At 69.5% G+C, this 84,854-nt stretch carries 88 protein-coding genes (1 of these 88 running past the window's edge); 49 read left to right on the top strand and 39 right to left on the bottom strand.

Annotated features, from left to right (window positions below; translation table 11 throughout):
• On the bottom strand, positions 1 to 1,099 hold a 1,099-nt coding region (locus L324_RS23660; RefSeq protein ID WP_051174061.1), incomplete at its 3' end, for a DUF222 domain-containing protein.
• A gap of 569 nt (positions 1,100 to 1,668) precedes the next feature.
• Here L324_RS23660 and L324_RS23655 point away from each other — a divergent pair.
• The 4 genes from L324_RS23655 to L324_RS23640 are packed head-to-tail and all read left to right on the top strand — an operon-like array spanning position 1,669 to position 3,820.
• The gene (locus L324_RS23655) at positions 1,669 to 2,811 is read left to right on the top strand and encodes a M24 family metallopeptidase (RefSeq protein ID WP_037312465.1); all 1,143 of its coding nucleotides are present in this window, start codon (positions 1,669 to 1,671) and stop codon (positions 2,809 to 2,811) included.
• Positions 2,808 to 3,260, top strand: a complete 453-nt coding sequence (locus L324_RS23650; RefSeq protein ID WP_037312463.1) for an Lrp/AsnC family transcriptional regulator — start codon at positions 2,808 to 2,810, stop codon at positions 3,258 to 3,260. The genes L324_RS23655 and L324_RS23650 overlap by 4 nt, the downstream gene beginning before the upstream one ends.
• A 46-nt stretch (positions 3,261 to 3,306) precedes the next feature.
• Entirely contained in the window at positions 3,307 to 3,534 is a 228-nt protein-coding gene (locus L324_RS23645) for a hypothetical protein (protein ID WP_037312460.1), read from the top strand.
• Complete coding sequence (locus L324_RS23640; protein WP_005150941.1) at positions 3,521 to 3,820, top strand: hypothetical protein; 300 nt, start codon at positions 3,521 to 3,523, stop codon at positions 3,818 to 3,820. Before L324_RS23645 ends, L324_RS23640 begins: the two co-directional genes overlap by 14 nt.
• A gap of 169 nt (positions 3,821 to 3,989) precedes the next feature.
• Here L324_RS23640 and L324_RS23635 read toward each other — a convergent pair whose 3' ends face one another.
• Complete coding sequence (locus L324_RS23635; RefSeq protein ID WP_081736448.1) at positions 3,990 to 5,063, bottom strand: GDSL-type esterase/lipase family protein; 1,074 nt, start codon at positions 5,061 to 5,063, stop codon at positions 3,990 to 3,992.
• 70 nt (positions 5,064 to 5,133) lie between these two features.
• The gene (locus L324_RS23630; protein ID WP_037312652.1) at positions 5,134 to 6,036 is read right to left on the bottom strand and encodes a LysR family transcriptional regulator; all 903 of its coding nucleotides are present in this window, start codon (positions 6,034 to 6,036) and stop codon (positions 5,134 to 5,136) included.
• 100 nt (positions 6,037 to 6,136) lie between these two features.
• Between L324_RS23630 and L324_RS23625 the strand changes: the two genes are divergently transcribed.
• Positions 6,137 to 6,976: an oxidoreductase gene (locus tag L324_RS23625; protein ID WP_037312456.1), complete on the top strand. Its 840-nt coding sequence runs from the start codon at positions 6,137 to 6,139 to the stop codon at positions 6,974 to 6,976.
• Positions 6,977 to 6,981: 5 nt separating this feature from the next.
• Here the strand turns inward: L324_RS23625 and L324_RS23620 are convergent, their stop codons facing one another.
• Positions 6,982 to 8,553, bottom strand: a complete 1,572-nt coding sequence (locus tag L324_RS23620; RefSeq protein WP_037312453.1) for an FAD-dependent oxidoreductase — start codon at positions 8,551 to 8,553, stop codon at positions 6,982 to 6,984.
• 66 nt (positions 8,554 to 8,619) lie between these two features.
• On the opposite strand from L324_RS23620, the gene L324_RS23615 reads away from it, so the two are divergent.
• On the top strand, positions 8,620 to 9,228 hold the full coding sequence (locus tag L324_RS23615) for a TetR/AcrR family transcriptional regulator (protein ID WP_037312449.1): 609 nt from the start codon (positions 8,620 to 8,622) through the stop codon (positions 9,226 to 9,228).
• A 4-nt stretch (positions 9,229 to 9,232) separates the two neighbouring features.
• On the opposite strand, the gene L324_RS23610 is transcribed toward L324_RS23615, so the two are convergent.
• The 5 genes from L324_RS23610 to L324_RS23595 form a co-directional block, all read right to left on the bottom strand.
• The gene (locus tag L324_RS23610) at positions 9,233 to 9,859 is read right to left on the bottom strand and encodes a maleylpyruvate isomerase family mycothiol-dependent enzyme (RefSeq protein WP_037312446.1); all 627 of its coding nucleotides are present in this window, start codon (positions 9,857 to 9,859) and stop codon (positions 9,233 to 9,235) included.
• A 16-nt stretch (positions 9,860 to 9,875) separates the two neighbouring features.
• Positions 9,876 to 10,010, bottom strand: coding sequence for a hypothetical protein (locus tag L324_RS43910; protein ID WP_268871948.1), 135 nt, complete (start codon positions 10,008 to 10,010; stop codon positions 9,876 to 9,878).
• Positions 10,011 to 10,205: 195 nt separating this feature from the next.
• Positions 10,206 to 11,507 (bottom strand): M20/M25/M40 family metallo-hydrolase, encoded by a 1,302-nt coding sequence (locus tag L324_RS23605; RefSeq protein WP_037312444.1) that lies wholly within the window; start codon positions 11,505 to 11,507, stop codon positions 10,206 to 10,208.
• Entirely contained in the window at positions 11,500 to 12,327 is an 828-nt protein-coding gene (locus L324_RS23600) for a M55 family metallopeptidase (protein WP_037312441.1), read from the bottom strand. The genes L324_RS23605 and L324_RS23600 overlap by 8 nt, the downstream gene beginning before the upstream one ends.
• 42 nt (positions 12,328 to 12,369) lie before the next feature.
• Positions 12,370 to 12,966, bottom strand: coding sequence for an Rv1733c family protein (locus L324_RS23595; RefSeq protein ID WP_235783624.1), 597 nt, complete (start codon positions 12,964 to 12,966; stop codon positions 12,370 to 12,372).
• A gap of 327 nt (positions 12,967 to 13,293) precedes the next feature.
• On the opposite strand from L324_RS23595, the gene abc-f reads away from it, so the two are divergent.
• From abc-f to L324_RS23580, 3 genes are all read left to right on the top strand, one after another.
• Positions 13,294 to 14,922 (top strand): ribosomal protection-like ABC-F family protein, encoded by a 1,629-nt coding sequence (abc-f, locus tag L324_RS23590; RefSeq protein WP_037312433.1) that lies wholly within the window; start codon positions 13,294 to 13,296, stop codon positions 14,920 to 14,922.
• A 124-nt stretch (positions 14,923 to 15,046) separates the two neighbouring features.
• The gene (locus L324_RS23585; RefSeq protein WP_037312429.1) at positions 15,047 to 15,892 is read left to right on the top strand and encodes an LLM class flavin-dependent oxidoreductase; all 846 of its coding nucleotides are present in this window, start codon (positions 15,047 to 15,049) and stop codon (positions 15,890 to 15,892) included.
• A 155-nt stretch (positions 15,893 to 16,047) separates the two neighbouring features.
• Positions 16,048 to 16,629 (top strand): CGNR zinc finger domain-containing protein, encoded by a 582-nt coding sequence (locus L324_RS23580; RefSeq protein ID WP_037312426.1) that lies wholly within the window; start codon positions 16,048 to 16,050, stop codon positions 16,627 to 16,629.
• Here the strand turns inward: L324_RS23580 and L324_RS23575 are convergent.
• Positions 16,618 to 17,370, bottom strand: a complete 753-nt coding sequence (locus tag L324_RS23575; protein ID WP_037312421.1) for a PIG-L deacetylase family protein — start codon at positions 17,368 to 17,370, stop codon at positions 16,618 to 16,620. The genes L324_RS23580 and L324_RS23575 overlap by 12 nt on opposite strands.
• A gap of 179 nt (positions 17,371 to 17,549) precedes the next feature.
• Between L324_RS23575 and L324_RS23570 the strand changes: the two genes are divergently transcribed.
• Complete coding sequence (locus L324_RS23570) at positions 17,550 to 18,629, top strand: glycoside hydrolase family 5 protein (RefSeq protein ID WP_037312418.1); 1,080 nt, start codon at positions 17,550 to 17,552, stop codon at positions 18,627 to 18,629.
• Between the two features lie 93 nt (positions 18,630 to 18,722).
• On the opposite strand, the gene L324_RS23565 is transcribed toward L324_RS23570, so the two are convergent.
• From L324_RS23565 to L324_RS23555, 3 genes are all read right to left on the bottom strand, one after another.
• Complete coding sequence (locus tag L324_RS23565; RefSeq protein WP_037312415.1) at positions 18,723 to 19,610, bottom strand: sigma-70 family RNA polymerase sigma factor; 888 nt, start codon at positions 19,608 to 19,610, stop codon at positions 18,723 to 18,725.
• A 66-nt stretch (positions 19,611 to 19,676) separates the two neighbouring features.
• Complete coding sequence (locus tag L324_RS23560; protein WP_037312413.1) at positions 19,677 to 20,714, bottom strand: (4Fe-4S)-binding protein; 1,038 nt, start codon at positions 20,712 to 20,714, stop codon at positions 19,677 to 19,679.
• Positions 20,711 to 21,892 carry a thiolase family protein gene (locus L324_RS23555; protein WP_037312410.1) on the bottom strand — a complete coding sequence of 394 codons (1,182 nt, stop codon included), beginning with the start codon at positions 21,890 to 21,892 and terminating at the stop codon, positions 20,711 to 20,713. The genes L324_RS23560 and L324_RS23555 overlap by 4 nt, the downstream gene beginning before the upstream one ends.
• 88 nt (positions 21,893 to 21,980) lie before the next feature.
• Here L324_RS23555 and L324_RS23550 point away from each other — a divergent pair, with 88 nt between their 5' ends.
• The gene (locus tag L324_RS23550; RefSeq protein WP_037312407.1) at positions 21,981 to 22,427 is read left to right on the top strand and encodes a winged helix-turn-helix transcriptional regulator; all 447 of its coding nucleotides are present in this window, start codon (positions 21,981 to 21,983) and stop codon (positions 22,425 to 22,427) included.
• A gap of 42 nt (positions 22,428 to 22,469) precedes the next feature.
• Here L324_RS23550 and L324_RS23545 read toward each other — a convergent pair whose 3' ends face one another.
• Together L324_RS23545 and L324_RS23540 are read right to left on the bottom strand one after the other, a co-directional pair.
• On the bottom strand, positions 22,470 to 23,048 hold the full coding sequence (locus L324_RS23545) for a DUF2867 domain-containing protein (protein ID WP_037312405.1): 579 nt from the start codon (positions 23,046 to 23,048) through the stop codon (positions 22,470 to 22,472).
• Positions 23,045 to 23,329 (bottom strand): antibiotic biosynthesis monooxygenase, encoded by a 285-nt coding sequence (locus L324_RS23540; RefSeq protein WP_037312402.1) that lies wholly within the window; start codon positions 23,327 to 23,329, stop codon positions 23,045 to 23,047. The genes L324_RS23545 and L324_RS23540 overlap by 4 nt, the downstream gene beginning before the upstream one ends.
• 92 nt (positions 23,330 to 23,421) lie before the next feature.
• Here L324_RS23540 and L324_RS23535 point away from each other — a divergent pair, with 92 nt between their 5' ends.
• Together L324_RS23535 and L324_RS23530 are read left to right on the top strand one after the other, a co-directional pair.
• On the top strand, positions 23,422 to 23,970 hold the full coding sequence (locus tag L324_RS23535; protein WP_037312398.1) for a TetR/AcrR family transcriptional regulator: 549 nt from the start codon (positions 23,422 to 23,424) through the stop codon (positions 23,968 to 23,970).
• Positions 23,971 to 24,274: 304 nt separating this feature from the next.
• A complete protein-coding gene (locus tag L324_RS23530) occupies positions 24,275 to 24,709 on the top strand; it encodes a VOC family protein (protein WP_037312396.1) in 435 nt (144 codons plus the stop codon).
• Positions 24,710 to 24,714: 5 nt separating this feature from the next.
• Here L324_RS23530 and L324_RS43115 read toward each other — a convergent pair whose 3' ends face one another.
• The 3 genes from L324_RS43115 to L324_RS23520 are packed head-to-tail and all read right to left on the bottom strand — an operon-like array spanning position 24,715 to position 26,455.
• Positions 24,715 to 24,861 carry a hypothetical protein gene (locus tag L324_RS43115; RefSeq protein ID WP_162835874.1) on the bottom strand — a complete coding sequence of 49 codons (147 nt, stop codon included), beginning with the start codon at positions 24,859 to 24,861 and terminating at the stop codon, positions 24,715 to 24,717.
• Complete coding sequence (locus L324_RS23525; RefSeq protein ID WP_037312394.1) at positions 24,858 to 26,081, bottom strand: hypothetical protein; 1,224 nt, start codon at positions 26,079 to 26,081, stop codon at positions 24,858 to 24,860. Before L324_RS23525 ends, L324_RS43115 begins: the two co-directional genes overlap by 4 nt.
• Complete coding sequence (locus tag L324_RS23520; RefSeq protein ID WP_037312390.1) at positions 26,078 to 26,455, bottom strand: cupredoxin domain-containing protein; 378 nt, start codon at positions 26,453 to 26,455, stop codon at positions 26,078 to 26,080. Before L324_RS23520 ends, L324_RS23525 begins: the two co-directional genes overlap by 4 nt.
• A gap of 111 nt (positions 26,456 to 26,566) precedes the next feature.
• On the opposite strand from L324_RS23520, the gene L324_RS23515 reads away from it, so the two are divergent.
• From L324_RS23515 to mptB, 6 genes are all read left to right on the top strand, one after another.
• On the top strand, positions 26,567 to 28,357 hold the full coding sequence (locus L324_RS23515) for a hypothetical protein (RefSeq protein ID WP_235783623.1): 1,791 nt from the start codon (positions 26,567 to 26,569) through the stop codon (positions 28,355 to 28,357).
• A gap of 397 nt (positions 28,358 to 28,754) precedes the next feature.
• Positions 28,755 to 30,542, top strand: coding sequence for an ABC transporter substrate-binding protein (locus L324_RS23510; RefSeq protein WP_037312387.1), 1,788 nt, complete (start codon positions 28,755 to 28,757; stop codon positions 30,540 to 30,542).
• Between the two features lie 9 nt (positions 30,543 to 30,551).
• A complete protein-coding gene (locus L324_RS23505; RefSeq protein WP_037312385.1) occupies positions 30,552 to 31,583 on the top strand; it encodes an ABC transporter permease in 1,032 nt (343 codons plus the stop codon).
• Positions 31,580 to 32,485 (top strand): ABC transporter permease, encoded by a 906-nt coding sequence (locus tag L324_RS23500; protein ID WP_037312383.1) that lies wholly within the window; start codon positions 31,580 to 31,582, stop codon positions 32,483 to 32,485. Before L324_RS23505 ends, L324_RS23500 begins: the two co-directional genes overlap by 4 nt.
• The gene (gene nikE, locus L324_RS23495; protein WP_037312381.1) at positions 32,482 to 34,131 is read left to right on the top strand and encodes a nickel ABC transporter ATP-binding protein NikE; all 1,650 of its coding nucleotides are present in this window, start codon (positions 32,482 to 32,484) and stop codon (positions 34,129 to 34,131) included. The genes L324_RS23500 and nikE overlap by 4 nt, the downstream gene beginning before the upstream one ends.
• A gap of 83 nt (positions 34,132 to 34,214) precedes the next feature.
• Positions 34,215 to 35,774, top strand: a complete 1,560-nt coding sequence (gene mptB, locus L324_RS23490) for a polyprenol phosphomannose-dependent alpha 1,6 mannosyltransferase MptB (protein WP_037312379.1) — start codon at positions 34,215 to 34,217, stop codon at positions 35,772 to 35,774.
• A gap of 133 nt (positions 35,775 to 35,907) precedes the next feature.
• Here mptB and L324_RS23485 read toward each other — a convergent pair whose 3' ends face one another.
• Genes L324_RS23485 through L324_RS23470 form a run of 4 tightly spaced genes read right to left on the bottom strand, consistent with a single transcriptional unit; the run spans position 35,908 to position 39,827 of the window.
• On the bottom strand, positions 35,908 to 36,324 hold the full coding sequence (locus L324_RS23485; RefSeq protein ID WP_037312376.1) for a TIGR03668 family PPOX class F420-dependent oxidoreductase: 417 nt from the start codon (positions 36,322 to 36,324) through the stop codon (positions 35,908 to 35,910).
• A 2-nt stretch (positions 36,325 to 36,326) separates the two neighbouring features.
• The gene (locus L324_RS23480) at positions 36,327 to 36,953 is read right to left on the bottom strand and encodes a class I SAM-dependent methyltransferase (protein ID WP_037312375.1); all 627 of its coding nucleotides are present in this window, start codon (positions 36,951 to 36,953) and stop codon (positions 36,327 to 36,329) included.
• A gap of 49 nt (positions 36,954 to 37,002) precedes the next feature.
• The gene (locus L324_RS23475; protein ID WP_037312372.1) at positions 37,003 to 37,890 is read right to left on the bottom strand and encodes a S66 peptidase family protein; all 888 of its coding nucleotides are present in this window, start codon (positions 37,888 to 37,890) and stop codon (positions 37,003 to 37,005) included.
• Entirely contained in the window at positions 37,887 to 39,827 is a 1,941-nt protein-coding gene (locus L324_RS23470; RefSeq protein ID WP_037312369.1) for a S9 family peptidase, read from the bottom strand. The genes L324_RS23475 and L324_RS23470 overlap by 4 nt, the downstream gene beginning before the upstream one ends.
• Positions 39,828 to 39,959: 132 nt before the next feature.
• On the opposite strand from L324_RS23470, the gene L324_RS23465 reads away from it, so the two are divergent.
• The 7 genes from L324_RS23465 (at position 39,960) to L324_RS23435 (ending at position 45,593) form a co-directional block, all read left to right on the top strand.
• Positions 39,960 to 40,535: a DUF3090 domain-containing protein gene (locus L324_RS23465; protein ID WP_037312366.1), complete on the top strand. Its 576-nt coding sequence runs from the start codon at positions 39,960 to 39,962 to the stop codon at positions 40,533 to 40,535.
• 4 nt (positions 40,536 to 40,539) lie between these two features.
• The gene (locus L324_RS23460) at positions 40,540 to 41,322 is read left to right on the top strand and encodes an SCO1664 family protein (RefSeq protein WP_037312363.1); all 783 of its coding nucleotides are present in this window, start codon (positions 40,540 to 40,542) and stop codon (positions 41,320 to 41,322) included.
• Entirely contained in the window at positions 41,307 to 42,200 is an 894-nt protein-coding gene (locus L324_RS23455; protein WP_037312361.1) for an aminoglycoside phosphotransferase family protein, read from the top strand. The genes L324_RS23460 and L324_RS23455 overlap by 16 nt, the downstream gene beginning before the upstream one ends.
• Positions 42,201 to 42,250: 50 nt before the next feature.
• On the top strand, positions 42,251 to 43,066 hold the full coding sequence (locus tag L324_RS23450) for a DUF3097 domain-containing protein (protein WP_037312358.1): 816 nt from the start codon (positions 42,251 to 42,253) through the stop codon (positions 43,064 to 43,066).
• Positions 43,067 to 43,161: 95 nt separating this feature from the next.
• Positions 43,162 to 43,593 carry an NfeD family protein gene (locus L324_RS23445; protein ID WP_037312355.1) on the top strand — a complete coding sequence of 144 codons (432 nt, stop codon included), beginning with the start codon at positions 43,162 to 43,164 and terminating at the stop codon, positions 43,591 to 43,593.
• 58 nt (positions 43,594 to 43,651) lie between these two features.
• Positions 43,652 to 45,004, top strand: coding sequence for an SPFH domain-containing protein (locus L324_RS23440; protein ID WP_081736441.1), 1,353 nt, complete (start codon positions 43,652 to 43,654; stop codon positions 45,002 to 45,004).
• Positions 45,005 to 45,107: 103 nt separating this feature from the next.
• Entirely contained in the window at positions 45,108 to 45,593 is a 486-nt protein-coding gene (locus L324_RS23435; protein WP_037312348.1) for a pyridoxamine 5'-phosphate oxidase family protein, read from the top strand.
• A gap of 176 nt (positions 45,594 to 45,769) precedes the next feature.
• Here the strand turns inward: L324_RS23435 and L324_RS23430 are convergent, their stop codons facing one another.
• The gene (locus L324_RS23430) at positions 45,770 to 46,315 is read right to left on the bottom strand and encodes a hypothetical protein (protein WP_051174060.1); all 546 of its coding nucleotides are present in this window, start codon (positions 46,313 to 46,315) and stop codon (positions 45,770 to 45,772) included.
• A gap of 110 nt (positions 46,316 to 46,425) precedes the next feature.
• Here L324_RS23430 and L324_RS23425 point away from each other — a divergent pair, with 110 nt between their 5' ends.
• From L324_RS23425 to L324_RS23405, 5 genes are all read left to right on the top strand, one after another.
• Positions 46,426 to 50,781, top strand: a complete 4,356-nt coding sequence (locus L324_RS23425; RefSeq protein WP_037312345.1) for a cation-translocating P-type ATPase — start codon at positions 46,426 to 46,428, stop codon at positions 50,779 to 50,781.
• Positions 50,782 to 50,806: 25 nt separating this feature from the next.
• Positions 50,807 to 51,193 (top strand): VOC family protein, encoded by a 387-nt coding sequence (locus L324_RS23420; protein ID WP_037312342.1) that lies wholly within the window; start codon positions 50,807 to 50,809, stop codon positions 51,191 to 51,193.
• Positions 51,193 to 51,510: a metalloregulator ArsR/SmtB family transcription factor gene (locus L324_RS23415; protein ID WP_037312339.1), complete on the top strand. Its 318-nt coding sequence runs from the start codon at positions 51,193 to 51,195 to the stop codon at positions 51,508 to 51,510. Before L324_RS23420 ends, L324_RS23415 begins: the two co-directional genes overlap by 1 nt.
• A complete protein-coding gene (locus L324_RS23410; RefSeq protein ID WP_268871949.1) occupies positions 51,456 to 51,947 on the top strand; it encodes an SRPBCC family protein in 492 nt (163 codons plus the stop codon). The genes L324_RS23415 and L324_RS23410 overlap by 55 nt, the downstream gene beginning before the upstream one ends.
• A gap of 100 nt (positions 51,948 to 52,047) precedes the next feature.
• Positions 52,048 to 52,620: a TetR/AcrR family transcriptional regulator gene (locus L324_RS23405; protein WP_037312334.1), complete on the top strand. Its 573-nt coding sequence runs from the start codon at positions 52,048 to 52,050 to the stop codon at positions 52,618 to 52,620.
• On the opposite strand, the gene L324_RS23400 is transcribed toward L324_RS23405, so the two are convergent.
• Complete coding sequence (locus L324_RS23400; protein WP_037312331.1) at positions 52,611 to 53,381, bottom strand: SGNH/GDSL hydrolase family protein; 771 nt, start codon at positions 53,379 to 53,381, stop codon at positions 52,611 to 52,613. The genes L324_RS23405 and L324_RS23400 overlap by 10 nt on opposite strands.
• 309 nt (positions 53,382 to 53,690) lie before the next feature.
• Here L324_RS23400 and L324_RS23395 point away from each other — a divergent pair, with 309 nt between their 5' ends.
• From L324_RS23395 to L324_RS23380, 4 genes are read left to right on the top strand one after another with little or no spacing between them, the layout of a single operon-like run.
• Positions 53,691 to 55,196, top strand: coding sequence for an amino acid adenylation domain-containing protein (locus L324_RS23395; protein ID WP_051174059.1), 1,506 nt, complete (start codon positions 53,691 to 53,693; stop codon positions 55,194 to 55,196).
• A complete protein-coding gene (locus L324_RS23390) occupies positions 55,193 to 56,389 on the top strand; it encodes an FNR domain-containing protein (RefSeq protein ID WP_037312326.1) in 1,197 nt (398 codons plus the stop codon). Before L324_RS23395 ends, L324_RS23390 begins: the two co-directional genes overlap by 4 nt.
• Before the next feature lie 10 nt (positions 56,390 to 56,399).
• Positions 56,400 to 57,170, top strand: a complete 771-nt coding sequence (locus L324_RS23385; protein WP_037312322.1) for an enoyl-CoA hydratase/isomerase family protein — start codon at positions 56,400 to 56,402, stop codon at positions 57,168 to 57,170.
• A 10-nt stretch (positions 57,171 to 57,180) separates the two neighbouring features.
• Positions 57,181 to 57,690 (top strand): sigma-70 family RNA polymerase sigma factor, encoded by a 510-nt coding sequence (locus tag L324_RS23380; RefSeq protein ID WP_037312647.1) that lies wholly within the window; start codon positions 57,181 to 57,183, stop codon positions 57,688 to 57,690.
• Positions 57,691 to 58,139: 449 nt separating this feature from the next.
• Here the strand turns inward: L324_RS23380 and L324_RS23375 are convergent, their stop codons facing one another.
• On the bottom strand, positions 58,140 to 59,147 hold the full coding sequence (locus L324_RS23375; RefSeq protein ID WP_037312319.1) for an Lrp/AsnC family transcriptional regulator: 1,008 nt from the start codon (positions 59,145 to 59,147) through the stop codon (positions 58,140 to 58,142).
• Between the two features lie 159 nt (positions 59,148 to 59,306).
• Between L324_RS23375 and L324_RS23370 the strand changes: the two genes are divergently transcribed.
• Both L324_RS23370 and L324_RS23365 read left to right on the top strand, forming a co-directional pair.
• Positions 59,307 to 60,815: an AbgT family transporter gene (locus tag L324_RS23370; protein WP_037312315.1), complete on the top strand. Its 1,509-nt coding sequence runs from the start codon at positions 59,307 to 59,309 to the stop codon at positions 60,813 to 60,815.
• 50 nt (positions 60,816 to 60,865) lie between these two features.
• The gene (locus tag L324_RS23365) at positions 60,866 to 61,960 is read left to right on the top strand and encodes a M20 family metallopeptidase (protein ID WP_051174072.1); all 1,095 of its coding nucleotides are present in this window, start codon (positions 60,866 to 60,868) and stop codon (positions 61,958 to 61,960) included.
• A 273-nt stretch (positions 61,961 to 62,233) separates the two neighbouring features.
• Here L324_RS23365 and L324_RS23360 read toward each other — a convergent pair whose 3' ends face one another.
• A complete protein-coding gene (locus L324_RS23360) occupies positions 62,234 to 63,319 on the bottom strand; it encodes an epoxide hydrolase family protein (RefSeq protein WP_037312309.1) in 1,086 nt (361 codons plus the stop codon).
• Positions 63,320 to 63,432: 113 nt separating this feature from the next.
• Between L324_RS23360 and L324_RS23355 the strand changes: the two genes are divergently transcribed.
• Complete coding sequence (locus L324_RS23355; protein ID WP_037312306.1) at positions 63,433 to 63,912, top strand: MarR family winged helix-turn-helix transcriptional regulator; 480 nt, start codon at positions 63,433 to 63,435, stop codon at positions 63,910 to 63,912.
• On the opposite strand, the gene L324_RS23350 is transcribed toward L324_RS23355, so the two are convergent.
• Both L324_RS23350 and L324_RS23345 read right to left on the bottom strand, forming a co-directional pair.
• A complete protein-coding gene (locus L324_RS23350) occupies positions 63,909 to 64,784 on the bottom strand; it encodes a LysR family transcriptional regulator (RefSeq protein ID WP_037312302.1) in 876 nt (291 codons plus the stop codon). The genes L324_RS23355 and L324_RS23350 overlap by 4 nt on opposite strands.
• A 62-nt stretch (positions 64,785 to 64,846) precedes the next feature.
• Positions 64,847 to 65,602, bottom strand: a complete 756-nt coding sequence (locus tag L324_RS23345; protein ID WP_037312299.1) for an SDR family oxidoreductase — start codon at positions 65,600 to 65,602, stop codon at positions 64,847 to 64,849.
• A 239-nt stretch (positions 65,603 to 65,841) separates the two neighbouring features.
• On the opposite strand from L324_RS23345, the gene L324_RS43905 reads away from it, so the two are divergent.
• Positions 65,842 to 66,975 (top strand): glycosyltransferase 87 family protein, encoded by a 1,134-nt coding sequence (locus tag L324_RS43905; RefSeq protein WP_268871947.1) that lies wholly within the window; start codon positions 65,842 to 65,844, stop codon positions 66,973 to 66,975.
• A gap of 73 nt (positions 66,976 to 67,048) precedes the next feature.
• On the opposite strand, the gene L324_RS23335 is transcribed toward L324_RS43905, so the two are convergent.
• Complete coding sequence (locus tag L324_RS23335) at positions 67,049 to 68,008, bottom strand: quinone oxidoreductase family protein (protein WP_037312296.1); 960 nt, start codon at positions 68,006 to 68,008, stop codon at positions 67,049 to 67,051.
• A 141-nt stretch (positions 68,009 to 68,149) separates the two neighbouring features.
• Here L324_RS23335 and L324_RS23330 point away from each other — a divergent pair, with 141 nt between their 5' ends.
• Entirely contained in the window at positions 68,150 to 68,770 is a 621-nt protein-coding gene (locus L324_RS23330; protein ID WP_037312641.1) for a TetR/AcrR family transcriptional regulator, read from the top strand.
• A gap of 36 nt (positions 68,771 to 68,806) precedes the next feature.
• On the opposite strand, the gene L324_RS23325 is transcribed toward L324_RS23330, so the two are convergent.
• A complete protein-coding gene (locus L324_RS23325; RefSeq protein WP_037312293.1) occupies positions 68,807 to 69,319 on the bottom strand; it encodes a CGNR zinc finger domain-containing protein in 513 nt (170 codons plus the stop codon).
• A gap of 204 nt (positions 69,320 to 69,523) precedes the next feature.
• The gene (locus L324_RS23315) at positions 69,524 to 70,651 is read right to left on the bottom strand and encodes a tyrosine-type recombinase/integrase (RefSeq protein WP_161780880.1); all 1,128 of its coding nucleotides are present in this window, start codon (positions 70,649 to 70,651) and stop codon (positions 69,524 to 69,526) included.
• A gap of 308 nt (positions 70,652 to 70,959) precedes the next feature.
• Here L324_RS23315 and L324_RS41030 point away from each other — a divergent pair, with 308 nt between their 5' ends.
• Positions 70,960 to 72,114, top strand: a complete 1,155-nt coding sequence (locus L324_RS41030; protein WP_051174057.1) for a cytochrome P450 — start codon at positions 70,960 to 70,962, stop codon at positions 72,112 to 72,114.
• Here L324_RS41030 and L324_RS23305 read toward each other — a convergent pair.
• Both L324_RS23305 and L324_RS23300 read right to left on the bottom strand, forming a co-directional pair.
• Positions 72,105 to 72,530 (bottom strand): nucleoside deaminase, encoded by a 426-nt coding sequence (locus L324_RS23305; protein WP_037312284.1) that lies wholly within the window; start codon positions 72,528 to 72,530, stop codon positions 72,105 to 72,107. The genes L324_RS41030 and L324_RS23305 overlap by 10 nt on opposite strands.
• A complete protein-coding gene (locus L324_RS23300) occupies positions 72,527 to 73,396 on the bottom strand; it encodes an LLM class flavin-dependent oxidoreductase (RefSeq protein WP_037312282.1) in 870 nt (289 codons plus the stop codon). Before L324_RS23300 ends, L324_RS23305 begins: the two co-directional genes overlap by 4 nt.
• A 93-nt stretch (positions 73,397 to 73,489) precedes the next feature.
• Here L324_RS23300 and L324_RS23295 point away from each other — a divergent pair, with 93 nt between their 5' ends.
• Positions 73,490 to 73,936, top strand: a complete 447-nt coding sequence (locus tag L324_RS23295) for an Lrp/AsnC family transcriptional regulator (RefSeq protein ID WP_037312279.1) — start codon at positions 73,490 to 73,492, stop codon at positions 73,934 to 73,936.
• 27 nt (positions 73,937 to 73,963) lie between these two features.
• Here the strand turns inward: L324_RS23295 and L324_RS23290 are convergent, their stop codons facing one another.
• A complete protein-coding gene (locus L324_RS23290) occupies positions 73,964 to 74,353 on the bottom strand; it encodes a VOC family protein (protein WP_037312635.1) in 390 nt (129 codons plus the stop codon).
• A 67-nt stretch (positions 74,354 to 74,420) separates the two neighbouring features.
• Entirely contained in the window at positions 74,421 to 75,845 is a 1,425-nt protein-coding gene (gene rox / locus L324_RS23285; protein ID WP_037312277.1) for a rifampin monooxygenase, read from the bottom strand.
• A 248-nt stretch (positions 75,846 to 76,093) separates the two neighbouring features.
• On the opposite strand from rox, the gene L324_RS23280 reads away from it, so the two are divergent.
• Genes L324_RS23280 through L324_RS23270 form a run of 3 tightly spaced genes read left to right on the top strand, consistent with a single transcriptional unit; the run spans position 76,094 to position 78,781 of the window.
• Positions 76,094 to 76,768: a TetR/AcrR family transcriptional regulator gene (locus L324_RS23280; RefSeq protein WP_037312274.1), complete on the top strand. Its 675-nt coding sequence runs from the start codon at positions 76,094 to 76,096 to the stop codon at positions 76,766 to 76,768.
• Positions 76,765 to 77,898 carry an FAD-dependent oxidoreductase gene (locus L324_RS23275; RefSeq protein ID WP_037312271.1) on the top strand — a complete coding sequence of 378 codons (1,134 nt, stop codon included), beginning with the start codon at positions 76,765 to 76,767 and terminating at the stop codon, positions 77,896 to 77,898. The genes L324_RS23280 and L324_RS23275 overlap by 4 nt, the downstream gene beginning before the upstream one ends.
• A gap of 55 nt (positions 77,899 to 77,953) precedes the next feature.
• Entirely contained in the window at positions 77,954 to 78,781 is an 828-nt protein-coding gene (locus L324_RS23270) for a hypothetical protein (protein ID WP_037312268.1), read from the top strand.
• A 7-nt stretch (positions 78,782 to 78,788) separates the two neighbouring features.
• On the opposite strand, the gene L324_RS23265 is transcribed toward L324_RS23270, so the two are convergent.
• Positions 78,789 to 79,418: a CGNR zinc finger domain-containing protein gene (locus L324_RS23265; protein WP_037312266.1), complete on the bottom strand. Its 630-nt coding sequence runs from the start codon at positions 79,416 to 79,418 to the stop codon at positions 78,789 to 78,791.
• Positions 79,419 to 79,508: 90 nt separating this feature from the next.
• Here L324_RS23265 and L324_RS23260 point away from each other — a divergent pair, with 90 nt between their 5' ends.
• Both L324_RS23260 and L324_RS23255 read left to right on the top strand, forming a co-directional pair.
• A complete protein-coding gene (locus L324_RS23260) occupies positions 79,509 to 80,288 on the top strand; it encodes an MBL fold metallo-hydrolase (protein ID WP_037312264.1) in 780 nt (259 codons plus the stop codon).
• A 71-nt stretch (positions 80,289 to 80,359) separates the two neighbouring features.
• Positions 80,360 to 81,589 (top strand): MFS transporter, encoded by a 1,230-nt coding sequence (locus tag L324_RS23255; RefSeq protein ID WP_235783622.1) that lies wholly within the window; start codon positions 80,360 to 80,362, stop codon positions 81,587 to 81,589.
• Positions 81,590 to 81,642: 53 nt separating this feature from the next.
• Here the strand turns inward: L324_RS23255 and L324_RS23250 are convergent, their stop codons facing one another.
• Positions 81,643 to 82,374, bottom strand: a complete 732-nt coding sequence (locus L324_RS23250; RefSeq protein WP_037312262.1) for a dienelactone hydrolase family protein — start codon at positions 82,372 to 82,374, stop codon at positions 81,643 to 81,645.
• 193 nt (positions 82,375 to 82,567) lie between these two features.
• On the opposite strand from L324_RS23250, the gene L324_RS23245 reads away from it, so the two are divergent.
• On the top strand, positions 82,568 to 83,272 hold the full coding sequence (locus L324_RS23245) for a class I SAM-dependent methyltransferase (protein WP_037312260.1): 705 nt from the start codon (positions 82,568 to 82,570) through the stop codon (positions 83,270 to 83,272).
• 5 nt (positions 83,273 to 83,277) lie between these two features.
• Here L324_RS23245 and L324_RS23240 read toward each other — a convergent pair whose 3' ends face one another.
• Positions 83,278 to 83,721: a hypothetical protein gene (locus L324_RS23240; protein WP_037312258.1), complete on the bottom strand. Its 444-nt coding sequence runs from the start codon at positions 83,719 to 83,721 to the stop codon at positions 83,278 to 83,280.
• A 22-nt stretch (positions 83,722 to 83,743) separates the two neighbouring features.
• Positions 83,744 to 84,334, bottom strand: a complete 591-nt coding sequence (locus tag L324_RS23235) for a TetR/AcrR family transcriptional regulator (RefSeq protein ID WP_161780879.1) — start codon at positions 84,332 to 84,334, stop codon at positions 83,744 to 83,746.
• A 372-nt stretch (positions 84,335 to 84,706) separates the two neighbouring features.
• On the opposite strand from L324_RS23235, the gene L324_RS42850 reads away from it, so the two are divergent.
• Positions 84,707 to 84,854, top strand: partial view of a hypothetical protein gene (locus tag L324_RS42850; RefSeq protein WP_161780878.1) — the 5' portion only. The gene runs 2 nt beyond the window's last position; only the first 148 of its 150 coding nucleotides appear in the window; it begins with the start codon at positions 84,707 to 84,709; only part of the stop codon is in view: it crosses the right edge, with 1 base visible at position 84,854.

Raw genomic sequence — 84,854 nt, 5'->3', positions numbered from 1 at the left:
TGAAACAGCTCACGCCCAACTGTCTGCCTAACCCGGGCAAGCTCACGTGACAGTTCTTCGGCCTGCGGTGACAGCCCGGGAAGGCGCAGCCCCCGTCACGGATGTTCAACGCCCGTCGTTGGCCGGGCGTGACGAACCGTCGCATCCGCCCCACGTCCAGCGGTTCACCGGCCGCGTTGAGAACGACCGGAAGCATGAGGCAGTCGCAGGCCGCCATCCGGGCATCCCGGGCGGTCATCGTCCCGACAAAATCCACACACGCCGTGCCGAGACCCGACTTCAGCTCCTCCAGGCCGATGGTGACATGGACGAGGGTCCGGTAGCCGGAGGTGCCGGGCTGATCCGGGCAGGCGATCGCGAGATCGAGCAGGTCGACCCAGGCGTCGCCGAGGCGTTCGGGTCTGGTCCGCAGGTCGGCTTGGCCGAATTCGTCGACCGGGCGTGGTGCGGCATACGCCTCCAACGCGGCGGCCGTCCGCGCACCGGCCTCGTCGTCGAGGAGCCCGTTCAGTTTCCAGAAGCCGTCCTTGCGGCGTTCCAGAGTGAGTTCCCGGCGGGGCTGTTTGGGTTCGGGTTCTTTCGGCTCGGCGCCGTCGGGGTCGAGCCAGCCGAGTAGGTTCTGTTCGGCTCTGGCCAGTTGCTGGGGACCGGCGTGCCGGGCCAGCTCGGCCAGGATCTTCTCCGCGCTCTCCCGGTCCTCTGCCGACGTATCGAGCGGCAGGCTCGCCAGGAAGTCCAGGATCTGCTGGATTCGTTCGTCCCCGACCGCCCCTTCGGCGGCCGCGGCCGCCGTCGCGGGCGCCAACGCCGGAAGCTCCGTCCCATCCAAAGCCCGGGTCGGATTCAACGCGATCGCACGATTCACCACCGGACGCGCCTCACCAAACGACAGCCCGGCCACATCGGCGAACCACCTGATCGTCGAGCCATACCCATACAAGTCTTTCGCGCCCCGCGACTCGATCTCCGCCAGATACCGGCCCAGCCCGGCAGTGGCGACCCGGATCACCTGCAGGAACTGCTGCACGCCATGGGCAAGCTCCAGCTTGCCGGCACGCCACAACTCCTGCGGCAACGCGGGAAGGATCGTCTCGGACACACCCCAAGAATACCCGACCAAATCGAACAAATGTTCGCCACAATGGTGAAATGGAGTATTTACTACTAAAGGGTGATACATGACTGGATCGTGTCTTTCACCGCCCGCTTTCGTGCTTCCGTCACCAGGTAGCTGTAGTGACCATGGACGTTGTTGACGGTTGAGCGGCGGTTGGGTTGATCATGACGAACACCTCCCTGTGTGGTGCTGGTGTCTAACGTCATCGCCGATCGCAACTGAGGTCTTCCTGTTCCACCGTAATGCCCGTTTGACCGTGCACAAGGCTGCTGGGCGACCGCCCGACGGGACAGCCTCGAATGCCGCCGCGCCCGCCACGAAAACCGTGCCGCGCGGCCTTCCTCCACCACTACAACCACCACTGCGCCCACGCCGCCCTCAACGGCCACCCACCCATCACCCACGTCAACAACCTCACAGGGCACTACAGGTAGCCGCCTTCCAGTGACGAGACGCGCCCGCCGAGTACACCCGGTACGAGGCGCGAAGGAACCGCCCAGATCACCAAGCCCGTCGAACGGATTCACCGGACACGCTCTAGGCTCGGCTTCATGTCGCGCCGTTCCCTTCACAACCCAGCCCCCGACGTCACCGCTCTCCGCGCCCGCCTCGACCGGGCCCGCGCCGCCGCGGCCGCCGCCGGCACCGACGCCCTGCTGATCGCGCCCGGCTCGGACCTGCGCTACCTCATCGGGCAGGCGGGCGGCTCCTTCGAGCGGCTGACCACGCTGGTGATCCCGGCCGACGGTGTCCCGGCGCTGGTGCTGCCGAAGCTGGAAGCGCCCGGCTACGCCGACGTCCCGGCCGACGAACTCGGCATCGAGGTCGTCACCTGGGTCGACGGGGACAACGCCTACGAACTCGTCGCCGACAGGCTGGGCAAGCCGGGCCGGGTCGCGGTCAGCGACTTCACCCCGGCCCTGCACGTGCTCGCGTTCCGCGGCGCGCTCGGGGACGCCGAGCAGACGCTGGCCGGGCCGATCGTGCGCGAACTGCGCATGCGCAAGGACGCGGCCGAGATCCAGGCGCTGCGCGACGCGGGTGCGGCCATCGACCGCGTCCACGCCCGGGTCCACGAGTGGCTGCGGCCGGGGCGTACCGAGGCCGAGGTCGGCGCGGACATCACCGCCGCGATCGTCGAGGAGGGCCACACGCACGCCGACTTCGTGATCGTCGGCTCCGGCCCCAACGGCGCGAGCCCGCACCACGACGTCTCCGGGCGTGTCATCGAGCGTGGCGACGTCGTCGTGGTGGACATCGGCGGCCCGATCGCCGAGGGCTACAACTCCGACTCCACCCGCACCTACGCGGTCGGCGAGCCGCGTGACGCCGACGTCGCCGAGACCTACGCCGTCCTGCAGCGGGCCCAGAAGGCGGCTGTCGAGGCCGTCCGCCCGGGTGTCACCGCCGAGTCGATCGACGCCGCCGCGCGCGACATCATCGCCGAGGCGGGCTTCGGCGAGTACTTCATCCACCGTACTGGCCACGGTATCGGCCTCGACGTGCACGAGGAGCCCTACATCATCAAGGGCAACACGCTGCCGCTCGAACCGGGCATGGCCTTCAGCGTCGAGCCCGGGATCTACCAGCCTGGCCGCTGGGGCGCCCGCATCGAGGACATCGTCGTGGTCACCGAGGACGGCGTCGAGCCGGTCAACCAGCGTCCGCACGAGTTGATCGTGCTCGACGCATGACCGGTTCCCTGGAGCCGCTCGACCAGGCCATCGTCGGAGAACTGGCCGCGGACGGACGGTGCAGTTTCACCGATCTGGCCGAGCGGGTCGGCCTGTCGGTGTCGGCTGTGCACCAGCGGGTGCGCCGCCTGGAGCAGCGCGGGGTCATCCTCGGCTACACCGCGCGGCTCGACGGCGAGCAGATCGGGCTCCCGCTCACCGCGCTGATCTCGCTGACGCCGAACGATCCGGCCGCGCCGGACGACTACCCGCAGCGCCTCGAGCACATCAAGGAGATCGAGTCCTGCTACTCGGTCGCCGGGGACGAGTCGTACATCCTCCTGGTCCGGGTGGCCTCGCCGCTCGGCCTGGAGGACCTGCTCCGCCGCATCCGCGAGGCCGCCAAGGTCTCGACCCGGACCACGGTGGTGCTTTCGACGCCGTTCGAGGGGCGCTCGCCGACCCTGTGAAAGCGGAAAAGGGGTGGGCTTGCGCGGCGCTGGTACGATAAAAGGTATGGCAACACGTAAGGTCACTCTCTCACTCGACAGTGGTGCGCTCGAGTTCGCCGAACGGGCGGCCAAGGCACACGGGATCTCGGTCTCGTCGTGGTTGTCCAAGGCCGCCCGCAGGGAAGCCGTCCGCACCGGATACACCCCGCAGCGCGCTCCGGTCGAACCGTCCGCCCAATCGGACGAGGCCGAGCTGACAGCCGCGGAGAAGGATCTGCGTGCACAGGGGTGAAGTCTGGACGTACCACCCCCCGACCGAACCGGCACGGCAGCGCACCGTCGTCCTGCTGTCCTCGGACGGGGTGAACGAATCCGAGCGGCCGTGGCTGCTCGGCACCGAACTGCTGGACCGGGATCCCCAGGACATCCTCGGTGTCGCCGTCGACGCGCGGTACTGGGTGTCCACGTTGAACCTCACGCGCCTGTACCGGCCGTGGTTCGACGAGAAGATCGCGGAGATCGACCAAGAGGTCCAGGAGCGCATCGACATCGCGTTGCGCGCTGCCCTCGATCTCTAGGGTGGCTAGGCCGTGTCCTGCAAGTCTTGTTCGCGGTCTTCGCGCCCAGGTGGTCCCTGACGGCACGGGCGGGCTCGGCCGGGTACGACCCGGTACGAGGCCGATCCGCCCGCACCGCCAGGAACCACCTGGATCACGAAGCCCATCGAACAGACTTACAGGACACGGCCTAGCGGGCGATGACCTCGGGCGCGGCGTGCAGTTTGCCATCGGGCCCGGAGAGGCACGACGCGTTACCGCCGCGCGCGGCGAGGAACTCGTTGAGACAGTTCGCGACCTGCGCGTGCCCGTTCGCGTTGGGATGGAACGACTCCTGCAGTGCGTGGCTCGCCCGGTCCACCTGGCCGAGGTCGCGCAGCTGCAACGTCAGCCTGCTGAACCACTCGTTCGCCGGATCGCTGCTGCACGCCTCGCGGCCCGCGCCCGCCCGCGAGAGGTCGAGGAACCGCGCGCTGGTCGCCCTCGATGCCTGCTTGAGCCCGTCCGAAAGGACGGAGACGCCGTCGCGGCGCATCCACTCCAGATCCTCGGTGCGGAACGGGCAGCCGTTGAGGCTGCGGAGCGCCTCCGGGATCTGCGGGCCGACAGGCGAGGCGTACGACATCAGCACGAGCTGGTAGTCCGCCGGGATGTACCCCGCCTGTGCCAGCACCTTCTTGACGTCGGCGACGGCGTTGGTCACCTTCGGCACCATGGCGTCCACTTTGGACTTCCAGGTGGTGCGAAGTGCTTCGCTGCACGGCGGATTCTGCGGGGAGAACCATGCCTTGAAGCATTCGTTGACCTGAGCGGAGAACTTCGGCTCGTCGTTCGCGCCGATCGCGATCACCACCGCGGCGACCCGGTGGTCCTTGACCAGGTTCGCGAGTTGCTGGGCCTGCGAGGGCTCGGTCCACTGCTTCGCCTCGCCCAGCGCGATCTGCTCCGAAGGCGCCCCTGAGCACGCGAGGTTGACGCGCGCGGTGACGTCGGGGATCTTGATCTGCTCGACGAAGGCGTTGGGGGAGCGGTGACACCAGTTGCCGCCCTGACCGTTGGTCGTCGGCGTGTAGTCGCCCGCGCCCTCCCCGGAAACGGTGCTGTCACCGATGGAGACGACCGTCAGCGGCCCCGTACCCGGCGGGCCTTGGCGCGGGGACGGCTGCCCTGGGCGGCTTTCCGACCCGGAGAAGGCAAAGAACCCGACGAGAACCACCACGAACGAGAGCGCGAGAGCACCCCACCACCACCGGAAACGTCGCATCGTCACCGGATTCTACGGACACCTGGCCCGACCGGGTGATCATGGCGGTGTGACGGTGGTGACCGCGCCTTCAGCCGGCCGCTGTCAGATCCGTTCCGGCCGCCAGTTCCGACACGATGTCGAGTACCCCGCGCAACGCGGGCTTGTCGTTCCCGGGGGACCAGGCCGCCACCGTGCGGGCGGTTTCTCCCGCCAGCGGCACGAACACCACCCCGCTCCGGCGGAGGCTGTGGGACGACCGGGCGAGCCTGGTGACGCCGACGCCCGCGGCGACCAGGCCGAGCAGCCCCTGCACGGTCGCGGCCCGCTGCACGACCCGCGGAGCGAACCCGGCGGCCTCGAAGTCGCTGTCGTAGCGGCGATGCCACGGCTCCCACGACCCGCGCGGCGTGAGGACCCACGGCTCGTCCGCCAGATCCGCGAGCTTCACCTCGCGGGCGCTTGCCAGCCGATGGCCCTCGGGCAGGACAGCGCAGACCTCTTCGGTGATCAACGTGCGGGTCTCGAATCCGTCGACCAGCGGTGGCCGGGTGAAGATCAGGTCATAGCGGCCTCGGGCCAGCCCGTCGACCAGCGGCGCGATCTGGGTGTCGTCCGTGGTGAGGACCAGGTCGGGAAGCCGGTCGCGGACCGCGCGCACCACCGGCGGGAGCAGATAGTTCGCCGTGGTGGTCAGGAAACCGAGACGCAGCGTGCCGATCTCGCCGCGCACCGCCCGGTCCAGTACCGCCAGCGCGTCGTCATTGCGCGCCAGCACGGCGCGGGCCTCGGGGAGAAACAGCGAGCCGACTTCGGTGAGCCGGCTGCCACGGCTGTCGCGATGCAGGAGCTTCGCGCCGAGGATCCGCTCCAGCACGGTGATCTGCTGCGAAAGCGACTGCTGGGCGATGCGCAGACGACGGGCAGCGCCGGTGAAGCTCGCTTCCTCGGCGACGGCGACGAAGTACCGCAACTGCCGCAACTCAGGGGTCACAGGCCACGACTGTAGCCGCACCAGGAAGCCGGTGTTGGCGAGGCGGCCGCGATCTTCGCACGATGGGAGGCAGGAAGACCGGAGATGGAGGAATCCCGAAATGACGAAGGAAACCGAGGGCCGGGTCTGGCTGATCACCGGTTGCTCGGCCGGGTTCGGCAGGCAGCTCGTGCTGGCCGCGCTCGACGCGGGTGACCGAGTGATGGCCACCGCGCGACGTCCGGAGACGCTGTCCGAACTGGAAGAACTCGGCGGGGGCCGGGTGCGCACGGCCGCCCTCGACGTCACCGATCCCGCGCAGATCGAAGCGGCGGTGAGCGCCACCCTAGCCGCGTTCGGCCGGATCGACGTCGTGGTCAACAACGCCGGGCACGGATCCGTCGGCGCGGTCGAGGAACTCACGATGGCGGATCTGCGCTCGCTGATGGACGTGATGTTCTTCGGCGCCGTCGAGGTCACGAAGGCGGTGCTGCCCCACCTGCGCGAGCAGGGCAGCGGCGCCATCGTGCAGATGAGTTCGATGGGCGGGCAGCAGAGCCCGCCCGGATTCGGTGCCTACTGTTCGGCGAAGTTCGCCCTGGAGGCGATGTCGGAATCCCTGGCCGCCGAGGTCGCCCCCTTCGGCATCAAGGTGCTGATCGTGGAACCCGGCGCTTTCCGCACCGAATTCGGCGGTGACCGGATGCGGCGCTCGCGGGTGATCGAGGCCTACCGTGCCTCGACCGGCGCGATCCGGGATTTCGTCGAGGGGATGGACGGTTCGCAGCCCGGTGACCCGGCCAAGGCCGCCGCCGCGATCCTGAAGGTGCTCGACAGCGACAACCCGCCGCTTCGGCTCGCGCTCGGCGACGACGCTGTCGACGGGCTGCGGGCCACGCACGAGGCGAAGGCGGCGGAGCTGGCGGCGTGGGAGGAAGTGAGCCGGTCCACGGCGTTCTGAGCGGGTCAGCCCACCCAGCGCTGGATCGCGGCGTCGAGCAGCTTCCGCGTGTTGTGGTCGTCGGCGTCATCGTCGCAGGCCCAGGCGATGACGCCGTCCGGGCGCACGAAGAGACTCGGCAGAGGGGCAGGGTCGGCCACCGAGGCGACCCTGTCTTCCACACCGCGGATCGCGTCGGCGTACCGGCCGTCGGGCGAGCGGTCGACGAGGACGAAACGGCCATCGTGCGCGTGATCGGCGAGCCGGGTCCCGGAGGTGAGTTCGACGTCCCCGGCGATCGAGCCGACCGGGTCGGCGGTGTCCTCGGCGACGTCGTATCGCTGCAGGATCCCGGAGGAGAGCGCGAGCATGCGATCGGTCGCGCCGGGAACGGCGAACAACTCCCCGCCGACGACCTTCCGCAGCTGAGCAGTGCGCTCGTCGCCGCGCAGGAGTGCCACCTGCGCCCGCGTCCAGTCGAGGACCCACGCTCCGATGGGATGCCGTTCGGTCTCGTAGGTGTCGAGCAGTCCGGCCGGCGCCTGGCCGTTGACGGTCGCGGCGAGTTTCCAGCCGAGGTTCACCGCGTCGCCGAGGCCGAGGTTCAGGCCCTGTGCGCTGAACGGTGAGTGCACGTGAGCCGCGTCGCCGGCGAGGAAGACCCTGCCGCGACGGTAGTTCCGTGCTTGGCGGGCGTTGTCCGACCATCGGGTCGCCCGCCCGTGCAGACCGGTGATCGTCACCGGGACGCCGGTGACGTCCCGTACCGCGTCCTGCAGTTCTTCGACGGTCACGGGTGCGTCCTTGTCCTCGGGCTGGGGCGCGAACCGGGCGACGAGAACACGTCCGGGGACCGGCCCGTAGGTGTAGATGCCCCGGGGTGTCCAGGTCCATCCCCGCCGCAGTTCGCTCGGGTCGTCGAAGTCCGCGATGGCCTGGTAGCCCACCATCTCCGGATCGGTGCCCGCGAAGTCGACGCCGAGCCGTTTGCGGATGACGCTCCGTCCGCCGTCGGCCGCGACGACCCATCCGGCGGGGAAGTCGCCCGCGCCGGTCTCGACGATCACGTCGGCGTCGTCGTCGAGGCTCGCTCCGGTGCTCCGCAGTCCCCGCACCTCGACGCCGCGGCGGATCTCGACCCCCAGCCGGGCGCAGTGTTCGCCGAGCAGCAGTTCGAGTTCGTGCTGTGGCACCACGATCCCGTTGGCGACCGCGGTATGCGCGGCCAGCACCGGATCGTCCTGGTCGACCAGATCGGGCCGGAACATGATGCCCGCGAAATGCCCGATGACCGGGAACCGGCGGGACGTCCGCATCGCCCCTTCCGTCAGTTCGCGCACCATGCGGTTCGAGCGGCCGGCGGCGAAGGAGCCGGCGGCCGCCATGCGAAGGCGCTGCACCTCCTCGGCCGCGGGCAGCAGGCCGCGGCGGTCCAGGATCTCGGCGCTCGCGACGTTGATCGAGCCGGACTTGATCGTCGGATCCGGTTTCTCGAGACGTTCCAGGACGCACACCCGCACTCCGCGCAAGGCGAGTTCGCTCGCCACGAACAGGCCGGTGGGTCCAGCCCCGACCACGATCACATCGATCCGCCGCACAGTTCCTCCAAGGTTTACTCAGTAAGTTTACTTGGTAAGCTTAATGCGTAAAGGTAAGGTTGTCACATGGCGAAGCGGGGAGACCGAGGCGGCGCGAAGACGCGGGCGCATATCGCCTCGGTCGCGACCGGGATGTTCGTGGAGCGGGGTTTCGACGACGTCACCGTCGCCGAGATCGCGGCCGCCGCCGGGGTTTCGAAGGTGACGGTGTTCTCGCACTTCGACCGCAAAGAAGATCTGGCGCTGGACCGTCTCCCGGACGCGGTGAGCATCGTGCGGGCGGCGGTCCGCGATCGCGCGGACGACGTCAGCGCCCTTGAAGCGCTCCGCGGAATGGCCCTCGCGCTCGCGGACGAGCAGCATCCGCTGTCCGGGTTGAGCGAGGGTGCCGAGCCGCTCGCCCGAACCGTGGCGGGGTCGCGCGCGCTCATTTCCCGGCTGCGCGAGTTCGAGCACGAGATCGACGCCGAGCTGGCGGACGAACTGGAGAACGACGCCCGCTTCTCAGGCGACAGTGAGCTGACCGCCGCGCTGGTCGTCGCCGCGTACCGCACGGTCGTGCTGGCGACGGTCCGGCGCCGCCTCGCCGGTGAGGACCTCGCGGATCTCCTCGCCGCCCATCGTCAGCGGCTGGACTCCGCTTTCGCCGCGCTTTCCGCCGCACTCCCGGGCTGACGGGTCAGTCGTCCATCCTGGCGGCGAGGATCGCCGCGCCGGGGCCGGAAAGCTCGCCGAGCGCCGGGCTCCGTCCCGCGATGGCCAGCAGAAGCGGCTCGCCGTGGCCACGCACCTCCGGTCCGGATCCGGCCGACCAGCCGAGATCCGTCGCGACGAGCCGGAGCCCGCGCGCCCGCCGGTAGGCCTTGATCGGCGGGGCGAAGCGGGCGAAGGCCAAGGCGTGGCGCAGCCGTTCCGGCGGTATCTCGCGCGGAAGACCCAGCGGTCGCCGGATGTCCTGCTGATGGACGAGTCCGTCGAGCAGCGCCACCCGGCCACCGAAAGCGGCGGTCAGACCGCGCGGCTGGAGGCGTTCCTCGATCCGTGCGATCAGCTCGTCCGGTGTCCGATCGGGCTCGCGGGCGACTCCGAGCGCGTTCATCCGGTCCAGCCGTAGCCCGGCGCGGACGGCCTGGCCGAGCAGATCGCGGAGGCCCAGGTGGTCGTAGTCGACGACGTGGGCGACCACCTCCCGGACCGTCCACTCCGAACACAACGTGGGCGCGTTCCACTGCGCGGGCGTCAGTGTCCGGAGGAACGTGGCGAAATCCGCGCGTTCCTCCCGCGCGAGTCGTGCGACCGCGTTCACCTGACACCTCCAGGGGTCACTTGTAGTCGAGCCACCCGCAAACGTAGTAGTTCGTGTCCTCGTTCCGCTCGACATACCAGGAATAGACGACATCGCCCGCGAGCCTGCCGGTCCGCGCGTTCCGCTGGGTGATCTTGGCCTGCACGGTCACGGTTTCGGTCCGACGCTAAGCGGGGCTGATGAAATTCGGGTGAAGCGGATCCACCTCCGGCCCGGTGGTACTGGAGTCCGGGGGCTGAAGGGAACTTTCCCCGCATCTCATGCGGCGAAGGGCGCTTTCCTCGCATCGCATGCGGGGAAAGGGCCCTTCAGCCCGGCGACCACCCGCGTGAGTGCCGGTCGAAGGTCAGCAGTTCTCCAGGAAGTGCCGGAGTACCCGCGTGCCGAAGCGCAGACCGTCCACCGGGACACGCTCGTCGACACCGTGGGCCATCGCGCGGTAGGGGAACCCTTCGGGCAGCCACAGGGGAGCGAAGCCGTAGCAGTCGATCCCCAGCGGGCTGAACGCCTTCGCGTCCGTTCCGCCGCCCATGCAGTAGGGGACCACGACGGCCTCGGGATCCTCCGACCGCAGCGCGTCCGCCATCGCGTCGAACCACGGCGAGTCCACCGGCGCCTGTACCGGTGGCTGGTGCGCGACGAACTCGCGGGTGACGCCTTCGCCGAGCATCGCGTCGATCTCGGCGAGCAGCTCCGGTTCGGCGCCGGGCAGCACGCGGACGTCCACCTGGGCCTGTGCCGAAGTCGGGATCACGTTCACCTTGTAGCCGGCGTCGAGCATGGTCGGGGTCGTGCTGTTGCGGACGGTCGGCACCACCAGCGCACCCGCCGGTCCGAGCCGCGCGATCGTTCCGTCCACATCGGACAGATCGACCGGGACGCCGAGGGCGTCCCCGGTGCGTTCCAGGAACGCCCGCACTGTCGGGGTCAGCTGGACCGGCCAGCGGTGCGCGGCGATCCGGCCGAGCGCGGTGACCAGCCGGGTGACCGCGTTCTCGTCGTTGGGCCGCGATCCGTGCCCCGCGCGTCCCTTCGCGGTCAGCCGCAGATGCGCGGTGCCGCGTTCGGCCGTCGCCACCGGGTAGAGCCGCACGGTCCGGCCGTCGGCGGCGGGGACGTGGTAGGTGTAGGCGCCCGACTCGCTGATCGCGGCCGCACACCCGTCGAACAGGTCGCGGTGCGCCGCGGCGAGCCAGTGCGCGCCGTACTCGCCCTTGTCCTCCTCGTCGGCCACGAAGGCCAGGACGAGGTCCCGGCGCGGCCGCGCGCCGGTGGCGAGGGCGGCGAGCACCATCGCGCAGAAGTCCTTCATGTCCACCGCGCCGCGGCCCCAAAGGAAGCCGTCGCGGACCTCGCCCGAGAACGGGTCCACCGACCAGTCGGCGGCGTCGGCCGGGACGACGTCGAGATGACCCTGGACGAGCAGCGCCGGCAGGCTCGGGTCGGTTCCGGGGACCCGGGCGATCACGTTCGCGCGCCGGGGCGCGGACTCGATGATCTTCGAGTCGATCCCGATCCCGGAGAGCAGCGACGCGACGTACTCGGCCGCCTCCCGCTCGCCCTCGGAGTCCCCGTCGCCGCGGTTCGTCGTGTCGAACCGGATCAGCCGCGAACAGATCTCGACGACGTCCATGTCCGGCTCAGCCATAGATACCCTGCACCGCCCCTGCCGCGATCGCCGTGACGATCTTGAAGGCCTTCATCGCTTCCGTCATGTCCGGCGCGTCGAAGCCGACCCGCCGGATCCCGATCTGTTCCACCGTCGGGATCACCGCCGCGGCCTGCGCGAGGTGACTGGCGTCGAATTCGACCTCGATCCGGTGCGGGGTGGTGAACCGCTCGACCCGGCCCGCGCGGTTCATCGAGTCCGCCGCGGCGGAGGCCAGCAGTTCCGCGGTCCTGGCGGGCGGGAGGCAGATCGCGGCGTAGCGGCTCACGCACTCCTTCACCGTGACCAGTTCCGCCTCCGGCGCGTAGTCCTGGGCGTCGTCGCAGGCCTTGTCGTCACCGGAGACGACCAGCACCGGGACGCCGTACTCCGCGGCCATCGCGGCATTGAGCCTGCCTTCGCTGGCGGGGACGTCGTCGAGCCACACGCCGGTGATCTGGTTCTCCAGATAGGTGTGGGAGAGGACGCCGTCGAACCCGGCGCCGGCGTGGTAGCCGAGGAAGACGACCCCTTCCACCCCGGTGTCGATCCCCTGCATCATCGAAAGCGGCTTGTGCCTGCCGGTGAGCATGCGCGCCCTGCCGTCGAGGTCTTCGAGCAGGAGGTTCCGCTGGGACGAATGCGCTTCGTTGACCAGTACGTCGGTGGCGCCGGCGTCGAACAGCCCGGCGATGGTCGCGTTGACGTCACCGGTGAACAGGCGCCGGAATCGCTGCCACTGCTCGGTGCCGGGGATGACGTCCTCGGTCCAGGTGACGCCGGTGGCGCCCTCCATGTCCGCCGAGATCATGATGCGCATGCCGGGCACCCTAGCCGAGGCGCTTTGCCCTCGCCGCCGGGATCAGGGCCAGGAACCGGAACGCGGATAGGCGGCCCAAGCGCGCTCCCAGTCCGCGGCCCGGCGCCGGTCCAGGACCAGCCGGACGCCCCGGTGGAGCACGACGAGTCCCGCGACCACGGCGAACCAGAGCCAGAGACCGACGAGCACGGAATCGAACACGGCCGTGGACGCGGTCTTCGGGGCCGGGGTGAGGTCGCCGCGCGCGTCGATCCAGATCGGGACGGCCGATCCGGCGGGGCTGCCCGGGGTCGCGAGGACGCCGCCGGTGTGCCGGGCGCCGCGGCTGTCGGTCCAGGTCGCTTCGGTGGTGGAGTCGCCGGTCCCGACGCTTTCGCTGTCGACGATGCGGACGGGCGCGGCCTTCAGCAGGTACGCGGTGGCGGGCAGGCGACCGACGGCGTCCGCGGCGGCCTCGGCCACCTGCCTGTCGTGGTTGGCCGAGCCGACGGCGACCGCGACGGGGATGGCGAGGAGCGCGGCGAGGATGACGAGCTTCAGGAGGAGGGCCTCGAACCGGTCCGAGCCGCGCGCCAGCGAGTTGTGACCGGGAAAGAGCCGTCGCCGGAACCGGGCGATCGGACCACTGGACCCGTGCACGAGGAACCCCATTCCCTTCAGACCGCGAAAACCTCCGTCTCGGATTCTCGGTCACCGGGGCGCCGCTGTCGCGGTAGCGGGACACAGACCACTCTGTGAATCCGTACACAGCCGTTAATTCGTTTTGCCCTTCCGCGGCCACCGGCTACCGTTTCGGTCCATGGGGACTTTGTTCTACCTGTGATTCTCGCCTTCGACGCGGCCCTGGCGTAGAGCCTTCGCTCCGCCGGGCCGCGTCCTTCCGCGTGCGCTCTTCTTCTTTCGCCGTACGCGGAATCTTCCTGCCCGATCGCGATCGGCCGTGCCGAGAATCAGGAGGACGCCCTTATGCGTACCCCGTATCGAAATCCCGGAACACAACTCGTGCTCTCCGGTGTCACCAAACGTTTCGACGACCACGTCGTGCTGGATCAGGTCGGCTTCACCGTCAAACCGGGGGAGAAGGCGGGCGTCATCGGCGACAACGGCTCCGGTAAGTCCACGCTGCTGCGGCTGATCGCCGGCCGCGACGAGGCGGACAACGGCACGGTGACCGTCACCGCGCCCGGCGGCACCGGGTATCTCCCGCAGACGCTGGAGCTGCCCGACACCGCCACGGTCGGGGACGCGATCGATCTCGCGCTGGCGGACATCCGGGAGCTGGAATCCCGGCTGCGGGCGGCCGAGGCGTCGCTGGAGACCGCCGAAGACCTGGCGGCCTACGCCGATCTCACGACCGCCTACGAAGCCCGTGGCGGTTATGAAGCCGACGCCAGGGTGGAGGTCGCGTTGCACGGACTCGGGCAGCCGGGCCTCGATCGCGGCCGTCCGCTGGGCAGCCTCTCCGGCGGGCAGCGGTCGCGGCTGGCGCTCGCCGCCACCCTGGCGGCGTCGCCCGAACTGCTGTTGCTGGACGAACCCACGAACGATCTCGACGACGAAGCCGTCGCCTGGCTGGAGAACCACCTTCGCGGGCATCGCGGCAGGCTCATCGCGATCACCCACGACAGGATGTTCCTCAGCCGCGTCACCACCACGATCCTCGAGGTCGACGCCGACCGCCGCACCGTGCACCGGCACGGAGACGGTTACGCGGGCTACCTCGCGGCGAAGGAGGCCGCGCGCGCCCGATGGGTCCGGGAGTACGAGGAGTGGCGGCTGGAGAAGGCCCGGTACGAAGCACTGGCGGACGCCAACATCGACCGGTTCTCGGCGATCCCGCGCAAGGCGCCGGCGGCCTTCAGCGGGGCCGGCGCCTTCCGGGCCCGTTCCCGGGCGCACGGGGCGATGAGCCGGATCCGGTCGGCCCGCGAGCGGATCCAGCGGCTCGAAGCCGACCCGGTCCCTCGTCCGCCGGAGCCGCTCCGGTTCACGGCGAGGATCGCGGCGGGGGAGGCGACCGCCGACCGGCACGTGGTCAAGGTGGACGGCGTGTCGGTGGCAGGCAGGCTGCCGCGGACGTCGCTCCACGTGCAGCCCGGTGAGCGGGTGCTCGTGACCGGCCCCAACGGGGCGGGCAAGACCACCCTCATGCGGGTGCTCGCCGGTGAACTGACGCCCTCGACCGGGTCGGCGGAGCGGACGGGCCGGATCGGGTTCCTGCGGCAGAACGGCGGTCTGGCGGGCGACGAGCGGACCGTGCTCCAGGTGTTCGCGGCGGGCGGCGACGAGGAGGAGGCCGCCGGAAGGTTGCTGTCCCTCGGTCTGTTCCGGGCGTCGGACCTGCGCAAACCGACCCGGGAGCTGTCCGTCGGGCAGCGCCGCAGACTGGACCTGGCGCGGCTGGTGACGGCCAGGACCGATCTGCTGCTGCTCGACGAGCCGACCAACCACCTCGCCCCGGACCTGGTGGAGGAGATGGAGCGGGCGCTCGGGGAGTACGGCGGCGCCCTCGTCGTCGTCACCCACGACCGGCGGATGCGGCGGACGTTCGAGGGCAGGCGGCTCGAGCTGGCCACCGAACCGATCGCCGTCTGAGGTCCCGGCCGTGTCGCGCATAGTGAGACGGCGAACACCGAACCGAGCGCTCGGCGTAACCTTCCCGGATGCTCCGGTCACTTCGTCGTGGCCGTCCGGGGGCTTCGACGAAGACGTTGGGGAGATGATCGACTTGACCGGCAGCACGGTCCGCCACGCCGTCTACCTGCCGCCTTTCGGCCCGTTCGGTGAGCCCGCGGTGCTCGTCGACCTCGCCGTGCGGGCGGAGGCGGCGGGCTGGGACGGTTTCTTCCTGTGGGACCACGTTGTCGCGGACACGATGCCCATCGCCGATCCGTGGACGACGCTCGGCGCCATCGCGCACGCCACCAGCGGCCTGCGGTTCGGGCCGATGATCACCCCGCCCGCCCGGCGCCGCCCGTGGGTGGTCGCACGGCACGCGTCAACGGTCAGCAGGCTGTCGGGCGGACGGCTGATCCTCGGCACGGGCCTCGGCTCGGACGAATCCGGTGACTTCAGCCGGTTCGGCGAGCAGACCGACCTGCTGACGAGGTCCGCGATGTTCGACGAAGGTCTCGACGTCATCCGCGCGATCTGGTCCGGCAGGCGGTTCGACCACGACGGGGCGCACTACCAGGTCGCGCTGGCCGAGGCGCCGCCCGAGCCTTATCCGATCCCGATCTGGGTGGCGAGTTCCACCGACAACCCGCGGGTCGTCCGGCGGGCGGCGCTGTGCGACGGGATCTTCCCCAACCCCGAGGATCACACACCGACCGCCGAAGAGATCGCCGAGACCCACCGCGCGCTCGGCATGGCCGGGCTGGAGCCGGGCAAGCCGTTCGACGTCGCCGTCGCCGGGAACGCGAGTCCCGCGTGGGAGGAACCGATCAAGGTGGACCTGCCCGCGCTGGCGGGGGCGGGGATGACCTGGTGGATGGAATCGCTGATGCACCACGATCCGCTGGAGCTTTCGCAGAAGATCGTGGACGCGGGCCCGCCACGCTGGTGAGCGGGCGGTCCGCCCTCTGTCCATAAAGGACCATCGCGTCGTCCTTCCGTTGCATCCTCCGCAGGATCCCGTTGCTCCGAACGACTTCATCGCCCTTGCGGCGGCGTCCGCCTTTGATAGCGTCCTGCGAGCCAGCGACGCCGGGGGAGGGGCCGATGCCTGACGGGGCCGAACTCGACGGCCATCACGCGATGCGGCTGGAAACCGGGGTCGCGCTGATCAACGCCCTGACCGGGAAGTACGCCCACGGCCGGGCGAAACCTCTGCTCGGCGGGCGCGAGCTGGTCCGCGCCGCCGCGGACGCGATCGAGGGCGACGGCCGGGTCGATCTCCTCGCCGCGGAACGGTTGCGGGATCTCGCGTCGCGGCTGCGGGAGGTCGTCGAGGCGTTGTCCCGGAACGAGGACGATCAAGCGGCCGGGCTGCTCAACCGGATGCTCGCCGACAGCCGGGCGCGGCCGGTCCTGCACCGGCACGACGAGCGGCCGTGGCACCTGCACTTCCACAGCCCCGACGCCGATCTCGTCCAGCAGTGGGTGGCCGGGCTGGTGGTGTCCGTGGCCGCCGCTTTCGGCGAGCACATCCCGCACCGGGTCGGGCTGTGCGCGGCACCCCGGTGCGATCAGGTGTACGTCGACGCGAGCCAGGCGCAGATCAAGCGTTACTGCGGACTGGCCTGTCAGAACCGCGTCAAGGCCGCCGCGTACCGAGCGCGCGTACGCCGGTCAGACCCGTGAACCGGACGGCGTCGCGTCGATGTACCACTCACGGTTGAAGACGAGCCCGAAGAGCGGCGCGGGAAGCCGGGTCAGGACGCGCATCAGCGGCGCGAGCCTGCCGTTCCCCCGCACCTGGGAGGAGTGGGCGGCGATCGCGGCCTGCTTCTGACCCGCGAAGCGCCGGACGTCGAAAACGTGCGTGATCTCGGACCGGGCGCTGTAGGCGCGGAGCAGCGCGTCGATGTCGTAGCGGAACGGGATCCGCGCCAGCCGCACGATCCGCACCAGGCGCGCGACGGCGTCGCGGGGGATCGTCGCTTCGAGCAGCCGGACGTCACCGGCGAGTTCCGCCGCCCGCTTGCCGACCTCGTGCACCTTGACGTGGTCGGGGTGGCCGTAGCCGCCGTTCCGGTCGTAGCTGAGGAGCACGGACGCCTTCTCCTCGCGCAGGATCCCCACGAGCCGGGAGGCCGCTTCGTCGGTGCTCGCGCGGACGAAGCGGACCCAGCCCGGCGGGTCCGGATACAGGATCGGGCCGTGACCGCTGCCGGCGTAGCCGAGGTGCACGACGCGCGCGACGCCCAGCACCTCGGCGCTCGCCTGGAGTTCGGCCAGTCGCGGCGCGTCCTCGCCTTTCATGCCGATGGTGGCGGTCACCAGCACGACGCGGTGTCCGTCCGCGGCGGCGCGGGCGAGGGTGCCGCCGGTCAGCAGGGCTTCGTCATCGGGATGCGCGTGGAAGGCCACGATGGTCGTCACACGCCGAGCATGCCCGAGTCAGCGGAAACCGTCGGTGGTCGGCTCTTGACCGTCCGTCGCGCCCGTGGGTAATCTCTCCTTTACTTTCCAATAGTAAGGAAAGTTTCCTATTTAATACCCGCCGCCCTTACCCGTCGGCACACCGAAGCCGGTGCCGCCGACGCGAGAGGAGAAGCCCCATGCGCTGGGACAAGATCCGTCTCCGGGTGACGGCCGCGCTGGCCGCCGGACTGCTGGCACCGGTCGCCGTCGCGAGCACGTCGATGGCGACCGAGACCGCGGGAGAACCGGCGGCACGGGTGGCCGCGGCGCTACCGCCGGGCAGCCCCGCGGCGGTCAACGGACAGCTGAAGGTCTGTGGCCTCCAGCTCTGCAACTCCGCGGGCAAGCCGATCCAGCTCCGCGGTATGAGCACCCACGGAATCCAGTGGTACAGCCAATGCGTGAAGACCGCTTCGCTCGACGCGCTGGCCGGTGACTGGAAGGCCGACGTCCTCCGGATCTCGATGTACATCCAGGAAGGCGGGTACGAGACCAACCCGCGCAAGTTCACCGACATGGTGCACTCCTACATCGAGGAAGCCACCAAACGCGGGATGTACGCCCTGGTCGACTGGCATCAGCTCACCCCCGGCGACCCGAACGCGAACCTCAGCCGCGCCAAGACGTTCTTCACCGAGATCGCCCAGCGGCACAAGGACAAGACGAACATCATCTACGACATCGCCAACGAGCCCAACAACGTCAGCTGGGACCGGGTCCGCAGCTACGCGGAGCAGATGATCCCGGTCATCCGCGCCCAGGACTCCGACGGCGTCGTGCTGGTGGGCACCCACGGCTGGGGCTCGCTCGGCATCTCCGACGGCCGCGACGAGACCGACATCATCAACAACCCGGTGCGCGCCACCAACTTCATGTACACGTTCCACTTCTACGCGGCGTCGCACAAAACCGAGTACTTCAACGCGCTGAGCCGGGCCGCGAACAAGATCCCGCTGTTCGTGACCGAGTTCGGCACCCAGACCGCCAGCGGTGACGGCGGGAACGACTTCACCAACTCGCAGAAGTACCTGGACTTCCTGGCGTCGAAGAAGATCAGTTGGACCAACTGGAACTTCTCCGACGACGAGCGTTCGGGCGCGGTGTTCAAACCGGGCACCTGCTCGGGCTCCTCCTTCACCGGCACGGCTCCGCTGAAGCCTGCCGGTGTCTGGATCCGGGACCGCATCCGTACCGCGGACAACTTCCCGACCTCCTGATCCCGGCGGTGGGCGCGCGCGTGTCATGAGGGGTCCCCATAGGACGAAAAGTGTCCTATGGGGACCCCTCATGACACCCCCGGCCTCGGCGCTTCAGCCGAGCGGCTCGAAGTCGAGCGTCGCGAGACGATCCGGATCGGCGATGAGGTCGATCGCCGCGATCTTCCCGGCCACGACGGTGAAGGCGAACAGCGTCTGCGGAACGCCGTCCCTGGTGACGACCATCCCCGCCACCCCGTTGACCAGCACGGGCCGCAGTACCCCGCCGGTACCGGCCTGCCGGAACATGAGCGCCTGGCTCGCGACCGTGGCCGCCCCGCGCACCGAGCGCGTCGTCCCCGCCGGAACCACGCCGCCCTCGGCGCGGAGCACGACGTCCGGGTCGAGCACGGAGACCAAGGAGTCGAAGTCACCACCCCGCGCGGCGGCGAAGAACGCGTCCACGACTTCCCGCTGACGGGCCAGGTCCGCGTCGGGGACCGTCGGCGAACCCTGCAGACGGCGCCGGGCGCGGCTGGCGAGCTGTCTGGTCGCACCGGGGGAGCGGCCCACGATCGGCGCGATCTCGTCGAACGGCAGGGCGAACATGTCATGCAGTACGAACGCGAGCCGTTCGGCGGGGTCCAGCGTGTCGAGCACGACCAAGAGCGCCAGCCCGACCGAATCCGCCAGCAGGGCCTCGTGTTCCGGGTCGATCCCGCCCTCGCGGCCGATGATCGGGTCGGGAAGCTGCGCGCCGACCGGGTCCTCCTGCCGCGACTTGCGCGAGCGCAGCATGTCGAGGCAGATCCGGCCGACGACGGTGGTCAGCCAGCCGCCCAGGTTGTCGACGTCCTCGGTGCCTGTCCGGCTGAGCCGCAGCCAGGCCTCCTGCACGGCGTCGTCCGCCTCGCTCAGCGAGCCGAGCATCCGGTACGCCACCGCCCTCAGGTGCGTCCGGTGCCCTTCGAAACGCCGGGCCAGCCAGTCGTGTTCGTCCACGGTCCCCATCCTTCTTCACAGTCCGTCGTAACCCTGACGGATGGGGCACCGGAGATGTGACAGCGGCTAGGGACGTCTGGGATATCCGCCGTCGACCTCCTTCACCGGCTTGTGCGGGAACCGGCGTTCGGCGTAGGACTTCGCCGACGAACCCGGCTGCACGTAGAGCGTCTCGACCTTGTCCTGCAGTGGTTTGACCACGGTGCCGAGGAACCCGCGGCGGTCGTCGAGGTAGGGCCCGAGCACGTCCTCGCCCGCCGGGCAGACGGCCATGCAGTACGCGGCCTTGTAGTTCGGTTTGAACGCGAGGCTCTGCCACATCGACACGTTCTCCGAGTCGGTCACCCTGGACCGGAAGTCGGCGGCGTCCTCGCTGTCGGCCACGGTCTGCGCCCAGTCGGTGAAGCCGCTCATGAACTCGCGGTAGTTGTGGGTCGAGCAGGCCAGGAAGTCGAACTCGCCGGTCTTCGAGATCGCGCCGATCGGACAGGCCGCGACGCACAGCTTGCACTCGAGGCAGGGGTTGTAGTCGAGGGCTTCGCCGTGGGTGGACACCTCGGCGTCGAGCAGCAACGTCGCCAGGAGCACGAAGTTCCCGAACTTCGGGTGGATGACGTTGCGGTGCAGTCCCATCGCGCCGAGCCCGGCGGCGACGGCGACCGTCTTGTGCGCGACCACCCAGATCCGGCCCGGATAGTTCTCCATCTCCATCGGGAAGGTCGCGGACGGGTTGATCGCGCGGTACCCGGCGTCCTGCAACCTCCGGACGATCGTGTGCCCGGCCTCGTTGACGATCTCGCCGGTGCGGTGGAACTCCTGGTTGGCCACGCTGCGGGCGGGGGAGCGGACGTCGTCGCGGTTCATCCGCACCACCAGCGAGACCAGGGTCTTGGTACCCGGCAGCGCGCGCAGGACGTGCTCGCGTTCGCCCGCCAGATCCGGATGGTCCAGGGAGACCGCGGCCGCGTCGTCGGCGCCCGCGGCGAGACAGATCTCCTTGAGCCAGGCGGCGTCGATCACCGGCGACGGTTTGTCGCGCGGTTTGGCGAGGACGGCCCGCACCGACGGATGCCCCGCCAGTTTCCTGGGCAGCCGGTCGGTCACAGCGCCTCCAGGATGGTCGCGTTGGCCTGGCCGCCGCCCTCGCACATCGCCTGCAACCCGTAGCGGGCGCCGTGGTGGTGCAGGGCGTTGACCAGCGTGCCCATCAGCCGGGTGCCGCTCGCGCCGAGCGGATGGCCCAGCGCGATCGCGCCGCCGTGGACGTTGACCTTGGCCGGATCGGCCCCGGTCTCCTGCTGCCACGCCAGCACGACACTGGCGAACGCCTCGTTGATCTCGAACAGGTCGATGTCCGCCAGGCGCAGGCCCGCGCGCCGCAGCACCTTCTCCGTCGCCGGGATGACGCCGGTGAGCATGAGCAGCGGGTCCGAGCCGGTGACGGCGAAACTGTGCAGGCGCGCGCGAGGCCGGAGGCCGAGTCTGGCGGCGGTCTCGCTGGAGGTGATGAGCACCGCGGAGGCGCCGTCGTTGATCGGGCTGCTGTTGCCCGCGGTCACCGACCAGTCGATCTGCGGGAACCGCGCGGCCACGGCCGGATCCTGGAACGCCGGGCGCAACTGGGCGAGCGTTTCGAGATCGGTGCGGGGCCGGACGGACTCGTCGGTGGAGACCAGTCCCGAGGGCGTCTCGATCGGCACGATCTGGCTCGCGAACCGGCCGAGCCGGTGCGCGCGGGCTGCCTTCCGATGCGACTCCACCGCGAACTCGTCCATCGCCTCACGGCTCAGCGACCATTTCGCGGCGATCAGTTCGGCGCTGATCCCTTGCGGTACCAGGCCTTCCGGATAGCGCTCGGCGACGCCGGGGCCGACGGGGTCGGTACCGGGCAGCACGTTGGACCACATCGGGACGCGGCTCATGGACTCGACCCCGCAGGCGATCACGACGTCGTAAGCGCCGGCCATCACGCCTTGCGCGGCGAAGTGGACGGCCTGCTGGCTGCTCCCGCACTGCCGGTCGACGGTGGTCGCGGGCACGCTTTCCGGCAGCCCGGCGGCGAGCGCCGCCCACCGCGTGACGTTCTGGGCCTGTTCGCCGACCTGGTCGACCGCGCCGCCGATGACGTCGTCGATCAGCGCCGGGTCGACCCCGGTGCGTTCGACGAGCGCCCGCAGGGTGTGGGCCAGCAACTGGACCGGATGGACCTCGTGCAGGGATCCGCCGGGTTTGCCCTTGCCGATCGGGGTACGGACGGCATCCACGATGACCGCGTCGTGCACGGCTGCCTCCAGGGAGAGTTGGGATTTCCAACTCACTGTGGCACCGAGTGGGTTGGAAATCAAGACTCACTGGGTTTACGCTGGTCGCATGACCGAAGGACCGAGGGACTGCTCGATCGCCAACGCGATGGAGGTGATCGGGGAGCGCTGGAGCCTGCTCGCGCTGCGCGAGGTGTTCTTCGGGGCGCGGCGGTTCGACCAGATCGTCCGCAACACCGGGGCGAGCCGGGACATCCTGACCGCGCGGCTGCGCAAGCTCGTCGAGACGGGAATCCTCGAAAAACGGCTCTACGAAGAGCATCCGCCGCGGTACGAGTACGTGCTCACCGAGACGGGGCACGCGCTCAACCACGTGCTGCTGAACCTCATGGCGTGGGGCGACAAGTACGTCACGGAAGGGCCTCCGCCGACGGTGTGGCGGCATTCGTGCGGGGAGGAGCTCGCGCCGGAGACGGTCTGCGCGCACTGCCACGAACCGGTGCGGGAGAAGGACATGACCCTGGTCCGGAGCACCCGTCGCGTCCGGGCGTCGTGAGTGGTAATGACGGTTCTAACTGTCATTACCACTCACGAGGCTTCAGGGGCGAGCCTGCCATTCCCGGGCGATCATCCGCATCAGCGCGGGGTAGACGAACAGGTACCGGAACGGCTTGATGAACCCCATGTACGCCCGGCCGAACCGGCCGTTGGGTTTGACCAGCACCGCCAGCTGACCCCGGTAGCGCCCCGGCGCGTCCTCGATCCACGCGAGGTGCAGGACGCCGTGCATGGTCCGGTTCGCCATCTCCGCGGCGAATTCGCCGTCCAGCCGGTAGACCGGGGTGAACGGCAGCCAGTCCTCGTCCGGGCCGGTCGGCGTGTCGCGGAGGTCTTCCGGCAGGCGGTCGCGGAGCGATCCCACTCGCGTGTCCAGACCGGAATCCCTTTTGTCCAAACGGAAGAGCGCGCCCAGTTTCCATCGCAGTGACCACAGTGCCCGGACGATCACGGGCGCGCCGTCCGGGAAACGGCCGGACGCGAACTGCTTCACCAGTTCGGGGAAATCATCGGGGCCGCCGGGGGTGTCCAGAGCCCAGACGTCTTCGAGTTCGAAATCCCCGGCCACCTCGTGGATCCGCCAGGAACGGCCGGTGTGGGCCGTGTTCGCGAGTTTCATGCCGACACCAGTTGGACGATCTCGCGGGGGCGGACTTCGCGTTCGTCGAAGGCCACGTCCACGTCGGCCGAGCCGAGGGCCTGCATCGAAGCCGCTTGTGCCGCTTCGGATTCCCAGCGCGCGATCGACACCACGGCGTCGCCGGCGGCGGTGACCCAGCATTCGGCCGAGAGGCAGCCCGGAGTGGAGCGCAGCGCCTCGGCGACCCGGTGGACCCGCGAGACGAAGGCGTCGTGATGGTCGGGGTGCGGGTAGTGCGTTGCCACGAATCCGACGGTCATGTCGTTGTTTCCTCCCAGTGCGTTCCGCCATCTATACGGTAGCGTATATATCGCTGTCGTGGTGACGGCGTGACGGGGGATACGGTGATCACATGGCCGCTGAGACCCGGACACCGCCGCAAGCGTGGATCGACGCGGGGCTGCGCGCGCTGGCCGCCGGAGGCCCTGGCGCCGTCCGCGTCGAGGCGCTCGCGAAGACGCTGGGAGTCACCAAAGGCGGCTTCTACGGGTATTTCGCCGATCGCGGCGCGCTGATCGAGGAAATGCTGTCCACCTGGGAACGGACTAGCACCGGGGAGTTGATCGCGAGCGTCGAGCGCGAAGGCGGCGACGCCAAGGCGAAGATCCGGCGGGCGGGCATGCTCACCACCGAGCGTGTCCTGGCGGTCGACCTCGCCATCCGCGACTGGTCGCGCCGCGATCCCGACGTCGCCGAACGACTCAGGCGGGTCGACAACCAGCGGATGGAGTACCTGCGTTCCCTGATGCGCGAGATCTTCAGCGACGAGGACGAGGTCGAAGCCCGGTGCCTGCTGGCTTTCTCGCTGCTCGTCGGCAAGCACTTCATGGCAGCCGACCACGGCGGGCGCAGCCGCGACGAGGTCACCGAACTCGCCGGGACCCTGCTGCTCGGCAGTTAGGGGACGGTCATGGGCGTGCCCCGGCGTCGGTGGGGAGTTAACTCGAGTGTGGAGGATTTGGGACGTTGAACGTCCCAAATCCTCCACACTCGGACCCCGCAGCCACAGCGAGTGACCACATGAGGCGAAAGCGCGGCCCCGCGACGAAACCGTGCGTACTACTCAGATCGGCGGCTTCGGTCTCGGCTCACCTGCCCGACGACTCCCTGCGACTTTGCGGGACCCTGACTCTGAAGGTAGGGAAGGAGGCCTTCACGGACGGTGCCTGGGATCTTGGTGCGGCACGCGCCGCTAAAGTGATCGCATGGCGTCGGTCAAACAGTTCCAGGTCACCTTCGACTGCGCGGAACCCGAGCGGGTCGCCCGCTTCTGGTGCGAGGTCCTGGGTTACGTCGTTCCCTCGCCGCCGGACGGCTTCGCCACTTGGGACGAGTACGAGCGCACCCTGCCGCCCGAAGAGCAGGGTGCGTCGTTCGTCTGCAGCGATCCCACCGGGGTCGGCCCGCGGATGTACTTCCAGCGCGTACCCGAAGGCAAGGTCGTCAAGAACCGGGTGCATCTCTGCGTGCGGGCGGGTACCGGGCTCGTGGGCGACGAACGCCTCGCCACCCTTCAGGCCGAGGCTGAACGGCTGATCGCGCTCGGCGCGGTCCGCCAGCGCGTCATGCCGGCCGACGGCGTCAACGAATCCTGCATCGTGATGCAGGACATCGAGGGCAACGAGTTCTGCCTCGACTGAGCCGCTTACTCGTCGTCCTCTTCGGGGGTGGTCGGGACCTGTTTGCGCGCGACGTAGATGAGCAGCCCGATGATCACCACGGGGCCGACGAAGATGAGGATCTCGTCCCAGCCGCCCTGGTGCATCATCATCACCCGCGCCGCGATGGTCATGAGCCGGAGACCAGCGCGATCCCGAGCGCGGTGTAGCCGATCATCAGCGCCAGCATGGGGTATTGGCCCACCTTGACGTAGTTCGCGCGCAGCACGCCGACGGAACGATCATGTGCCGAGGTTACGGCCAGCACGTGCCCGGCGACGATTCCGGCGATCTGGACCAGCGCGATCATCCCGGTCGAGACGACCGTGTAGTCGATCGCGCGGCCGAAGCCCTGCTGTCCGGAGAACACCGCGAACGAGAAGTAGTGCGCGATCGTGTACCCGACCATGATCGGGATCAGCGACGGCGCGAACGCGGGATACGGATCGAAGCCGCGGCGCAGGTAGGGCCTGGTCAGGCCGATGGCGCCCGCGTAGGCGCCGTAGGTGAGCGCGATACAGGCCGCGAGCCCGGCGGTCCCGCCGAGGACGCCGGCGTCCAGCGACGTCCAGAACGGGAGCCGGGTCAGACCGTCGAACGCCGTCGAGCCGAGCACCACGAGGACCAGCGCGGTCAGCCAGGGCGCGGGGGAGAGGGTGAGCAACCCGTCCAGCGGGTTCCGGAGCACGAGCCGCCCATCGGCGCGCCTTCCGAAAGGGGAGAGGCCCGCGATCAGGCGCGCGTAGACCTCGAAGGCGTCGCCGCGATCGAACCAGCGCGGACCGAACACCACACCGAGCACAATGTGTATAACGGCATACACGGTGCAGAAAAGAGCGATCGCGCGGGGCGAGTCGGAGTGGGGAAAGACCAGTTCCAGCCAAAGAAACGCCAGGAGACCGGCGATCGCCGGCAGATAGCCCCATCTCTCCGGCGGTTCGCGGTGCCGGGCGGGGATCAGGGACGCGACCGTCCTCAGTGGATTCAGCCGCCGCCAGACCTGGCCGAGCGCCAGCGAGAGCGGCACCAGCCCGACCCAGAACCAGACGTAGAACCACGCCGGAGCCGGGTTGTCCGCAGAAGTGGCGGGGCCCGCCCAGGCCATGGCCAGGAACCCGGCGAACAGGGCCACGCCGAGCACACGCGACGCGACCAGGGTGAACGTGCTGTCGGCGATCCGTTGCAGGGACAGGGGAAGCGGGCGACCGGCGTCGGCGCCGCGGAGCCGGGGTTCCTTCCAGAGCGCGGTGAGCGCGAAGAAGGAGATCACGACAGCCGCCGCTCCCGCGTAGAGCGCGAGCCACAGCGGGACCGGCAGATCGGACCGGCCACCGAGACCGTGCGCCAGGATCATCCGCTCACCCGGAGCTTGGTCACCGCCGCGCCGCTCTTGTGCAGTTCCACCTCGAAGATCCCGTCGATGTTCGCGGTGAAGGCGACGGTCCCCGGAACCCCGGGAGCGAGCTGGGCCGCCTTGTCATAGCCGTGGACGTGCAATTCGTCCGCCTGATCGGAGGTGACCTCCAGTGCGACGTTCTCGCCGGTGCGCACCGCGACCTCTTCCGGGCCCGCCGTGCGCTTGCCTTCGGTGATCGAGAACTTCACCGTCCGGGTTCCGCCGCTCTGAGCCGGATTCTGGGCCGGTTCGGTGCCCGTCGAGCCGGAACAGCCCGTCACGGCCAGCAGTGCGGCCACGGTGATCCCGCAGATCCCGCCGATCCTCCGCATCGAGGTCCCTCCAAGTCGTACGCCCCGGCTTGCCTGTCCGGGACCTTGCCCCTATCGTGTTACCCCAAGGTAACAGTTACTTAGGTTAGCAGGAAGGCGAGCACGGTGTTCATGGCTCAGGAGAGCCCGCCTGCCGGCGGCGCGCAATTCGGGCAGATCGTCATCGCGGGCCTGATGTTCACCGCGGTCTTCCTGCCCCTGGCTGTTTTCGTCCTCCGCGAGCGTGCGGGGAAGCGGACGCTCTTCGGTCGCGTCGCCGACTGGATGGGTGACTTCAGCGGCCTGCCGCGCTGGGCGGCGCTGCCGATGTTCGTCGCCTTCCTGTCCGGGATGTCGGCCCTGATCGGGGTCTACTGGGACGTCCCGATCCACATGGAACTCGGCCGCGACGAAGGTCCGCTCGCGAATCCGTCGCACTACCCGATCTACTTCGGACTGATGGGCATCTTCGCCAGCGGCGTGCTCAGCGCGACCTTGGCGACCAAAGATCTGCCGAAGCGCACCTTCCGTATCGGCCCGCACTGGCGCGCCCCGATGGGCTCGATCCAGATGATGGCCACCGGTCTGGTCGGTATCGCGGGGTTCCCGCTCGACGACGTGTGGCACCGGCTGTTCGGCCAGGACGTCACCGAATGGGGTCCCACCCATGTGCTGATGATCGGTGGCGGCGTCTGCGTCGTCCTCGGTCTCCAGCTGCTGCTCGGAGAGGCCCGCCAGGTCGGTGCGACCGGACCGATCGTGCGCCTGCTCGGGCCGGTGCTCGCCGGTGCCTGGATGATGGGCGCGTCGGCGTTCCTGATGGAGTTCGACCTCGGCGTGCCGCAGTTCCCGATGTTGTCCCAGGTCGTGCTCGTCGGCCTGATCGGTGCCTGGACGCTGACCTACGGACGGCTGTCCTGGGGACCTGGCGGCGCGCTGATCGTCGTCGCCGTCTTCCTCGCCTCGCGCGCGTCCTTCACCGTCATCCCGCTGTTCGCCGACCTGCACGTGGCCTCGCTTCTGCCGTACATCGCCGAAGCGGTGATCATCGAGGTCGTCGCCCTGGTGATGCGCAACCGGCAGGGGTACTCGTTCGCCGCCGTCGCCGGCCTGCTCGTGGGGACGGCCGGGATGCTCGCCGAGGCGGCGTTCACCCAATGGCTGATGCCGAATCCGTGGTCGGCCGCCCATCTGCCGTTGTTCGTCCTGTTCGGGACCGGCGCGGCGATCGGGGGCGCGTTCGTCGGCGTCTGGCAGTACCAGCGGGTGGAGGAGACCGCGACCCTGGTGCCCGCGGTGGGTCCGCGGCACTCGGTCGGGCTCGTCGGCGCGCTGGGCGTGGTCGCCCTGATGTCGGCCGTCGCCGTCCCGCAGGATCCGGAAGCCGGCTTCACCGCCGATGTCCGGCTCACCGAGGCCGCGACCGGACTGCCGATCTCGAATCCGCACGGCGGCGGTGTGCCCCGGTGGGTCGACGCGACCGTCACGATCTCCCGGCCGGAGCTGGCCGACGACGCCGTGTGGCTGAACGGTTTCGCTTGGCAGGGTGGCGATTTCTTCACCGCGCCGCTGGAGAAGATCGGCGACGGCGTCTACCGCACCGCGCAGCCGCTGCCCGTGTTCGGCCAGTGGAAAACCGGGATCCGGGTGCACGTGCCGAACCGGATGATGGGGCTCGCGCCGATCTACGCGCCCGCCGACCCGGCGGCGAACGCTCCGGCGATCGACGCGGCGTCCGGGCCGAGGGCGTTCATGTCCGAGATCGAGTTCCTGCAGCGGGAACGGAAGTCGGAGACCCCGGCTGTGCTGTGGACGGTCGCCTACGCCACCGTCGGGCTGATCTTCGCCGCGATGTGGGCGCTGTTCGCGTGGCTCTACGCGTCCGCCGCCACGGCGCGGCGACGCAAGGTCTCCGTCGGCTGACCTGCCACCCGTCGCGTTTCGTCCTCTGGATGCGGTAGTTGCTTGCGCAAGTACCGCATCCAGAGGACGAAACGCTTTGCTCCCACTTCGTTCGCGCGTATCGATTGAGCATCATCGCGCGCAAGCGTTCTGCAAGCACGCTTCCCTTGAATACCCAGGACACTGCACGTGTTCCCACTTCACGCGTCGAATCGGTGACTCAACGCTACCTGGCTGAAACGCAAAGTAGCTGTCGGCCACGCGATGACGTCCGCCGTGCACGATCGGTATTGGCGAGTCATTGCGCGGTTACCGCGATATGTGGTTACTTTTCCGCCTCGGGGGTTGGGACACAGCGAATTTCGATGGGGTGGTCTTCGTGCGCACAGAGCGTTTTCCCAGACGACGCGGTCTTCGCGTGGTCGCGGTTCTTGCCGCTTCGGCGGTCGCGACGGTGCCTTTCGTGCCGGTCGCGGCGGCCCAGCAGCAGGGCAAGGTGCTGCGGGTGGCGCTCACGACGGGGATCGACCACCTGAACCCCTTCACCGCCCAGCTGTCGGCGGCGACGCAGGTCGGCCGGTTCAACTACGAGTTCCTGACCCTGCCGTCCGCCGAGGACACCCAGCCCACGGGCGGTGTCGCGGAGTCGTGGAAGACCTCCGACGACAAGCTCACCTGGACCTTCACCATCCGCCAGGGGATGAAGTGGTCCGACGGCAAACCGGTCACGGCGGCCGATCCCGCCTACACCTTCCAGCGGATGCTCGACGACGAGAACGCCCGCACCGCGAACGGCAGCTACGTCAGCAACTTCGCGTCGGTGTCGGCGCCGGACGACAAGACGCTCGTCATCAAGACCAAGGCCCCGCAGTCGAGCATGACCTCGCTCGACGTGCCGATCGTGCCCAAGCACATCTGGGAGCCGATCAAGGACCTCAACGCCCCCTCGACCGACGAGATGGCGGTCGTCGGTGTGGGCAGCGGGCCGTACCTGCTGACCGAGTACAAGAAGAACGAGTTCGTGAAGTTCAAGGCGAACAAGGACTACTGGCGCGGCGCGCCCAAGGTCGACGAACTGCAGCTGCTGCAGTTCAAGGACGCCGAGGCCGCGGTGAACGCGCTCAAACAGGGCGAGGTCGACGTCATCAACCGGCTCACGCCGACGCAGTTCGACGCGCTCAAGAGCGAGAAGAACATCACCACGAACAAGGCGCCGGGCCGCCGGTACAACGAGCTCATCATCAACTTCGGCGTCAAGAACGTGCTCGACCAGCCGATCGGTGACGGGAACCCGATCCTCAAGGACCTCCGCGTCCGCAAGGCGATCGCGCAGGCCATCGACACCAAGACCATCGTCGAGAAGGTGATGAACGGGTACGGCCAGCCCGGGACCGGTGTCGTGCCGGCGATCTACAAGGCCTACACCTGGAGCCCGTCGGACGCGGAGAAGACCAAGTTCGACCTCGCGGCCGCGAACGCCACGCTCGATCAGGCGGGCTACGCCAAGGGACCGGACGGCATCCGCGTCGCTCCCGGCGGCGCGAAGCTGGAGTTCCGGCTCGCCGGCCACGCGAACCGGCCGTTCGACCAGCGCACCGCCCAGTTCGTCGGCGGCTGGCTCAAGGACATCGGCATCGGCGTCAAGCAGGAGCTCGTCTCCGACGACGAGCTGGACGATCGCACCACCGCGGGCAACTACGACCTCGCGATCTCCGGTTACGGCACCTCGCCCGACCCGGACTACGCGCTGAGCCTGAACACCTGCGCCGGCCGCCCGAACGCCCAGGGCAACGGCGGCAGCTCGGCGACGTTCTTCTGCGACCCGCGCTACGAGGACCTGTACAAGAAGCAGCTGACCGAGTTCGACCCGGCCAAGCGCGCCGAGATCGTCAAGCAGGCCCAGGCCGTCCTGGCGGGCGAGTACGTCGACGTCGTCCTGGACTACGACAACGTGCTCGAGGCCTACCGCTCGGACAAGTTCGCCTCGTTCACCAAGCAGCCGCAGCCCGACGGCGCGATCCTCGAGCAGTCCGGCTACTGGGGCGTCTACGGCGCCACTCCGGCCGAAGCGGCCGCGGCGGCGAACACCGAGGAAAGCAGCAACACCGGACTGTGGATCGGTATCGGCGCGGTCGTGCTCGTGGTGCTCGTCGGCGGCGGCGTGCTGCTCGGGCGGCGCGGCAAGTCGGCCGACGACCGGGAGTAAAGGACCGCGTTGACCGAAGCACTCAGTTCCCTCGATCAGTCCTCGGCGCTCGTCGATCCCGACGAGCGCCGGGGCGGGACCGGGACCGCCCGGTTCGTCCTCACGAAGATCGGCGAGGCGGTGGCCAGCCTCGTCCTGGTCGTCGTGCTCGGCTTCTTCCTGTTCCGGATGCTGCCCGGCGATCCGGTCCGGACCATGGTCCGCGACCGGCCGACCGACGCGAAGATGATGGCGGAACTACGCGAGCAGCTGGGCGTGGACAAGCCCCTGCTGGTGCAGTTCTGGGACTACGTCACCGGTCTGCTGACCGGCGACATGGGCCAGTCCTACATCCTCCGGCAGCCGGTCGCCGCCCTGATCGGTGAACGCCTGTGGCCGACCATCCTGCTCGTCGGCAGCGCGACGGTACTCGCGATCCTGCTCGGCCTGTGGCTCGGCATCCGGGCGGGGTGGCGGCGCGACAGCACCTTCGACCGCGTCCAGACCGGGGTCGCGCTCACGCTGTGGTCGGTCCCTCAGTTCTGGCTGGGGCTCATCCTGCTGGTCGCCACGAACGGGCTCTTCCCCAGCCGGGGCATGCACTCCCCGGACGTCGAACCCGGGTTCTTCTCAGAGGGCCTCGACGTCCTGCACCACCTGGTGCTGCCTTGCCTGACGTTGCTCGTGGTCTTCTACGCCCAGTACATGCTCGTGATGCGGTCGTCCCTCATCGGGGAGATGAACTCCGACTACCTCACCACCGCGCGGGCGAAGGGGTTGCGAGACGACCTGGTGCGGCGCAAGCACGCCGTGCCCAACGCGCTCCTGCCGACGGTCACGCTCATCTTCATCCAGTTCGGCATGGTGGTGTCCGGTGCGGTCTCGGTGGAGGCCGTGTTCAGCTGGCCTGGCCTCGGCCAGCTGCTCTACACGTCCCTCCAGGGGCCGGATCTTCCTCTCCTGCAAGGAGTTTTCGTGGTCCTGGCCGGTGCGGTCGTGGTGATGAACCTGTTCGCGGAACTGCTCTACCGCGTACTCGACCCGAGGGTGCGGACGGCATGACCACCACGGACAAACCGGGCACGATCGCCTGGCGCCGCCGCCGGGCGGCGGTGGCGAAACACTGGCGCGAGTTCGCGGCCAACAAGGCCGGGCTGACCGGACTGGTCTTCCTCGGCGTCATCACCGTGCTGGCGATCCTGGCGCCGGTCCTGACCGACGAGTCGGGGCTCGACGTCACCAAGGTCACCGGCCGTCCGCTGGAGCCCCCGAGCGCGCAGTTCTGGCTGGGCACCGACATCGACGGCCGATCCGTTCTCCTGATGACGTACTGGGGCGCGAGGATCTCCCTGCTCGTGGGGTTCTCCGCCGCGTTCCTGTCGGTGCTGATCGGGACGATCATCGGGATCGCGGCCGCGCATTTCGGTGGCTGGATCTCCAGTCTGCTGCTGCGGTTCACGGACTTCTTCCTGGTGCTGCCGTCGCTCGTGCTGGCCGTCGTACTGGCCGCGGTCCTCGACCGGAACACGGCGACCGTGATCATCGCCATCGGCGTCACCGCCTGGCCGAGTACCGCGCGGCTGGTCCGGGCGCAGACGCTGACCATCGAGAGCAGGCCGTACATCGAGCGCTCGAAGGCGTTGGGCGGCGGGCATCTGCACATCGTCGGCAAACACGTGCTGCCCGGCGTCATGCCGCTCGTGCTCGCCAACACCACCCTGGTCGTCGGCAACGCGGTCATCGCCGACGCCACCCTCGCCTTCCTGGGGGTCGGCGACCCGAACGCCATCTCGTGGGGCGCGATGCTGCAGGCCGCGCTCAACAACGGGGCCATCACCCGGGGTGCCTGGTGGAACCTGCTGCCACCGGGTATCGCGATCGTCGTGATCGTCCTCGCCTTCACCCTCGTCGGACGCGCGCTGGAGACCGTGCTGAACCCGCGCCTGAAGGGACAGCACTCATGAGCCCCTTGCTGGAACTGAAGAACCTCGGCGTCACCTACGCCACCGGAAGCGGCGAGGTCGCCGCCGTCCGTGGCGTCGACTTGGTGCTCGAACCCGGCGACACGCTCGGAGTGGCGGGGGAGTCGGGGTCGGGGAAGTCGACCGTCGCGATGAGCGTCCTGCGGCTGCTCCCTCGGTCGGCGAAGATCAGCGGCGAGATCCTGCTGGACGGCGAAGACGTCACGGCCATGAAGTGGGGCAGGCTGCGCGCGGTGCGCTGGGCCGGGGCCTCGATCGTGTTCCAGGGCGCGATGCACGCGCTCAACCCGGTCCGCAGGATCGGCGAGCAGATCGCCGAGCCGATCCGCTTGCACCCGCCCGGTGGCAAGGCACTCTCGGACGCCGCCGTCCAGGCCAAGGTCTCCGAACTGCTCGAACAGGTCGACCTGCCGCCCGGCCGGGCCGGGGCGTACCCGCACGAGCTGTCCGGCGGTCAGAAACAGCGCGTCATGATCGCGATGGCGCTCGCCTGCTCGCCGAGGCTGATCATCGCCGACGAGCCGACCACCGCACTCGACGTCATCGTCCAGGCCCAGGTGCTCGACCTGATGGGCAGGCTGGTCGCCGAGCAGGGGATCGGGCTGATCATGATCAGTCACGACCTGTCGGTTCTGGCCGCGACCTGCCGCCGGATCGCGGTCATGTACGACGGCGAGATCGTCGAGGAGCGGCCGAGCGCGGAGCTGATGAGCGCGCCGCGGCATGAGCACAGCAGGGCGCTGGCGGCCGCCTTCCCGACCGTCGGCGACCCGGTTTCGCGGTTCGCCCCGGCCACCAGCACGCCACTGCCGCCGGAACCGGACCGCGTCGGCGACCAGCCCGCGCTGCTGGAGGCCGAGGATCTGCGCGTCAGCTTCCGCGACCGCACCGGCAAACGGATCCACGCCGTCGCCGGGGTGAGCCTCCAGGTGCGGAAGGACGAGATCGTCGCGCTGGTCGGCCAGTCGGGATCGGGTAAGACGACGCTGGCCCGCACGCTGCTCGGGCTGCAGAAGCCCGACTCCGGCGCGGTGCGGTACGACGGTAAGCCGGTCCCGCTCGGCGGCGCCGGGCTGAAGGCGTACCGGCGGCAGGTCCAGCTGGTCCTGCAGGACCCGACCAGTGCGCTGAACCCGAACCACACGGTGTACGAGGCCGTCGCTGAGGGCCCGCGCATCCACGGCATGGGCGCGAACGAGCACGAGATCGTCGTCAAGGCCCTCGAAGCGGCCGAACTACGGCCCGCGGAGAAGTTCCTCGACCGGCTCCCGCACGAGCTGTCCGGCGGGCAGCGGCAGCGGGTGGTCATCGCGGGCGCGCTCGCGCTGAACCCCGGTGTGGTCGTGGCCGACGAACCGGTGGCGTCACTCGACGCGTCGGTACGGGGGGAGATCCTCGCGCTGCTGCTGCGCCTGCGGCGTGATCTGGGTCTCGCCGGCCTGGTGATCACCCACGACCTCGGGCTGGCCTGGAACATCGCCGACCGGGTCGCGGTCATGTACCGCGGGGAGCTGGTGGAGGTCGGTACCGTGGAAGAGGTCCTGCTGGACCCGAAACACGAGTACACGAAGTCGCTGCTCGCCGCGTTGCCGGGCGGTACCGCTCAGCGGGCGGCGGTGGACCGCTGACCGACGGGATTCCCGTGTCCGACGCGGGAAACACCCATTGCCGCGCACTCGCACAGGCGCGGTGTGTAACCTCCAATCTCGAAATGGCGACCACGACAGACCCCCAGCAGACGCCCTCGGCCGGTTCGCTCGGCGAGCGGCTCCGGGTGCCTTCCCGCTTCCCGTACCGCACGATCGCGATGGGAACCGTGGGCAGCACGCTGCTGATGCTGGCCGCGCTCGGCGCGGGCGGCATCCTCGTCCGTGACCCGATCCTGGGGCACGGACCGTTGTCGTGGATCCGCTACGGCCACGGTCGCATCCTGGCCAACACGATGCTCTACACCGGCTTCGCGCTGATCATCTGGGCGTGGGTGCGGCTGGGCCGCTACGCGCTCGCCGGCCGCATCGGCAGCCGTCCGATCGTGATCGCCGCGGCCTGCTGGATGGCGCCGCTGCTGGTCTCGCCGCCGCTGTTCACCCGCGACGTCTTCTCCTACCTCGCGCAGGGTGCCCAGCTGCTGCACGGGCTCGACCCGTACGCCAACGGCCCCGCCGAGCTGACCGTGCTGCCGGACGTCGTGCAGAACGTCCACCCGCTGTGGCAGACCACCCCCGCGCCGTACGGCCCGCTGTTCCTGCTGGTCGCGAAGGGGATCGTCTCGGTCACCGGCAACGACATGATCGCCGGGGTGATCGCGACCCGGCTGGTGCTGATGATCGGGCTGGCCGGGATGCTGTGGTCGCTGCCGCGGCTGGTCAAGCACCTGGGCGGCAAGCTGCCGATCACGCTGTGGCTCGCCATCGCCAGCCCGATGACGGTGATCCACCTGGTCGGCGGCCCGCACAACGATCTGCTGATGCTGGGCTTCCTCACCATCGGCGTGCTGGCCGCGCTGGAGCGCAAGCACGTCGTCGCGATCGTCCTGGTCACCATCGGCATGCTGATCAAGCCGACGGCGGCCTGGGCGCTGCCGTTCCTGGTCTGGGTGTGGGCCAACCACCTGCCCGGCGACCGCAAGGTGGTCAACTTCTTCCGCGCGGGCGCCGCGTCGGTCGGGATCTTCCTGCCGGTGTTCGTCGCGGGGACCTGGATCTCGCTCGGCTCGGTCAACCTCGGCTGGCTCACCGGGCTCAAGGCGCCGACGCTGATCGCGAACTGGATGAACTTCCCGACCGGGATCGGGGAGATCGTCTACTCGCTGGTGAACCTGGTGATCGACGTCGAGGTCTCGCCGTTCGTCACCGTGTTCCGGGCGATCGCGATGGTCGGCCTGTTCGTCTTCGCCGGCCGTCAATGGTGGCTCGCCCGCGACGGCGGCAACCCGGCGATCCACCGGATGGCGATCGTCCTGCTGGCCGGCGCGATCGTTCCGCCGCCCTCCCTGCCGTGGTACCTGACCTGGGGTTTCGTGGTCCTGTCCGCCTTCGAATGGCGTCGCCGGAACCTCGCGGTCGTCGTCGCGGTGTCGGTGTTCGTGACGCTGGTGTACTACCCGACGGGGGAGCAGGCGCTCTACGACTGGTGGTTCATGGCGGGCGTCGTCGCGGCCAGCGTCTACGCGGCCGCCTCGCTGCTGCGGCCGGATCCGCTGGGGATCATCGCGGCTTGGCGGGGGAAGCCGGTCGAGCAGTTCCTGCCTGCCGAGGCTCCGCGCTCCTGACCCTGGTCACGTCTCGTGAGTGGTAATGACGGTTCTAACCGTCATTACCACTCACGAGACCAAATTGTATAACGACCTATACGGCATGGCGACGGCGTTGTTGCCGTAGAACGGCAACAACGCCAAAAGAAGCTCAGGAAGCGCGCCAGCCTCGCCAAGCGTGGACCAAGGTGGTCACCACGGCATGCGGGGGTGGCTGCTCTTCGTACTGCGGATACTTCTCCCGCAGCAACCGCACGGGCAGCGCCTGCTCGTCGGGATCGGTCAGCACCCGGGCGATCCCGTCGGCCCGCGCCCACCACAACCCGGCCCAGTCCTCGTCGTACCGGTCGGTCAGGAAACTGACCACCGGGTTCTCGGCGATGTTCTTCAGCCGTCGCAACGCGGTCGTGCTCTTGGGTTTGTGATCGATCGCGAACGCCACCGAATCCCCTTCGACGACGAAGGTCACCGGGACCAGGTGGGGCACGCCGTCCGCCCCCGCCGTCGCCAGCCTCGCGATCCGCTCGCCCTCGAACCGCGCGCGGGCTTCCTCCGGGGACAACCGCATGCTTAGACGTTACGCCGCACGCGGAGCACGTTGTCCGAACGTGTGCCCGCCTGCCCCTCCGGTCCCGGGAAGTCGCGTGCGACCACGTCCTGCACTTCCACCGCCCATTCGCTTTCGTCCAGGGTCAATGCTTCGAGGACTTCGGCGGGTGTCGGGAAGTGGATGTGTTCGTGCGGCGGCTCCTCCATCCAGGTCGGCCAGCCCGCGTGGCCGGCGACCACGAGCGTCCCGCCGGGGGCGACCGCTTCGGCGGCGCGGCGGAGCGCCTTGTCCCGTTCGCCGTCCTCCTCGACGGGGGAGTGGAAGAACTGCGCCGAAACGAGGTCGAAGCTCCCCTCGGGGAACGACACCGCGAGGTCGTGGCGTTCCCACACGATGCCCTCGACACCGGCCTCGGCCGCATGTCCGGCGGCACGCTTCAGTGCGGTTTCGGAGATGTCGACGGCGGTGACCCGCCATCCCTGCCGTGCGAGCCAGATCGCGTCGCCACCCTCGCCGCAGCCGAGGTCGAGTGCGGTGCCCGGAGTCAGCGCGGCGACCTCGCGCTCCAGCAGCGGGTTCACCTTCCCGCTCCAGACCTGGTCCTTGTCCCGATAGAAGTCTTCCCAGAACTGCCGTGTGGAATCCATGTCCGGAACGATGCACGCGCGCCGGCCGGAACCGCCAGTTCCGTTGCCGTTATGGCAAAATCCGCAGTATGCCCCGGTCGGCGTCGAGGGTCGCCCGCGCGCCGAGGGGGATGGTCGGTGACGCCGGGACGTGCCCGAAGCCGAAGTCCCACACCGTCGGCACGCCGAGCGGGCCCAGCCGGTCGAGCATCAGGTGGCGGATCGGCCCGGGGGCGCCGCATCCCTCCCATGAGCCCAGCACGATGCCCCGGACGCCGTCGAACCAGCCGGATCGCAGCAGCTGGGTCAGCATCCGGTCGATCCGGTACGGATACTCGGTGACGTCCTCCAGCAGCACGATCGCGTCATGCGCCGAACCCGCTTCCGGAGTGCCGAGGCCTGAGGCCAGCAGCGCGAGGTTGCCGCCGACGAGCGTGCCGGTCGCGGTGCCCGGAACCAGTGGTGACGCCGTCGGCGACGCGATCGTCCGTACCCCGTCCGGTTCGAACAACGACAGCCGCAGGTGTTCGGCGGCCGCCGCGTCGAACAGGGTGGTCGCGGGCATGGGGGAGAACAGGGTCTCCAGTCCCAAGTGGACGTTCACCGCCCGGTGCAGCGCGGTCACGTCGCTGCTCCCGGCGAACATCTTCGGCCCGGCCGTGCGCAACGCCGCCCAGTCGACGAGGTCGAGCATCCGCTGGGAGCCGTAGCCGCCGCGGGCGGCGAGGACACAGGTGACGCGGGGGTCGAGCCAGGCCCGCGTGAACTCGGCGGCCCGCGCCTCGTCGGGGGCGGAGAGGTAGCCGTCGAGGGCGGCGCGGACACACTCGCCGACGCCGACCTCGACACCCCAGCCGCGCAGTACCGGCAGCGCCTTCTCGACGAGGTCCGCCGGGACCGGGCCCGCGGGGGCGACCAGGGCGATCGTGTCGCCCGGTCGCGTCTTCGGCGGCCTCACCGGCTGAGCCGGAGCTTCGGCACGCCGGGTGTCTCGAAGCCGAAGACCTGGCCGTAGAAGGACAACTCCGCTTCGAGAGCGGCGACGATGGTCTCCGCCTTCCGGAAGCCGTGCTGTTCGCCCTCGAACTTCAGGTAGGCGTGGTCGATTCCCCGGCCGGCCAGTCCGGCGACGAACCGGTCCGCCTGTTCGGGCGGGCAGATCTCGTCCTCGACGCCCTGCAGGAACAGCAACGGCCCGGCGACGGTGCCGGCGTTGTGGATGGGGGAGCGGTCCCGGTAACGCTGTTCGGTCTCCGGCAGCGGTCCGATCAGTCCATCGAGGTACCGGGATTCGAAGTCGTGTGTCTCGCCGCCGTCGCCGGTCCACTGGTAGAGGTCGAGGATCGGGTACATGACGGTGCCCGCGCGGTAGGTGGTCGTGGTGGTCAGCGAGGCGGCGGAGGTGTACCCGCCCGCGCTGCCGCCGCGGATGGCCAGCCGGTCGCCGTCGACGGTGCCTTCGGCGGCGAGGGCTTCGGCGACGGTGACGCAGTCCGCGACGTCGACGACACCCCAGCGTTCGCGAAGGCGTTCGCGGTAAGCGCGCCCGTAGCCGGTCGAGCCGCCGTAGTTCACCGTGACGACGGCGAGGCCGCGGCTGGTGAAGTAGGCGATCTCGAAGTCGAGCACCGCGCTGTCGCGGCCGGTCGGCCCGCCGTGCGGGTAGACCAGCAGCGGCGGTCGTTCGCCGTTCGGCGCGGCGAACCCGGCGTTGGCGGGCAGGTAGACGAAGGCGGGGATCTGGTCGCCGTCGTCGGTCTTGAAGATCCGTTCCACTGGCTTCGACAGGTAGCCCGGCGACGGCGGTTCGGGTGCCGACGCGAGTTCGGTCATCGTCCCGCCGCCGAGGTCGACCTTCACGACGGCGCCTTCCCGTTCCGGTCCGGCGGCGACTCCGACGACACTGCCCTCGTGGACGGCGAAACCGTTGGTGGACCACGCGGTCAGGCCGTCGGCGGCCGCGACCGGCGTCACTTCCCGCGTCGCTTCGTCGAGGACGGCGAGCCTGCCCGACGCGATGACGGCGAACCGGCCCTCGCCGAGCGGCGCGAACCAGCGGGCGCCGAGTTTCCACATCGCGCCGCCGATCTCCTGCTCCACGGGTGCCAGGTTCGTGAGCCCGCCGTCGAGCCCGACTCGGTGCAGGTTCCACCAGCCGTCCGGATCCAGCAGTGCCAGCAGCGTCTCGGCGGACTCCCATTCGACCTGGCAGACGGCGACGTCGGCCGCGCCCGCGAGGACACGGTGGGGCCCGAACGTTCCGTCTTCGCGGACCTCGGCGACGCACAGTTCCGTGCCGTCCCAAGGCATCGCGGGATGGTTCCAGCCGAGCCACGCCGCCCGCGCGCCGTCGGGCGACAGGTGGGGCGCGGTGAGGAAGTGGTGGCTCGCGGACAGGACCCGTTCCGGGCCGCCGTCGAGGGGGAGGGCGATGAGGTCCCGGGCGATGTCGACGCGGCGGGGGCCGGTGCTGCGTTCGCGGACCAGCCACACTTCACCGGGACGGCCGGGCCGGAGATCGCTGTAGCGGATCCCGTGCCGGGTCGCGGGTTCCGGTGTGAGGGGGATCGTCTCGCCGGTGGTCAGGTCGCGGCGGTAGACCCGCTGATCCGCCCAGTGGGTGAAGACGAGGACGTCGCCGGACACCAGCCAGGGGCGGCCGCCGTACTCGTGCACGCGGTTACGGACGTTCCACGGAGCGGGAAGGACGTCTTCGACCGTGCCGTCCGCGCGTGACCGCACGAGGGTGACGCGGCCGCCTTCCCCGGTTCTGAGTTCGGCCCACCAGACCTCGTTGCCGGCCGTGCCGAGCCATTGCGCGCTGACTCCCGACGCCGCGACATCGGCGGCCGACAGGGGAGATGTCCAGGTGCCATAAGGGGCGATCTCAACCACGGCTGAAGACTAGGTTCGCCCCTTTGCCCGCCGTGGCCCGGGGCACACCGTGCCTCACCGGTTTCGCCCTTGGCGGAACCGGTGGGGCGGCGGATGCCGATCATGGGGCCGTGGCCTAGGGTCAAAGGTGCCATGTCTCGCGTAATCCACGTCTTCCGCCAGCCCGACCGGTTCGTCGCCGGGACCGTCGGTGAGCCCGGCGACCGCACGTTCTACCTCCAGGCGTCCGAGGACGTCCGCACGATCAGTGTGACGATCGAAAAACAGCAGGTCGTGGTCTTGGCCGAAAGGCTCAGCTCGCTGCTGGAAGAGGTCGCCAGCCGGTTCGGCGCGGATGTACCGGACGACGCGCCCGACGAGCTTCTCGACGTCGACCCCTTGACCGTCCCGGTCGAGGAGGAGTTCCGCGTCGGCACGATGGGGCTCGGCTGGGACGCCGACAGCAGTGCCGTCGTCATCGAACTGCTCGCGATGACCGAAGGCGAGGTGGACGAGACGGTCGTTCTGGACGACACCGAGGAGGGGCCGGACGCGGTCCGCGTCTTCCTGTCGCCCGGCGCGGCGCGTGCGTTCGCCGAACGTGCCGACAGGGTGGTCAACGCCGGCCGCAAGCCGTGCCCGCTGTGTGCCGAGCCGCTCGACCCAGCGGGGCATATCTGCCCGCGGCAGAACGGGTACCGGCGCGACGTCGACGTCCTCGAGGACTGACCCGGTGACGGAGACTTCGCGGGAGCTGGTGACGCGCGGCAAGATCGACGTCGAAGGCAGGCTCGTCGACGCCTCCAACGTCACGCTCTTCGGCAAGATCGAACTCGACGGCGTGACAGGCAATGTGGTGTACAAGCCGGTGTCGGGTGAGCGGCCGCTGTGGGACTTCCCGGACGGGACGCTGGCCGGTCGTGAGGTCGCGACGGCCATGGTGGCCGAGGCCGCCGGACTCGGCGCGATCCCGCCGACGGTGCTGCGTGACGGGCCGTTCGGTCCGGGCATGGTGCAGCTGTGGATCGAGACCACCGATGAGGAACTGGTCGACGTCCGCTCCCCGGAGAGTCTTCCGGACGACTGGCGCGTCGTGTTGCACGCGCACGACCGCGACGGTGAGCCCGCGGTGCTCGCGCACGCGGACCGGCCGGGCATGCGGGAACTGGCCGTCCTCGACATCGTGGTCAACAACACCGACCGCAAGGGCGGGCATGTGCTCGCCGGGGTGGACGGCCGGATCTACGGCGTCGACCACGGGATCTGCCTGCACACCGATCCGAAACTGCGGACGGTGCTGTGGGGGTGGATCGGCGAGCGGCTCACCGAGGCCGAGGTCGGCAAGTTGCGTGGCCTGCGTGAGCGGCTCGACGGCGAACTGGGCGAGGCGCTGAGCGAGCATCTCACCGGTTTCGAGATCCGCGCGCTGGCCGAACGGACCGATCTGCTGCTGGCCGAGGGTGTGTTCCCGGAGCCGGGTGACGACTGGCGCGCCATCCCGTGGCCGCTGTTCTGATCGACGATCAGGCCCGTGCGCGCCTGATCACGCGATTCGGCGGAGACGCCGCGGACTGGTGCGACGCGCTGCCCGCACTTGTGGCGCGGCTGGCGGAGCAGTGGGGTCTCACCGTCCTGGACGCGAAACCGGGTAACACCGGTCGTACGCTGATCTGCGCCGGGGACGACGGCGCCAAGAAGGTTCTCAAGCTGACCCCCGATCGCACCATCGCCGAGTCCGAGGCCGCCGCGTTGCGGGCGTGGGACGGCTGCTCTCGCGTCGTTCAGGTCCTCGCCACCGAACTCGCCAACGGGGCGATCCTGATGGAAGGCATCGATCCCGGTACGGAGCTGCGGGAGTCGGGGGTACACGTCCCCTGGCCCGAGGTCGGCGACCTGCTGACCCAGATCCACTCGGTGACCCCGCCCGCCGGTTTCTCGACGCTCGAAGACCGTGTCACCTTCATGTACGGGCTCGCGGAGCGCGGGCTGCGCGGCTCGGTGGCCGAAGCCACCCTTTCTATGGAGACGCTCGATCGCGCCCGGCTGCGGGCGCTCGCCCTCGCGACCGACGGCGGAGGGCACTCGATCGTGCATGGCGACCTGCATCCGGGCAACGTCCTCGACGGCGGGCCGGGCCGTGGCGCTGTCGCCATCGACCCCCGTCCGAGCGTCGGCGACCCGGCGTTCGACCTCGCCGACTGGGTCACCCTGCCGATGCTCGACGGCGGCACGCTGGAGGACGGCTTCGACGCGATCGCGCCGCATCTGCCCGGGTTCGACGCCGGCCGGGTCCGCGCGTGGTGTGTCACGCTCTCGCCGTTGTTCGTGATGCGCCCGCTGGAACGCGGTGAGCGGACCCCGTTCGTCGAAGCGATGTTGCGGATGGCCGCCTGACCGGCGTGGCGGGGAGACGCGGGACCCGGGCGCCGCTAGCGTCGTCCGCCGTGCGCTCTCATTCGTATGACGACGTGCTGTCCGGGCCGCGCAAGCGGAAGGTCCCCGAGGTGCCGGCCGAACCGGGGCTCGTGGTCGAAGACCCGGCCAGCGGGTACTGCGGCGCCGTGGTGAAGATCGAGTACGGCAATGTCGTGCTGGAGGACAGGCACGGCAGGCACCGCGTGTTCCCGCTGAATCCCGCCGGGTTCCTGCTGGAGGGCAAACCGGTGACACTGGTGCCGGCCAAGGCCGCCCTGAAGGCGCCTGCCAGGCAGATCTCCGCGTCGGGTTCGGTCCGCGTCCAAGGCCACAAGGCGCGGGTCGCGCGGGATTCGCGGATCTGGGTCGAGGGCAAGCACGACGCGGAACTGGTCGAACGGGTCTGGGGGCACGACCTGCGGGTCGAAGGCGTCGTGGTGGAACCACTCGATGGGGTGGACGTGCTGTCCGATCGGATCGGCGAGTTCGGCACCGGTCCCGGCCGCCGTCTCGGTGTGCTGGTCGACCACCTGGTCGCGGGGAGCAAGGAGTCCCGGATCGTCGACGGGATCCGCGACGAGAACGTGCTGATCACCGGGCATCCGTACATCGACATCTGGGAGGCCGTGAAGCCGTCGGTGGTCGGGATCCGTGCCTGGCCGAAGATCCCGCGTGGCACGGAGTGGAAACAGGGTGTCTGCGACGCGCTCGGCTGGGGTGAGCCGTATGAGGGCTGGCAGCGGGTCCTGGCGGCGGTCGGGAGCTACCGGGATCTGGAAACACCGCTGATCGGAGCGGTGGAGAGGCTCATCGACTTCGTCAGCGCTCCGGGCGATGAGTCCTGAATGACCGGTTTGCGTGAGGTCACTCAAGGTCACGCGTCGGTCACGTCGGTTTCGCTTCTTCGGTATGGATCGACGCGATCTGGGAGCATGAACGCATGACAGGCGCGCTCATCTGGCTGATCGCCGGCATCCTCTTGATCATCGCCGAGCTGCTCTCGGGCGACCTGTTCCTGCTCATGGTCGGCGCCGGAGCCCTGTTCGGGGCCGGCTCCGCCGCGCTGACCGGGAACCCGTTCATCGACGTCGCGGTGTTCGCCGTCGCGTCGGTCGGGATGCTCGCCCTCGTCCGCCCCACCCTCAAGCGCCGGTTCCTCGCGGGACCGGACATCAAGACCAACACCGACGCGCTGATCGGCGCGCGAGCGGTAGTAGTGTCCACTGTGGACATCGAAGCCGGTCAGGTGAAGCTGGCCGGTGACGTCTGGTCGGCACGGAGTATCAGCGAAGGGGAACCGATCGCCCCCGGTACGTCGGTGACGGTCGTCGAGATCTCGGGCGCCACGGCGGTCGTCTCGGCCGAGTTGTGAGCCGGGCGGCCGTGCAGCAACAGGTTTCTACGTAAGGGGAAGGTAGTTGTCAGAGTCAGTGGTGTTCATCGTCGTCGGACTGCTCGCGTTGTTCGTGGTCGTCGTCGTGGTCAAGGCGATCATGGTGGTGCCGCAGGCGCAGTCCGCTGTGATCGAACGGCTGGGCCGGTTCCGGACGGTGGCTTCTCCCGGCCTGACGTTTCTGGTGCCCTTCCTGGACAAGGTGCGGGCGCGGATCGACCTCCGCGAGCAGGTCGTCTCCTTCCCGCCCCAGCCGGTGATCACCGAGGACAACCTGACCGTGTCGATCGACACGGTCGTGTACTTCCAGGTGACGGACTCGCGGGCCGCGGTCTACGAGATCTCGAACTACATCGTCGGTGTCGAGCAGCTGACCACCACGACGCTGCGAAACGTCGTCGGTGGCATGAGCCTCGAGCAGACGCTGACCTCGCGTGACTCGATCAACAGCCAGCTGCGCGGCGTGCTCGACGAGGCCACCGGCCGCTGGGGCATCCGCGTCGCGCGAGTCGAGCTGAAGGCGATCGACCCGCCGCCCTCCATCCAGGATTCGATGGAGAAGCAGATGCGTGCCGACCGTGAGAAGCGCGCCATGATCCTGACCGCCGAAGGTCAGCGTGAGTCGGCGATCAAGACCGCGGAAGGTCAGAAGCAGAGCCAGATCCTCGCGGCCGAAGGTGCCAAGCAGGCGGCGATCCTGAGCGCGGAGGCCGAGCGGCAGTCGCGGATCCTGCGGGCGCAGGGTGAACGCGCCGCCCGGTACCTGCAGGCGCAGGGTCAGGCGAAGGCCATCGAGAAGGTCTTCGCGGCGATCAAGGCCGGACGTCCGACTCCCGAGGTCCTGGCGTATCAGTACCTGCAGACCCTGCCGCAGATGGCGCAGGGCGACGCGAACAAGGTCTGGATGATCCCGAGCGACTACGGCAAGGCGCTGGAAGGCTTCGCCCGCGCGCTCGGTGCCCCGGGCGACGACGGCGTGTTCCGTTACGAGCCGCCGAAGGAAGACGTCGTCGAGAAGCCGGACCTGGAGGACGAAGAGGTCCAGGGCTGGTTCGACACCTCCAGCGACCCGAAGGTCGCCGAGGCCGTCGCGGCCGCGGAAGCCGTGGCGCGCAAAGAGGTCCCGGCCCTGGGTGTCGCGACGCCGCGGCAGGAGCCGCCCGCTCCGCGCCAGGTTCCCAAGGCCGCGCCCGCCCCGGAGCCGGAGGCCGCCCCGGAACCGCCGCAGCAGCAGGCCCCGCCCTCTCAGTTGCCGCAGCCGCAGCCGCCGACCGCTCCGCCGGGAGGCCCGTACCAGGGTCCTCCGGGACGGGCGCCGGGTGGCAGCGGCCCGTTCCCGCAGCAGGGTCCGTTCGGCGGACCGCAGGGTGGGCCGCCGCCGCAGCGCTGAGCCAGGATCCGACCAAGGGCCGTGCCGGACTTTCGTCCGGTGCGGCCCTTTTCGTTGCCAGGGACTGGACCTCCAGCCTGATCGAGGTCGCATAGTGCGGGACATGAAGCGACCGACCTTCGATGTACGGGGATTCCTCGGCGAACGCGAGCGACCCGCCAGCGTCGCCACCACGACGAGTCGTGGCAACCCGGCCTTGGCGATGATGTGGTTCGTGGCCGAGGAGAACCGGTTGTGGTTCCACACTCCGGAGGCCGGCGATCGCCCGGCACCCTTCCTCGACGCGGCTCGTCTCGGCCGGGACGTCGCGGTCATGGTCGCGACCTTCGCTCCGCCGGACGACGTCCGCCAGATCCGGATGACCGGTCCGGCACGACTCGAACGCAAGGACGTGCGGCGGATCCGCCGGATCTACGAGCGCTACATCCCGGCCTGGACCGGAACCTGGGCGGCGCACGCGGCCTCGCCGGAGGCGGTGCTGTGGTCGATGACGCCGGACCGCGGGATGGCCGTGGAGTATCCAGGACTGGAGAACACGCCGGTTTTCCGCTGGTCAAGCGCTGTCGAGTACGCCCGCATCGGTGGCTGAGCAGGACCCGGCGAGTTCATGCTCGGCTGTGCTTGCGGGGTTCGAGTGTGGAGGTTTTGGGACGTTCAACGTCCCAAAACCTCCACACTCGAGAAGCCTCCACACTCGAGGTGCGCGGGGTTCCGGTCATGCCGCCGGAGAAGTCACCGTCACGCCCGCATCGGAGCCTGAGCGGATCAGCGTGCCCGTCCTTCGCCACCGGCGGACGGCTTCACCGGCTCTGTCGCGCCACCGAAGGCTTCCGCCACGGCACGGACACGGAGTTCTTCGAGTTCGTCGATCTGCCGCCGGGCCCGGTCGATCAGATCGTCCAGCCGTCCGGCGTCGAGCCGGGGATCGGTGCCGGCGCGCGCCCGCAGGGTCCGCCAGCCGGCCGCCTTGCCCTCGACGCCCAGACGCAGCATTTCGAGTTCCTCGACGCGGCTCAGCGGGGATCGCGACACCAGCCGTCCGTTCGGCTTGAGGCGGGCCAGCTTTTCCCCGGCCCACGCCGCGATCGTCTTGTACTGCCGGACCGGGACCTCGAGCGCGGCCATGCAGGTGAGCAGCGCGTTGCGGTCGTCGGCGATCTCGTCGGCGAGCCTGCTCAGTACCGCTTCCCCGCGGTGGCCGCGTTCCGCCCCGGCGAGCCGTTTGGCGAGTTCGGTGCCGGCGGTGGCGCCGGCCAGATGGTCGTTGAGGTAGATCCCGAGCAAGGCGGGATCGGCGGATGTAGGGGCCATGGCCGGGGCATACCCCTTCCGGGTCGGCCGAAACCACCGGCGATTGGAGGCCGCGGCACGCGGGTACCCGGGGAGATCAACAACGACCCCTGGCGCGAGGAGGATGCCGCATGCGGCCGACCGACCCGGAGACCGTGGACGTACTGGGCGTCCCGTTCCCCAAGCCGATGCGGACGGCTGCGCGGGTCGCGCGCGGGCTCGCCGGACTGGCGCTCGTACCGTTCGAAGGAATCCCCGGGCGCGGCCCGCGCCGCGCGGTCTGGTCGTGTCCCGGCAAGCTCTACATCGAGACGCACGGCGTCAAGGGACCGGACGGCGCCCGCGTTGCCCGGCGCGTCGAACGGGCACTGACCGAAATCCCCGGGGTGCGGTGGGCGCAGGTGAACGCGCCGACGTCGCGGGTGGTGGTCGCGGTCGGGGAGCCCGCGCCGCGACGGCTGGACCTGGTCCGCGCGGTCGAACGAGCCGAGTCGGAGCCGTCCTGTGAGGCCGAGCGGATCGAGGAGGACGAACTCCACCATCCGGCCGACGGCGCGAAGGCGACGCGGCTCCCGTCCACACTCGCCGCCGACGTGGCGGGCCTGGTGCTGTCGGCGGCTTCGAAGATCATGCCGTGGGCACCGTTGCCGACCGAGGTGGCCGCGCTGGCGTCGGTCGTCGATCTGCATCCGAAGCTGCGTGCCCTGGCGGACCGGAAACTCCGCGGACACGAGCGGGCGGACTCGGCCACGTCGATCGGGGCGGCGCTGGCACACGGGTTGGCAGCCCGCAGCGAGGGCACGGTGCTGGACATCATGGTCCGCGGCACCCAGTGGCGGGAGGCCAAGGCGCACAAGCGTGCCTGGTGCGAGGCCGAGTCGCGGCTGGTGCGGCAACGCGAGCACGCCGGCGCGGAGTCGGTGGTGGGCGACCGGCCGCGGCCGCTCCCGGAAAGCGCGGCGGACCTTCACTCGCGCCGGTCCATGGCGGCAGGGGCGGCCGCCGCCGCGGTGACTCTGCCCTTCGCCGGGCCGAGGCGGGCCGCCGCCGTCGGGTTCTCGGCCCTGCCGAAGGCGCCGTCGAACGGCATGGCGGCCTTTTCCGCTCAACTGGGCCAAGTTCTGGCCCGGCGCGGCACGCTGGTGATGGACCGGTCCGTGCTGCGGAGGCTGGACCTTCTCGACACGCTGGTCATCGACACGGCGGCACTCGGTGCCGGGAGGAACGTGCTCAGCGATCTGGTGCCCTTGCCGGGCAGCGAGCCGGGGGAGTTGACCGCCGTCGCCTTCGGCTTGTTCGATCAGGAGAAACCCGAGGTGGTCCGGCGTGACGGCGACTGGGTCCTCGGGCCGGTCGACGAGCTGGACCTCACGGGGCGCAAGGGAGCCCGCGAACGACAGCGGATGGTGGACCAGGGCGCGTCCGTCGTGCTGGGCCTGGCCCGCGACGGGCATCTGCAGGGGCTGCTGGCCGTCGCCGAAGAACTCTCGCCGGACGTCGACGCCCTGTCCTCGGCGGCCGACGCGGCCGGTCTGCGGGTGGTCCAGACCGAGGGCGGCGACGGGTTGCTCGACGACGTCCGGCGACTCCAAGCCGACGGACGTGTGGTCATGCTCGTCTCCGGCGACCGGCGGGCCCTGGGGGCCGCCGACTGCGGGATCGGCGTACACGACGACGGCACCCCGCCACCGTGGGGCGCGCATCTGCTGGTCAAGCGCGACATCGGCACCGCCGTCCTGCTCGTCGAAGCGGTCACCGCGGCCCGGACCGTCGTGCGCGACTCGACCCGTTTCGCGACCATCGCGAGCGGCATCGGCGCGGTGACCGCCCTCAGCGCCCGGCGCAAGCCCGCCGCCGGCAGCCTCCGCGCGGTGAACGCCGGAGCCCTCATGGCGTTCAGCGACGGGATCTGGCGGGCACGGAACCTCACCGGCGCACGGAAAACGGCTCAGGCGGCCCGCGTCGCACCGCCGTGGCATCTGATGCCCGCCGAACTCGTCCTCGACCGGCTCGGCTCGGACCCGCGTGGTCTCGCGGCGGACGAGGCGCGGCGGCGTGCCCCGGCGGGACGCGCGGGGGGAGGAGGCGGCGCGACCACGAGCGTCGCCAAGGCTTTCCTCGCCGAGCTGTCCAATCCCCTGACCCCGGTACTGGCGGGCGGGGCGGCGGTTTCGGCCGCGGTCGGTTCCCCGGTCGACGCCGCGCTGGTCGCCGGGATCGTCGGGGTGTCCGCGTTGATCGGCAGCGCGCAGCAGGTCCACACCGAACGCGCGCTGGCCGGGCTGTTCGAGCGGTCCGCCACCGTGACCACCGTCGTGCGGGACGGCTCGGAACAGCGCGTCATCGCCGACGACCTGGTGCGCGGCGACGTCGTCTCGCTGCGTTCCGGTGACGTCGTGCCCGCGGATTGCCGGGTCCTGGAGGCGACCGGCGCGGAGCTGGACGAATCGTCACTGACCGGCGAATCGCTGCCGGTGGCCAAGGATCCGTCCCCGGTGGTGGCCGCGGAGCTCGCCGAGCGGACGTCGATGCTCTACGAGGGCACCACGGTCGCCGCCGGGAAGGTGACCGCCGTGGTCGTCGCGACCGGCGACCAGACCGAAGTCGGGCGGGGACTGGCCGCCGCGCGGGGCGCCGCACCCGAGACCGGCGTCGAAACCCGGCTCGCGTCGCTCACCAAACAGGCCCTGCCGGTCGCGGCCGGCTCGGCGGCCGCCGTCGCGGGCGCGGGCCTGATCCGGGGCGTCCCGTTGCGCGAAAGCCTCGGCGCCGCGGTGAATCTCGCGGTCGCGTCGGTGCCGGAAGGCCTGCCGTTCCTGGTCAACGCCGCGCAGCTGGCCGCCGCCCGCAGGCTTGCCGACCACGGCGCGCTCGTCCGCAATCCCCGCACCATCGAAGCGCTGGGGCGGGTCGACGTCCTGTGCTTCGACAAGACCGGCACGCTCACCGAAGGCAGGCTCAGCGTCACCCGGATCGACGACGGGCGCGGCAGCGCGGAGATCTCACGGCTGCGCGAGAGCCATCGCGCGATCCTGACCGCCGCCGTCCGCGCGACACCCCGGGCGAAGAACCCGGAGGAGCTGCCGCATCATACGGATCAGGCGGTCCTCGAAGGCGGTCTGTCCGCGGGGGTGGACGCCGGCGACTGGGAGAAGATCGCCGCGGTCCCGTTCGAGCCGTCCCGCGGATTCCACGCCACCAACGGGACGCTCGGCGGACGGAACCTGTTGTGCGTCAAGGGCGCGCCGGAGGTAGTCGTACCGCGCTGCGCCCGTCACGGCGGCAAGCCGATCGGTCCCGGAACCCGCAAACGGCTGGAAAAACGGATGGAACGGCTGGCCTCCTCCGGGCATCGTGTCCTCGCCGTCGCCGAGCGGACGGTGTCCACAAAGGACATCTCCGAGGACGACGTCGCCGATCTCGAGCTGCTGGGGTTCGTCGCCCTGGCGGATCCGGTGCGCGACAGCGCCGCACCCGCCGCGGAAAGGCTGCGCGAGGCCGGGGTCCGCACGGTGATGATCACCGGCGACCATCCGGCCACCGGTGAGGCCGTCTCCGAGGAGATCACCGGCCGCAACGGCGACACCAAGGTGCTCACCGGCGCCCGGATCGACGAACTCGCCGACGCCGACCTCGACGGCGAACTCGCCGACGCCGACGTGATCGCCCGGTGCAGCCCCGCGCAGAAGGTGCGGATCATCCAGGCGTACCAGCGCATCGGCCGGGTCGTCGCGATGACCGGCGACGGCGCGAACGACGCGCCCGCGATCCGGCTCGCCGACGTCGGGATCGCGCTCGGGCAACGCGGTACGCCCGCAGCGAGGGCGGCCGCAGACCTCGTCGTCACCGACGACCGGCTGGAGACGATCGTCGCCGCGATGATCGAAGGCCGGGCGATGTGGGCGTCGGTGCGGGAAGCGCTCGGCATCCTGCTCGGCGGGAACCTGGGGGAGATCGCGTTCACCGTGCTCGGTTCCGCCGTCACCGGGCGGTCCCCGCTCACCGCGCGTCAGCTGCTGCTGATGAACCTGCTCACCGATCTGGCGCCCGCCTTGGCCATCGCGCTGAGCAGGCCGGATGGCGAGGCGGTGCCGGATCTGCTGCGGGAGGGCCCGAGTGCCTCGCTCGGCAAGGCGCTGCGGCGGGACATCACCACGCGGGCAGTGACGACGACGCTGGGGGCGTCGACCGCGTGGACCCTGGCGCGGCTGACCGGCAGGCGGCGGCGCGCGAGCACCGTCGCGCTCGCCTCGCTGATCGGTACGCAGCTCGGGCAGACGCTGCTGATCGGCGGACGCGACCGTACCGTGCTGGCCGCGGGACTGGGTTCCGCGGCGCTGCTGGCCGTGCTGATCCAGACGCCCGGTGTCAGCCAGTTCTTCGGCTGCACGCCGCTCGGTCCGATCGGATGGGGCATCGCGCTGGGAAGCGCCGGCGCGGCGAGTGCCGGCGGGCTGCTGCTCGGACGCCGCCGAGTTGACACGTAGGAAATCTCCTACATATTGTCGCGGCATGAACATCAACCGGATCCAGTTCCTCACCGTGCCGGTCACCGATCTGGCGCGGGCGCAGGACTTCTACGTCGGCAAGCTCGGGTTCGACCTGCTCGTCGACGTCAGCGGCCCGCACGGACGGTTCGTCATGGTCGGCCCGAAGGGGGCGGAAACCGGGATCGTCCTGGTCGACCGCCCCGTCGGCGGACTCGATCACGACGCGCGCGTGCACTTCCAGCTGAGCACCGCCGACGTCGACGCCGATATCGAGGAGCTTCGCGCCCAGGGCCTCGACGTCGGTGACGCCGAGGAGATGCCGTGGGGACGTGTGACCTCGCTGAAGGACCCCGACGGCAACGCGATGGGGCTGCTCGAACCGTCGGGTTACGGCGACTGGCCACGCTGATGCCGGTCAACGACGACGTCTTCGCCGCCCTCGCCAACCCGGCCCGGCGGGAGGTTCTCGGCATCCTCCTCGAAGGCCCGCGGGCGGCGGGGGATATCGCCGAACGCTTCGACATGCGGCGGCCGAGCCTGTCGGAACACCTCCGGGTGCTGCGGGAAGCCGGGCTCGTCCGCGAAGAACGGCAGGGCCGCAACCGGGTCTACTCGCTGGAAGCGGGGCCGCTGCGAGAGGTATCCGACTGGCTCTCGCCGTACGAGCGGTACTGGCGCGGCAAACTCGGCGGTCTGAGTCGGCTGCTGGACGAGGAGGAGTTCTGAACGGCGAAGATCCGACGGCCATCCACGTCGACCAGTTTCTCGGGCATCCGCCGCGCAAGGTGTGGCGCGCACTGACCGAACCGGCTCTGCTGGAACGCTGGCTGCGGATGCCGAACGACATCAAACCCGTGGTGGGCCACCGGTTCGAACTGCTCGCGGATCCGGTCCCCGCGGCCGGGTTCGCGGGCGGGCCGGTCGCCTGCGAGGTGCTGGCCGTCGAGCCGGAGCGGTTGCTCAGCATCGCCTGGGGTCCTGAATGGACGGTCACCTGGCGGCTGGAACCCGAAGGCCGGGGCACGCGGCTCTTCCTCAGTCACGAGGGCTTCGACCCCGACGACGAGTTCCAGCGGATGTCACGCCGGATCATGGGCGGCGGCTGGCGCACCGGCGTCCCGAAGGCGCTGGCACGGGTGCTGGCCGAAATGCCCGACGAGTAGGCGACCGCGTCTCGTGAGTGGTAATGACGGTTAGAACCGTCATTACCACTCACGAGACCGTGGCACACCGGCTCTGGACATCGGGTCTAGGATCCCCGCTGTGACGGACGAGAAACCGCTCCGAGCCGATGCCCGCCGTAACCGGACCCGGGTGTTGGAGGCCGCGGAGCGCGTCTTCACCGCCAAGGGCACCAGTGCGCCCACCGAGGAGGTCGCCCGCGAGGCAGGCGTCGGGGTCGGCACGGTGTTCCGGCACTTCCCGACGAAGGAAGCCCTGCTGGAGGCCGTTCTCTTCGCGCGGCTTCACCGCTTCGCCGACGAAGCGGAGGCCACGGTGGCCGAGGACTCGCCCGACCCAGGGGCCGCGTTCTTCGGCTTCCTGACCGGCTGGATCGAGATGGCCGACGCCAAGAACGCCTACTTCGAGGCCTTGGCGGCCGCAGGGGTCACCGTTCCGTCCGCCGGTTCGGTCATCGGCGTCCGGCTGAAGGACGCGCTCGGAGTGCTGCTCAGCCGTGCGCAGGACACCGGCGACGTCCGCAAGGACCTCATCGTCGACGAGCTGATCCCGGTGATCATCGGGACGGCGAAGGCTGCGGAATACGCCGGTCCCGAGCTGCGGACCCGGACGATCTGCATCCTCTTCGACGGTCTCCGGCCGCGTCAGGCGTAAGGATCCATCGACGGCCGCTTCGGCGCGAGCGCGTCGCCCGAGGACTCACCGCGCAGCCGTCGCCTGATCCACGGCACAGCGTGTTCCCTGCCCCACTGGAGGTTCTCCGCGCGCCGCGCCTGCGGGCTCAGTACCGGCCGCGGTCCGAGTTCCGCGGGCGTGAGCTTGTGCGGTTCGCCGAGCGCGTCGAGCACCGCGATGGCGATCTCGTTGTGCCCCAGGGAGTTCAGGTGCAGACGGTCGGGCGCCCAGAGACGCCTGTCCCGCAGCTGGCGCATCGCCCACATATCCACGAGCAGTGCCCCGTGGCGGGCCGCGACACCGCGGACGTGCTCGTTGTAGATCGCGACGCGACCCCGGATCCTGCGGAACAGCGCGTCTTCCACACCGTCGACACCGGTGAAGAGGACGACACGCGCCCCGGAGGCGACGACCTCACCGACCGCGTGGTCGTAGTCGTCCATGAGGGCGTCGATGTCGACCTTCGGCCGCATCAGGTCGTTACCACCGGCGTAGAACGTCACGAGGTCAGGGTTCAACGCGAGCGCGGGCGAGAGCTGCTCCGCGAGAACCTGCCCGAGGAGCTTGCCGCGGATCGCGAGGTTGGCGTAGCGGAAACCGCTGTGGTTACCCGCGAGCTGACCGGCGACGCGGTCGGCCCAGCCTCGGACGCCGTTGGGCGACGACGGGTCCTCGTCCCCGACCCCCTCGGTGAACGAGTCACCGAGAGCTACTAAGCGCTTAGTCACCGGACGGCCCATGATGGCTGTCCCTCGAATCGCGATGGCATACCCCGATGCTACCCAGCGCCCAGGCGACCCTCGGAATGGGACCGGTGAGGTCATCGTCACGCCGTACGGAAAGCGCTTTCCGAAGATGCGCCGCTGACCAGTGCCGACGCGTTGTTGTGCCGCCCGGAGTAGTGATCCGCCGCACATGGCGGTTTTCGGACGGACACTCGGGTCATTTCCGCCGTCACCCGAACAAACCAGCGGATTCATTGAACAGATGGCCATCCTTTCTCGTTCGGAACGGTTGACTCGACAGACCGCCCGAAAGGCGCATCCACAGTGACAGCATCGTTTCGGCTCTCCGCGTTGCAAGGACTGGACACCGCCGACCAAATCCTGTTTCAGCGTTTCGGTTCCGGTGCCACGGTCGCGCCTTCATTCCGCCGAATCCACCACGCCATCGAAGAACAGGCGCTCCGGTGTCCCACCGCGATCGCCGCGGAACACCTCGGCGGTCAGCTGACCTATCGGGAACTCGACGAGCGGGCCGATCGCCTCGCCGGGCTGCTGATCGACCTCGGTGTCCGGCCCGGTGACCGGGTCGGCCTGTTCCTCACCCGTTCCCTGTCCATGGTCGTCGGCATCCTGGCCGTGCTCAAAGCCGGTGCCGCGTATGTGCCACAGGATGTCCGGATCACCCCGCCGAAAGTGCTGAGACAGATCGTCGGCACCGCGGGAATCCGCGTCGTACTGACCACGACCGCGCACGAACTGCCGGGCGGACTGGGCACCGTCGTCCCCCTTGACTCCATACCGGACAGCACCGCTCCACGAAAAGCCCGGTCATGCGGGGAAACGGCGATGGTGATCTTCACCTCCGGCACCACCGGACAGCCGAACGGCGTCCAGGTCACCCACGCGAACCTGTGCAATGTCCTGCTCACCGAACCGGGCTCGCTGGGAATCCGGCCGGGGGACCGGGTCGGGCAGCTGCTGAACATCGCCTTCGACATGGCGGCCTGGGAAATCCTGGGGACGCTGTCCCACGGCGGAACGCTGGTCATCCGCGGTGAGGAGATCACCCGGACCGCCGCGACCTTGAACGTCGTGATCGCGACGCCGAGCGTTCTGTCCACTTTGACCCCGTCGCGGTGCGCGAACGTCCACACGGTGGCCGTCGCCGGCGAACGTTGCCCGCCTTCGCTGGCCGCGACGTGGTCGCGCACCGCGGTCTTCCACAACTCGTGCGGCCCCACGGAAGTGACGATCGTCAACACCGTCCAGCGCTACTCCGGCACCCTGACGATAGGCCGCCCGATCCCCAACACCACGGTGTACATCCTGGACGACGGACTTCGGCCCTGTCCGATCGGCGAGATCGGCGAAATGTGGGCCGGAGGTGCCTGCGTCACCGCCGGCTACCTCGGAAACCCCACGCTGACCGGGGAAAGATATCGGCCTGATCCGTTTCTCGGCGGAGCGAACAGAATGTTCCGGACCCGCGATCTGGGGCGATGGACGGCGAACGGCGAACTGGAGCACCACGGCCGGACCGACGACCAGGTGAAGCTACGCGGGTTCCGCGTCGAACTGGACGCCATCACCTCGGCGATGGAGCAGACCATCGGCTGCGCTCGCGCCTCCACCGTCCTGCACGAAGACCGGTTGATCGGCTTCGTCACCCCGGCGACCGTCGCACCCGAACTCGTGCGGCGGGCGATCGAAGAGCGCCTGCCTTACTACTGCCTGCCCACGCTGATCGTCCCGGTGGACCGGTTGCCGATGACCGATCGCGGCAAGGTCGACCGGCGCGCCCTGCTGTCCCGGCTGGAAACCGTCGCATGACGACCATCCGGTCCGTGCTGCCCGCGCCCGGCCGATCACTGCGCGCCAGACTCAAACGCCGCCCGTTCACCCACCACAACCGGCTCGCCGCCGTGATCGTCCTGCTCAACATCGTGGCCATCCCGTTCGCCGAGCCGACGTCGATGGTGCTGGCCGATTTCGCCCTCGCGGTGCTGATCCGCCAGCAGTACGTCATCAACCTGCTGTTCCGGCTGGCCACGAGCGTGCCGACGCACTGGCCACTGCGAATCCGCTGGACCATGGGCAAGGTGTACCACTTCGGCGGCGCACATGTCGGCGCCGCCCTCTGCGCCACCGCCTGGTTCCCCTTCAGCGCTCCATCGAGGGTGCTGACCTGGATCATCGCGGCGATCCTGGTCGCGATGATCGTCCTCGCCCTGCCATCGCTGCGGGCCCGGCGCCACGACCGGTTCGAACGGTCGCATCGCTTCTGCGGCTGGACCGTCCTCGTCCTGTTCGCGGTGCACTCGGTGCCGTCAGGCGGCCCGCTGACCGTGCTGGTCCTGCTGATCGTCGTGGCCAGTGTCGCGTTGCCCTGGCTACGGCTGCGGCGCGTCCCGGTCCGGATCGACCGGCCATCCCGGCACGTCGCCCTCGTGTGGTTCGACTACGGCGTCACGCCCTTCGCCGGTTCGTCCACATCGGTGAGCCGGAACCCGCTGCTGGAGTGGCATTCCTTCGCCAATGTGCCCGCTCCGGGCCGGGCGGGGTTCCGGCTGACCATCTCCCGGGCGGGAGACTGGACCGGATCGCTCATCGACGACCTGCCGTCCCATGTCTGGGTCAAGGGAATCCCGACCGCCGGTGTCGGCAACATCGACAAGCTGTTCCGCAAGGTGGTCTGGGTCGCCACCGGCAGCGGAATCGGGCCGTGCCTGCCCCACCTGCTTTCCGGCGACACGCCCGCCGTGCTGGTCTGGTCGGCCCGCCGCCCGCGGGACACCTACGGCGACGCACTGGTCGACGAGATCCTCGCGGTGCAGCCCGACGCGATCGTCTGGGACACCGACCGCGCCGGCAAACCGGATCTGGTGACGCTGGCCTATCAGGCCTGTCTGTCTTCCGGCGCCGAAGCCGTCATCTGCATCTCCAACAAGAAGACCACTTGGCACGTCGTCGAAGAACTCGAGACCCGTGGCATTCCCGCCTTCGGTGCGATCTGGGATTCGTGAGGAGTTCACTGTGGACTACGAGACGCTCGACATCCGGGAGACCGAGAACGTCGTCACCCTGACCATCACCCGTCCCGCCGCCCGAAACGCCCTGTCCCGGCGGGCACTCGGCGAACTGCGGGACTTTCTCGCCCGCGTGACCAAACCGATGATCCTGACCGCCGCGCCCGGACCGGCGTTCGTCGCCGGTGCGGACATCCGAGAAATGGCGGCCATGACACCGGACGAGGGAGAGGAATTCGGCAGGCTCGGCCAGGCCGTGATGAATCTGCTGGAACACCTTCCCGTCCCCGTCGTGGCCTGCGTGGACGGATACGCCCTAGGCGGCGGATGCGAGCTGGCACTGGCGGCCGACTTCATCTACGCGACCCGTAAAGCGGTATTCGGCCAGCCGGAAGTGCTGCTCGGCCTGATCCCCGGGTTCGGCGGCTGTGTCCGGTTGCAACGGCTCATCGGCCCGGCGCGGGCCCGTGAGCTGATCTATTCCGGCCGCCACGTGGATGCGGTGGAGGCGAACCGGATCGGGCTGGTCAACGAGATCTTCGACAGCAGGGAGGAGATGCTCGACGCGGCCCACCGGACCCTCGTCCGGATCGCGGCGAACTCACCCGCCGCGGTCACGCTGTGCAAGACGGTGATCAACGCCGCCCGCGGTCGAGATGTCCTTCAAGGACTGGACATCGAGTTGGCCGCGTTCCGGGAGGCGTTCACGACACCGGATATGCGCGAAGGTACGGCGGCGTTCCTCGCCAAGCGTGAACCGACGTTCCACCGGGCGTAGGAGGTGCGTCATCAACCAGAGTCACACGGCGCTGTTGTGCGCCCTGCACGACGCGAACGCGGTACCCCTCCTCCGCTACGTACGCCATCTCACCGGCGACGAGCAGCTGGCGCAGGACGTTGTGCAGGAGACCTTGTTGCGGGCGTGGAAGAACCCGCGGATCCTGGAGGAAGAGGTCGCGGCGGCGCGGGCATGGCTCTACACGGTGGCCCGCAATATCGTCATCGACGACCGCCGCAGCGCCCGTGCCCGCCGGGAGGTCGGCTCGGAACGGGTGCCGGAAGGCAGGCGAGCCGACCCCACCGAGTCCGCCTTGACCTCGTGGCTGGTCGCCGACGCGCTCACCCAGCTGACACCGGACCACCGGAACGTACTGGTCCGCGCCTATTACATGGGGCAATCGGTCACCGAACTGGCCATCATGATGGACGTGCCACCCGGAACCGTCCGGTCCCGGCTTCACTACGGCCTTCGGGCGCTGCGGCTCGCGCTGCGGGAGAGGGGAGTGACTGGGCTTTGAACCGCGTCACGGCCCCGTACCGCGAACGGGACTTCGCCTGCTTGCCCGCTGGCGCCCAAGCGGTTCTGTTGAGAGGTAAGGCAAAGGTGTCGTGCTCAGGCGAGGGGCCAGACTGGCTTACGGAAACCGGGCCGCGGCTCCGAGTGTCCATAAGAGACACTTTTCTGAAGATAAGTGTCCGACTTGGGCCTTTTGCGTGTTTTCGCGAGGTGGTCGTGAGTGGCAAGGAGCGTTAGAACGCTCTTTGCCACTCACGACCCCGTTCGGGAACGTGCCTTAGGCCTCAACCGGACGCCGAGTCGCCGAAAACTGTCCTTTGCGGACAGGCCCCGGTCTCGTGAGGGAGTCCCGCGTAGGTCGCCAGGTAGTGAAGGCCTCCTTCGCTACCTTGAGGGTAGGTAAGGGGACCTTCACGGCAGAGAGCCGATCACGCCATATCTGATCTAACTCTAATTTCCACTCTCGGTCCTTGGGGCAGCCGCGAATCTGCCGTCCTCGCGGTAGAGCCAGTACCGGCGCAGCATGCGCAGCACGACGGAGACCTGCAGGGCGGTGATGCCGGGCAGGGGAGCGAGGTCGCGGGTGAGGAAGTCGGCCATCTCGTCCTCGTTCCGGAACACGCCCTGGTGGATGACCGAAGCGGTGCCCGCGACGATCGACACGTACCGGGCCGACGGATGCCGGGCCAGCTCCTCGGCCACCGTCTGGATGGCGCCCGGGGCGATGGTCAGCGCGATGACCGCCTCCAGTTCGTAGCCGAGTTGCGCCGGTTCGACCTCCACGCGCGGCCGGACGACGCCACGCCGCAGCGTCGACTGGATCAGCCGGTAGGCCGTGGACTGACTGAGGTTCAGCATCCGGCCGGCCTCGGCGGCGGTGATCCTTCCGTTCCCGGCCATCAGGCCGATGAGCCGCCGCTCGTCGGGGCCGGCCTTGTCGGCGTCGAAACTCCCGGACGGGTCGGGCGTGACCAGCTCACGGGAGAGGATTTCGTGCTGGTCCTCGCTCAGCCGGTGCAGGCGCCAGGAATGGGCCCTGGTCAGTGCGCGCAGCACGAGTTCCGAATGCGTGCCCGCCACGCCGGGGACACCGGGAATCCGCTCGGCGAGTAGTTCGCGCGTTTGGGCGCGGTCCGGGACGTGCACGGCGAGATAGACGTCGGAGCGGCCCGCCGTCTCCGCCGCGAGCTGGACTTCGGGAAACCGGGCGAGCGCCTTCGCCGCTGAGCCCGACGCGCCCGGTTCGGTCGTGACCCACACATGCCGCGGGTTGCCCCGCGCCCTGGCCGTCCAGTCGACCTGGCCGATCACCCGCAGGATCCGCTGCTCCTCGAGCCGGAGCAGCCGCCGTCCCACCGTGCTGGCGGATACGCCCAGGGCCTCGGCGAGTACGGCGACCGAGGCGCGTGGGGCGACCTGAAGCGCCGCGATCAGGTCGAGGTCGGGTTCGGTCAACACCGGATGAATGTATCAGTCATAACTTGCAGCCATGTGACTGATCTGTGCGTCTATCAGTAAACGGTTGCACTATTCGTTCGCGTGAGTTTGTAATGAGCCCGCCCACGGAAAGGAGCCACACCGTTGAGTGCCGGCCAGACCAGAGCGTCCTCACGTCCGATGAACCTCCTGCTGCGCGGCCTCGACGTCGTCGAGCGCGTCGGCAACAAGCTGCCGCATCCGTTCTGGCTGTTCGTTCTCCTGAGCGGGGTGCTGGCGCTGGCCAGCTGGGGCTTGAGCGAGGCCGGCGTGTCGGCGCTGAACCCGGCGACCGGCAAGGCCGTCGAGGCGAAGAATCTGCTGTCCGGCGAGGGCGTGCGGATGATGGTCACCGACGCGGTCAAGAATTACACCTCGTTCCCGCCGCTGGGCACGATCCTGGTGGTCATGCTCGGGGTGGCGGTCGCCGAGCGGTCCGGCCTGCTCGCCGCGGTCCTCCGCTCCGGCGTCTCGAAGGTGTCTCCGCGCTGGGTCACCTTCGCGCTGGCGTTCACCGGGATGGTCTCCCACGTCGCCTCCGACGCCGCGTACGTGGTGCTGATCCCGTTGGGGGCGCTGGCCTTCCGCGCGGTGGGCCGGAGCCCGATCCTCGGCATCGTGGTCGCGTTCGTGTCCATCTCCGCCGGGTACGACGCGAGTCCGCTGATCACGCCGACCGACGCCATCCTCTCCGGGCTCACCACGGCGGCGGCGCACACGATCGACCCGGCCTACGTGGTCACCCCGCTGTCCAACTACTTCTTCTCGCTGGCCTCGTCGGTCGTACTCGCCGCGGTGATCACCCTCGTGACCGAGAAGGTGCTCGCGCGGCGCGCGGAAGCGATGCCCGTCGACGACGACGCCGACGAGGACGACCTCGGCTCGCTCGAACTCGGCCGCCAGGAACGGCGGGGCCTGCTCGCCGCGCTCATCGCGCTGGTCGTCTTCGTGCTCGCACTGGTGCTGGCGGTGCTGCCCTCGTCGTCCCCGTTGCGGGGCAAGGGCGGAAGCCTCGTCGAATCACCGCTGCTGACCTCCATCTCGATCTTCCTGGCGCTCGGCTTCCTGGCCGCGGGCTGGGCGTACGGCAAGGTCGCCGGAACGGTGACCAGCAGCCGCGACATCCCCGGGTTCATGGCGCACGGATTCCGCGAGATGGCGCCGATCCTGGTGCTGTTCTTCGCCATCTCCCAGTTCCTGGCCTACTTCAAGTGGACCGGGATCGGCGAGATCACCGCCATCAACGGCGCGGAACTGCTCAAATCCGCCGGCGTCTCCGGTCCGGTCATCATGCTGGGCATCCTGGTGGTGGTGACCCTGGTGAACCTGATCGTCACCAGCGGATCGGCGCAGTGGGCCCTGATCGGTCCGGTGTTCGTGCCGATGCTGATGCTGCTCGACATCCCGCCCGAGACCACCCAGGCCCTCTACCGCATCGCGGACTCGTGCACCAACGCGATCACGCCGATGAGCCCGTACTTCGTGATGGCGCTGGGCTTCCTCCAGCGCTACCGGCGTTCGGCCGGTATCGGCACGCTCTTCTCGATGACGGTGCCGCTTTCGTTCGCGCTGCTCGTGGTGTGGACGTTGCTGTTCTTCGTGTTCTGGGTGTTCGGCATCCCGCTCGGCCCCGGCGCCCCTGTCCGCTAGAAAGGATTCCCTTGTCACCCACCGAATGGTCCCGCGCGGCCCTGCCCGCGATGCTCGACGACCTCAGGACGATCGTCGAACTGGAGACGCACAGCTACGACAAACCGATGCTCGACAAAGGACTCGACGCGCTCCGCGCCTGGGTCTTCGAGCGGCTCGGCACCCCAGGCGTCGAAGCCAGGCACACCGACCCGGTCCGCGGCGACGTCCTCGAACTGACCTATCCGGGAACGACGCCGGGAACGGTGCTGCTGCTGAGCCACTACGACACGGTCTGGCCCACCGGAACCCTGGCCGGGTGGCCGTACACCGCCGAGGACGGCCGGATCACCGGACCCGGCGCGTTCGACATGAAGCTCGGCCTGGTGCAGTCGGTCTGGGCGCTGCGGGGCCTTCGCGAACTCGGGCTTCCGCATCCGACGGTCAAGTTCCTCTTCAACGGCGACGAGGAGATCGGCAGCCCGTTCTCCCGGCCGCATATCGAAGCCGCGAGCGAGGGAGCACTCGCCACGCTCGTCTTCGAGGCGTCGCTGGACGGCAAGCTCAAGACCGCGCGGAAAGGAGTCGGCCTGTTCGACGTGGCTGTCGCCGGCGTCGAGGCGCATGCGGGACTGGATCCGTACGCGGGTGCGAGCGCGATCCACGCGCTCGCCGAGATCGTCGGGCGGCTCGCCGTCGCGGGCTCCCGTGAACACGGCACCACGGTCAACGTCGGCACCATCTCCGGTGGCACCGGGCGAAACGTGACAGCGGGTCACGCGACCTGCGGCGTCGACGTCCGCGTCGCCGAATCGTCCGAAATGGACCGCATCGACACGGTGTTCGCGGAACTGGCCGCCAGCGAGCCGCGGGTGACGGTTTCGGTCGACGGGGAGTGGAACCGTCCGCCGATGACCCCCAACGACCCGTCGCGGGAGCTTTTCGCGAAGGCGCGGACGGTCGCTGCCGGACACGGCTGGGACTTGGAGGAGACCGCCGTGGGCGGCGCGAGCGACGGCAACTTCGTGTCCGCCTTGGGCCGTCCGGTGCTCGACGGGCTCGGCGCGGTCGGCGGCGGTGCCCACGCCCGCGACGAACACGTGCTCGTCGCGCACATTCCGGAGAGGACGTCGCTGACGATCGGGCTGATCGCAGCGCTCGGCTGAACGACAAGCACCTTCGCTAAACCCGGCCGGGGGAGGGGAGAGACTGACCGTCTGTGAGGCCCTGGCGGTGGCGGAGGCCGACGAGGCAGCACCCCGATGCCTCGGCACATCGAGAACGCCAAGCAGTGGATCTTGGAGGACCGGAAGTCGGTCGAGACGGCCGAACTTCCGGTAATTCAGTGATCCTCTTGAAGTGTATAACGACCTATACCGCCGCGGAACGGTTGAAACCACTCAATCATCCAAAGAAGACCAGCCACGAGGCCGGCCAGACTACTTTTTCAGCAGGCCGAGGAAGAACTTCCGGATGTCCTCGGCGAGCAGGCCAGGGACCTCCATCGCGGCGAAGTGCCCACCGCGCTCGAACTCGGACCAGTGCCTAATGTCGTACAGCCGCTCGGCCAGTGGTCGCACCGATTGCGTGATGTCGTGCGGGAACACCGCCACGCCGAGTGGTACCGGGCACTCCACTGTGCCGCGCGGGGCGTCGTGGTGCAGTCGTGCCGATGAAGCCGCGGTGGCGGTCAGCCAGTACAGCGAGATGTCGGTGAGCATCCGGTCGTCGCTGATCGGCGAACGGGGATCCGTCCACTGTGCGAAGCGCTCGGCGATCCAGGCCAGCTGGCCGACCGGCGAGTCGGTCAGCGCGTAGCCGATGGTCTGCGGAGTGGCGGCCTGTAGTGCCTGGTACGGCGGGCGATTGGCCATCAGCCGCCGGACCTTGTCGAGGCGGGCTTCGTCCTCTTCGGACAGTTCGACCCCGGCGTCCGGATCCGGCCGGGTCGGCAGATAGTTGACGTGCACCCCGATGACCCGGTCGGGAGCCACCGCGCCGAGCGCCGTCGAGATGCCCGAGCCGAAGTCGCCGCCCTGAGCGCCGTAGCGGTCGTATCCGAGGCGGCGCATCAGTTCGGCCCAGGCCCGGGCGATCCGCGTGATGTCCCAGCCGCGTTCGTGGGTCGGGCCGGAGAAGCCGTATCCCGGGATGGACGGGATCACCAGGTGGAAGTCGCGTGAGAGCGGCCCGATCACGTCGAGGAACTCCAGGAACGATCCGGGCCAGCCGTGGGTGAGGATCAGCGCGAGCGCGTCCGGGTTCGCGGACCGGACGTGTACGAAGTGGATGTTCTGGCCTTCTATCTCGGTGGTGAAGTGGGGAAGTTCGTTGAGCCGGGCTTCATGGGCGCGCCAGTCGTAGCCGGTTCTCCAGTGCTCGGCAAGTTCCTTGAGCCGGCTTAGCGGGAAGCCGTAGTCCCAGCCGGCGTCGGCGACCTCGTTCGGCCAGCGGGTGCGGGCGAGCCGGTCGTTGAGGTCATCGAGGTCGGCCTGGGGGATGTCGACGCGGTAGGGCTTGATCATGGTCTCGGGCTCCCGGTGGTTTATTCGGCACATAAACGTTCATGCGCCCAACGTTTGGTGCCCCAACGATACCGGAATCGTTCGGCCGCCCAACGATTCGTTAGACTGGTCACATGGAGGCCCCTTCGGAAGAGACGCATCCCCGGTGGCAGGAGCTGCCCAGCTGGCTGCTCACGCAGTCCGCGAACCACGCGCATCGCCTGGTGACCGAGGGATTCTCCGCCGTCCACGCGCGGGGGTACCACTACCGCGTGCTGGCGACGCTGGAGGAGTTCGGGCCGGCCAGTCAGGCCGAGCTGGGCCGCCGTAGCGGCATCCACGTCAGCGAGATGGTCGCGACGATCAACGAGCTCGCCGAGCGCGAACTGGTCGAGCGCGCCCCGGATCCCGCGGACCGGCGGCGGAACGTCATCTCGCTGACCACCGCGGGCAAACGGCAGTTGCGGCGGCTGGAGAAGCAGCTCGCGGAGCGTCAGGAAGAGCTGCTGGCGCCGCTGTCACCCGAGGAACGGGAGCGGTTCACCGAGCTGCTGGCGAAGCTGCTGGATCACCACGACCGGCGTGCCGGCGCCGCTGAGGCTCGGCCGGGCTAGAAGCCTTGGACGGATGCGAGGAAGGCTTGGCGGGCGTCGGAAGTGCTGTGCTGGGGCCAGAGCGCCTGAAGGGGTACGTGGACCGGCGGCTGTAGCTCCTTGACCTGGACCGCGCCGCCTGCCGCCGGTCCGGGTGGGGCGGTCACGAAGGCGACGCCGTGGGTGTCGAGTACGGCGGTGACCGGCGGCGTGCCCTGGATGGGGTTGCGGTGGACGCGGGGCTCGAATCCGGCGTCGCGGCAGAGGTTGACGAGCAGATCGGTGTAGCCGGACCGGCCGGGGTGTCCCCAGACGGTGATCTCCTCGCCTTCGATGTCCTTCAGCCGGACTTCGGCGCGTTCGGCGAGCGGGTGTGCCGCGGCGACGGCGATGTTGAGCCGTTGCCGGATCAGGGTGGTGCCGATCAGGCCGTGTGCGGGGGTGAGTGCCCGGCCGAGGCCGAGGTCGAGCTGTCCGCCGAGTAGTTGCGCGGTGAGTTCGTCGGGGTAGCGCTGGTTGACGTCGATGATCAGGTCGGGGTCGGTCTGGTGTTCGCGCAGGAGGGCGGTGACCTCGTCGCCGGTGACGGCGGGGGTGTGGCCGATGCGGAGGCGTTCGGCTTCGCCCCGGCCGATGCGGCGGGCGCGCCGGACGGCGGAGTCGGCGATGCCGTGAAGGAGGCGGGCGTCGGCGATCAGAGCCTGTCCGGCAGGGAGGACGGTGACCCCGGTGGCGCTCCGCTCGAGCAGGGGGACGCCGACTTCCCGCTCGAGCGTGCGCACCGAGGTCGACAGCGCCTGCTGGCTCAGGTGCAGCCGGGTCGCCGCGCGGGTGAAGCTGCCTTCTTCGGCGACGGCGATGAGGTGGTTCAGCTTGTACAGGTCCAGGCCCACGCCGGGGTTTCCCTTCGTGTCCGTTCTATGGCGTCATGTCCAGCGTATGGGCGTGGCGGTGGTCAGCGCGTGGTGTAGCCACCGTTCGGGAACAGTGTCTGGCCGGTGAACCAGGTGCCTTCGGTGGCCAGGAATCGGATGATGGGCACGATGTCCTCGATCTCGGTGAGGCGTCCGCCCATGGCCTGGGACTTGTGGAATTCGACCCGCTCGGGGGTTTCCTGCGGGTAGAAGAACGGGGTGTCCATCGGGCCGGGGGCGACGACGTTGACGGAGATGCCGCGGTCGGCGAATTCCTTGGCGGCGGCCCGGGTGAAGTGTTCGAGTGGGGCTTTGCCGCCGGCGTAGGTGGCGTAGCCGTCGGTGAAGGCGGCGAGCAGTGAGGTGCCGAGGCTGATGATCTTGCCGTGGTCGGAGAGTCGTCGTCCGGCTTCCTGGATGAAGAAGTAGGCCGCTTTCGCGTTGATCGCGAACATGCGGTCGTAGTCCTCTTCGGTGGTTTCGAGGATGGGTTTGCGCAGGACCATGCCGGTGGTGTTGACCGCGATGTCGGCGCGGCCGAAGGTGTCGATGGCGGTGTCGAAGAGGCGGCGGACGTCGGCGACGCGGGTGAGGTCGCCTTGGACGGCGATGGCTTCGGAGCCTGTGCCGTGGATGGTTTCGATGGTCTTTTCGGCGTCGGCCGCGGCGGCGTCGCCGTGGTAGTGGACGACGATCTTCGCGCCTGCCGCGGCGAGGGTGGTGGCGAGGAGTCCGCCGAGGTTCTTCGCGCCGCCGGCGATGACCGCCACTGATCCGTCGAGGTTCTGTTCGCTCATGGTTTCGAACGTAGGAGCCGGGGGCGGGTGCTGGGAAACACAAGATCCGGGTGGGGTCACAAGCGGGGGTTGTGGGCTTTCCCACGTGTTCCGACGTGCCAATATCCGTGATCGAACGGCGGGATCACTCCGGATTGTGGACACTCGGTGCCGTGCTCCGAGAAGTCGATGATCTTGATCAGCCCGCCGATCCTCCTGTGGTGCCCGAGTCCGGGCGTACGGCGCGTGTGTTCGAGAGAGTGCTCGATCGGCTGGCCGGGGCGCCGTATCCGAAGGCGATCCTGCTCTACCTGGTGATCCGTACGGCCAGTGTCCAGTTGCTCGATCTGCTGGCCTCGCGCCGGGGCATGACGTTGACCGATCGGCTGACGGCGTGGGACGGGCAGTGGTATCTGCGGCTGGCGGTGCATGGTTACGCGGATCTGCCGGGGACGCTGGACGCGGCGCGGCAGCCGTATTCGGATGCGCCGATGGCGTTCTTCCCGCTGTATCCGAAGCTCGTCGGGATGGTGATGTGGCTCGGGCTGGACGTCGTCGTGGCGGCGTTGACGGTGTCGATGCTGGCGGGTGCGGTGCTGGCGTGCGGGTTGATCCGGATCGGCCGGGCGGTGTCGTCGGCGCGGGGTGATCGGACCGGGTTGCTGCTGGTGGCGTTGTGGGCCGGGGCGCCGATGGCGATCGCGTTCTCGATGGCTTACACGGAGGCGTTGTTCTGCGCGTTCGCGGTGTGGGCGCTGGTGGGGGTGCTGGAGCGGCGGTGGTGGCTGGCGGGGCTGTGCGCTTTCGGGGCCGGGCTGTCGAGGTCGACGGCGGTGGTGCTGGTCGCGGTGGTCGTCGTCGCGGCGTTGATCGCGGTTTTCCGGCGGGCCGATGAGCGGTGGCCCGCGTTGGCGGCTGTGGTGGTGGCGCCGCTGGGGGTGGTGGGGTATCTGGGGTTCGTCGCGTACCGGACGGGTAGCTGGACGGGGTGGCAGGACATCGAGTTGCGGGGGTGGAACACCGAGTTCGATTTCGGGGTGGAGACCTGGGAGTCGATGCTTGCCCGGTTGACCGCGGACGAGTCGGTGTTCAGCACGCTGACGGTGTTGTTGCTGCTGGGGGCGGTGGCGCTGGCGGTGGTGGCGGTGGTGTCACGGGTGCCGTGGCCGTTGACGCTCTACGGGGTCGGTGTGCTGGCGCTGGCGATCGGTACGCGGGGGTTGCCGGACGCGAAGATGCGGTTCATCCTGCCGGCGTTCCCGGTGCTGATCCCGATCGCGATCGGGTTGGCGAAGCGTCGGACGGGGACGGCGGTGGCGGTGGCTGTCGCGTGGGTGGTGCTGGGGGCGTGGTTCTCGGCGCATGCGCTGACGGCGTGGCGGTACGCGATCTAGACTTGCAGGACATGGCCTAGCCGCCCGGTGAAGGGGCACGCTGTCAGCGCTCGGGCAGCGGGCCGGGCAGGTGTCAAACGAGGATGACGGTGCGCTCGCCGGGGGTGTCCTGGTAGGCCCAGGCCGCCTCGACCTGGTGGAGCGGGAACGGATGCGGGCGTACGGCCATACCGCCCGCGGCGATTGCGGCGACGAGCTCGGTGAACTCCCGCTGCATGACCTGCGTGTCCACCGCGCCGAAGCCGCTGCCCAGGATACGGAAGGCGTTGGAGCGCAGGGCGTGCCCGGACAGGGTGATCGCGTCTCCGCCCATGCCGCCGATCTGTACCCAGTCGAGCAGACGGGTGTGCTGGGTCCGGGCGCCGAGGACGGCGCGCACGGCGAGTTCGGTGGGCGGCCCCCACACATAGTCCAGGACCACGTCGACCTCCGCGGCGGTCTCGGCGAGCGCGGCGGCGGTGGCGTCCTCGTCGGGGACGAGCTGAACAACGGCGTCCGCGCCCTGGTCCATGAGTTCGTCGAGGCGGGCACGGTTGCGTCCGGCGGCGATCACTCGCCCCGCGCCGAGGTGCTTGGCCACTTTGACGGCCATCGAGCCGGCGTTGCCGGTCGCGCCGTGGACCAGGACCGACTGTCCACCCTGGAACGGGACGCGAGTGCGCAGCGCCGTCCATGAGGACAGGGCGGGGTTCATGGTGGCGACCAGGAGTGCGGGATCGGCTCCGTCCGGGACCGGGATGACCGCGGCCGGGTCGATGGCGATGCGTTCGGCCAAGGTGCCGGCGCCCATGAGCATGACGTAGCCGAGGCTGCCGTCCGCTCGGCGGACGACGGCGTCCGCACCCGCCAGGGCGGGCAATGTCTTGGGGCTCGTGTAGTGCTTCCCGGCGGCGATGCCGCGGGTGGCGGGGTGTACGCCGACGGCGAGGACGTTCACCATTTCCTGGCCAGGGTCGGCCTCGGGGGCAGGGATGGAGCGGAAGTGAGGCGGCTCGTCGAAGGACTCCACCAGCGCGGCCTTGATCATGGTCATGCGTGTTTCCTTACCGTGTTCACATCGCTTAGAAACGATGTCGTATCTTATTGCTCCGAGCGTACGGCGGCGAGTTAAGATACGCAAGCGGATCTAAGTCGCATGACCGGATGGCGTGAACATGGACGTACGGGAGCAGTGGTGAGTGAACGGCGCACGGAGAGCACTGCCACGCGACGCAGGGGTGCCGTCCTGGAGAACGCGATCGCCGAAGCCGCCTGGGACGTGCTCGTCGAGCAGGGCTACAACGGTTTCACCTACGAGGTCATTGCAGCACGCGCCGGCACCAGCAAGCCCGTGCTCTACCGGCGCTGGCCGCAGCGCGAAGACCTCCTCATCGCCACGCTGACCCGCTACTGGCGTCCGCTCGACATCCCGGACACCGGCAGCCTGCGCCAGGACGCCCTCACGCTCCTGCGCACGGTCAACGCCGAGCGGGCCCGCACGGTGATACTCCTGCGCATCCAGCTGGCGGACTATTTTCGCGAGACCGGCACCGACTTCGCTGACCTGCGCAACCGCCTACGCCCCGCGGACCAGACGCCCCCCTTCGCGAAGCTCGTCGACCGCGCCGTCGAGCGCGGCGAGCTTACGGAGGTACCGAGCCCCGAACGCGTGGTGAACCTGCCCTTCGACCTGGTGCGCCACGACATGCTGATGGCCATGGGCGCGGTTCCGGACGAGACGATCGTCGAGATCGTGGACACGGTGTGGCTGCCGCTGCTGGGCCTGTCGCCCGACGGCACGCACGCAGGAGGCTGAGCTCCCGCGATGCCGTAGCGCCACAGCTCCCGAGTCCTAGCTCGCCTGCCGGGTCCGGTGGTCGGCGACGTGGACCCTGGTCGCGCAGCGGGTGGAGCAGAACCGGCGGCGTCCGTTGCGGGAGGTGTCGACGTAGACCGTGTCGCAGCCTTCGCGGGAGCAGACGCCGAAGCGGTCCGGGGCGTCGCAGACGAGGTGGGCGAGTCCTCCGGCGGTGTAGGCGCGGACCCGGCCGACGGTGCCGGCCTGTGCGTCGACGTAGTGCAGGTGGGGTGCTTTGCCGTCGTGGGTGGAGATGTAGGGCTTGGAGGCGGAGTCGCGGAGGAGCGTGTTGACGAGGTCGACGCGTGCCGCGGGGTCGGCCTCGAAGACGCGGCGGAGTCTTCTGGTCCAGGTGACGATCTCGGTCGCCTCGTGCTCTTGGACGGCGGCGACCGTCATGCGGTTTTTGAAGATCGCGGTCAGTTCGGCCGGTCCGGCGGCGTCGCCCAGGTTGATCAGGTCGGTGGCGATCTGGGCGGCCGCACCTCCGTAAGGGTTGAAGTGCATTAAGTCATTACAGCACGATCGGGGTATGGAAGAGAACAGCTGTCCGCGGTGTGGTTGGCCGCTGGCCGAATTGCCCGGGTGCGCGACGAAGTCCCAGCGGATGTCCCAGGGGAGGCTCGACTATGTCCGGTGCCTGTGCGGGAGCTGGCTCACACGGGTCGACGGTGTGGTGATCGGGGCGACGAGGTCCCGGCTGGGGCGGGCTCAGCTCTGACGGTGACGCGCGTCGGCGAGCAGTTGCGCGAGCGCGTGCACGGGAGAGGTCTCCAGCTTGTGCCGGTGGGCGTCGTACCGGTCGCGGGTGGTGCGGATGTCCGCGTGGCCCAGCAGGTCCTGGACCTTCTGGACCGGGACGTCGTTGGCCAGCAGCAGGGTTCCGGTGGTCCGCCGCGCGGTGTGCGGGGAGATGGTGCCGGCTTCGGCGAGTCCGGCGGCGCGGGCCTGTGCCCGCAGAAGGAACCAGACATCGCGCTGTGCCAACGGTTTCCCGCCGGGTTTGGTGCTGTCGTAGGGGTGGGGCATGGTCGCGAGCAGCGGGCCGGTGAGTTCGTCGGGGCGGACGCCGGTGCGGGCGGCGCGCAGGTCGAGGTAGCGGCGCAGTGGATGCTGGGCGGCCGGGACGAGCGGGACGAAGTCGCGGTGGCCGCCTTTGGCGGTGTAGCGCAGGATCGTGTGCCCGGCGTCGGTGTCGAGGTCGCGCACGGTGGCGGTGGTCAGGCCGGAGACGCGCAGTCCGGTGTAGAACAGGATCGCGACGACGGCGGCGTCGCGCCAGGACGGTTCGGTGTCGTTGGCGCGGGCCCGGTTCTCCATGTGGTTGAGCAGTTTCGCCGTCGCCTCGCCACCGAGTGCCGGTAGCGGTGGGGTCTTGCCGGTCTTGGGCCGGTTGACCGCGGAGACCGGGTTGCGGTCGGCGACGTCGTTGGACTGCAGGTACCGGTACCAACTGGAGATGCCGGCGAGGGTGCGGGCGACGGTGGAGTCGGCCGCGGGCCGGGGGAGGCCGTCACGGCCGGTGACGGTGAGGGTGTTCTTCCAGGCGTCGACGTCGGCGCGGCGGGCGGTCAGCGGGTCGAGTCCGGTGCGGGCGCACCAGCCGAGCCAGGCGGAGAGGTCGGCGTAGTAGGCGCGGCGGGTGTGGTCGGTCTTGTCGGTCTCGAGCCAGAGTGCGGTGATGTGCCGGATCGCGTACCGGTCGAGGGGATCGGCCGGGGGGAGGGCGGGCAGCAGCGCGACGGCTTCGGCGAGGACCTGCCGCCGGTTTTCGGCCCTGGTCTCCGGTAGCCGGGTGGCCGGTGCTTCCGGCGCGGTGGGCACGAGTTCGGCGGACATCGTGATCATCCTAACGCAACTCACCGGGTCGCGAAGGTGAAGTCGGGCAGTCCGAACCTGGTCTTCTTTCCGCTATTGACAGGATCGTAAGCCGCCCCATATTTTCTGCTCGTCACGTTGATGACTACTGGGGATTGGGGGAAGCTCAATGAAGGCCGTTCGTTTCTTCACGCGTTCGATGCTGCGTAGTATGCGCAGCAAGGAGTCGGGCTGGTTGATCTACTACATGGATTACTGAGCCTGAGTGTTTTGCGGTTGCGGCGGCGGTCTCTGATCGCCGCCGCAACCGTCTTTTTCTGGGGGAAGTCATGCACACAGTCGTCGACGGCGTCCCGGGTGGCTTGATGGCCGATCCCCTGCGTCATCTCCTGACGTGGGACCGGGCCGGGAAACCGCCGGTGGTGCTGTTCGAACCAGGTCGGTACCTGGTGTCCGACGCGGAGATCGTCCGTACGGTTCTCGCGAGTACGACGGAGCCTTTCGAGGCTCGCGCGGCCACACTGGGGGCCGCCTCGGACTGGATCCCGGGTTCGCCGAAGAGCCGTCCGGTGAACGCGGCCATCGCACGGGAACTGGACACCGTGCTGCGGTCGTTGCCGAAGGAGCGGATCGCGGAGGAGCTGGCGGCCACGATGGGCGGCGAGGTCTGGCCCACGGCGGTCTCGGGTCTGTACCTGCGGTTGTTCGGTGAACGGCTGCTGCCCGACCTCACCCCGTCGGCTCGCAAGGCGCTGAACCGCGCGCTGGCGTTCTCGAATCGGCGTGACCGGGACAAATCCGCCGTTCTCGCGCTTCGCCGTCGCATCGCGCACAGCCGGGCGGAGGCCGCGCTCCACCGATGGGCGTCGGATCGGGACGGCGACACGGGTCTCCAGAAGGCCATCCACGACACGGTCGAGTCGATGGACGACGTCGCGCTGATGCTGCATGGTCTCACCGGGGCGATCTGCCGGGCGACCGCGATGGTCATCTCGTGGTGTGTGCTGCTCGACAGCGGCTGGCGGCTCGGGATGCCGGCCGGTGCGACGCTGACCAGGGGAGAGCCGTGTGATCCGGTGGAGGACCGGGTGCGTGAGGCGTTGCGGCTGTGGCCGACGGCCTGGCTGATGTCCCGGAAAGTCACCACCCCGGTCGAGGTCGGCGGGGTGGCGCTGACACCGGGCGAGCGGCTTTATCTGTGCACTTTCCTCCTGCATCGTGATCCGAGGGTGTGGAATGACGCGGACGAGTACCTGCCGTCGCGCTGGGAAAATCCGCCCGAGGGGTATAAAGCGGTCTATCTTCCCTATGGTTTCGGGGCGGCCGCTTGTGTCGGTTCGCGTTTCGTGAACCAGGCGACCGCGCGGGTCCTGGAGTGCTGGAGCGAATTGCCGGCCGCGAAAATCGAGCTGCGGAAAGAGAATCCGGTGATGGGGCCGATTCTGGCCCCACCCGAATTCCGATTCGTCCAGGATCAGGTGTAGTAGCCCGCCACCGGCACCCGGGCCTCGTCGAACAGCGCCGGGCCTTCAAGGCGGACGGCCGGTGCGGTGGACGGCGGTTTGAGCGCGGTGACCTGCTCGCCGGACAGGGCGAACACGACGCGTCCCAGGCTGGAGCGTTCGATGGCGCCCTGGCACATTCCGCACGGCTGGCAGCTGGTGTACATCGTCGTCGCGGCCGCGACGGCGGGTTCCAGTTCGCGCGCGGCCCAGACGGCGAGTTTCAGTTCCGGGTGCAGGCTGATGTCCGATTGGGACACCGTGGTGTTGTGCTCTTCGGCCAGTACCGTGCCGTCTGGCCCGACGAGCAGCGACCCGAAGGGCGGGTCGCCGTCGGCGCGGGACTTCGCGGCCAGTTCGATGGCGCGGCGGAGGAACTTCTCGTCCTCTTCGGTCATGATCGCTCCTTTTCGGACCGGTAGTGGCCCAGTTCCCAGTGTGCGGCGACGGTCGCCAGTGCCTGCCAGGCGGCTTCCGGTCGCCGGGTCTCTTCGGGGTCGCCGGAGAACGGATCGAGTACGACCGTCTCGGCGCCGAGGTGGCGGAGCCGGTCGAGGTCGTCGACGATCTGCTCGATCGTGCCTTCCCCGGCAGGCCGGTCCGGGCCGGTGACCGGCCGGTCGGTGATGTTCAGCAGGATCCGCGGGGTGAACGCGGGGACGGGTCGGCCCTGGCCGTCGGCGATGGTCTTGACCCTGGTGAGCGCCTCGGTGAGCCAGGGGAGGGTGGCCCGCAGCGGATGCCAGGCGTCGCCGACCCGGACGGCGCGGCGGATCCCGGCGTCGCTGTTGCCGCCGACCCAGATCGGGATGTCGCCCGCGCGGTAGTCGGTGTCGTTCGCCCAGGCGTCCCGGACGGCGTCGAGGTGGTCGTCGGTCAGCCGTCCCCGCTTCTCGAACGGGACGTCGAGCGCCGCGAACTCCTGGCGGGCCCATCCGGACGCGACGCCGAGCACGAGCCGTCCGCCGCTGAGCTGGTTGAGGTTCGCGGCCATCCGCGCGATCAGCAGCGGATGCCGGTACGGGACGATGAGCACGGTGGTCCCGAGCCGGATCCTGGTCGTCACCCCGGCGAGCCAGGACAGTGTCGTGAACGGTTCGTAGAACGGCGCCGGGTACTGCTCGGCGACGTCGGGGGTGATCGCGACGTGGTCGGACACCATGAGCAGGTCGTAGCCGAGGCCTTCGACCGTGGTGGCCCAGCCGCGGAGGGTTCCCGGGTCGGTCCCCGGGCCGAAGTTCGGGACGTTGACGCCTATTCGCACCGGGCAAGGCTATCGGCGCCGGTCACCGGCCGGGAAGAGATCTTTCCCGGCGTATCGCGGCTTGCGCCGTGGATCTGCCGGTAATCTGGCCGGATGACCGAGACTCTCGACGCGACGGACTGGGCCATCCTCGTGGAACTCCAGAAGGACGGCCGTCTCCCGCTGACCGAGCTGGGGAAACGGGTCAGCCTGAGCGCGTCGGCGACGACGGAACGGGTCAAGCGGCTGGAGTCGGCCGGGGTGATCACCGGCTACCGCGCGGACGTCGACCTCGAGAAGGCCGGGTACGTGGTGCTCGCGGTGGTGCGGCTGAAGTACCCCGGCAGCAAGCACGCCCCGCTGCACAAGCTGCTGGCCGAGCGGACGGAGATCCTCGAATGCCTCCGCACCACCGGTGACGACTGCTATGCGCTGAAGGTCGCGGCGCCGTCGATGGGGCGGCTGGAGGAGATCGTCAACGAACTGGCGCTGTTCGGGAGCACGAACACCAACATCGTCTACAACCAGACGCTGCGCTACCGGGGACCGCAGGGTCCGTGACCACGCCGGTCACGGACCCTGCGGGACTCAGCCCTGGCCCGCGGTCTCCCACAGGCCCATGACGTTGCCTTCGGTGTCCCGGAAGTAGGCGGAGAAGCCCATCTCGCCGACCGCGGTCCGCCCGACGAGGGTCGAACCGCCCTGCTTCTCGATGACCGCGAGCGTGTCATCGATACTGCCGACGTCGAGCACGATCACCGGCCCCTCGGCGGGGCCGAGGTCCTTCGCCAGCATCCCGCCGTTGATGAAGCCCGGTTCCGAGGGCAATCCGGCGTCGCCGGTCGGGCCGGAGGAGACCATCGTGTAGTCCATCCCGGGCATCGCGTCGGCCTTCCAGCCGAAGACCTCCCGGTAGAAGCCTCGCGCGCGCTCGCCGTCTTCGAACGGGATCTCGAAGTGCACGACCCGTCCGGTCATCGTCATCAACTCCTGTCGTGGCAGCGGTTTCGGACGCCCCCAGCCAATAGCGTCCGGTCCCGCCGCACTAGAGCCCTTCGCCCTCTCCGAACCACCGGCGCAGCGCCGCGGACAGCTCCTGCTGGTCTTCGCCGGTCCACGCCACGTGACCGTCCGGCCTCAACAGGACCGCGGGCACGTCGAGTTCCTCGCTGACATCGACGACGTGGTCGACCCGGTCGCCCCACTCCCGCACCGAAAGCCGCCCGGTCTGGTCGAGCAGCAGCCCGCGGCCACCGCGCATGAGCCCGTAGAGGTGCCCCTGCTTCAGTTCCAGATCCCGCATCCGGCGGCCGAGCAGGTCGTGCCCGTCGCCGAAGTCGTAGCGGATCGCGGTCGCGGTGGTCTTCTCGGTCAGGTACCGGCTCACCTCGTCGATGTCCATCAGTTCCGACAGCAGCCGCCGGACCGCCTGGGCGCCCGGTTCGAGGGACATCAGGTGCATCTGGGCGCGGGTGTTGTCCAGTACGGCCGCGGCCACCGGACGTCGTTCGGTCTCGTAGGTGTCCAGGAGGCCTTCCGGTGCCCAGCCGTCGATCGCGGCGGCCAGTTTCCAGCCGAGGTTGAAGGCGTCCTGGACGCCGAGGTTGAGGCCCTGCCCACCGACGGGCGGGTGGATGTGCGCGGCGTCGCCGGCGAGGAACGCGCGTCCGACGCGGTAGTGCTCGGCCAGCCGGGTGGCGTCGCCGAAGCGGGAGAGCCAGCGCGGCGAGTGCACGCCGAAGTCGGTCCCGGCGACGGCCTTGAGCTGCTTCTTGATCTCGTCGAAGGTCGGCGGGACCTGGGGGTTGTCACTGACGCCGTCGGCGGGCACCCCGACCCGGTACAGTCCGTCGCCGATCGGGGAGACACCGAACCGCAGCTGCGTCTTGCGGACCTCGGTCATCACGGCGAGCACCGTGTCCCAGTCCTCGGTCAGTTCCATCTCGCCCAGCAGTGTCTCGACCGTGGTGGGCTCTCCGGGGAAGTCGACGCCGAGGAGTTTGCGCACCGTGCTGCGGCCGCCGTCGCAGCCGACGAGATACCGCGACCGCAGCCTTGTGCCGTCGGCCAGTTCGACGTCCACCCCGTCCTCGTCCTGGCTCACCCCGGTCACTTCGCGGCCGCGCCGGATGTCCACGCCGACTTCGGCGGCGTGGTCGATCAGCAGGCGGTCGGTGATGGTCTGGGGGATGGCGAGAAGGTACGCGTGGGCGCTGTCCACCGCGGGCGGCGGTTTCCTGATGCCGGCGAAGGATCCGAGCGGGTGCTTCGTCCCGTGTTCGAGGAAGCGCTCCAGCAGGCCCCGCTGGTCCATCACCTCGATACTGCGCGCGTGCAGGCCCATCGAGCGGACGACCTTGCTCTGTTCCGCGTCCTTTTCCAGGACGACCACCCCGACGCCGTGCAGTCGTAGTTCGGCGCCCAGCATCATGCCGGTCGGGCCGCCACCGGCGATGATCACGTCGATCAAAGTTCCCCCGTTTGTCGAGCTCGTGCTTACGGCGGGTGATTGTCCGGGACGACCGGGGTCTTGCCGCAAGCCCCGGGGTGCGGTATACGTTGGAAGTGGCAGGGAGAGTCGATCTCTCTGCCTTTGTCATATCCGTCCGTTGTGGACACACCCCCTCCGACCCAGAGATCGAAGAACACACTGTGACCTGTGACGAACATGTTCGTCACGAACTTGTTCGAAACGAACATGTTCGTTAGGCTGTGGTCATGGCACTGGAGAAGAGCCGCCGGGAGCGACCGGCCAAGCCCGCGTTGACCCGCGACGGCATCGTCGCCGCCGCTGTCGGGATCCTGCGCGAGGAGGGCTTGCGGAAGGTCACGATGCGCCGCCTGGCGCAGGAACTCGACACCGGCGCGGCCTCGCTCTACGTCTACGTCCGCAATACCGCCGAGCTGCACGCGGCGATCCTGGACGAACTCCTGGGCACGATCGCCCCGCCGCCGTCGCGGGGTGGATGGCGTGAGCGGCTCGAACGGCTGCTGACCGCGTACACGGCGATGCTGCTCGAATACCCCGGTCTCGCGCTGTCCGCCCTGGTGGCCCGCCCGAGCGGCGAGAACTACCTCCGGCTGGTCGAGACCCTGCTGAGCCTGCTCGCCGAGGGCGACGTGCCTCCCGAGCGGCGCGCCTGGGGCATCGACATCCTCCTGCAGCACGCGACGGCGATCGCGGCCGAGCACGCCGGCGAGGAGTTCCCGGGGGAATGGGACGCACTCGCCCGCGCCGTCCGCGAAGCCGACGCCGCCACCCATCCGCAGATCGCCGCCCACGCGGGCGACCTGCTCACCGGACAACCCGCACAGCGGATGTCCTGGGGCTTCCAGGTGCTCATCACCGGGATAGCCGACACCGCCGTACCACCCGGAAGGAACCCGGCATGACCACACACCACCCCATCGCGATCGTCGGCGCCGGCCTGGGCGGGCTCACCCTCGCCCGCGTCCTGCACGTCAACGGCGTCCAAACCGCGGTCTTCGACCTGGACGCGTCACCGTCGGCCAGAACGCAGGGCGGGATGCTCGACATCCACGAGGACACCGGCCAGGAAGCCCTCCGCGCGGCCGGTCTCCACGACCGGTTCCGCACACTCGTCCATCCCGGCGGTGAGGCCCTGCGCATCCTGGACCGGCACGCCGCCGTCCACCTCGACGAGACCGACGACGGCGACGGCGGACGCCCCGAAGTCGCCCGCGGCGACCTGCGCGACCTCCTGCTCGGCTCCCTGCCCGGCGACACCGTGCGCTGGGGCGCCAAGGTCACCGCCGCCCATCCGCTCGGCGGCGGGAAACACGAGGTCACTCTGGCCGACGGCACGGTGTTCACCACAGACCTGCTGATCGGCGCCGACGGCGCGTGGTCCAGGATCCGGCCCCTGGTCTCCACCGCCGAACCGGCCTACGAGGGCATCTCCTTCGTCGAGGTCCACCTCCACGACGCCGCGACCCGTCACCCCGCGAGCGCGGCACTCGTCGGCGGCGGCATGTTCTTCGCACTCGGTGCTGGCAAAGGCTTCCTGGCCCACCACGACTCCACCGGCAGCCTGCACGTCTACATCGCGCTGAGGACTGCGGAGGACTGGATTCGCGGGATCGACTTCAGCGACACCGCCGGAGCGAAAGCCGCCGTGCTGGCGCACTTCGACGGCTGGGACGCGAGCCTGCGGGCACTGATCACCGACGCGGACGGCGACCTCGTCGCCCGGCCGATCCACGCGCTGCCGGTCGGCCACCGCTGGGACCGTGTCCCCGGCGTCACCCTCCTCGGCGATGCCGCCCATCTGATGTCGCCGTTCGCCGGGGAGGGCGCCAACCTCGCGATGTTCGACGGCGCCGAACTCGGTCGGGCCCTCATCGCCCACCCCGGCGACGTCGAGGCCGCTCTCCGCGCGTACGAGAAGGAGTTGTTCCCCCGTGGCGAGGCTTCGGCGGCCGAGTCCGCGGAAAGCCTCGAACTCTGTTTCGCCGAGGACTCCCCGAAGCCGCTACTGGAGCGATTCGCGTCGTATCGCTGAGGCAACCATCGCGCGGTGCCGGGCGTGCATCCGGTAGCGAGCGAAGGGGACCGCGGTGCAGGCACATCAGGGATGGCCCGGCGAACTCAGGCGGGAAGAGATCGCGGTGACCAGGAAGTGGCTGGCCAGACGCGGAATCGAGGTCGGGGAGCCCTCGAGGCCGCTCGCCATCCGGGTCGGCCCCCGGCTGAGCCGGACGGTGCCCGGCAGGCTGTGGTGGCTGGTCGGAGCGGTGGTGGTGAGCACCGTGCTGGCCGGCGCCTACGAGTTCCTGGTGGCTCGCGGCGAAGGGGCAGCCGCCGGTGTCAGCCTCTACTTCATCTGCGCCAGTCTGCAGACCGCGCTCTGGGCGTCGTACCTGCACCGTGAGCGCGCGCTGGGCCCGCTGCCGGTCATGGACCGCCGCTCCGGGCGCCCGGCGGCGCGGAAGATCCTCGGTGGCTGGTACATCGCCTCGCTCGCGATCACCTTCGGCGGCGCCGCCGTGCTCGCGGCGGCCATCCACTTCACCACCTCGGCGAAGGTGTACGCCTGGACCTGGCTGGGCGCGCTCTGCTGGCCCGCCCTCTGCTGCGCGGTGATCCTCGTGGTCACGTTGCGGCGGCCGATCCACGCCGAGGACACCGCCTCGGTGGCTGTCGACACCGAACTGCGGGTCCTGGACTGCCAGGCCGCGGTGCCCGGTCTGTACGGGGCGATCGTCCTGTTCGACGTGGCGACCGGTGACAGCACTCCCGCCGGGTTCACCGGCTGGCTGATCGCCTACGCCGTGCTCGCGCTGGGGACCACGGCCCTCGGTCTCTGGCACCACTACCACCGTCCCGCGTTGCCGCCCGGCGACTACGGAACCCCGGTCCGGCGCCCGCTCGACCGGGCTCAGTAGGCCCCGCTCAGCCGACCGGTTCGTGCTGGGTGCGCCGGGCGTAGGCCCGGGCGGCACGGGCCCGGTCGCCACAGCGGACCGAGCACCACTGGCGGCGGCCGTTGCGCAGGAAGAACCGGTTGCACGGCGCGGATCCGCAGGCGGCCAGCCGGTCGGCGTCCGGACCGGTGAGCAGATCGGCGGCGTTGGCCGCGAGGGCGGCCAGAGCGTGTTCCACGATCTGGGTGATCGGATGCGGCGCGGTGCGGCACAGCCCCTGTGCCGGGTCCCAGCGCAGGAGCGCGGCGGTGGGCGCCTTGCTCAGCGCGTCGTTGACGGCGTTGAGGGCGCTCTGCGGGGGAGGCTCCGCGCACGACCGCGAAGCGAGCAGGACCCGCACCTGCTCGCGCAGTGACCGGATCTGCGCCGCGCACATCTCCCGCAACCCGGTGCCGGGCGGGGCGAAACCGTGCTCGACGAGCCAGCGTGTCGCGCTGTCGGGGGTGCCGACCTGGTCGACGAACTGCCCGCCGGGCAACGCGATCGCGGTGTTGGCGAACGCGAGCGCGACGTACTGCTCCGCCCCCGGCGCGGGGGGCAGGAGGTCGGTCCCGGCGTAGTCGTCCACGTCCTCATGGTAGTCAGCGGATTCAACCATGAGAAAGTCTCACGGAATTGGTTGCGGGAATCCGTGAGAACCGGCTAGCGTTGCTCACGGAAAGAACAATACCTATCCGTGAGGTGGACCATGGCAGTAGGCGTGAACCCGATCAGCGACCAGCTCTCCGTCCAGGTCTTCGGCGGGCCGACGGCGCTGATCGAGTACGGCGGCCTGCGGTTCCTGACCGACCCGACCTTCGACGAGCCCGGCCACTACCCCAGGCCCGGTGGCAGGCCCGGCCTGACCAAGACCGCCCCGCCCTCGACGAAGCGCGCCGACCTCGGCCCCGTCGACGCGGTCCTGCTGTCACACGACGAGCACCCCGACAACCTCGACCACTCCGGCCGGGAACTGCTGGCCGACGTACCGCTGACCCTCACCACCCCCAGCGGCGCGGGCCGGCTCGGCGGCACCGCGAAGGGACTCGCGCCGTGGGAGTCGGTCGACCTGACCCGCCCGGACGGGGGAGTCGTCACCGTCACCGGCGCGCCCGCGCAACACGGCCCCGAAGGCGCGGACAAGGTCACCGGCGAAGTCGTCGGTTTCGTACTGACCGCCCAGGACCTGCCGACCGTCTACGTCAGCGGCGACAACGCCTCCCTCGACGTGGTCCGGCAGGTCGCCGAACGGTTCGGCCCGGTCGACACCGCCGTCCTCTTCGCCGGGGCCCCGCGGCTGAAGGGGGTCTTCGACGGCGCACTGCTCGTCCTCGACAGCGCCCTGGCCGCGGAAGCGGCGAAGATCCTCGGCGCCCGCACCGTGGTCCCCGTCCACGTCGACAGCTGGGACCACTTCACCGAAAGCCGCGACGACGTCGTGGCCGCGTTCACCGCGGCGGGCCTCGCCGACCGCCTCCGGCTCGGCTGATGTCCCGGCACCTGACCGAGCCGGTCACCACGGACTCACTTCCGCGGACACAGAAACGCACACTGACCGTCTTGACCGTCTCGCAGGTGCTCAGCGGCGTCGGCCTCTCGGCGGGAGTCACCGTCGGCGCCCTGCTGTTCCAGGACATGCTCGGCTCCACCGCGCTGGCCGGCCTGCCCAGCGGCCTGCTCACCGCCGGAACCGCGATCGCCGCCGTCGGCGTCGGCCGCCTGTCGCAGTCACGGGGCCGCCGCCCCGGACTCGCGGGCGGCTACCTCGCGGGAGCCGCGGGCAGCGCGGGGATCATCGCCGGCGCGGTCCTGCAGAACCCGGTCCTCATGGTCGTCGCGCTCCTCCTCTACGGCGCGGGCGCGGCGGCCAACCTCCAGGCCCGCTACGCCGGGGCCGATCTCGCCGCCCCGGCCCGCCGGGCACGCGCGGTGTCCACCGTCCTGGTCGCCACCACCCTCGGCGGGGTGGCGGGAGCGACCCTCGCCGCCCCGACCGGTGTCCTCGCGGCCGCGCTGGGACTCCCACCGCTCACCGGGCTCTTCCTCGTCTCCGGAGTGGCCTACGCCCTGGCCGCCGTGGTCCTCCTCGGCTGGCTGCGCCCCGACCCGTTCCTGCTCTCCCGCACCCTCCCACCGGACGGGCAGGCATCCGGCACCCTCCAGGACACGGGCGACGGACCCGGTGTGCCACAAGGGATCCTGGTGATGGTCCTGGCCCAGATCACGATGATCGCGATCATGACCATGACCCCGATCCATTTGCTCGGGCACGGACACGGCACCGGCGCCGCCGGCCTGGTCATCGCCCTCCACGTCGGCGCGATGTTCCTGCCCTCCCCGCTGTCCGGGCTGCTCGTCGACCGCTACGGCCGCCGCGAGATCGCCGCCGCCGCCGGGATCACCCTGGCCGTCGCCGCCGTCCTCGCCGCGGCCGCCCCGGGCGACTCGGTGGTGCTCCTGGCCCTCGCGCTCGTCCTCCTCGGACTGGGCTGGAACCTCGGCATGGTCAGCGGCACCGCGATCATCACCGACGCCGCACCCGTCGCCACCCGCGCGAAGACACAGGGGATGGCCGACGTCGGTGTCGCGATCGGCGGCGCGGCGGGCGGCATGTCGTCCGGGTTCGTCGTGGTCGGCATCGGCTACCCCTCGCTCGCCCTCCTCGGCGGCGTCCTCGCGCTGGCCGTCATCCCCGCCGTCGGATGGCGCGCACGACGACGTCGTGAAGACGGAGTTCCCGGCAGCCGTGCCCGGGACGGGCCGTTCGATCGTCCTGAAGGACCCCTTTGAGACGGTGAACGTCGCAAAGGGGTCCTTCAGGACGCCTCCCGACGCCCTTTGCCTTACCTCAGGTGCCGGTCGAAGAACCGGCCCGCCGCCTCACCCGCGAAATGCGGGACACCGGTGTGCCCGCCCATGTTGGCGTGCAGCGTCTTCTCCTTCGAGCCGAAGGCGTCGAACAGATCCAAGGCCAGCTGCCGATCGTTTCCCTCGTCATCCCACTGAAGCAGGACATGCAGCGGGATGGTGACCCGCCGCGCCTCTTCGAACAGGCAACGGGGCACATAACTTCCCGCGAAGAGAACCGCGGCCGAAATCCGCGGCTCGATCGCCGCCAGCCGGGTCCCGATGGCGATCACCCCTCCCGAGTACCCGACCGGGCCACCGATCTCGGGCAGCTCGAGGAGGGCGTCGAGAGTGGCCTGCCATTCCGGGACCGCCTTTTCGACCAGGGGGAGGACGAGCCGGACGACGATCTCGTCGGAGACCGGCTCCCCGGCCTCCAGCGCGCGGCGCAGATCGACGCGGGCCTCGTCGACGGCGGCGATCCGGGGCCGGTCACCGCTGCCGGGAAGTTCGATGGTGGCCGCGGCGTAACCCGCCGCGGCGACGAGCCGGGCCCGGGCCACCAGACGTGGGTACATCTGGCGCACCCCGCCGGGATGTCCCATCAGGATCAGCGGGGCGGGTGCGGGCCCGGACGCGGGCGTCCACAGGATGCCGGGGTTCCCGCCGAGGGTGAATTCGCGTTCGAGGACATCGTCGTCGAAGCGCTGTTCGGAAACGAAACGCATGGTCGTGCCTTTCGGGAGTGCTCAGAACGGCGCTCCCGGACGACCTATCGCCCGACCGTGACCCCAGAGGGGAGCACCCATGTCGATACTGCGTTCACGGGTACCACCTCCTCGGTCTCTCGCACGGCAACCGGGACACTAGCGGTCGCCGTCGTTGTCCGCCAACGGGTTTCCGCATGCCATATTGGGGCGTATGCCTTCTATCGTCGAAAACGACTACGACACCTTCGCCGAGGCGTATGCGGCCGAGAACGAGACCAGCCTCGTCAACGCCTACTACACGCGACCGGCGATCCTGGACCTGGCAGGGGAGGTGTCCGGCCGTCGGATCCTCGACGCCGGCTGCGGAGCGGGCCCGCTGTTCGAGGCACTGCGCGACCGCGGCGCTCTCATGACCGGTTTCGACGCCAGCGCCAAAATGGTGGAGCTGGCCCGGAAACGGCTCGGCCCCGACGCGGATCTGCGAGTCGCCGACGTGACCGAACCCCTCCCGTATCCCGACGGCGCGTTCGACGACGTCATCGCCGCCCTGGTGCTCCACTACCTGGAGGACTGGTCCGCTCCGCTAGCCGAGATACGACGGGTACTGAAGCCCGGCGGACGGCTGATCATGGCCGTGAACCACCCGATCATCTTCAAGCTGCTCTATCCCGAAGCCGACTATTTCGCCACCGTCAAGTGGTCCGACGAGTACACCTTCAGCGGCCAGAAGGCCGTGCTCACCTACTGGCACCGGCCGCTGCACGCGATGACCGACGCCTTCACCACCGCCGGCTTCCGGACGGCCGTCGTCAGCGAGCCGTACCCCGCACCGGGCGCCCGCGAGCGATTCCCCGACGAACTCGCGGGCAAGACGGCTTTCCTGAGCTTCCTGTTCTTCGTCCTCGAGGCCGTCTGACCGGGTCAGCCGGGCTGGGAAGCGGCAGGCTTGGTGAACCACCCGGCGTAGGTGAGCAGCAGGCCCATCACGGCCAGCGCGCCGAAGAAAACCCGGCCGAGGAGGACTCCGGTCGGTGAGAGCATGGTGGCCTGGGCGCCCGACTCGATGGTCGCGGGTATGACGATGAGGAGGAATCCCCGCACGGCGACGAACCAGCCGAACAGTGACACGGTGACCGCGAGCGGCCCGCGCCAGCTCCGGTGTCCACCGATGATGACCAGCCCCGCGCCGAGCATGAGGGCACCCAGCAGCAACACCAGAACGGGCTGGGCGAACAGGTCGTTGACGATGTCCAGGCCGTCGGGCAGCCGGATCGCGTAAACGGTGGTGAAGGTCGCGACATAGGGGCCGATGACCCGGGCGAAGGCCCGGGTGCGCTTCTGTGCTTCGACGGTGGCTGTCGACACGGTGCTCCTTCGGGTGCGCGAATCAGTGGTTTTCGGGGCGGTAGCCGAGCTGGTGGAACACGGCCCGCAGGAACTGTTCGACCTCGCCTGCCGTACCGGTGTCCGGCCGGACGGCCAGGTGTTGCCAGACCGCGCCGGTGAGCACGTCCAGCAGGATGTCCGGGTCGCTGTCGGCCGGAAGCTGCCCGCGATCCCGCGCCCGCTCGAGCACATCCCGGCGCGCTCGGTCACGATGCCGGCCGAACTGGTCCTGGTAGGCGCGGGCGAGTTCCGGGTTGTCCTCAATCGCCCCGTAGAGACGGCGCAGAAGACGACGTTGCCGCGGATCGGCGAGGACGTGGGCCCACCCCGCCAGCAACTGCTCGACGTCGTGGATCTCCGGGCTCGGCGGTGGATTGCCGTAGGCGGCCTCGACCGTGGCGATCAGGAGCCGGGTCTTGTCCGGGAACCGCCGGTAGACGGTGGCCCGGGTGACCCCGGCCCGCCGGGCGACCTGCTCGATGCTGGTCGCCTCCGCGCCGCGCTCGATCAGCAACTCCAGCGCGGCGTCCAGGATCGCGGCATCGGCTTCCCTGCTCCGCGGTCGGCCGGCGACACGATTGTCAGCACTCACCCTCATTACAATACGGTACAGATCTGCATTGTAATGAGGGTGCCTAGTTTTTCGGGCCTCAGATGCACGCGACCGGCCCCAGAAAAAGGGGCCCTGGCCAGGCGAAAGGCTCTCAGATCGCCGCTGAGCCCCTAACAGGGGCAGCCTGGTGTGTTTCCTCCGGCAGTCGCCCCTCCTTTCCGGGCGCGTCGCCGCCTAGTTCGACCCGCCCGCGATAGCCGGCCGATCAAGTCCGCGAGCCCTCCACTCGGGATGCTCAGTCATAAGGGGCATTATCACGGTGCATCGCCCTGCTTGCAGTTTCGCGTTTGACTGACGCGAAACCGGATACGCGTATCGCGTAAACAGGCAAAAGGGACAAGAATTGCCGAGGTGCTGGGCGAGAAAAAGGGCGGCGCGGTCGAGGGCCTGGCCGGATTCGTCGAGCAGGCCGATGAAGGACTGGAAGACGTGTGGCACGCCGGCCGTGATGTCCAGGATGACGTCGACGTCGGCGTCGCGGGCGTATGCCCAGGCATAT

It is taken from the genome of Amycolatopsis orientalis DSM 40040 = KCTC 9412 (assembly GCF_000478275.1).
Classification (GTDB): Bacteria; Actinomycetota; Actinomycetes; order Mycobacteriales; family Pseudonocardiaceae; genus Amycolatopsis; species Amycolatopsis orientalis.
Note: the sequence above shows the minus strand (reverse complement) of the source record. Positions and strands in the feature narration are given on the sequence as shown.

Bases quoted from the DNA above. Each gene is read 5' to 3' on its own strand.
- L324_RS23585 (WP_037312429.1), top strand. From the start codon at position 15,047: ATGATCGACTTGACCGGCAGCACGGTCCGCCACGCCGTCTACCTGCCG.
- L324_RS23650 (WP_037312463.1), top strand. From the start codon at position 2,808: ATGACCGGTTCCCTGGAGCCGCTCGACCAGGCCATCGTCGGAGAACTG.
- L324_RS23525 (WP_037312394.1), bottom strand. From the start codon at position 26,081: ATGATCCTGGCGCACGGTCTCGGTGGCCGGTCCGATCTGCCGGTCCCG.
- L324_RS23645 (WP_037312460.1), top strand. From the start codon at position 3,307: ATGGCAACACGTAAGGTCACTCTCTCACTCGACAGTGGTGCGCTCGAG.
- L324_RS23280 (WP_037312274.1), top strand. From the start codon at position 76,094: ATGGCACTGGAGAAGAGCCGCCGGGAGCGACCGGCCAAGCCCGCGTTG.
- L324_RS23515 (WP_235783623.1), top strand. From the start codon at position 26,567: ATGGCTCAGGAGAGCCCGCCTGCCGGCGGCGCGCAATTCGGGCAGATC.
- L324_RS23370 (WP_037312315.1), top strand. From the start codon at position 59,307: ATGAACCTCCTGCTGCGCGGCCTCGACGTCGTCGAGCGCGTCGGCAAC.
- L324_RS23365 (WP_051174072.1), top strand. From the start codon at position 60,866: ATGCTCGACGACCTCAGGACGATCGTCGAACTGGAGACGCACAGCTAC.
- L324_RS23245 (WP_037312260.1), top strand. From the start codon at position 82,568: ATGCCTTCTATCGTCGAAAACGACTACGACACCTTCGCCGAGGCGTAT.
- L324_RS23485 (WP_037312376.1), bottom strand. From the start codon at position 36,324: ATGCGGTTGTCCCCGGAGGAAGCCCGCGCGCGGTTCGAGGGCGAGCGG.
- L324_RS23425 (WP_037312345.1), top strand. From the start codon at position 46,426: ATGCGGCCGACCGACCCGGAGACCGTGGACGTACTGGGCGTCCCGTTC.
- L324_RS23550 (WP_037312407.1), top strand. From the start codon at position 21,981: ATGACCGAAGGACCGAGGGACTGCTCGATCGCCAACGCGATGGAGGTG.
- L324_RS23520 (WP_037312390.1), bottom strand. From the start codon at position 26,455: ATGCGGAGGATCGGCGGGATCTGCGGGATCACCGTGGCCGCACTGCTG.
- L324_RS23570 (WP_037312418.1), top strand. From the start codon at position 17,550: ATGCGCTGGGACAAGATCCGTCTCCGGGTGACGGCCGCGCTGGCCGCC.
- mptB (WP_037312379.1), top strand. From the start codon at position 34,215: ATGGCGACCACGACAGACCCCCAGCAGACGCCCTCGGCCGGTTCGCTC.
- L324_RS23655 (WP_037312465.1), top strand. From the start codon at position 1,669: ATGTCGCGCCGTTCCCTTCACAACCCAGCCCCCGACGTCACCGCTCTC.
- nikE (WP_037312381.1), top strand. From the start codon at position 32,482: ATGAGCCCCTTGCTGGAACTGAAGAACCTCGGCGTCACCTACGCCACC.
- L324_RS23315 (WP_161780880.1), bottom strand. From the start codon at position 70,651: ATGTCCGCCGAACTCGTGCCCACCGCGCCGGAAGCACCGGCCACCCGG.
- L324_RS23435 (WP_037312348.1), top strand. From the start codon at position 45,108: ATGAAGCGACCGACCTTCGATGTACGGGGATTCCTCGGCGAACGCGAG.
- L324_RS23430 (WP_051174060.1), bottom strand. From the start codon at position 46,315: ATGGCCCCTACATCCGCCGATCCCGCCTTGCTCGGGATCTACCTCAAC.
- L324_RS23345 (WP_037312299.1), bottom strand. From the start codon at position 65,602: ATGAGCGAACAGAACCTCGACGGATCAGTGGCGGTCATCGCCGGCGGC.
- L324_RS23295 (WP_037312279.1), top strand. From the start codon at position 73,490: ATGACCGAGACTCTCGACGCGACGGACTGGGCCATCCTCGTGGAACTC.
- L324_RS23390 (WP_037312326.1), top strand. From the start codon at position 55,193: ATGACGACCATCCGGTCCGTGCTGCCCGCGCCCGGCCGATCACTGCGC.
- L324_RS23250 (WP_037312262.1), bottom strand. From the start codon at position 82,374: ATGCGTTTCGTTTCCGAACAGCGCTTCGACGACGATGTCCTCGAACGC.
- L324_RS23600 (WP_037312441.1), bottom strand. From the start codon at position 12,327: ATGCGCATCATGATCTCGGCGGACATGGAGGGCGCCACCGGCGTCACC.
- L324_RS23445 (WP_037312355.1), top strand. From the start codon at position 43,162: ATGACAGGCGCGCTCATCTGGCTGATCGCCGGCATCCTCTTGATCATC.
- L324_RS23500 (WP_037312383.1), top strand. From the start codon at position 31,580: ATGACCACCACGGACAAACCGGGCACGATCGCCTGGCGCCGCCGCCGG.
- L324_RS23615 (WP_037312449.1), top strand. From the start codon at position 8,620: ATGGCGAAGCGGGGAGACCGAGGCGGCGCGAAGACGCGGGCGCATATC.
- L324_RS23400 (WP_037312331.1), bottom strand. From the start codon at position 53,381: ATGGGCCGTCCGGTGACTAAGCGCTTAGTAGCTCTCGGTGACTCGTTC.
- L324_RS23325 (WP_037312293.1), bottom strand. From the start codon at position 69,319: ATGCACTTCAACCCTTACGGAGGTGCGGCCGCCCAGATCGCCACCGAC.
- L324_RS23355 (WP_037312306.1), top strand. From the start codon at position 63,433: ATGGAGGCCCCTTCGGAAGAGACGCATCCCCGGTGGCAGGAGCTGCCC.
- L324_RS23605 (WP_037312444.1), bottom strand. From the start codon at position 11,507: ATGGCTGAGCCGGACATGGACGTCGTCGAGATCTGTTCGCGGCTGATC.
- L324_RS23625 (WP_037312456.1), top strand. From the start codon at position 6,137: ATGACGAAGGAAACCGAGGGCCGGGTCTGGCTGATCACCGGTTGCTCG.
- L324_RS23415 (WP_037312339.1), top strand. From the start codon at position 51,193: ATGCCGGTCAACGACGACGTCTTCGCCGCCCTCGCCAACCCGGCCCGG.
- L324_RS23530 (WP_037312396.1), top strand. From the start codon at position 24,275: ATGGCGTCGGTCAAACAGTTCCAGGTCACCTTCGACTGCGCGGAACCC.
- L324_RS23275 (WP_037312271.1), top strand. From the start codon at position 76,765: ATGACCACACACCACCCCATCGCGATCGTCGGCGCCGGCCTGGGCGGG.
- abc-f (WP_037312433.1), top strand. From the start codon at position 13,294: ATGCGTACCCCGTATCGAAATCCCGGAACACAACTCGTGCTCTCCGGT.
- L324_RS23535 (WP_037312398.1), top strand. From the start codon at position 23,422: ATGGCCGCTGAGACCCGGACACCGCCGCAAGCGTGGATCGACGCGGGG.
- L324_RS23265 (WP_037312266.1), bottom strand. From the start codon at position 79,418: ATGGTTGAATCCGCTGACTACCATGAGGACGTGGACGACTACGCCGGG.
- L324_RS41030 (WP_051174057.1), top strand. From the start codon at position 70,960: ATGCACACAGTCGTCGACGGCGTCCCGGGTGGCTTGATGGCCGATCCC.
- L324_RS43115 (WP_162835874.1), bottom strand. From the start codon at position 24,861: ATGACCATCGCGGCGCGGGTGATGATGATGCACCAGGGCGGCTGGGAC.
- L324_RS23580 (WP_037312426.1), top strand. From the start codon at position 16,048: ATGCCTGACGGGGCCGAACTCGACGGCCATCACGCGATGCGGCTGGAA.
- L324_RS23290 (WP_037312635.1), bottom strand. From the start codon at position 74,353: ATGACCGGACGGGTCGTGCACTTCGAGATCCCGTTCGAAGACGGCGAG.
- L324_RS23465 (WP_037312366.1), top strand. From the start codon at position 39,960: ATGTCTCGCGTAATCCACGTCTTCCGCCAGCCCGACCGGTTCGTCGCC.
- L324_RS23635 (WP_081736448.1), bottom strand. From the start codon at position 5,063: ATGCGACGTTTCCGGTGGTGGTGGGGTGCTCTCGCGCTCTCGTTCGTG.
- L324_RS23545 (WP_037312405.1), bottom strand. From the start codon at position 23,048: ATGAAACTCGCGAACACGGCCCACACCGGCCGTTCCTGGCGGATCCAC.
- L324_RS23305 (WP_037312284.1), bottom strand. From the start codon at position 72,530: ATGACCGAAGAGGACGAGAAGTTCCTCCGCCGCGCCATCGAACTGGCC.
- L324_RS23420 (WP_037312342.1), top strand. From the start codon at position 50,807: ATGAACATCAACCGGATCCAGTTCCTCACCGTGCCGGTCACCGATCTG.
- L324_RS23540 (WP_037312402.1), bottom strand. From the start codon at position 23,329: ATGACCGTCGGATTCGTGGCAACGCACTACCCGCACCCCGACCATCAC.
- L324_RS23360 (WP_037312309.1), bottom strand. From the start codon at position 63,319: ATGATCAAGCCCTACCGCGTCGACATCCCCCAGGCCGACCTCGATGAC.
- L324_RS23260 (WP_037312264.1), top strand. From the start codon at position 79,509: ATGGCAGTAGGCGTGAACCCGATCAGCGACCAGCTCTCCGTCCAGGTC.
- L324_RS23480 (WP_037312375.1), bottom strand. From the start codon at position 36,953: ATGGATTCCACACGGCAGTTCTGGGAAGACTTCTATCGGGACAAGGAC.
- L324_RS23335 (WP_037312296.1), bottom strand. From the start codon at position 68,008: ATGACCATGATCAAGGCCGCGCTGGTGGAGTCCTTCGACGAGCCGCCT.